The sequence below is a fragment of the Amycolatopsis albidoflavus genome (genome assembly GCF_039525725.1).
Classification (GTDB): domain Bacteria; phylum Actinomycetota; class Actinomycetes; order Mycobacteriales; family Pseudonocardiaceae; genus Amycolatopsis; species Amycolatopsis albidoflava.
In genome coordinates this window covers 730,255-845,597 of record NZ_BAAAHV010000022.1, presented here as the reverse complement: position 1 = coordinate 845,597, position 115,343 = coordinate 730,255, and the positions used below count along the sequence as shown (strand labels likewise).

Below are 115,343 nucleotides of genomic sequence, written 5' to 3'. Positions count from 1 at the left end.
GCGCGAACATCCCGCGCACGCGCATGGAACTGACCCACGACCACGGAATCGACTGGCGATGGCTGCTGCGCGCGGGCAACGGCACGATCGCGTCGGCGAGCCACGCCTACGGCCGCCGGATCGAAGCACAGCACGGATACGAACGGTTCGTCGCCGCGATCGGCGAAGCGGCGGAATTCGCGGCGGAGGGCCGGATCACCGACTGGCGCACGAAGTACCGGCTGCCGGGCTGAACGCGTTCGTCGGGCATTAACTCCCGCGCCGTCGGGTGGGAACGCGACCAACCGGGCACTGTTTGCCGAACCCCGCGAGGTTTGGTCTCGACCACGGAATCCCGTGGTCGAGACCAGACAGAAAGAGTACAAACTGATGCGTGCTCGTACTGCCCGGTTCGTGGGCGTCTCCGCCGCGCTCGCCGCGGGTGCGGCCCTTCTTCTCCCGGGTACCGCCAGCGCAATCCCCGGTCCCAACGGAACCAAGGAGGTCGTCGCGGCCGTCGGTTCCGACACCATCGCGGACGTCACGTCCGCGGTGTTCGCCGCCGCGAACAGCTCGACGGCGAACACCGACCCCGACAACTACGTGAACGTGCCGCCGGTTCTCGCGCCGGGCACGTCGTTCACCGTCCCCGGCGACAAGTTCAGCCCGGCGGGCACGACCTACAACGCGTCCAACCCGCCGCCCAACGGCTCCACCGCGGGCAAGGCCGCTCTGGCTGCCGCCGCCTCGGCTGGCAACGGCGCGGTCGACGTCGCCCGCTCCTCGTCCCCGCGCTCTTCTTCCGACCCGGCGGAGTTCCAGTACTACGCGTTCGCCAAGGACGGCGTGTCCTGGGCGGCGTCGTCGACCGGCGCGGGCGCGGGCGTCACCCTGACCCTCGACCAGCTGCGCGGCATCTACAGCGGCACCATCACCAACTGGAACCAGGTCGGCGGCACCAACGCCCCCATCGCCGTCTACCTCCCCCAGGTCGGCTCCGGCACGCTCTCCTTCTTCACCAACACCGTGCTCGGCTTCGACCCGACCACCAAGCCCGTCACCATCAACCGGTTCCAGGAGAACGAGGGCAACACCATTGAGGCCGGCAAGCAGTCGACGGCGATCGCGCCCTACTCCGTGGCCCAGTGGGTCGCGCAGGGCAACGGCGTCGTCAGCGACAAGCGCGCCGGCTTCTTCGAAGGCACCCTGACCGGCGCCGGTTCGGACAGTGCGCCGGTTTCGGGTTCCGCCCCGAACTTCGCCCCGGCCTTCGCGGACGGCTTCCTCGGCGCCCGCTTCGTGTACTACGTGCTGGACACCCGTTCGCCGTCCTACGGCGCGGCGCTCAACGCGGTCGGCTTCGACGACGCCGGCCCGAGCCCGCTCTGCAACGGCAGCCTCGCCAGCACGCTGAGCCAGTACGGCTTCAAGCCGCTGGCCGCCGACGACAGCGGTGTCACCTGCACTGTCGGCTGAACGAACTGAACGCCAGACCGGCCCGGCCGGGGAGTTCTTTCCCCGGCCGGGCCGGTCCCGTTTCCCGACCAGAACTGCGAGGAAAGCCCGTGAAACGCACGCGTACAGCCCAGTTCTCCGCCATAGCCGCGGCCGCCGCGGCCACCGGCCTCGTCTTCCCCGGCGTCGCCGGCGCGGTGCCCGGACCGAACACTCTCCCGGAGGTCGTCACCGCCGTCGGAGCTAGCACCACTTACGAAGTCACCGGCGCGATCTTCGCCGCGGCCAACAGCTCTCCGGCGAATACCGACCCGGACACCTACGTCAACGTTCCGCCGGTCCTCGTGCCGGGCCAGGTCTTCCCCGTGCCCGGCGACGTGTTCGATCCGGGCACGGCCTACAGCTCGACAAACCCGCCGCCTAACGGCGCGATCGCGGGCAGCTCCGCGCTGGCCGGCTCCGCCACGGCAGGAAGCGGCTCGATCGAAGTCGTCCGTTCCGACTCGCCGCGAGCGCTTTCCGATCCGTCGACGTTCGAGTTCTACGGTTTCGCCAGAGACGCTGTCTCCTGGGCAGCGTCCTCGGCGGGTGCGGGCACCGGCGTCACCCTGACCCTCGACCAGCTGCGCGGCATCTACAGCGGCGCCATCACCAACTGGAACCAGGTCGGCGGCACCGACGCCCCCATCGCCGTCTACCTGCCTCAGATCGGCTCCGGCACGTTGTCCTTCTTCATGAACACGGTGCTCGGCTTCGACCCGACCACCAAGCCCGTCACCATCAAGCGGTTCCAGGAAAACGACGCGACCACAATTCCCGCCGCGGACCGGCCGGGCGCGATCGCGCTCTACTCCGTCGCCCAGTGGGTCTCGCAAGGCAACGGCGTCGTCAGCGACAAGCGCGCCGGATTCTTCGAAGGCACCCTGACCAGTGCTGGTTCGGACACTGCCCCCGTCTCGGGCAGCGCACCGAACTACGCCCCGGCCTACTCCGACGGATTCCTCGGCAGCAGCTTCGTCTACCACGTGATCGACACTCGCTCGCCGTCTCACGACGCCGCACTCAACGTCGTCGGATTCGACCCCAACGGCCCGAGCCCGCTCTGCAACGGCAGCTACGCCAGCGTCTTGGCCCAGTACGGCTTCAAGCCGCTGCCGGCCAACTCCGCTGGAGTCACCTGCGTTCGCTCCTGACCCGGCGAACCGCGGCCGGGCACGGAGTTTCTCCGCGCCCGGCCTGGGTCCAGCCAGCTCAAGCCCAAGCGGGCAACAACCTCCACACCGCTGACGCCGCGAGAACCGCCAACGCCAGCAACGCCGGTGTCGTCAGCACGTAGGTGGACACCGAACGCCAGCGCCGGTACAGCACTGTCGCCCCTGCCGCCACCACCGCGAAGCCGCCGAACGCGAGCACCAGCCGGGCCCAGCCGCTCGGGTCGCCAGTGCGACCGTCCTGTGCGTCCGCCCGGCCGTTCTGCGGCGTCGGGCGAAACGGCTTGCCGTCGAGGACTGCCGTCACCACCGTCGCGCTCGATGCGGAACCTGGCCACCACGAGTCCGAGGTGACCAGCGTCAGCCGGTCGTTCTCAGTGCGGCCGTAATCGCGGTCCTCGTCCAAGTCGCGGGTCGCCGTGTCAGTCACGGTGTACACCGATTTGCCCTGAGTCGTCGCGACTACCAGCCGATCCCCCCGGGAGAGTTCGCGGAGGTCGGCGAACGGGGCGCCGTAGCCGGAGTACCGGCCGACCACCGCCGAGTTGCCTGGCTGGCCGGGCCCCGACGTACCTGGCACGTGTCCCGGACCGGACATCGTCTCCCCCGGCTCCACGCCTTCGAGGATCACCTGCCGCACCTGCAGTTTCGGAATCTCCAGCACGGCCACCGGAGAACCGAATTCCGGCGGTTTCGTCACCGGTGCCGCGCCGAGCAAAGTGCGCGCCGCGCCCTGTGCCTGCGCCATCCTGTCCTGCAGAACGGAAAGCGCAGTTCGCTGATCGTTGTTGGCCAGCATCGGCCCGAGTGCATAGGCGACGATGCCGAAGCACACGACCGTGGTGACCAGCCAGCCGGCCACGGCGAGCGCCGTCCACCGAGGGTTCAAGCGCACCGGTGCGCGCAGCGTCGCGGTCATGCCCGGTGTCGCAATGCACCGATCCGGCCGGCGAGCCGGTTCACCCACGGCGGCAACGGCTTTCCCGCGGAGAGATAGCCGGTGGCCGACGGCAACAGCACCAACGCGACCAGCGCGAGCAACGGAATCAGTGCGCCCAGCACTCCCGCTCCTGGGAACAGCGGAATCTTCACCGCCGCCGCCAAGCTGCGCGCTTCCTGGACACTCGCCTGGGTCGGAGCCTTCATCGCCAGCGCAGCCGCTTCGGCCGCTCCGGGACCAGGCGAGCCGGAGTGCGGAGTCGGGCCGCCGAGGCTCCCGCCCGCCGGCGGCGCTCCCGCGGCGGCACCGGGCCCGCTGCTCGCATTCTGCGCACCGGGGTGCTGCGCCTCCTTGTGCTCCTGGCAGGAGGCAGCCGCAGTGCCAGTGCCGACCTTCGCCGCGGCGGCCTGTGCCGCGGACAGCAGATCCGGCGGCAGCGGAACAATGCCCGGCCCCATCGAGCCCTGGCCGCCGTTGGTCGCGGCCTTCAGGAAGGTGGCGAGCTGCGCCTGTTTCGCGGCGTCTGGCGCACACGACGCGTTCACCAGCGGATTCAGCGGTGCGGCAAGAGACTCGACATATGTCAGCGGGTACGCTTCCGGATCATCGCTGCCGACGATCTGCACGGAACCGTCCTTCGCCTGCTGCGTGCGTGCCGCCGCTGCCTGCAGCGACTTCGGAGTCGGCGCGACATAACCGCCCTTGCCATTGGGCACGGCCACCGGGGTCCAGCCGTTCTCGGTCGCCGTGGCCAAGTCGGTGACAACCCAGTTCAGGCATCCATTGCCGCACGCGGTCCCGGTCCCGACCGTGACGTTGTTGACCTGCTTGCGCACGTTGACCTGTCCGGTCTTCGCGTCGACATTGTGCGCGACACTCGCGTCACCGAGGTTGAGCGCGTTGAGGTCGGTGACGACGCCGACCGGCCCGCCGCTCCCCGGCAGCACTTTGTGGTCGTGGTTGACGAAATGCGCATACGTCCAGGCAGGCAATCCGCTCAGCCTGCTGCTGAGCACCAGCGGCACCGTGCTCGGCCCGACTTCGCCGGTGACCCCGTAGTAATCGGTGCCGTCCTGCCCTTCCCGCGAGTTGGGCGCGAGAGCGGCGTTGTCCGGCCCGCTGACCGCTGCCAGCGCGGGGTTGCGCTTGACCAAGGCGGACGAGTCCGTGAAGATGCCGCCGCGGCCGTTGGTCCCCGGCAGTTCTCCGCCCTTCGTGAGCAGGTTGGCCAGGTCGTCCCAGCTGAACGCGAGGTTCTCGGACAACCGCGTCTTCAGCGGCTTGCCGCGGTCGTCGCGGTCGGTGGGCGTCCAGCCCACCGCCGCGAGCACGGTGGCGTTGAGCCCCACGGGAACGTAGCTTCGAGCCCGGACCTGTTGCGCGGCAAGCGCCCCGCCGGAACCGGTAACGACCATGTCGGAATCGCCCTTGTCGAACGACGTCAGCCCGACGTCCTCAGTCTCGTTCACGATGTTGGCCGGTTGCGTGGCTTTCGTCGGCGCGCACAGCATCTGGTTCCAGGCGACGGCGGTGCGGCCGAAGCGCTCCGGCATGCTGCCGGTCAGGGTGCTCGCCCCGACCCCGCCGCAGCCCTGGATGCGAATCCCCCGCGCGGAGGCGCTGAAGACGATCGAGCTGTCGTAGACGATGGTGGCGGGGCCGGGAGTCGCCGCCGGGACAGTGATCTTCAGCGTCAGGGTGCACGGATGGGTTTCGTCGCAGGAGAACGAGTACTGCTTCTTGTCCGGGTTGTTCGCCCACGGATTGTCGCCGTTCTTCGGGAGATTGGTAAAATCGGGATCATCGAACACGACGTGGGGCACGGCCGCCCCTCGGGGCGCGTAAGTGTCGAACACAATCTTCTGCGTCGTCGCACTCCGGCCCTGGTCCGGATTCGGGCCGATGAAGGTCGAGCTCGACAGCTCGTCGTTGAACCGTCCGCAGTAGGCGGCGACCCGGTTCGTCATTGAGTGGTTCGGTGCCTCGGTCGCGGTATTCAGCAACGCGTCCCGCAACGGCACCGGGCACACGAAGAAGGTCGCCTTGGACTTGGCGGGCAGCCCGGAGACCGTGATGTGCAACGAGTCCCCGTTCTGCGCGTTCATCGGGTCAGCGCCGGTGACCTGCACTTTGTAGTTCAACGGACTCGGCTGCGTCTGCGCGGACGCGGCCGGCACGACGGCGACGCCCAGCACCGCGAGCACTCCGGCGGCGAGCACGTGCGCCACGCGTCTGAAGCGGTTCATGGGTTCAACTTCTCCAGCGTCGCGCGCGGCGTCAACAAACGGGAACGGAACGCGGGCACCGGTTCACGTACGCGCCGTCGGGCCTTCGCTGTCCAGCCAACTTTCTCCGCTTCCGGCTCGTAATACTCGCTGCCGTGACCGTCTCGTCCTCCTCGTCCGGCCCCGCGCCGCCGGAGCGTCTCGTCCTCGCCGATCTGCCTTCGCGGGCCGATCGGCTCTTCCGCCGCGTCACGAGCGGGGCCGGGCTTTCGGTGCTCGCGCTCTTGATCGTGATCGGGTTCTTCCTCGTCTACCGGTCCGCGCCCATGTTCGAGGCCAGCGGTTTCGGCTTCTTCACCACGATCCAGTTCGACCCGGCTTCCGGGCATTTCGGCGTTCTCGGACTGCTGTACGGCACCGTGGTGGTCGCGCTCATCGCGGTCGCCGTCGCGGTGCCGTTTTCGGTGCTGGCCGCGCTGTTCATCAGCGATTACGCCACTCCGCGAATGCGCGGGTTCCTCACCGGGCTGGTCGATCTCCTCGCCGCGATTCCCAGTTTGCTCTACGGCCTCTGGGGATTCAGCTTCCTGCGTCCGTACATCACTCCATTGTCGCAATGGATGACCGACAATCTCGGCTGGTTCCCGCTGTTCGAGACGAAACCGGGCGCGGTGCTGTTCAATTCGATGTTCGTCGCGGGGCTCGTGGTTTCGCTGATGGTCATTCCGATCACGACGTCGGTCATCCGCGAGGTTTTCACCCAGACTCCGCCCGGGGAAAAGGAAGCGGCGCTCGCTCTGGGCAGCACTCGCTGGGGCATGGTGCGCACGGTTGTGCTGCCGTTCGGCCGCGGCGGGATCGTCGGCGGCTCGATGCTCGGGCTCGGCCGTGCGCTCGGCGAGACGATCGCGGTTTCCCTTCTGCTGCCTCAGGTTCCGGAATTGACGACGCATCTGCTCGAGTTCGGCGGTGCGACCATTTCGGGCTTCATCGCTAATAACGCGGGACAATCCGGACCTGCGTTGAGCGGGTTGATGGCGGCCGGGCTGGTGTTGTTCGCCTTTACCCTGGCGACGAACTTCACCGCGTCGGTGATCATTTCCCGAAGCCGTTCCGGAGCGGGGGTCGACGCGTGACCGCCACCGATATCCGGCCCGAACAAGTGCGTCCGGTCCCGGTTCGCCGGAAAACGTCCGCGACGACGCCGCAGGACCGGCTCGTGGCGCTCGGCTGCGCAGCGTCGGCGACATTGCTGACTTGGTTTGTGATGCACCAGCTGCTGGTGTCGCCGGGCTGGCTCGCCGACCTGGTCGTGGCGTATCTGCTGTATCTGGGGATGCTGTATCTCGTCACCCGCGATCGGCTCGGGCGGCTCGCGGCGATTGACAAGCTGGTGTCCGCGGTCGTGGTGAGCGGCGCGGTCGGCCTGCTGATCCCGTTGCTGTTCCTGCTCAGCTACATCGTCCTCAAGGGCGTGCCGAGCCTCCGGCTGGCGTTCTTCGGGCACGATATGTCCGCCGTCGCGCCGACCGATCCGGCGACGGCGACCGGTGGTCTGCACGCGATCGTCGGCACCCTCGAACAAACGGCGCTCGCGCTCGTGTTCGTCGTTCCGCTCGGCGTGCTCACAGCGGTGTTCCTCAACGAAACCAGGTCCCGTTTCCGCCGCCCGGTGCGGATTTTCGTGGACGCTATGAGCGGTTTGCCGTCCGTGGTCGCCGGTCTTTTCGTGTACGCGGCGCTGATCCTGCCGCCCGCGCAGCTCGGCTTCTCCGGGTTCATGGCGACACTCGCGCTGACAATGATCATGCTGCCGACTGTCACTCGCACTGTCGACGTCGTGCTTCGCCTGGTGCCGGACGGTCTGCGCGAGGCGTCGCTCGCCCTCGGCGCGAGCCGCGCGCGGACGGTCTGGTCGGTGGTGCTGCCGACCGCGCGCACCGGTGTGAGCACCGCGATCATTCTCGGCATCGCGCGAGTGGTCGGCGAAACCGCACCATTGCTGTTCACGTCTTTCGGCACGCTTTCGATGAATTTCAATCCGTTCAGCGACCCGCAGGAAAGCTTGCCCCGCTTCGTTTACCGCTACATCAAAGAACCGCTCGCCTCGGCGCAGGAACGCGGGTACATCGGCGCGCTGGTGCTGATCCTGCTGATCTTCGCGCTGTTCGCCCTGACCCGGCTGATCGGCCGCAAACGCTGGTCGGCCCGCCGCACGAAACCCAGGAGTGCCCGGTGACCGAAACCCTCGAAGTCCGCGAACCCGTCCGGGTGCTGGGCGGACCGCCGCCGGGTGCGGCGACGCTGGAGGCGCGCGGCGTGCACGCCTGGTTCGGCGACCGGCTCGTGCTGGAAGACGTCACTCTCGCGATGCCCGCCAACGAGGTGACCGCGCTGATCGGCCCGTCCGGCTGCGGGAAATCGACGTTCCTGCGCATTCTCAACCGGATGCACGAACTCGTCGGCACCGCGAGCCTGGCTGGGGAAGTCCTGCTGGACGGCGACGACATCTACGCCGAGGGCACCCGCGCGCAGCACGCCCGGCTGCGGATCGGCATGGTGTTCCAGAAACCCAACCCGTTCCCGGCGATGTCCATTCGGGACAACGTGCTCGCCGGGCTCAAGCTCGCCGGCGTCAAATGCGCGGACAAGGACGGGCTGGTCGAGCAGAGCCTCGAGCGGGCCGGGCTGTGGCGCGAGGTCCGCGACCGGCTGAACTCCCCCGGCGGCGCGCTCTCCGGCGGGCAGCAGCAGCGGCTGTGCATCGCGCGATCGCTCGCGGTCCAGCCGAATGTGCTGCTGATGGACGAGCCCTGCTCAGCGCTGGACCCGACTTCGACGCGCCGGATCGAGCAGACGATCGTGGAGATCTCCGACGAGGTCACCGTCGTGATCGTGACGCACAATATGCAGCAGGCGCAACGGGTTTCGCATCATTGTGCGTTCTTTCTCGCCGGGGAGAACGAGCCCGGGCGGGTGGTCGAGCACGGGTCCACTGAGCAGATTTTCGAGAGTCCGGAAGACAGCCGTACGCACGACTATGTCCACGGCCGTTTCGGCTGAACTGGGGAGTTTGTGATGCATCGCACGAGGTGGGCCGGGCTGGGGTGCGCGGGGGCATTGCTGGCCGGTCAGGTTTTGCTCGCTCCGGCGGCGGAGGCGTTCAGCCAGGTCAACGGATCCGGATCCACGTACGTCGGGCTCGCGATGAGCGACTGGCAGAACGGCGCTAATTCACGCGGTATTCCGGTCAATTACAGCGCGCTCGGCTCTCCGGCCGGGGTTAATCAATACGGCGACCACACTGTCGATTTCGCTGGCACAGAGGCGGAGGTCAGCTCCCTGGAGGCGGCCGGGGGTGGCGGGGCCACGGCGAAACAGCGCGGATACCAGTATGTTCCGGACGTCGCCGGTGCGGTCGCGGTGATGTACAACGTCACCGATGCCGGTGGCCGCCGCGTCGACAGCCTGCATCTGACCCGGGATGTGGTGGCACGGATCTTCGCCCGGCAGATCACTCGCTGGAGCGACCCGGCGATCAGCGCCACCAACGGCGGGTTTGCCCTGCCGGATCAGCCGATCACGCTGGTCGGCCGCAGCGGGCAGTCCGGTACGACGGCACTGTTCTACGACTTCGTGGCGCACGTCGCGCCCGGGCCGTATGGGGATTTCGTCTCCCGCAATGTCGACAAGGGGATCGGGCCGCTGCCGTCCGGGGTGCGGCCGATCCAGCTGCCGACCCGGGGGCCGGACGCCGACTTCTACCGGCTCTTCGCCGACTCCGACCAGATCGCCCAAACCCTGGCCAACGGCAGCGTCCCGTTTTCCATCGGCTACGACGAATTCGGTTACGCCAAGAAGTACAACGCGCCGACCGCCTGGGTGGAGAATCAAGCCGGGAAGTACACGCTGCCGTACGCGGCCAATATCGCGGCAGCGTTGACCAAGGCCAACCTGCGGCCAGACCTCAGCCAAGAACTGTCCGGCGTCTACGCCAATCCGGATCCGTCCACCTATCCCATTTCGGCCTACTCGTATCTGATGACGCCGTGCGGATCAGGGCGAGATACCTGCAAGGGCGGATATCCGGACGGGGCCAAGGCGGACACGATGACCGCCTTTATCGAGCATGTCGCCTGCGACGGACAGATCAACATGGCGCGGATCGGGTATTCACCGCTGCCGCCCAACCTGTCGCAGGAAATGATGAACGCCAACGCCCGGCTCACCGGACGTCCGCCCAAGCAGCTCAATGCGGACAATTGTGCCAACCCGACATTCCACGGAGGACTTGGCGCGGGGGCCACCGCGCCGCAGGACCCCTTTGTCGGAATGGGCGGCGTGGACGCGTTGACACACGGGGGTAATGGCGGCGGACCGAAGGCCGCGGCGAAGGATGGACCGAAGTCGTCGGCCAGCGCCCAGGCCTCGGCTGGGCCGGGGGCGTCCTCGGCTTCCGGGCCGGATGCTTCGGAGGCCAATGGCGGATCGAAGGATTGGCGCAATGCCGAGCCCGCCGCTTATCAAGGCGGCGGATTCGGCGGATTCGGAGCATGGGCGGCGCTGGTGTTGTTCGCCGCGATTTGTGTGCCGTTAGTGGTGCGCGGAATCATTCGACGCTTGCGGCGGACGAGCTAGCGCGGAGTCAGCTTCCGGTCCACGGAGGAGCCGAGCCCCAGCCCCAGCGGGGCACCGGCTGGGCACCCGCAGGCCCGGCGTCCGGCGCGGAAAACACCACCGCGAGCCTGCTGCCCCATTCCAAGTACCCCGCGAGCGCCGCGCGGAACTCCGGGTCAGCAGGCAGCCCGACCTCGTCCGCGGTGGCCAGCAGCAGCGAAACCCACCGGCGCCGCTGCGGTTCGGTGATCGCCCGGCCGGAATGCCTCGAGATCATGTGTTCGTGCCCGCCGTGGTGAGCGGTGTACGTGGCCGGGCCGCCGAACACCTCGCCGAGCCAAACCGCCACGTGCGCGGGGTGCTCCGGGCTCATCCCGGCGAACACCTCGGCGAGCAGGTCGTCCTCGGGCACCTTCGCGTAGAACGCCTCGGTCAGCTTGGCCAGCGCGGCCGCTCCGCCCGCCCATTCGTAAAGCGTCGGCACCGCGCCGCCCGGACCGGCCACCTCGGTGCGTTCGTAATGCCGCATCTCCTCGATGTTCTCGACATACGGCCGGATCTCGGCGAAGAACGCGGCGAAATGCGGCCCGCCCCGGAAACCCTGGAGGTGCGCGTCGGACGAAGTCCAGACGATGCGTAGGACGTAACTGCCCGGCTCGTCGACGGCGTGCGTCAGTTCGTATTCGTGACACTGTTCCGCGGCGGCGAGCGACTTGGCCGCGCGCCGGTAGGCGGCTTCGAACTCCGCGCGCCCGCCGTCCGGAATGCGGTACCGGATGTACTCGATGATCACCGGGCCAGCCAAGCACGCGCCGGGCCGGTCGCCTAGTACGCACTTGCCGGTGCGTACCCGCGGCAGGCGATGATGGAGGGATGAAAGCGCGCTACTCGTGTGCGGTCGAACTGGCTGTCGACGTCATGGGCGGGAAGTGGAAGCCGGTGATCCTGGCGCGGCTCAAGGAAGGCCCGCACCGGTACGGCCAGCTGCGCCGGGCCATCCCGTCGATCACCGAGAAGGTCCTGACCGCGCAGCTGCGCGAGCTGGTCGCGGCCGGGCTGGTGGACCGGACCGAGGTGGCCGGCCGGGTGCCGACAGTCGAGTACCGGCTCACCCCGGCAGGCGACGAACTGCGCCCGGCGCTGACCGCGTTGTACGAATGGGGCAGCCGGTACGCCGAGCGCAACGGCATCCCCGTCGGCAGTTCCTGAACTAGGAGCTGAGCAGGTCCGCCAGCACTGCCGCTTCGCTGATGTCACTGCGTTTGGTCGCGGTCAGCAGCGTCAGCGAGCCCTTTTTAGCCAGTGCGCGCAAGTGATCCAGCGCTTCCGCGCGTTCCGGTTCTTCCAATTCCGCGCGGTAGCGTTTCGCGAATTCGTCGTAGCGGTCCGGATCGTGCGCGTACCACTTGCGCAGTTCCGTCGACGGGGAGATCTGCTTGAGCCAGTCGTCCAGGTGCGCGCGGTCCTTGCTCAGCCCGCGCGGCCACAGCCGATCGACCAGGACCCGCGCGCCGTCGGCGGACTCCGGCTCGTCGTAAACCCGGCGAACCTGGACTTGGCGTTTGCTCATCGGGGCAGCGGCTCCTTCCGGCGGCTGGGGCTCCCGTCGCCGCCTAGCGTCCGCCGGTGGACGCCGCGGTGCAAACGAAGGGGGTATAACCCCAGGGTATGGAACTGCGTCAGCTGCGGTACTTCGTCGCCGTCTTCACCGAGGGGTCGATCAGCCGGGCGGCCGGGTCGCTGCTGATCTCGCAGCCCGCGCTGACCCGGCAGATCCGCGTCCTGGAGCGCGAGCTCGGGACGCCGTTGTTCGAACGGGTCCCGACGGGCGTTCAGGCGACGGTGGCCGGGCGCGCGTTGCACGAGCATGCCCGGCAGCTGCTGCGGCTCGCCGACGCGACCCGGGAGGTCACGCGGTCCGCGGCGCCGGTCAAGGAGCAGGTCGAGATCGCGTTGCCGCCGGGGATTCCGCAGGACTGGGTGCTCGTCGCGCTGGCGGAGATCCGCCGCCAGGTGCCGGACGCGGCACTGTCGTTTTTGGACGCCAGCAGCACCGAGCAGCTCCGGATGCTCAGCGAGGGCCGGATCGACATCGGGCTGATCCACCAGAACCCGCCGTCCACCCTGCACGGGCGGTTGTTGTTCGAGCATCCGTTCGGGGTCGCGATCCGGCCCGGGCACGCGCTTTTCGGCCGCGCGCAGTGCCGGTTGCGGGATCTCGACGACGTCCGGGTGCTCGCGCACTCGCGGGCGCAGGTCCCGGCCGGGCACGACCAGATGCGCGCGGCGGCGCACGGACTCGGGGTGTCGCCGAACTGGCGGCTCGCGCGGTTCAACGAGAACGCGCTGGCCTGCGCGGAAGCCGTCGAGGCGGACGCGGTGCTGCTGAGCAGGCCCAGTGCGAACCGGATGCTGCCCGGCTGGGCGTGGAGCGAGCTGGTCGAGCCGAGTGTTCCGCTGACGACGTGGGCAGCGTGCCAGCCGCAGACCCGGCGGATCGTCGGCGCGGTCATGGAGGTGCTGGCGGGGTCCTGAGCGACCCGCCCGGGAGCGCTTGCGGCTCCCGGACGGGACGAGAATCAGCCGGTCGCCAGCACCTTCAGCCGGTCAAGGCCGGCGCTGAAGTAGTCCTGGTCGAGCGGCGTCGAGGTGTACTGCCAGAAGGTGTAGAACCCCCAGGCGTAAGGGAGCGTGCCCGGCGACGACGAGTACGCCGCCACCCACAGCGGGTTGGTCGAGCTGAAGTCGCCCTTGTTGCCGGTGCACTGGGTCCACCAGCTGTTGGCCGTGTAGATGACCGGCCAGCGCGACGTCTTCGCGTGGTACTCGTCGCTGAACGCCTTGATCCACGACACCATCGCGGACTGGCTCAGCCCGTAGCAGGCCGAACTGGGCCCCCATTCGATGTCGAGGGTGCCCGGCAGGGTCTTGCCGTCCTTCGACCAGCCGCCGCCGTGCGCGACGAAGTAGTCCGCCTGCGCCGCGCCGCCGGAGAGATCAGGACGCCCGTAGTGGTATGCCCCGCGGATCATGCCGACGTTGTACGAGCCGTTGTACTGCTGGCTGAAGTCCGGATTCTGGTACCCCGTGCCCTCGGTCGCCTTGACGTAGGCGAACCGCTTGCCCTGGTTCCAATAGGACTGCCAATCGACCGCACCCTGGTAACTGCTCACGTCGATGCCGGACGTAGTGGTCTCGACCGACGCCGGCGCGACCGCCGTGCCGCCCGGTTCGTGCGCCCGGATCGAAGCGCCCATCTGGTGGTTGTCCGGAGTCTCCGTCGAAGTGCTCGCGGCTGCGGCAGGTGCAGCCGAGGCGTTCGACGCGGTCGCCACGAGCAGGGCGGCAGCCGCGGCGAACACCGCCGCGGTCAGGCGGCGGCGCGCCCTCCCGGCGGGTCCCCAGTGGTGAGTGGTCATGACAGGTCCTTTCGGATGCCCTCGCGACGTGCCACCCGATCAGGTGGCACGAGGACCTGATTCTGTTACTCAATGCGAGACACTGTCACTGCTCCAAGTGAACTAATTTCCACTTGACCGGACAACGAGAAAGACATTCTCAGTAGGCCGTTGCGGTCAAGTTGGCCGAAAACCCCACCAACCGGCCGCGTCCGGCTTACTCTCCTCCGCCATGTCGACACAGCGAAGAACCCGGACGATCCTGCAGTTCCTGGCCGTACTCCTCGCCCTGGCCGCGACCGGCACCGGCACCGCGACCGCGGCCGAACAGCCGCTTCTGCACGTCAACCACTCCTACGGCGTCCTGGACCGCGAAACGGCCGACGCCATCGAGCATTCGGCGTACCTCAAGGATTTCGCGAACTTCCAGATCCGCACCACGACCGGCGCGGGCGGCGAAAAATGGACCGGCCGCTACCTGATGGGCCGCGAAACCTACCTGGAACTGTTCGGTGTCGGCGACGTCCCCGGCAAGGACGGCGACCTCGGTTCGGCGGGCCTGGGAGTCTCGGTCGAACACACCGGGCAGTTGTCCACAGTGGTCCAGCGCCTCCACGACGCAGGCATCACGAACCCGCTGGAATTCCTGCAAACCCGAGACTTCGGCGACGGCAAGCCAGTCCCGTGGTTCAACGGAGTCTTCACCACCGACCAGTACGACACCTTCGGCGCGTGGGGCATGGAATACCGCGCGGAGTACTTCGCGGACCCGCGCAGCAACACCGGCCCAGCGCAGTACCCCGGCGACATCAGCCGCAACCGCTACCTGCCTGACGACTACCGCAACTACCAAATGCGCGACGTCACCGGCATCCGCCTCGGCATCACGGCCCGCGACCTCAACAACACCCTGCCATTGCTGCGCGCCGGAGGAATGGCGGTACAAGAGCTGCCCACCGGCGCGACCGCGACCGACGGCATGACCACCATCCGCTTCGAAACGGTACCCGCGGACCAGGTCGGCCTGCGCCAAATCGACCTGGCCCTGAACTGCCCCACCGGAACAAGGCACGTCGAGCAACTAGGCCACTCCACGCTCGTGGTCGGCCCCGGCGCACACGCCCGCTGGACCTTCAACATCCGCGGCTGACCCCCGTCGTTCCGTGAAGGGCTCCTTGAGGGAATCAGATTCCCTCAAGGAGCCCTTCACGACCCGCCTGCCTCCCTGAGGGCCACCTTCACGGCAGTTCCGTCCGTGAGGGGAACCCTCACGGACTCTGATTCCCTCAGGGTTCCCCTCACGACCTTCCGCACGCCCTGCCGCAGCCGCGATGTGGCCCTCGATGCGTCCCACGCACCCAACGCCACTTTGGGGCACCAGCCCCACCCACCAACAAACCGCAGCCGATGCACCCAACGCTCGAGGCACCCAGCCCCCAACCCGCACCGGTGCACCCAACGTTCGAAGCACCCAGCCCCCAACCCGCACCGGTGCACCCAACTATCGAGGCACCCAGCCCCTCCCCCGCACCCCGATACGAAGCGTCCCTGCGGTCTGGGGGTGCTTGTCAAGGCATCTTTCCCGCCTTGACAAGCACCCCCAGACCGTCAGCACAATCAAGCTTCGGGGTGCCCCACGCAACCACCGGGCGCAATGTCGCCGCCAGGCGACGAGCCGCTCACCCATCCTCCCCAGACCGCAACACAGCCAACTCAGTCCTCCCCCGAATCCCCAACTTCGCATAAATCCGAGTCAAGTGATACTGCACAGTCTTAACCGACAAAAACAACTCCGCAGCAACCTCCCGATTGGACTGCCCCCGAGCCACCATCCGCGCCACCGCTTCCTCCTGCGGCGTCAACAAATCCACCCCACCCCGCGGCAAATGCACCCCACCAGCCCGCAACTCCCGCTCACACCGAGCCACATACGTCACCGCCCCCATAGAAGCAAACCCGTCCCGCGCGGCAACCAGCTGCGTATCCGCCCGAGCCCGCCGCCCCAACCTCCGCAAAGTCTGCCCATAAGCAAACGCGATCCGAGCCTGGTCGTACCGCAGAGGCAACCCCGCAATCAACTCCACCGCCGCATCAAACGCCGCCACTGCGCCGACATGATCATTACGCGCCCCCAGCAACCGCCCCCGAGCAGCGGCAAGACGAGCCCGAGCCGAAGCATGCTCCCTCTTCCCCGCCGCCCGCTCATGCGGAGCCAAAAACACATCCGCCTCCTCAGAACGTCCACTGAGGACAAGAGCATGGGCATAGAGATCCTGCCAAGGCCAATGCCCAGGCTCGTCCACCGAAGTAGCCGACGACAACCGAGTCAACGGATGCAACGCCCGCAACACCCCGGCGGAATCCGCCGCCGCCTCAGCAACCTGCGCCCGCGCCAACAACGCCGGAACCCGCATGATCTCGTAATCCTGCGACCCAGCAGCACAAGCCAGCAACGCCTCCTCAGCCCGACCCTGGTCCCCGCGCAACGCATGCACCGCGGCCGAAGTCCAGTGCAGCAGCGGCGCGGTAACCACAATCCCCGTCCGGTCAACTAAAACCAGCGCTTCCCGAACCACCCGCAGAGCGTCGTCCCATTCCCCGCTCAAGAACAACGTCCGCGCCAGCCAAGCCTGCGCCCACAAGGAAATCCGCGCCGACCCGCCCAGATAACTAGTAGGCACCGCACTTTCCAAATCGACCCGGGCATCGTCGATCCGATCCGTCAGCAGATTCAGCCACCCCCGCGCCATGACGACCCGCTGAGCCTGCGCACCATGCCGAATCCGCTCGGACAACTGCCCGTAATCCCGCCGAGCCTGCTTAGCCCGCCCCGAAGCCGCGAGCCCCAGCCCCCGAATCGCCGCCGCCTCCACCGCGGCAGGCGTCTCCGGCGCAGCCAGCTCAATCGCCCGGTCCGCCCACCGCACGAGATCCTCAGCGGAATACCGGCAAAGCGCGTCAAGCACATACCGCTGACAAATCAACGCGGCCGTCTCCGGATCCCGCGAAGCATTGACGATGTCCCAAGCCCGGCTCAACCGTCCGCCAGCTTCAGCAGCCCGACCGCGCACCACCGCGAGATAGCCAAGGACCGCATCCCGCAACGGCGTCTCCCGCATACTCTCGACTTCTGGGGCAAGCGCAGCAGCTCGAAACACATCGCCAGCGCCAATCAACGCGTCGACAGCCCGAGTGATCCGAGCCTGCCGCAGCTCAGCATCCTCAGTAAGCCGCCCAGCATCGTTGAGCAATACCGCAGCCGTCCCCCAAGCACCCGCCGCGGCCCGCTCGACCGCCAGCGCATCAAGCCGCTCCGCGACACCCGCGTCCGGCACCGGGCTGGCCGCGACCAGCAACCGCAAACTCCGCGCCGGATCCTCGACCAATTCCGCCGCCCGCCGCTGCAGCTTCGACCGCCGCTCCGGCCCCAGCCCGGCGAGCACCGCCGCCCGCACCATCGGATCCGGCGGCGACACCTCGGCAAGCCCACGCGGCGCGAGCTCGACCAGCCGCGCAGCACACGCCTCGTCCAGCACCGGCAGCGGATCCCCCTCAAGATCCGCCAACGACGCCACCGACCGCACCGCCGCACCAGCACCGAGCACCGCAACTGCCGCGACAAACCGTTCCGCCGCAGGAGAAAGCTGCGAAACCCGCTCTCGGACCGAAGCAGCAACAGCGACCGGAGCAGGCAGGTTCGGATCGAACCCAGCCCAGGTAGCCCGCGGCACCTCGGTCAGCAGCTGCACCACATAGCGTGGCCGGCCAAGCGTGTGCCGACACAACCGCTCAGCCATCGTCGGATGCAAGGCGATTCCGCGCGCCGAGGCCATTTCGGACACTTCAGCGGCGTCCAAAGGCGGCACGCGCACCTCGTCACCGGACATCCGCGCGAGCAGTTCCAGAACATCCGCACGAGCGCGAGAATCCCCCGTCGCCGCGGTGAGCAACACCGTCGCCCGCGCCGCCGGATGATGCCGCAGCAGCGACGACAGCGTCCGCACCGAGTCCACATCGGACAGCTGCGCGTCGTCGACCACCAGCAGCGTCCCCGGCACCAGCTCCGCCGCGATCCGCCCCGCGACCGGCAGCGGCCCGCCGTCCGCGGGAAGGTCCGGGAACAGCTGCTGCAGCACGGCGAACACGCTGCCGCTCTCCCATTCCGCCGCGGTCGCCCAGAGCACCGGCCCGGGGAACGCATCGGCTGCCCGCCGCGCCAGCGTGGTGCGCCCGCATCCGGCCGGACCGCACAGCAGCACCGCGCGCCCCGCCTGGGACAGCAGGCCGGCCAGTTCCTCCGCCGCTGTCGTCACGGTCCTCCCCGCTTCGCCGGATGCCGCCGTCAGCCGAGATCGCCCCCGGCCACGGGCAGGACGGTGCCGGTGACGTACGAGGCCTCGTCCGAGGCCAGGAACGCGATCGCCGCGGCCTGCTCGTCCAGGGTGCCGTACCGCTTGAGCAATGACGACCCGACAGTCTGGTCGATGTGCGCCTGGAACCACTCCCGTTCCTGGTCAGTGGCCGGATCGGGGCCGCCGCGCGGAATCCGCCGGGGCGGGGCTTCGGTGCCGCCCGGCGCGGTCGCGACCACGCGGACGCCGGCGTCGGCGTACTCGAACGCCAGCGACGCGGTGAGCGCGTTGATCCCGCCTTTCGCCGCCGAATACGGGATCCGGTGAATGCCGCGGGTGGCCGCCGACGAGACGTTCACGATCACCCCGCCGCCGCGCTGCGCCATCGACGGCAACGCGGCCCGGCAGGAGAACAGCGTGGTCAGCAGGGACCGGCGGAGCTCGGCCTCGATCTCGTCCGGGCCGAACTCGGTGAACGGCTTGAACCGCAGCGCACCGCCGACGTTGTTGACCAGCACGTCGATCCGGCCGAACCGGGCCAAGGCCGCCTCGGCGACCGCCTGCGCGCCCTCCCAGGTCTCCAGATCGGCGACGACCGCGGCGGCCTCGGGCAGCTCATCGGACAAGCCGCTGACCAGGCCGGACCGGTCGGCGAGCACCAGCGCGCCGCCCTCCGCGGCGATCCGCCGGGCCGTCGCCTCGCCGATCCCCTGCGCCGCGCCGGTGACCACCACGACCTTGCCCGCGAACCGCCCCGGCGACAGGAACTTCGGCCCTTCAGCGGCACGGCCCATCGCCCGCCGGGTGGTGACCTTCGACCGTTCCGCGTGCTCGGCCACCAGCCGTCGCGCGGTCGCTCGGTCGCCGGACTCGAACGCCGCGACCAGGTCCAGGTGGTCCTGCGTGCAGCGTGGATGGCACCAGGTCGCGTTGCGCAGAGTCTCGGCCATGTGGCCTTTCACGCCAAGTGCCTGATACGCCTGCAGCAGGTGCTCGTTACCGGTGAGCGTGAACAGGTAGTCGTGGAACGCCGCGTTGGTTTCGGTGTAGGCGGCGGCGTCCAGGAAACGGTCACCGTCCACATAGGGCACTGTCGACTCGGCCAGCAGCCGATATCCGGCGAGCTGGCCCGACGTCAGCCGTCCGATGGTCAATTCGAGCGCACCTAGTTCGAGTGCTTGCCGAGCCTCGAAAACGGCGTCCGATTCGTGCACCGACGGGTGCTCCTCGCCGATTTCGTACTCGCCCGGCGTTTCGTCGGCCGCGGGCAGCATTTCCTGCCCCGCGATCGTGCGCGCGACCCGTGCTTCTTCCGCCGCGGACAGCGTCGCTCCGGCCCGCAGCGGGGCCAATTCGACCGTCGGGAACAGCTCCTGCCCGGCCAGCGCGCGGCCCGCGACGAACTCCAGCTCCAGCTTGGGTTCCGGATCGGCCACCACCACCGGCTGCACCGGAATCTCCGGCGCGCGGACCGGTGCCGCGAGCGCGAACTTCTCGTAATAAAACCCCGTTGGTTCGAACCCGGCCGACGTGAAATGCCCTCGCACCGCCTCCACCATCGGCGGCGGGCCGCACAGATACACCGCGACGTCGCCGCCTTGCAGGTGCTCGTCGCGGATCAGCGTGGTCACATAGCCCTTGTTCGGCGCGGCACTCTCCGGATCCGAAACGCAGTAGTCCCAGGTCAGCCCGGGAACCTCGCCGGCGAGCTTCTCCAGCGTCACCGTCTCCACCAGATCGTCGTCGGTGCTCACGCCGTACACCAGATGCGCTGGCCTGGTCACGCCAGAATCACGCATTGTGCGCACAATGGACAGAATCGGCGCGAGCCCGGTACCTCCGGCCAGCAGCAACACCGGCCGGTCCGTCTCACGCAGGAAGAAACTCCCGTGCGGCCCGGTGAATGTCAGGTCGTCGCCGGATTTCGCCCGTCCAGTGAGGTAATCCGACATGACCCCGCCCGGCGTGAGTTTCACCAGAAAAGTCAGCCGCTCGTCCTCAGGACCATTGCTGAACGAGTACGACCGCGTCACCTCAGTGCCCGGAACGGTGATGTTCACGTACTGCCCCGGCAGAAACGCGAGCCGATCCCGATCACGGATCTCCACCGTCAGCGACATCGTCGTCGGCGAAAGCCGGTCCAGCGCGACAAGAGTCCCGTGATGCTCCGCAGCCTGCGTCTTCGCGACCGCCGACGTGCTCGCGATCTGCAGCACCAGATCGGACTTCGGCTTCATACTGCACGGCAACACATACCCGCGCTCGGCCTCGTCCTGGCTCAAGGCATCTTCGAGATAGGAACCGCCCTCGTACTCCCCCGATTCGCAGAACGCCTTGCAGGTTCCGCACGCACCGTCGCGGCAGTCGAGCGGAATGTTGATGCGCTGCCGATACGACGCGTCCGCGACCGTCTGATCCGGCGCGCACGTGACAAAGCGGGTGACACCGTCCTCAAAGGACAGAGCGATCCGGTGGTTCATGACCACCTCCGCTCAGAAGTGGTACACGTCGACGACGTGGTGGATGTAATCGTTCTTGAGCACCACTGTCTTCCGCCGGATCAACGGCGACGGACCGGAGAAATCGACGGTGTAGAACGACGTCCCGTAATACGGATCGACCGTGTGGTACCGGAAGTACATCGTGTGCCAGTTGAACCGCACGTCCACCAGATCGCCGTGCCGCTCGATCAGCTCGACGTTCGAGATGTTGTGGCTGGTCCGCGGTTCCGGAATCGACGTCGCGCTCGAGCGTTCGGTGCGGATCCGGAACACCCGGTCCTCAAGGCCGCCCTTGTTCGGGTAGTAAATCAGCGAGATGTCGCGCTGCGGGTCCTCGGTGAGCAGATCGTCGTCGCCCCAGGAAGGCATCCAGTACACGACGTCGTCGGCGTAGCATTCCAGCCACTTCTCGAACTCGCGGTCGTCCAGATACCGCGCCTCGCGGTAAAGGAACTGCTCGACGTCGTGCTGGGTGATGGTCTTCTCGGCGGCCGCGGTCATCGGGTCTCACCTCGAACAGCCTGCTCACGGGCGATCGCCGCGCGCATGGTCTCCTGCCAATACCCGTGCTGCACCGGATAAAGGCCCTCGTCCTCGTTCTTCTGCCCGGCCGACACGACACCGTCGAGCCCGAGCGACGACGCGACCTCGTCCGGCCCGGTGAGCCAATGCCGCGCGCCGCGGCTCATGTCGTTCCACGGCGCGGCCGTCGCCCGGAAGGTGAGCTGGCAGGACCGGAATTCCTCCAGGTCGTCCGGCGTCGCCATGCCCGAGGCGTTGAAGAAGTCCTCGTACTGCCGGATCCGCCACGCCCGCGATTCGGCGCTTTCGCCCTTCGGCGCGATGCAGTAAATGGTGACCTCGGTCTTGTCCGGCGCGATCGGCCGGAAATGCCGGATCTGCGTGGAGAACTGGTCCATCAGGTATACGTTGGGATACACGCACAGATTCCGGGACCCGCGCACCATGAACTCGCCCTTGGCGTCGCCGTACTTCTCTTTCAGCTCCGCCATCCGCGGCCACAGTGGACGGTCCTGCGGATTGCCCGCCCAGGTCCACAGGCACAGATGTCCGTGCGGGAACGACCAGTAGCCGCCGCCGGACTTCCCCCACGAACCGGCGTCGAGGGTCTTCGTGTCGTTGGCCGATTCGCCGGTGTTGCGCCGGGCTGTGGTGGCCGCGTAATTCCAGTGCGTGGCGGTGACGTGGTAGCCGTCCGCGCCGTTCTCCGCCTGGACCTTCCAGTTGCCGTCGTAGGTATAGGTGGACGCGCCGCGCAGCACTTCGAGCCCGTCCGGCGACTGGTCCACGAGCATGTCGATCACTTTCGTGGCGTCGCCGAGGTGTTCGGTCAGCGGCAGCACGTCCGGGTTCAGGCTCCCGAACAGGAAGCCGCGGTAGGACTCGAACCGGGCGACCTTCGTCAGGTCGTGCGACCCGTCGGTGTCGAACGACTCCGGGTAGCCCGCGCCGTCCGGGTCCTTGACCTTCAGCAGCTTGCCGTCATTGCGGAAGGTCCAGCCGTGGAACGGGCAGGTCAGCGTGGGCCGGTTGTCGCGTTTTCGCCGGCAGATCATCGCGCCGCGGTGCGCGCAGGCGTTGATCAGGCAGTGCAGCTCGCCGGCCTTGTCCCGGGTGAGGACGACGGGCTGGCGGCCGATCGTGGTGGTGAAGTAGTCGCCCGGGTTCGGCAGCTGGCTTTCGTGGGCGAGGTAGATCCAGTTGCCCTCGAAGATGTGCTTCATCTCGAGTTCGAAGATCTCCTCGTCGGTGAAGATCCGGCGGTTCGCTCGGTAGACGCCCGCCTCCGGGTCCTCCACCACCGCGTCCGCGACTACGGAAGCGGCGTGGTCCAGCATCTCGGTCATGACTCCTCCAACGGGCCTCTGATCTGCACTGATCGGCTCCCCAGCAGGGCGTTTCCCGCACTGTGCCATCCCGTGCCCGCGGTCACACCAGGGCAAGACCCAGTCCTGACCTAGGGTGTGATTATTCGATGCCGTTTATCAATCGCACGCAAACCGCTCCTTGTCTTCACTCAATGCCGGAACTTACGGTGAGCGAGACCACGCGAGGAGCCGGTGAGGAGGCAGCCCGATGGAACTGCGCCACCTGCGGTACTTCGCCGCCGTCGCCGAGACCTGCCACTTCGGCCGCGCCGCCGAACGCCTGCACCTCGCCCAGCCCGCGCTTTCGCACGCGATCCGGCAGTTGGAGGACGAGCTGGGCGTCGCCCTGCTGAGCCGCACGACGCGGCAGGTGCAGGTCACCCCCGCCGGCCGGTTCTTCCTGGCCGAGGCCCAGCGGATCCTGGACGCCGTCGAGGCGGGCGCGCGCGGAGCCCGGCGCATCGCCGACGGCCGCCGCGGCCTCGCCCGGATCGGCTTCACCGGCACCGCCGCGCTCTCGCACCTGCCGCAGGTCGCCCGCGCGCTGCAGCACCGGCTGCCCGAGGTCGAACTCGAAGTGCACGCCGACCTGCTCACCGGCGAGCAGTGCGAACAGCTGCGCGACGGCACGCTCGACATCGGCGTGCTGCGTCCGCCGGTCACCGGCGGCGACCTCGACCTGCACGTCATCGAGACCGAGCCGCTCGTGCTCGCCGTCCCGGCCGACCACCGGCTCGCGGTGGAACCGGTCGTCGCGATGAGCGATCTGCGTGCCGAAGCCTTCGTCACCTACCCAGCCAGCTACTCCGTCGTCAACGAAGCGGTGCTGCGCAGCTGCCGCGACGCCGGATTCACCCCGCAACGCGAGCACGAAGCGGCCGGCACCGCGGTGCTGCTCGCCCTGGTCGCCGGTGGTCTCGGCGTCGGCGTCGTCCCCGCGTCCGCGCGGGCGCTGCCGCTGGCCGGGGTCGTGTTCCGCGACCTCGCCGGCGCCGCCACCGTCCAGCTCGCGCTCGCCTGGCACCGCGACCGGGCCTCGGCACTGGTCCCGGCCGTGCTCGACGCGCTCGGCGAGCTGTTCCCCGTCGAAGTGCCCGTGTCAGGGAGGACACGATGAAGATCACCCGGGTGGAGGCGATTCCGTTCGCCATCCCCTACCGCAAACCGCTGCGTTTCGCTTCCGGCGAGGTGCACACGGCCGAGCATGTGCTGGTCCGCGTGCACACCGACGACGGTGTGGTCGGCGTTGCCGAAGCGCCGCCGCGGCCGTTCACCTACGGCGAGACCCAAGCCGGGATCGTGGCTGTGCTGGAGACCGTCTTCGCCCCGCAAGTAGTCGGCCTGAGCCTGCTCGAACGCGAGACGGTGCACGCCCGGCTTTCCCGCACTGTCGGCAATCCGGCCGCGAAGTCCGCTTTGGACATGGCGATCTGGGACGCGCTTGGCCAAAGCCTCGACGTCTCGGTCACCGAACTGCTCGGCGGCTACACCGACCGCATGAAGGTGTCGCACATGCTCGGGTTCGACGAGCCTGCCGCGATGGTGGCCGAGGCGGAGCGGATTCGCGACAGCTACGGCATCACGACGTTCAAGGTGAAGGTCGGCCGCCGTCCGGTTTCTCTTGACACCGCAGTGGTTCGCGCGCTGCGGGAACGGTTCGGCGCCGAGGTCGACCTGTACGTGGACGGCAACCGGGGCTGGACCGCCGCGGAATCCGCCCGCGCGATGCGGGAAATGGCCGACCTCGACCTGCTTTTCGCCGAGGAGCTGTGCCCCGCCGACGACGTGCTCGGCCGCCGCTGGCTCGTGTCCCATGTGGACATTCCGTTCATCGCCGACGAATCCGCGGTGACCCCGGCCGACGTGACCCGCGAGATCCTCTCCGGGTCGGCCACGGCGATCAGCATCAAGACCGCCCGCACCGGCTTCACGCGTTCGCAGCGCACGCACCATCTCGCGGAGGGTCTCGGGCTGGAAGTGTTGATGGGCAACCAGATCGACGGCCAGCTCGGTTCACTGTGCACTGTCGCGTTTGGAGCGGCGTACGAGCTGACGTCGCGCCGTCCCGGCGAACTGTCCAACTTCCTGGACATGACCGACGACCTGCTCGCCGAACCGCTGTGCATCGCGGACGGCGAACTGGTCATCCGCCCCGGCGCCGGCCTCGGCGCCGCACTCGACCCCGGCAAGCTCCGGCACTACCGGCAAGACCGCTGAGCCGGAAACCCCCGATGGATCAAGGAGGATTCATGACTGCCACGCATTCCCCCACCGCCGCCGCGTCCGGAGCCAACGCCACCGAACGGTTCAAGAGCGACAAGCTCGCCGGCGTCGCGGGCACCCCGAAGGAACGGGTCAGCCTGCTGGCCCGCGAGGTGCTCGAGGCCGTGCACTCGACGATCCGCAAGCACAAGGTGACCTACGAGGAGTACAACGCGCTCAAGTCGTGGCTGATCAGCGTCGGCGAGGACGGCGAATGGCCGCTGTTCCTGGACGTCTGGGTCGAGCACGTCGTCGAGGACGTCGCCACCGAGCACCGGCAGGGCAACAAGGGCACCATCGAGGGCCCCTATTACGTGCCGGACGCCCCCGAACAGGGCGCGCGCGGTTCGGTCCCCTCGCGGGAGAACGAGCCGGGCACCGCGCTCACCTGGACCGGGCAGGTCACCTCGACCACCGGCGCGGCACTGAGCGGCGCGAAGATCGAACTGTGGCACGCGGACGCGGACGGGCTGTACTCCCAGTTCGCGCCGGACATCCCGGAGTGGAACCTGCGCGGCACGTTCACCGCCGACGACGAGGGCCGCTTCGAGATCCACACCGTGCGCCCCGCGCCGTACCAGATCCCGACCGACGGCGCGTGCGGCAAGCTGATCGCGGCGGCGGGCTGGCACGCCTGGCGTCCGGCGCACCTGCACGTCAAGGTGTCCGCGCCGGGGCACGAACTGCTCACCGCGCAGCTGTACTTCCCGGGCGACGAGCACAATGACGACGACATCGCGTCCGCGGTGAAGCCGGAACTGCTGCTCGACCCCCGGCCGTCCGGCGACGGCGAGACCATCGAGTACGGCTTCGTCCTCGATCCAGCCGTCTGATTCCGCTTCTGATTCCGCCCTCTGATTCGGCAGGAGACTCATGCTTTACCACGTGCGGATGGACGTCCGCCTTCCCCCGGACCTGGACCCAGCGGTCCGCGACGCCCTCATCGCGCGCGAGAAGGAGTACAGCCAGCAGCTGCAGCGCAGCGGGAAATGGCCGCACATCTGGCGGATCGCGGGCGAGTACGCGAACTACTCGGTGCTGGACGTCGCCGACCACGACGAGCTGCACCGGATCCTGTCGAACCTGCCGCTGTTCCCGTACATGGACATCCAGGTGACCGCCCTCGCGCGGCATCCGTCCAAAGTGGACTGACTCACTCGCCGACCGCGACGACGCGGTCCGCGTGCTCGGCCAGCAGCGGATCGTGGGACGCCACCAACACCGCCGTCCCGCGATCCGCTGCTTGGCGCAAAGCCGTCAGCACCATCTCCGCGTGTGCACGGTCCTGATGCGACGTCGGCTCGTCCGCGAGCAGCACCAACGGGCCTGACGCCAGCGCTCGCGCCACCGCGCCTCGTTGCTGTTCCCCGCGTGAAACCTCGCTCGGCAAGCGGTCGGCCAGCTTCGCCAAGTCCAGGGTTTCCAGCAGTTTCGACTGATCCGGCGGCTCTGTCGCGGTCCGCGCGGCGAAAGCGAGGTTGTCGGCGACCGTCAACTCCTCGAACAGCGCGATCGACTGCGGCACAAAGGCCAGCGCGTGCCACGGCTGCTCTGAAACCGGCACCTCCGGCATCGGCGGGTGCGCAGTGACCGTCCCGCTGTCCGGCGTGTCCCAGCCGCCCGCGATCATCAGCAAAGTGCTTTTGCCCGAGCCGGACGGACCGGTCAGCGCGACCAATTCGCCCGCCGTCAGGTCCAGGCTCGTGTGCCGCAGCACCGGCATTCCGCCGTGGGAACGGCTTACGTCGGACAGACTGAGCAAGGCACTCACCGGACCCTCCCGTCCACGAGTTCCACCACGTCGTCCGCCGCTTCCGCCAGCACGGGGTCGTGCGTCGCGACCACGACGGTCTGGCCAGCCTCAGCCAAAGCACGGAACGCCTCCGCGACCAATCCGGCCGACGAACGGTCCAGTTGCGCGGTCGGTTCGTCCGCCAGCACCGCGTCCGGGTCGCCGACCGCGGCGAAGGCGAGCGCGGTGCGCTGCTGTTCGCCGCCGGAAAGCTGGCGCGGACGGTGGCCGCGGCGGTCGTCCAGGCCCAGCCGGTCGAGCAAGGACAGCGAGAGGCCGGAGCCGCGCATTTTCGCCGCCAGCTCCAGATGTTCTTGCACCGTCAGGTAATCCAGCAGATTGTCGACGGGATTCTGGAACACGTAACCGATCCGCCGCCGCCGTACCGCCCGGCGGGCCCGGGCGGACAACGCGGTGACGTCCGTGCCGCCGACCTCGACCCGGCCCTCGTCCGGCCGTTCCAGGCAGGCCAGCATCCGCAGCAAGGTCGATTTGCCCGATCCGGAAGGCCCGACCAGCGCGGTAATCCGACCGCGCGCGGCGGCGATCGAGACCTCGTGCAATGCGGTCAGCGAACGACCGGCCGTGCGATAGCTGTGGGTCAATCCGGTACCTCGAACAGCATCAGGCAGTGTTTTATCAGGCAGTGTTCGATCAGGCAGTGGTTGATCAGGCACTGTCACGCAACACCTCCGAAGGCAACGCCCGCGCAGCCGCGCGCTGGGCCGCGTAAGTAACGACAAGCGCGACGACCACCGCCGCGAGCAGCAACTGCCCGCCCGGCCCCCACGGAACCGGGATCACGGTGCCCGGCGGCGTCGACGGATCGAGGTCGTAGCCCTCGTAGGTCACCGAGACCGCGATGGCCGCGAACCCGACGCCCACAGCGAATCCGGCCGCCAGCAACCCGCCGACCTCGTAGGCGAGCGCCCGCCAATGCGCACCCGAGGTGATCCCCATCCGGCGCAGCAGCACATACGCGCCGCGGCGGGCGCGCGCCCGGGCGTTGAGATACAACAAGAGTCCAACTAGGACAACCACACCGACCAAAGCGGACACTGCGGTCAGAAACGCGAAGGTGTAAGTGACTCCGCCGTATACGCCGTGCGCGGTGACGTCGGTCGCGCGGCTCACCGTCCCGGCCGGAACCCCGGCTTTGCCCAATTCCGGCAGCACCTGCGCCGGATCGCCGCGCGCCCACAGCTCGCGGTGGACGCTCTCTCCGGCGAACTTGGCGAGAATGTCCTTGCGCAGCAGCAATTCCGGGAACCCGGCGCTCTTCCCGGGCAGCTGCGCCACCGTGACGACGCGCAACGGCAGGTCCTTGCCTCCGATGCTGAGCGTCGCCTGCTCGGGCGCGTCCGGGACCCCGGCGATGATGCCGACCGGGGTGTCGCCGGACATCTGGTCGAGCAGCTCCGCCAGCGTCGGTCCGCTGAAGTGGTCGTCCCAGAACGCGGCTGAGCCGAAGGTCGCCGGGTCGACGCCGAGCACGTTCACCGTCTTGCTGCCCAGGTACGCCGAGTCGTAGCGATCGACCAATGTGGACTGTCCACTGAGGCCGGACGGGATCGCGGCGGGACCGGTCAGATGCACCACGACATCTGAACCGACCACCAGCTGGCCCTCGTCGTCGAGCGTGCGCTGGACGGAGCCGGTGACCGTGGTAGCGAAAATCGAAAGCGCAACCGGGACCGCGGTCGCCCCGACCAGCACGGCTGCCGCAGCCGGCGCCGAAGCGAGCCGTCGCCAGGCCAAGAACGCCACGGCCCGTTCTCGCCGCACCGCGCGTATCCGAGGCAATGTCAGCCGCACGACCCGGGTCACCAGCATCGCCAGCCCCAGCACAAGCAGCAGCGGCACGACGATCAGCCGAGGCGGGATCCGCGCGACCGAACCGGCCTGGCCGAGCCCGGTCTGCGTGCCGTCGCCGAGCGCGAAGTAGCAGACCACCGCGGCGACCAGCGGGAGGATTTCCCACGGCAGATGCCGGATCCGCGAGGTGTGCGCATCGAACATCGCCCGCGTGCGCAGGACGACCGAACCGGCGATCCCGGCGAGCGTCGCCAGGAACGCGACCGCCGCGCCGCCGATCGAATAGCCGAGCGCGGACGGCGTCACCAGCGGGCTCGGCCCCAGCGCGCTGACCAGCCCGCGCGCGGCGAACCAGCCGCCGACAGTGCCGAGCAGCGCGATGGAACCCAGCTCCAGCAACGCTTTCCCGGCCAGCGCGCCCGGCCCGGCCCCGCGCGCGGACAGCACCGCCAATTCGGCCCGGCGGCGTTCGACCCAGAACGACCCGACCGTCGCCGAGATGACCAGCCCGGTCAGCGACCCGGCGACGCCGATCGGCACGACCGTCGAGGCGAGCGAGGATTCGACCTGGTCAGCCCGGTCGGCGATGCCGCGCAGCGACGAGGTGAACTGCATCCGGCCGCGTTGCGCGAACAGGTCGGGCTGGTTCTCGGTGCGCGCCCGTGCCCGTTCCAGCCCGGCGATGGCGGCGGGCGCGTTCTCCGTGGTCAGCCCGTTCTGGTCGACTGAGGCCTCGAGGAAGCTGCCGAGCCCCGAGTCGGCCGGGGTCAGCCCGAACAGCGCGTCCCGCGACACGAACGCCACCGGGAACACCGGAGCCTCGCTCAGCGGATTCGGCCGGTACAGCGACTGCAGATGGCACCAGAACGGCTGGTCAGGCAGCTCGCGCAGGTCCCGGTACACCGCCGCGACCGGCATCGTCGCCACCGGCGCGCCCGGCGGCACGCCCGTCTTCGGAGCCCAGCCGCCCTGGATCACGACCTGGTCGCCCGCGTGCAGCCCGCGCGCCTGCGCGAACTGGCTCGACACCCAGATGCCCGGCCCCTTGCCGCCCTCCAGGACCTGCAGGTGCGCGGCGAAATCGTCCTGGTAGACCAGCCAGGTCGCGGACTGCTCCGGATTCGACGAGCCCGGCCGGACCGGGTTGACCTTCGCGCTGCTGGAGAGCGTCGACCGCACTCCGGACAGCCGTGGCACGTCCCGGGCGGCGTCACGCGCGACAGCGAGCCGGGCGTCGTCGAGCGCCTTCCCGGTCGGCCCCGTGGCACCCGGATACGGCTGGGACATCGGCAGGCCGCCGATCCACTCCGCGCCGACCGCCCACTGGCACGCCCGGTTCATCTGGTCGTGCAGGGTCGCGTTCCCGGCCGAGGACAGGAACAGCGCCACCGCCGCGGCGGGCAGCGCGACGAGCACCGCCGCCGCGATGGCGGCCACTACGACCGCTGGTTGCCGCCACCCCGTTTTCGGCGCCCGCGTCCACGGCGTCGCCCCCCACCCGCGCATCTGCCGAGTCTGCCACGATCCCGGCACCCGCGGGGCGGCGTTGCCCGATGTCCGTGAAGGGCTCCTAGAGGGAATCTGATTCCCTCAAGGAGCCCTTCACGGACGTTCACGGCCCGATGCGAACAGAGCGCGTTTTCCTGAGTACAGAACGCTTACTTCGCCTGCCAAACCGGCGCGCGCTTCTCCACGAACGCCAGCGTCCCCTCGCGGACGTCCTCGCTCGTCATGACCCCGACGGCGTTCTCGCGGGTGTTGTCCCAAGCGCTGTCCTCGGCCGAGATCGCACCGTCCACAATGCCCAGTGCGACGCGTTTGCTGGCCTGCACCGCCAACGGCGCGTTCGCGGCGATCTTCTCCGCCAGCGCCAATGCCTCAGTCAGCACGTCGGCGTCCGGGACCACGTGGTTCACCAGCCCCAGCGTCGCCGCGCGGGCGGCGTCCAGCGGTTCGCCGGTGAACATCATCTCCATCGCGATCTTCTGCGGGATTTGCCTCGGCAGCCGGAACACGCCGCCGGCGGCGGCGAAGAGGCCGCGTTTCACCTCGGGCAGTCCGAATTTCGCCGATTCGGCCGCTACCACCAGGTCGCTGGCCAGCGCGAGTTCGGTGCCGCCGCCGAGGGCGAAGCCGTTGACCGCGGCGATGGTCGGCTTCGAGATCGGGTGCCGCGCGTATCCGGCGAATCCCCATTGCTCGTTGCCCGGCGCGGCGAGCGATTCCCCGCGCGACACGGCTTTCAGGTCGGCTCCGGCGCAGAACGCCCGCTCCCCCGCGCCGGTCAGCACGACGACGCGCGTTTCCGGATCCTGCTCGGCCCGTTCCAGCGCGGTGCCGACGAGTTCGCTCAGCTCGGCGTTGACCGCGTTCATCGCGTGCGGCCGGTTGAGCGTGATCACCAGGACGTGTCCGCGCTGGTCGACGAGCGCGGCCGGGGCGTCATCGGGCATGGTCTGCCTCCTCCGCCGGCGCGAAGACCGGCACCTTCTCGTGGTCAGGGTCGGGACCGGAGGGCACGAAGACTGCCCGCACCGGCAGCTGCCAGAGGTCCGCGTCCGGGTCGGCGTCGAGCCGGCACCACCACCACGGTCCCTCGGCCAGCTCCACGATGCCGACGACCACGCGCTCCGGCTCGCCGCCGTCGCGCGCCCGCTTGTGCACCACCGACCACGACACCACCGTGCCGGTTCCCGCGGCGGCCGTCCACTCCAGATCCTCGTCGGGGTCCGGGACCGTGCGCGGGTCGAGGTATTCGCCGGTGCTGCGCCGCCGCAACAGCCGGAACTCGCCGAGCGCGGTGCCGTCGAAGAACGCCGCGGACTCCTCGTCGCGCGCGACTGGATTGATCCGCACTGTCATCCCTCCGTTCCGAGCACGAGCGTGCTGTGGTGGTCCAGAATGCCGCCGTTGCCGGAAACCAGCACGGTGTCGTGCTTCGGCACCTGACGTTCGCCGCCTTGGCCGCGGGCCTGGATGATCGCCTCGGACAGCGGCGTCATGCCCCACAGGTAGTACGACGACAGCTGGCCGCCGCCGGTGTTCACCGCGAGCTTGCCGTCCGGGCCGAGCATGCCCGGCGTCGCGACGAATTCGCCGCCTTCGCCCTTGCCGCAGAACCCGTAGTCCTCCAGGGTGAGCAGCGCGGTGAAGGTGTAGCAGTCGTAGATTTCGGCGACGTCGATGTCCTCGATGGTCACTCCGGCCATCTCCATCGCCGCCGGACCGGACTGTGCCGCGCCGCTCACGAGGCCGAGATTGTCGTTGCGGCGGAAGGAGTTCCCCGGGTGGGCCTGGCCCCAGCCGAGCACCTGGACGGCAGGTTGGGCCAACGTCGCCGCTCGTTCCGCCGACGTCACGATCACCGCCGCACCGCCGTTCGACACCAGGCAGCAGTCCAGCAGGTGGAACGGTTCCGCGATGAACCGGGACGCTTGATGGTCGGCCAGGGTGATCGGCTCCCGCAGTTGCGCCAGCGGGTTCTTCGCCGCCCACGCGCGCTGGGCGACCGCGATCGCGCCGAGTTGCTCGCTCGTGGTGCCGTAGGTCTTCATGTGCCGTCGCGCGGCGAGAGCGTAGAACGAGTTCGGTCCGGCGAAACCGCTGGAGCCCAGCAAGCTTCCCCAGCCGGTCGGGGTCGTGCGCCGGCCGCCGTAGGCCGCGCCGGTCGCCTTGCCCTGCTTGAGCGGGGCGTCCGCGAACACGCAGGCGACGGTGTCGGCCATGCCCGCCTCGACAGCCATCGCGGCGTACTGCACCATCGCGCCCGCCGTAGAGCCGAACGCCTGCATTTGGGTGAAAAGCCGCAGGTCGCGCAGTCCTAAGTCGACTTGCAGGCTCAGGTCCACTCCGGGCGTCGTTCCGGCGGACACCAGCAGCCCGTCGATGTCGGACAGCCCGATCCCGGCGTCGTCCGCCGCTCGCCGCACCGCCTGCGCGGCGAACTGCCGCGCGCTCGGACCGTAGACTTTGCCCAGCTCAGTGAGCCCGAGACCGGCGATTGCCGCCCTCCGCCGCGCCGGGGTTTCCCGCCTGCTCGTCATCTCGTCGCACTCCGTTCCCGACCGGTGGTCGCCCCTCCACGTTCGCATCCCGCTGACCCGGCGTAAACGACCGGTCGGGACACCGGCAGATGAGCGCCCGCGACACGTGCGCCGATGTCCTTTCCGGAAACCTGCCGGTGTCGGAATCCGTGATGTACATCGCCGTTTTCGCCGCCCAGCATGGGAATCGAGACCCGACGACGGGAAAGGCGGTCCGGCGATGGCGATCAGCGCCGCGGAAACCGAACAGCTGCGGGAGGCGGTGCGCGACCTGCTCGCGGACCGCTGCACGGAGGCGGACGTACGCCGCGTGATGGCGTCCGGCTCCGGCTACGACCCCGAGCTGTGGAAACAGCTGGCTGAGCTGGGGTTGCCCGGCCTGCTGATCGCGACGGAATACGGCGGCGTCGGCCTTGGCGCGGAAGAACTCGAAGCGGTGTCGGAGGAAATCGGGGCGGCGCTGCTGCCGTCGCCGTTTCTGTCCAGTTCGGTGCTGACCGCGACGCTCATCGACGCGGCTGGGTCCGAAGAGGACAAATGCCGTCTGCTGCCCGGGCTCGCCGACGGATCCTCGATCGGAACCGTCGCGATCAGCAGCACCTGGACGCCCGAAAGCGTTGCGGTACAAGCGAACGGAACTCTCACCGGGACCGCGTCCTACGTGACCTTCGGCCAGCTCGCCGACGTCATTCTCGTCGTCGCTCGCACTGACGACGGCATCGGCGTCTTCGAGGTCTCCCCCGACGCGTCCGGCTTCACCCGTACTGCGGCGGAGGTATTCGACCCGACCGTACGGCTGTCTCACTTCGCCTTCGCTGACACACCAGCGCGGCGAGTCGGTACCGCAGGTTGGGAGGCCGTGCAGAAAGCCTTGGACCTCAGCGTCATCGCACTCGCTGGGGAACAAGCGGGCGGCGCTCGCAAGATCTTTGAGACGACCGTCGAATACCTCAAGACCCGCGTGCAGTTCGGCCGCGCGATCGGCAGTTTCCAGGCGATGAAGCACCTCGCCGCGGACCGGCTGCTGGACGTCGAATCCGCGACGTCGGCCGCCCGGCACGCCGCGGCCGACGGCAGCCCGGGCGCGATCGCACTCGCCGGATTCGCCTGCGCGGAAGCGTACGAAACCGTTGCCCTGTCCGCGATCCAGATGCACGGCGGGATCGGCTTCACCTGGGAACACCCAGCGCACCTGTACCTGCGCCGCGCCCGTTCCGGCGCACAGCTGTTCGGCGGCTCGCGGCTGCACCGGGAGCGCTACCTCGTCTCGAAGGGGGCCTGACTCATGACCACCACCCTGCCCACCGCGGACCAGCTCCGGGAAGAAATCCGCGCGTGGCTCGCCGCGGAATGGACCGGGCTCGCCCCCGCCGAGGATCGCTGGAGCACCACCCCGGAACGCGTCGCGTGGCTGGAAAAGGTCGTCGCCGCCGGATACGCCGTGCCGACCTGGCCGGTCGAATGGTCCGGCCGCGGCTACCCGGCTGAACTGGCCGACGTCATCGCCGCCGAGTTCGAGGCAGCGAACGCGCCCGGTGCGCGCCAGGACAAATACAGCATCCCGGCCAACACCGTCCTCGCGTTCGGCACCGAAAAGCTCAAGAACGACCTGCTGCACGACGTCCTCACCGAACGCTCCCGGACCTGCCTGTTCTACAGCGAACCCGGCGCGGGCTCCGACCTCGCCGGCGTCCGCACCACCGCGGTCCGCGACGGCGATCGCTGGATCGTCAACGGCCAGAAGGTCTGGACCTCCGGCGCGAAAACCGCGGACTACGCGCTGCTGATCGCGCGCACCGACTGGGATGTCCCGAAGCACAAGGGCCTCAGCTACTTCGTCGTGCCGATGCACCAGCCCGGCGTCGACATCCGGCCGCTGGTCCAGATCACCGGCGAAGCGCACTTCAACGAGGTCTTCCTGACCGACGTCGAAATCCCGGCGGACTACCTGGTTGGCGAGGAGGGCAAGGGCTGGCGCGTGTTGCAGACCGCGCTGGCGTACGAACGCTCCATCATGGGCGACGGCGCACGGGCGTCGCGGCACGGATCGATCGCCGACGACCTCGTCGAGCTGGCCCGGGACCGCGGCCGCCTCGCCGATCCGGTCATCCGCGACAACCTGGCCACCGTGCTCGCGTTGCGCGAGCTGAACGCGTTGAACAACGCCCGCGCGAAGGCCGCCGCCGAACAGGGCACGTCGAGTTCGGTGATGTCGTTGGGAAAGCTCGCGATGTCCGGCATCCTGCATGCCGAAGGCCGCCTGCGCACTGACATCGCCGGTCCGGAAACGCTGCTAGCCGGGGACGAGAACCCGGTCGCCGACGACGTGAACTTCCTGGCGCTCAACGCGTTTTTCACCTCCATCGGCGGCGGCACCGACCAGATCCAGCGCACCATCATCGCCGAACGCGTCCTCGGCCTGCCCAAGGAACCCGAGATCGACCGCGACCTGCCCTTCCGCGCCGTCCGCCGCAGCTGAGCAATCGAGGAGGCTGGTTCCCTTGTCCGACACCTACGACCCGCCGCTGTCCGGGGTCCGCGTGCTCGATCTGTCCTCCGGCCCGATGACCGCGACCGGACGGCTGCTGGCCGATCTCGGCGCACGCGTCACCCGGGTCGTCCTGCCCGGCGTCACCGACGAACGCACCACCGGACCGGTCGTCGACGGCGTCGCGATCGGCACCGCCATCCACCGGCACGGCTTCGCCCACGCCACCGCCGAACCCGGCTCGCACGGCTGGGAACAGCTGCTGGCGGACGCCGACCTGCTGATCGAGACCACTCCGCCGGGTTCGCCCGCCGAAGAACTCCTCGACCTCCCCGGCCTGCGCACCCGGCATCCCGCGCTGGTCATCCTGTCGATCAGCGACTTCGGCCGCGCCACAACCCGCCGGCACTGGCAGGCTACCACGCCGGTGTTCCACGCGCTGACCGGCGAACTCTCCCGGTCCGGCATCCCCGGCCGCGCGCCGCTGCTGCCGCCCGGCGAACTGCCGTACCACGTCGCCGCCGCGCAAGCCGCGTTCCAGGCGGTGAGCCTGTATCTCGACCGGCTGCGCACCGGACGCGGCGACCGCATCGACTTCTCCGTCCTCGACGGCGCGATGCAGGCGCTGGACCCGGCGTTCGGCATGGTCGGCAGCGCCGCCGCCGGAGTGCCGTTGAGCGATCTGCCGCGCGGACGTACCGAAGAACGCCACCGGTACCCGATTTTCCCTTGCCAGGACGGGTATCTCCGGATCTGCCTGCTGTCGCGACGGCAGTGGCGCGGGATGTTCGAATGGATGGGCAGCCCGGCCGAGTTCGCCGACCCGAAGTACGACCAGGTGCGCGAACGCTACGCGTCGCCGGACCTGCTGCCCGCGATCGGCCGCTTTTTCGCCGACCGCACCCGCTCCGAACTGGAGTGCGAAGGCCAGCGCCACGGCGTGCCGACCGCCGCCGTACTCACGCTCGCCGAGGCCCTGCACACCGACCAGCTCGCCGCCCGCGGCTTCTTCCGCGACGCCGAACTGTCGCCCGGCCTGACCGCGCCAGTCCCGGCCGGAATAGCCGAAATCGACGGACACCGCGCCGTCGCCGGCCCGGACACCGGCGCACGGGTTGCCGCCGCGCCGATCCTCGCCGCTCGCGCCCGTCGCGGCGAAGGCCGGCCGCTGGAAGGAATCCGGGTCCTGGACCTCGGTGTGATCGTGGTCGGCGGCGACACCGGACGGCTCTTCGGCGACCTCGGCGCGGACGTCATCAAGATCGAGAACTCCGCCTTCCCGGACGGTTCCCGCGCCGCGCTGCCGGGCCTGATGTCGCACGGTTTCGCCGCCGGGCACCGCAACAAACGCGCCATCGGCGTCAACCTGCGGGATCCCGAAGGCCAGGCGCTGGTGCGGCGGCTGGTCGCGCAGTCGGACGTCGTGCTGACCAACTTCAAACCCGGCGTCATCGCCTCGCTCGGCCTCGACCGGGCGGCTTTGTCCGAGGTGAACCCCGGGATCGTCGTCGTGGACAGCTCCGCCTTCGGCCCGACCGGCCCATGGGCTCAGCGGCTCGGCTACGGCCCGCTGGTGCGCGCCGCGACCGGACTCACCAGCGAGTGGATCTATCCGGGCGAGCCAGGCACGTTCAGCGACGCCGTCACGGTCTATCCCGATCACGTGTGCGCCCGGATCGGCGCGCTGGCCGCGCTGGCGCTGCTCGTCCGACGCGAACGCACCACGGCGGGCGGGGCGGTGAGCGTCGCGCAGTCCGAGGTGATGCTGAGTCATTTCGCGGACCGGATCGCCGCCGAAGACCTGGCCCGCCGAGGACACTGCTTGGCCGGCCCCGCGCACGACGCCCCTTGGGGCGTGTTCCCGACCGACGGCGACGACGATTGGCTGGCAGTCACCGTCCGCGGCGACGCGGATTGGGGCGCGTTGTGCTCGGTGCTGGACCGCCCCGACCTGGCCGCCGACCCTGGCCTGGCCACCCGGTCCGGCCGAGCCGCTGCCCGCGCCAGGATCGACGCGGCGGTGGCCGAATGGGCGCAGCGGCATTCCGCGTTCGAGGCGATGGATCTGCTGCAGGCCGCCGGCGTTCCGGCCGGGGCCATGCTGCGGGCGGCCGACCTGCCGGAATGGGAGCAGTATCGGGAGCGGCGCGCGTTTCGGGAGGAGCTGCACCCGTACGCGGAGGAGCCGTATGTGCTGGAGAACGTGCAGATCCATGCGGCGCATGTCGCCGATCCGCCGGTGGGGCAGGCTCCGTTGCTGGGCGAGCAGACGTTCGAGGTCGCGGCGGAGTTGCTCGGGTTGGGGGTGGCGGAGACGGCTGGATTGGTGGCGCGCGGGGTGTTGGAGGCGCCGGAGGACAGCGGTGGGCGGGCCGCTCGCGCGGGGTGACGTTTTGACGATCTCGTCGCTCGCCGGATTCCGGCGGCGGCGAGCGCACCGGCCGCCGTCCGAAGCCCGCAGCCTACGCGGCGATTCACCCCGGGCTCTCCGCCAAGCCGCACAGGCCGGGAGCCCCGGCCCGCCCGAATCCCGCGACACCGCACGAACAGGCCGCCTCAGCCAAGCCCCGCAGATCCGCCCAGCCCTCCGCGGACCCGTGCGGTCCCAGCCCGTTCCGACAACCGGCCGAGCTCCCCTTCCCCGCCGTATGATCGCCGAAAACCCGCCCGCCCCGCTGGACATTGGACGATGGAGATCGACTTCACCCGGCTCAAATACTTCGTCGCGGTCGCCGACGAGCTCCACTTCAAGCGCGCGGCGGACCGGCTGCGGATCACCCCTCCGCCGCTCAGCAAGCAGATCAAGCTGCTCGAACGCGAGCTCGGCGGCCCGCTGTTCGAGCGGCACTACCACGAGGTCCGGCTCACCCCGCTCGGCGAAGCGCTTCTCGGCCCGGCGCGGGCGATTCTGCGCCAGGTCGACGGGCTGAAAGACATCGCGGCGGGAGTCCTCGAAGACGGCACTCCGATCCGGGTCGGGGCCACCGCGTACGCGCCGTCGGATCTGCTCGAAGACCTCGAAACCGCGGTCGGCGGGCTGGCCGCTCCGGCGACCTTCGAGGTGGCCGGGTCGGCCGCCGAGGTCACCGCGAAGCTGGTGTCCGGGCATCTGGAACTCGGGCTGATCCACCTCGCCGTCGAGGATCAGCGGCTGCGCGCCCGCACCGTCGCGGAGTACCAGGGCGCGATCGCGGTCCGCGCGGACGATCCGCTCGCCTGCCGCGACCTCGTCCGCATCGAGGAACTGCGCGACCGCGAGGTGGTCATCGACTTCGCCCGGCCGAACCCGGTCATCCTCGCCGCGCTGACCAGGAAACTCGCGAAACGCGGGGTCCGGAACATCGTCCGCGCGGTCAGCGGGCGCGGCGGCGAACTCGAAATGGCCGCGCAGGTGTTCAACCGGCGGCTGGTCGCGCTCGTGTCCTACGCGCCCGCGTCGTTCATCGGCCGGATGTTCTCGCCGCCGGAGTTCAAGCTGGTCCGCATCGACGAGGACGGCTGGGAACCGAGCCGGCTCGCGCTCGCCTGGGCCGCCGACCGGGCCGACGGACCGCCCCGTCCGGCCGACCTCGCCGAGGACCTCTCCGCGAAACTGGGCCCGATTCGCCGCGGCTGACCGAGCCCCGTGGTCACCGAACGTCCACTGTGGACGGCTAGGACTCCACGAACCTGGTCAGCAACCGGCCGAACTCCACGACGTCGCGGCGCGGCCAGCCCCGCAACCGCTCCTCGAGCCGTTCCCGTTGCGCCGCACGGGTAATCGCCAGCGCGCGGTGCCCGTCTTCGGTCAGCTCGAGCCGCTGCCTGCGCGAATGCCGCGGATCCGGGCCGCGCACCAGCAGCCCGGCGGTCTCCAGCTCCGCCAGCTGCCTGCTCACCGTCGAGGGGTCGAGCCCGTACTCCTGAGCGAGATCCGCCGCGTGCGCGCAGTCCGCGAGGTCGATCGAGGACAGCATGGTGTACGGCACGAACCCGAGCCCCTCGTACAGTTCGTTCGAGCGGACCCGGGACCCGCGGGAAAACAGGATCATCGCGCGGTGGATAGCGTCCAGGGCATCGCCGTCGCGGTCTTCTCCCGGCATGTCCCCGCATGCTAGAGATGCACCATACAACTGTCAACGCGGCTCGGCGGCGATCCCCCCGGCCGAGCAGATCGTCCGCGTCCGCCCCGGCCTCCTCAAGCAGCGCACGGGTATGCGCGCCGAACGCCGGAACGTCGCCCATCCGAGCCTCGACGTCCGCGAAGGTCACCGGCGGCAGCAGCGCGTCGACCGTGGCGTGTTCGGTGCCGATCGTCCGCCAGCGGTCGCGGGCGCGCAGCTGCGGGTCGGCTACGACGTCGGCCACCTGTTTTACTTGTGCGGCAGGGATTCCGGCCTCGGCCAGCCGCTCGTCCAGGTCCGCTGTGGACCATCGGGCGGTTTCGGCGGCGACTGCCGCGTCGCATTCCGCGCGGTGCTTCACCCGCTGGACATTTGTGGTGAATCGCGGGTCTTCGGCCAGGTGCGGAGCTTCCAGGACTGAGGTGACCAGGGTTCGCCAGCCGCTGTCGTTCTGGACGCCGATCAGCATCTGGCCGTCTTTCGTCGGAAACGCGTCGTAGGGGGCGATCGAGGCGTGGCTCAGGCCCATCCGCGCGGGCTGGCGGCCGGAGTACATCTGGCTGTACATCGCGTAGCCCATCCACTCGACAGTCGCTTCGAGCATCGTCACCTCGATTGCCGCGCCTTGGCCGGTTCGCACGCGGCGCAGGAGGGCGGCCAGGACCGCTTGCGCGCAGTACATTCCGGAGGCGATGTCGGAGGTGGGGATGCCGGTTTTGACTGGGGTTTCCGGGGTGCCGGTGATGCCGATCAGGCCTGCTTCGGCTTGCACGAGCATGTCGTAGGCCTTGCGTTGTTCCCTCGGGCCGCCGGCACCGTAGCCGGAGAGGTCTACCGCGATGAGTTCAGAGTGGCTGGAGCGGAGGTCGGCGGCGCTGAAGCCCAGGCGGGCGGCTGCGCCTGGGGCCAGGTTTTGGACGAAGACGTCTGCTTGGGCGATAAGCCGCTTGACCACGTCGCGGCCTTCGTTGGTTTTCAGGTCTATGGCTAGGGATTCTTTGCCACGGTTGAGCCAGACGAAGTGGGCGCCGGTGCCGTGGACTACGTGGTCGTACTCGCGGGCGAAGTCTCCGCCGTCTGCTCGTTCGACCTTGATCACGCGCGCGCCGAGATCGGCGAGAGTGCGGGTGGCCAGCGGGGCGGCGACGGCCTGTTCGATGGAGACGACGGTGAATCCGTCCAGCGGGAGGTTGGCGGGGGCTGGGTGCATGCCCCTTACTATTCCTCGACTTTCGGCGGCACGCTGGGGTGAGCCGTGCTGCGGCGGGTCGTGAGGGGAACCCTGCGGGAATCAGAGTCCGTGAAGGTTCCCCTCACGGAACGAGTCAGCCGCGTGGGTCGAAAGGGATCCCGGAGGGCTTCGACTTCTCCAGCAGGTCCTGGTACCGGCCCTCGCTGATCTTGATCGTCGCGGCGCCGAAATCGGCGGCCATCAGGCGGTCGCGCAAGGTGGTCGACGGCCAGCCGTCCCAGCCGACCAGGGGTGGGTACCGCCAGGTGTGGTAGTGGTTTTCCGGAGGTTCGTCGTGGGCGTCGGCAAGGCGGAAGAAGTGCGTGCCGGGACCGTCCTTGTGGTAGACGGCCTTCGGGTGGGTGCCGTCGAAGGCCACCTTTGAGCGCGGGTACGTCACCTGCGACGAGTGCTGCGTGGTCGTCACGTACTCGACCTGGCTCGACGACTGGTCGATCCACGAGATCACGTGCTCCCAGTCGTGCCGGTGCCCGCCCAGGCCGCTGCCGTCCACTGCCTGGTCCTTTTCGAAGTAGCTCGCGTAGACGACCGCGCACCAGCCGTGGTCGCAGGTCGACCGGGAGTAGGTCTGGGAGTTGTCGAGGTCGGACTTGTCGTGGCAGTTGCCGTTGACCGCGCCGGTCGTTTTGAGGCCCGGCGCCAGCGTGCCGTCCGGGCCGATCGCCGGCGTGGCGTAGCAACCGTCGCCGTCGTAGTCGTAGGCGGGCGAGAAGGTCTGCTCGTACCCGTTGGCGTTCTGCGGCAGGTTGTGCGGCGGATCGGCGTACGCCGCGGACACCGGGAACAGCAGCGCCATGGCCACCGCCACCGTCACGATCGGGAGTTTCCTCATGTCCGGATGGTGACATCGCGAACGCGGACGGTGAAGGGGCGCAAGGGAAGCATTCGATGGCCGCACGGCCCTTCAGTCCGCGAGCACCTCCGCGCCCCGGTGCACGCGCAGCAGGTCGGCCCGCACGAGGTCGGCCAGCAGGCGTTCCTCCTCGTCCACGTCGACCGGACGTGCGGGCAGTTCTCCGCTGCCCGCCAGCGCGCCCGCGGCCGCCGAGGCGAAAGAAGCCATGGTCGGCGACTGGCCGTCTCGCTGGAGCAGCGCGCCCGCCGACGCGGCGAGGCCGCGCAATCCCTGTCCGGCTTCCTCCAGCGCTTCTCGTTGCTCCGACGAGGGCTCCCGGCTGCCGGGTTCCGGGCTCAGCAGGTCCTGGTGCGTTCGCGCGGCCGCGCGGAATCGCAGACCGACCTCGCGTCGTCCTCCCCCGCCGCGCAGCCGTTCCGCCACTGACGCCAGCAGTTCGCCGGTCTCGGCGACGGCTTCGGAAAAGCGTTGCGCCACTGAAGGTTTCGGCACACCAGGCACCGCGGCGAAGCCGAACAACAGCCCGATCACCACCGCCAGCGCCACCAGCAGCAGGTACTCCACGAGCACCGAAAGCGCGTCCAGATGTCGCGTCGTGGCGTTCATCCCGACGCTCATCAGCACCATGCAGCCGTTGAACACCATCGGTTTCACCTGCATGAACGGGAATCCGACGAGCAGCGCGACAATTCCCAGCGGCAGCAACGCCCCTGGCGGCAACAGCCACAGCGCGACCGCCAGCACCACGGCCCCGGCCGCGGCACCGGCGGCGCGCTGCCACGCCTTCGCCAGCGTGTCCCGCCATTCCGGCTGCATGAGGGCGAAGGTCGTCATGAGGAATGACACCGTGAGCGGGTCGCCGGGCCGGAACGTCGCGATCACCGCCGCGACCAGCATGCCCAGCGCACACCGCACCGCGTGCCGCAATTGCGCGGACCGCCACGAGAACACCCCGGTCGCTTCGCGTCGCAGTGCCTCGCGGACGAGATGCCGCGGGAAGTCCACAATGGACTCGTCGCGGGCCAGTACCGCTTCCCGGATCGCGGACAAGCCTGCCCAGGCTTCGTCGAGCAATGCGCTGGTGTCCCCGGGCAACGCGACGTCCGGGTCGATCCGTTCGATCTCCGGCGGATCCGAAACGGCCTTGGCCCGTACGGCTTCCGCAAGCGCCGCGACCTGTTCGTCCGCGGCGTCGAGCACCCGGGACACCGCCGTCGCTTGCTCCTCGTCGAACGCGCGCAGCCGGTCCCGCAGCAATGCCGCCGTCCCGTGATACCGCGCTCCACCGGCGAGAACCCGCGCCTGCCACGCTCGCGGCCGGTCGGTCACCCACAATCGCACCGCCCGCTCCGCGCTCGCGCGATCCGGACCGGCGAGTGCGTCGGCCAGCGCGGTGCGGGTCGGTTTGCCGGGATCGCGCAAGCCCATCAGCAACCGCAGCACGAAGACGACTCCGACGGCCAGCGCCGGAGCACAGATGATCTGCACCGGGCTGGCCGCGCCGCTCAACTGGAAGCCGTAGCCGAACACCGAAGCCATGCCGAGCCCGAGCCCGACCGTCACGTACCGCGACCCGAGCGCGGGCACCACCGCCGCCGCGAACACCACCAGCACCAGCAGCGCGATCGACGCGACCGGCGACACCTCGCCCAGCAACCGCGGCCCGGCCCCGCCGATCACCACCGCGGGCGCGAACGCGGCGAGCAGCAGCAGGTCCGGCCGCAGCGGCCCGCCGGTGGCGGCGATGAAGCAGAACAACGCGGTCAGCCCGGCCAGCATCGCCGTCCCGCCGAGCCCGAGCGCCACCCCGAGCCCGGCCGTGCCGCCGACGACCACCAGAATCGCCACGAGCATCCCGCCGCCGCGCGCAATCGCGTTCATTCCGCCCCGTTCCGTCACCGCGCAATGCCGCCGGGTAGCCTCGCACGCCGCGACCGCGCGCCGGACAGCGACTCGCCAGCGGCGGGTCAGACAGTCGCGCGCGCCGGCGGCAGCGTCAGCAAGTTGTGCACCTCGCTGTGCTCCGACCCCGGCAGCCCGTCCAACGCCCGCAACGCCGAGGCCCGCGCCGCCACCTCGGCCTCGGTCCGCGGCGACATCAGCGCCGACCCGCCCGTCGCCAATGCCTGATTTGCCTCCACGAACTCCCGCGACCGCTTCTCGTACGCCGCGAAAGCGACGTCGTGCGGAGCGTCCGCCAGCTCGTAGGCCAGCAGGTACGCGCCGATCATCGCGAGGCTCGACCCCTGCCCGGACAGGAACGACGTCGCGTGCGCGGCGTCCCCGGCCAGCGCGACGCGGCCTTTCGACCACACCGGCAGGTGAATCTGGCTGACCACGTCGAAGAACAGATCGTCGGCCGAGCGCATCGCCTCCACCATCCGCGGCACCTCCCAGCCGAAGCCCTCGAAGCGGCTGGCGACCAGATCGCGCTGAGCGTCCGGGTCGGCGAACGCCTCGAAGGGCGCGTCGGCGCGGGTGAACACCAGGAACCCGTGCACCTGGTCGCGGTCGTGGTCGCCCGCGGCGTAGAGCGACGCCGACCGGCCCGCTACCGCCCAGGACATGCCCTCGTGCGACAGGCCGAGATAGTTCGGCAGGGTGAATCCGGCGAAGCAGTAGCCGAGGTAACGGTGGAACGGCTCCTCCGGCCCGAAGGCGAGCGAACGGGTCTTCGAGTGCAGTCCGTCCGCGCCGATGACCAGGTCGAACGTCTGGCTCCGGCCGCTGGAGAAGGTCACGTCGACCCTGTCGCCGCGGTCGTCCAGCGCGGCGATCGACTCCGAGAAGCGGAACTCGACGTCGTCGCGGACCGCGTCGTACAGCGCGCTGGTGAGGTCGCCGCGGGCCAGTTCGATGTCATACCCGGATTCATCCCCGGTGATCACGGTCGGTGCGACGCTGTTCAGAACGCCGCCGTCCCCGTCGAGGAACGTCAGCCGCCGGGTGTCGACGTGCCGCGCCCGCACCGTCTCCTCCAGCCCCATCCGCCGCAACACCTCGACCGCCGGGCCGCGCATGTCGATCGGATACCCGCCGCCGCGCACGGCCGACGCCTTCTCCACCACGGTGACCGCGAAGCCGTACCGGTTCAGCCAGTACGCCAGCGCCGGGCCCGCGATGCTCGCCCCCGAGATCAGCACACTCCTGTTCATGGTTCTCCCCTTCGCCTCGGCAGGCGGTAGATGCCTACCTTAGGTATCATTTTCGAGACCGGCCGGAACCGCCTCGTGCGATCCCGGTGAGCCAACTGTATACCTAACTTAGGTATCTAATCAAGGAGCCCGCGATGTCCGCCGTCCCTTCCCTGCTCCGGGACCTGCTTCCCCGGCTGAACGAGCTGAGCGGGTCGCTGCGCCGGGGCAAGCTGTTCGAGCGCGCGGTCGAGGCCACCGGGCTGCCGCTGGAACGGCCGGCGATGACCGTGCTCGGCATCCTGCACATCGAGGGGAAACCGCTGCGGGTCGGCGAGATCGCGACCCGGATGAACGTCGTCGGGCCGCACGTGACGCGGCAGGTGCAGGGGCTGGAAAGCCGCGGGCTGGTGCGGCGCGTGGCCGACCCGGACGACCAGCGGGCCCGGCTGATCGAGCTGACCCCGGAAGGAAAAACCGCCTCCGAACGCTACGTCGGCGTGATCGAGGGCTGGTTCGCCGGCGCGATGAGCGACTGGACAGCGGAAGACCGCCAGCTCCTCGACCGGCTGGTGACCCGGCTGGTCGAGGACCTGACGGCCCGGTTGTCCGATTTGGACTGAAGCGGTTTACCGCGACAGCCGCAGGAACTCCTGCTGCTCGCGGTCGTAGCGCTGGGTGAGGCCGTTTCCGTAGCGGTCCCACCAGTTCTGCGTGTGTCCGTTCTGGCGGGTGGTCGTGTCGCCGTAGACCTCCCGGTCGTATTCGATCCGGGCGTCGTGGAACTGCTGCTGGAATTCCTGCGGCGACAGGCCCTGCAGCTGCTGCACCGCGGCCGGGTCGAGCGTGCGCGCGCTCTGCACGATGTCCGCGCCGCCCATGTGGTTCAGGATCGCCCGGACGCCGCCCGCGCCGCGCATGTGCGCGCCGGACATGATCGCGGCCTGGGTGCCCGCGTCGGAGAATTCCAGCGCCCCGGCGTGCCGCGCGTTCGCGGTCATGAGCTGCGCGACCACGGCGTGCTCCTCGGCGCTGCCGATGCCGTACTGCTGGCGGGCGGCCATGATCTGGTCGTAGCCGTTGTGCATGTTCTGCCGGAAGCCGTACGCCTCCGGCACCCCGCCCTGTTCGCCGGTCGCGCCCTCGGACCGCATGATCGAATCGACGACCCGGTCGTCCAGCTGCTGCGGTGCGGCACCCCCAGCAGCCGCACCGCCGCCGCCGGCCGCCCCTGCTCCCCCGCCGCCCGTTCCGCCGCCGTAGCCCTGTGCCACCGCGGTGTCGGCGTCGGCGTAGTTCTGCGCCGCGTGCTGGACTTTGCCGTTGACCTGTTCGATCAGCTTCACGAAATCGCCGAGCGACGACACGAGTTTCGACTGCAGCAAGGTGTTCGCCGCGGCGACCCCGCTGCCGATGCCCGCGAACGACAAGGCGTCGATCACGAGCGTCTCGAGGTCGCGCACGGCCGAGAACGCCGCTGAGCCGAGGCCTTCCACGTTCTTCACGATCGCCGACACCTCGGCCGGCAGCACCCGGTAGGTTCCCGCTGTCATGCCAGTGACCATCGCGCACCGGCGCCGTCGCGCCCACGGCCGAATTACCCACTTTCGAATGGGATCGATTCCTTGCCCGCTGGGTACCTCGGCGGCATGGAGTCCGACGAGGACCGGCACGACCGGACCGACCACGAGATCGAGCTGCTCGCCGAGCGGCTCTGGGCCTGGTCCCGCGAACCCGCCGACGACCAGGCGCCCGGCCTCGGGCAGCTCGCCGCCGCCGGGTTCGAGGTGACCGGCGCCACCGCGGTGTACGGCAGCGGACGTCCGTGCGTCGCCCTGCTGCTTCCGTCCGACCGGCTCCGCGAATTCGGGCACAACCTGGTCGCCGCGGCGGTGCTCGGCGCGGCGCTCGCCACCGCCTCGACGCTGGAATCCGGTTCCGTCGTCGTCACCGACCGGCCCGCCGACGGGATCGACGCAGTGCTGACTTTCCAGCCCGGCGTGCACACCTGGGCCGCCGCGCCGCTCGCCGCGCGGACCGAGCTGCGGGTGACCGTGCACGGGAATTCCGGCCCGGCACCCGAGGACAGCACCGACGCGGTCGCCTCGCTGGTGCAGGTCTTCACCGCGATCGCCGCACTGCGCGCCCGGCTTCCGGCGGGTGCCGCGGTGCAGGGAATCGTGACGCACGGCGGGGAATCCACCGACTTGGTGCCCGATTTCGCCGAAGCCCGCTTCGGGTTGCGCGCGCCGGATTCGGAGGCGCTCGGCCGCGTGGTCGCCGAGGTGACCGCGGCCGCCGAAGGCGCCGCGATGGCAACCGGGACCAAGGCGAACGTCGAACGGTTCGGCCCGATTCACGCACGGTTCCAGGACAATCCGGTGCTGTCCGGGCATTTCGCCCGGCACCTCGCGGCGTGCGGGATCCACGCGTCGCCCTCGGGTGCGACGGCGGTCCCGGGCCGGCCCGAGGTGGGCGACGTGAGCGTGCGGATGCCGACGATCCATCCGTCGGTCGCGCTCCACGATCCGGTGCGCGCGGTCGGCAGCCGCGCGTTCGCTGAGGCGACCGGTTCGCCGCGGGCCCGAACCGTGCTGCTCGCGACGGCCTCGGCGCTGGCCCGGACCGCGTCGGACCTCCTCGCGCATCCCGCGCTGATCCGGCAGGCCTGGGACAATTTCGCCGATCGCGCGCGGCGGGGTGGCTAGAGTCCTCTGGCATGGGGACGACTGATCTATCACTGCCGGACGGCCGGAATCTTCGAGTGCACGACAGCGGGGGCGACGGCTTCCCGCTGGTGTGGCACCACGGAACTCCGCAGTCCGGCCGCCTGCTGTCACCCGTGGTGGAGGCTGCCGCCGCGCGAGGTTTCCGGGTGCTTTCCTACGGTCGCCCCGGGTACGGCGGGTCCACCCCGAACGTCGGGCGGACAGTCGGCTCGGCCGCCTCGGACGTGCGTCAGTTGGCGGACGCCCTGGACCTGCCGCGGTTCGCCGTGATGGGAGCGTCCGGCGGCGGCCCGCACGCGCTGGCTTGCGCCGCCGGGCTGCCGGATCGCGTGGCGGCCGCGGTGTCGCTCGCCGGTTTGGCTCCGTTCTCCGAGGATTACGACTGGTACGCCGGAATGGCCGACGACAGCTCGCTGCGTACTGCCCGGAAGGGCCGGGAAACCCGGCTGCGGCACGGAGAAACGCAAGAGTTCGACCCGACGAGCTTCACCGACGCGGACTGGACGGCCTTGCGCGGCACGTGGGGACCGCTGGGCGAGGACGCCGGCGCTTCCGGCGACGTGGCCGCGGAAGCCGACGACGACCTCGCGTACGTGGCGCCGTGGGGATTTTCCGCCGCCGACGTGCAGGTTCCGGTGCTGCTGGTGCACGGCGGCGAGGATCAGATCGTCCCGGTCAGCCACAGTGAATGGCTCGTGCGGAATCTGCCGGAGGCTGAGCTGTGGTTCCGGCCCCGGGATGGGCATATTTCGGTGTTGAATGCGCTTCCTACGGCGCTTGATTGGGTGCGTAATCTTCTCGGCCGTTGATCCTGCTGTCTGGGAGGGGAACCTTTGCGGAACCGTGGTTGCGTGGGGCACCCCGAAGGTTGATTGTCCTGACGGTCTGGGGGTGCTTGTCAAGGCGGGAAAGATGCCTTGACAAGCACCCCCAGACCGCAGAGGAGGCTTCGTATCGGGGTTGGGGTAGGGCCGGGTGCCTCGAACGTTGGGTGCGTCGGGTGCGGTTCGCGAAAGGTCGTGAGGGGAACCCTGAGGGACTCAGCTGTCCGTGAGGGTTCCCCTCACGGACAGCTGAGAGGGAACTCGCGCGCGGGCGGTTATCGTGTCGGGCATGAGCAACGTCGAGGCCGAACCAGCTGAACTCACCTGCGGCGAGGGGCCCGCTGCGCCTGGCAAGGTCGAGATCCTCGACGCACGCTCCGTGCCGCTTGGTGGTCCGCGTGCGATGCCGGTCCGCCGTACTCTCCCTCAGCGCCAGCGTTCCCTCATCGGGGCCTGGTGCTTCGCCGACCACTACGGCCCCGACGACACCTCCGTCAGTGGCGGCATGTCCGTCGGGCCGCATCCGCACACCGGTCTGCAAACGGTGAGCTGGCTGTTCGCCGGCGAGATCGAACACCGCGACAGCCTCGGCTCGCACGCGATGGTCCGACCCGGCGAGCTGAACCTGATGACCGGCGGGCACGGCATCTGCCACGAAGAGGTGTCGACACCGGAAACCACCACGCTGCACGGCGTCCAGCTCTGGGTCGCGCTGCCGGACGAGCACCGGCACACCGCCCGCGACTTCCAGCATTACGCCCCGCCGGCCACCGAACTCGGCGGTGCCACCGCGCGCGTCTTCCTCGGCTCCCTTGCCGGGGAAACCTCGCCGGTGAAGACGTTCACTCCCTTGCTGGGCGCGGAAATCGTCCTCGAGCCGGGCGCGGAGCTCAGCCTCGACGCGGACCCGTCCTTCGAGCACGGCGTCCTTCTCGACACCGGAGAAGTCACCTTCGCGGGCACTCCGCTGCAGCGGGCGCAGCTCGGCTACCTCGGTACCGGAGCGACCACGCTTGACCTGCACAACCCCGGATCCGAAGCGGCCCGGTTGATCGTGCTCGGCGGCCCGCCGTTCGGCGAGGAAATCCTGATGTGGTGGAACTTCGTCGGCCGCAGCCACGACGAGATCGCCGAATACCGCGAGGCGTGGGAAGCGAATTCCGACCAGTTCGGCGCGATCGAGCCCTATCCCGGCGGCCCCGCGCGGCTGCCCGCTCCCCCGCTGCCCGCCGTGCGCATCAAACCGCGCCGCAACCCCTCGTGAGTGCTGGTTTCCGCAGCGGAAGGCCCCCTCTCCCGGAACAGTGACGCCGTGGTGACGGTCCGCCGGGAGGCTGGTGGCGATCGCGTCGGCACGGTGAGGGGCGTTGTCATGGATGGGGCCTTTGCCGCGTCGTCGCGGCGGAACGAAGCACCTGCCGCCGCGCCGCCGATCGTGCACGAGGTCCTCAGCTCCCCTGGTCAGCCGCTCGCGCCGGACACTCAGGCCGTGATGGGCTCGGAACTGGACTGCGACTTCAGCGAAGTCCGGGTGCACACGGACCCCCGCGCCGCTGAGTCGGCCGCAGCGGTCGACGCCGCCGCCTACACGGTCGGCCAGCACATCGTCTTCGGCGCTGGCCGCTATCAGCCGCTCTCCGCGGCGGGCCATCGTCTGCTGGCCCACGAACTCGCCCACACCCAGCAACAGTCGACGGCGGCGGCTCCGGCGAACTTGCGCGTCGGCACCGCTGAGGACAGCACCGAACCCGACGCTCGCCGAGTGGCTGCGGGCGGGCGAGCCCCGGTCTCCGCTGGTCCGGTGATGCTCCGCCGAAGCCCGCTGACCGACGAGTTGACGACCGACCTGCGCACTGGTGGCAAGGGCGGCGTCTTCACCAGGCTGCGGGCGCGAGGTCCGATCACTCAGGATCCGGATCTTGGCCCCTGGATCGACCGGAATTTTCCCGGCGACACCGACGATCGCTGGCTAGCCAAGGAACTGGCCGCGCACGGTGCGGAGCCGCGCTGGACGACCGGTGCCTTCGCTGAACGCGAGCGCCGGGCCAGCGCGGGTCACTGGGATCCCGAACCCGGCAACATCGAGGCGAGTTTCGACGTCGGCCACGGTCCGAACCCGATCCAGGCCTTTTACTTCCCCGGGAAAACCAACCGCCACGCCATGATCGTCGGCGGCGTGCACGGCACCGAAGCCGCCGGTGTCCAGGTGGTCGAAATGCTGCTACAGATCCTCCGGACGCCGGATGCCCAGGGCAAACCGCGCGTACCGACCTTCAGCGTCATCGTCGTGCCCACGCTGTTCCCCGCGAATTACGCGGCCCGCAGCCGGCAATCCCCGGGCGGCATCGACCCCAACCGGAATCTGCCCGCTCGCGGAAAAGTGGCCAGCAGCAAGGTCGACGAGCACCAGGGGCCGATCGACGCGAACAACAACCCCGTCCGGCCGGACGCCGTCGCCCCGGTCGACAAGGAGCATCGGCCGCTCGACGCGCAGAACCGGCCGGTCCTGCCGGAAAACCTCGTGCTGCTCGATCTGGTCGACCGATTCCGCCCGGAGCGGATCGCCATGGTCCACGGCGTGACCGGCGGTCCCAACGCGGGCGTGTCCACCGACCCGCGGCCCGGGCACGATCAGCCCGCCGTCACCGACAAGACCGGAGCCACGGTCACTCCGGAAGGGGACGATCTCGCGCTGGCCCGGGAGATGGGCAAACACGCGATCGCCGGCGGGGCGCGCGCCCCGCTGAACGAGCGGGGCAGCGTCACCTATCCCACGCAGTCGGTGGCTCACCAGGAAGGCGTGACGTTCGGGATGTACGGCTCCAGCGCGGCCGGCAGCCGCCCGGCGATGAACGTCATTCTCATCGAAACGCTCGGAAACACTCGGTCCGACGAAATCAAGAAGCACGACGCCGCACAGAAACGGCAGGTCGAACTGCAGTCGTTCGCGGACGTGCTCAGGAACGTCTTCCTCGAACAGCCCTGAAGGAGGAGCCACCCGGGGAAAGGACGTCCGCCTAACGCAACCGGTTCCGCGCCCCGGACGGATCGAAGTTCACCCGCCGGAGTGGTCCGGCCGCCAGCAACACCACCGCCACCGCACTCAACGCCGCCAGCACCAGCGCCGCCACGAATCGTGCGGGCACGGACGTCGCCGAAGCCAGCACGACGTATCCGCCCAGCACCACCGCGGACGGCGCGAGCAGCGCGACCGCCGTCAGCACCACCGGAATCCGCCCGCCGTCCGGTCGTCTCGCCGAGACGACCGCCGCGCCCGCCGACACCACCGCGGCCACCAGCAGGCACGCGCCCACGGTGTCCGACAGGCGGTGCCAGCTGAGCGCGACGGTCGCCGCGGCCACCCAGGCGACGCCGGGCGCACCCACGGCGAGCACCCAGGTACGGAACCGCGCGGGCAGCACGACGGCCAGTGCCAGCAGCACGGCGGTGGCCGCGCTCACGTGCCCGCTCGGAAAGCTGTTGTGGTGCGGGGCTCCGGCCGAACCGACGTCCGGCCGGTCGAGCAGGTAGATCTTGAGCAGCTGCGCGGCGGCCAGCGGCAGCAAGTACAACACCAGCGCGGTCACCCCGAGCGCGAACCGCTTGCGCAGCACCGCGAGCGCCACGATCACGATCCCGGCCGCGCCGAACACCTCGACCCCGTCGATCCCGGCCAGCGGGCGCGCCCAGTCCACAGTGGACCGCGGAAGGTTCTGCGCGAAGCGGACCACCCCGTCCTCCGCGCGCTGCCCGGCCTCGGTGCGCACGAACAGCAGGTAGGCGACGACGAACGCGCCCGCGAACCCGATCGCGGCCGCGACCAGCACGGCGGTCCGCGAACGCCGTCGAGGGGCGAGCGCGTGCCGGGGCGCGGACAGGGGCACGGTCGGCGTTTCAGGAGTCAGCACTGCCATGCCTTCGAGCCTGGCCGCGGGATTTCGGGATCTCGTCAGAGCTGTGTCATGGTTTCGCTACAAGATCCGCCCGGCTCGCGCGAATCCGCGGGCATTCCGAATAATGGCCACTGTGGCTGTGGTGTTGGTGGTCGAGGACGACGCGTCCGTGCGCGAGGGCATGGAGCTGGCGCTGCGCCGTCAAGGACACACGGTGCACACCGCCGCGACCGGTGAGGACGGCGTCGCGCAGCTGCGCGAACGCGCGCCGGACCTCGTGGTGCTCGACCTGATGCTGCCCGGCATCGACGGCTTCGAGACCTGCCGCCGGATCCGCGCGCTCGGCCAGGTGCCGATCATCATGCTCACCGCGCGCAGCGACGATTTCGACGTCGTCGCCGGCCTCGAAGCGGGCGCGGACGACTACGTCGTGAAGCCGATCGAGCCGCGCGTGCTCGACGCCCGGATCCGCGCGGTGCTGCGGCGCACCGCTCCCGAGCCCGGTGCCGCCGGTCCCGAACAGCACGGCGACCTGGTGATCGACCGGGCCGGAATGCTGGTGTGCAAACACGGCGAGCAGGTCTCGCTCACGCCGACCGAATTGAAGCTGCTGCTGGAGATCTCGCGTACGCCAGGCCAGGTGTACAGCCGCAGCCAGCTGCTCGCCTCGGTCTGGGGGCACGACTACCTCGGCGATTCCCGCCTGGTCGACGCCTGCGTGCAGCGGCTGCGCGCGAAGATCGAGGACGTCCCGGCGCGGCCGGACCACGTGCAGACCGTGCGCGGCTTCGGTTACCGGTTCGGTCGCTCGTGAGGCGGGCCAGGCGGTGAAGCGGCTCCGGTCGTGGGTGTCCGGGCTGCGCCTGCGGCTGGTGCTGGCGTTCGCGGCGATGACGCTGGTCGGCGCGGGCGCGGCGGCGGGCGCGAGCTACGTGTCCGCGCGCAACACGATCCTGGCCGGCGTGCAGGATCCGGCGATGGTGCAGCTGCGCGACGAGGTCAGGACTTACCTGCCGCAGCTGACGCTCCCGCCCGACCAGCGGCAGCTCGACAACATGGCGAGTTCGCTCAAAGGCGTCACGACGGTCGTGTTCGGCTCGCTGCATTCGCGCGTCGGGCTGAATCCGGCGGAAGTACCCGCCGGGCTGCGCACCGCGGTCGCGGGCGGGACCAGCGTCCAGTTCCAGCGGGTCATCGAGGGCGGGCGTCCGGTGCTCTACATCGGGATGCCGCTGCTGCGCTACGGCGCGACGCGGGGAGAACACACCGGTATCGAGGTCTACAAAACGGTGCCGCTGGCCGCCCAGCAGGCCGCGATCGACCAGCTGGCGACGCGCGCGTGGCAGATGACCGCGCTGGCCCTGCCGATCGCGGTCGCGCTGGCGCTGCTGGCCGCGCGGCAGGTGCTGCAGCCGGTGCGCGCGCTGAACTCGGCGGCCCGCAAACTCGGCGACGGGCAGCTCGACGTGCGCCTGCCCGCCAAGGGTTCCGACGAACTGGCCCAGCTGGTCACCACGTTCAACCACACCGCGGCGGAGCTCGAGCGCACCGTCGGCTCGCTGCGCGAAATGGAGGCCGACGCGCGCCGGTTCGTCGCCGACGTCTCGCACGAACTGCGCACGCCGCTGGCGGCGATGAACGTGGTCACCGACGTCCTCGACGAGGACGCCGACCAGCTGCCCTCGGACACCGCCGTAGCCGCGCGGCTGGTGTCGTCCGAAACGCGCCGGCTGACCCGGCTCGTGCAGGACCTGGTCGAGATCTCCCGCTTCGACGCCGGACGGGCCGAGCTGCGTGTCGAGGAGGTCGACTTGGCCGAGGCCGTGACGAACGCCCTCGCCGCCCGAGGCTGGACCGACTCCGTCGCGGCCGACCTGCCGAACGTCACCGTGCCCGCGGACCCGCGGCGGCTCGACCTGGTCGTCGCCAATCTCGTCGGCAACGCCCTGCACCACGGCGCGCCGCCGGTCGAGATCCAGCTGAGCGCCGACGACGCGACCGTCTCCCTGACGGTCACCGACCACGGCCCCGGGATCCCCGAAGAGGTGCTGCCCAAGGTCTTCGACCGCTTCGCCAAGGCGGACACCTCGCGGGCCCGGTCCGACGGCAGCGGCCTCGGATTGTCGATCGCGCTGGAAAACGCCCGGCTGCACGGCGGCGACATCGAAGCGGAAAACACCGGCGACGGGGCAAGGTTCACGCTCCGGCTGCCCCGCACCGCGCAGGAGGAGCGATGAAACTTCCCCGGCTCTTCTTCGCGCTGTTTTCGGTCCTGCTCCTGGCCGGTTGCGGCGTCCAGCCGACCGGAGTGGTCCCCGCCGGCGAAGCACCCGGCGGATTCCAGCTGGGCGCGCCACGCCCGCAAATCACGCTCTACTTCGTCTACGCGGGACAGCTCAGCCCGGTGCAGCGCGACTGGGCGCGGGACGCGACCCCGACGACGGTGCTGACGGAACTGTTCGGCGGCCCGACCCGCGTAGAAGAACAACAGGGCTTCTACTCGATGCTCTCGCCCGGCCGGCACGTCACTGTCGACACCTCGACCCAGCCGGTGACCGTGACCGTCTCCGAATCCATGAAGCTGCTGTATCCGATTGGTCTGCAGCAGGTGGTCTGCACGGTGTCGGCCTCGCTGGCCGCGTCCGGGCAGCCGGTCGGCACGGGAATCACCGTCGTGGCCTCGGACACCAAGCTCGAATCGCTGTACTGCAACTAGCTTTTCTTCCCGGGCAGAAACCCGTACACGACCCGGTCGACGGTCGCCAGGACGACTTCCGTCGCGCTGCTTCCGTCCGGCACCTGGCGCAGCGCCGCCTCCAGCGCACCCAGCACCGCACCCGTCAACGCGGCAGCCTCGACCCGATCCAGCCGCGGCGCGCACGCTTCGTAGAGCTTCTCCGCCCAGCGATCGCCCACCACGGCGTTGCGCAGCAGATATCCGGCGCGCAACGCGGGAACGCCGGCGAGCAGCCGGGTGCGCACCTCGGTGAGCGGATGGTCCAGCGGGAAACTCCACGCCTCCGCCGTCGCCAGCGAGTGCACGGTCTTTTTCACCAGCTCGGCGACCTGCTCGCCGGGTTCCGCCGCGGCGAACACCCCGTCCACCACCTCGTCGTAAAGATGCTGGTCCGCGAAGACGACGTCCTCTTTGGTGGCGAAGTAGTTGAAAAACGTCGCCGGGGAAACCTTCGCCCGCGCGGAGATCTCGGCGACGGTCGTGCCGTCGTAGCCCTGCTCGTCGAACAGGGTGAGCGCCGCCTCGATCAGCGCCTGGCGGGTCCGCCGCTTCTTCTCTTCCCGCAACCCGGTCATGGCGTGAATCTTAGCGTTACTCTAAACTTATAGTGTCTCTAAGATTGGAGTCCTGATGGAACGGACCGGATGCGTGGTCGCCGGGGGCGGACCGGCCGGCGTGATGCTGGGCCTGCTGCTGGCGCGGGCCGGGGTCGAGGTGGTGGTGCTGGAGAAGCACCGGGACTTCCTGCGGGATTTCCGCGGCGACACTGTCCACCCGTCGACGCTGCGGCTGCTGGACGAGCTGGGCCTCGGCGCCCAGTTCGCCGCCCTGTCCCGTTCGGTCCTGGAACGCATGAAAATGGAGATCGGCGGGCAGACCGTGATAGCCGCCGACTTCAGCAGACTCCGCGGCCCGCACCGGCACATCGCGATGGTGCCCCAAGCCGAATTCCTGGGCCTGCTAGCCGAAGCCGGTGCCGCCGAACCGAAATTCACCCTGTGCATGGGCGCTTCCGTCGTTTCCTTGCTTCGCGGAGACGGACGCGTCACCGGAGTCCGCTACCGCGACGACGCCGGCGTGGTCCACGAACTGACCGCCCCGCTCACGGTCGGCTGCGACGGCCGCTGGTCGACGGTGCGCCGTGAACTCGGCCTCGCACTGCGGGAGTCGGAGGTCCCGATGGACGTCTGGCAGGTGCGAGTGCCAAAAGCCGGACCGGGCGAACAGGGGGTGTTCGCCCGGTTCGGCCCCGGATACGCCTCAGTGACGATGGACCGAGGCGACTATTACCAGACCTCGTACCTCATCCCCCGCGGCTCTGATGCTTTGCTACGTTCCGGTCCCATCTCCGGATTCCGCGCACGACTGGGCGAGTTGTTCGGCTGGACGCCCGCGCAGTTGTCGGCTGTGCATTCGTGGGACGACGTGAAGCTGCTCGAAGTGACCATGGGCCTGCTTCCGCGCTGGCACGCGCCGGGCGCGCTGTGCATCGGGGACGCGGCACACCCGATGTCGCCGGTGGGTGGCGTCGGGGTGAACCTCGCCGTGCAGGACGCCGTCGCCACCGCAAGACTTCTCGCGGAACCGTTGCGGCGCAGAGAAGTCCCCGTGTCCCGCCTGGCCGCTGTACGCCGCCGCCGATTGCTGCCGACTGTCGCGGTGCAGACCAGCCAGAGGGGCGAACACAACATGCTGCTGCGTCCCGCACTCGACGGAACCCTGGACCGATTGCCCACACCGATGCGGGTACTGCAACGGTTTCCGGCGCTATCCGGGGTTACGGCTTACCTGGGCGGCGTCGGGTTGCGACCGGAGCACGCGCCCGCTTTCGCTCGACGGTCTGCTGTGGACGGTTTGGTGGGTTGAGCTTCTTGCCGGGGCCGTGTCGTTGGTGCGACACAGCCCCGGGCCCACCACCTGACCAGGCGATGTCGGCCGAAGACTGCGCCTGCGGGTTGAGCTCCATGCCGGGGCCACGCCGCGGTCTGCGACGTGGCCCCGGACTCACACCTGCCCAGGGCGATGCACGCTCCGCGTGCGAGAGTCGGCCGGAGAATGTGTCTGGAGCACTAGCCGGTTCCTCGGATTCGCCGCTCCAAGCCAGCATCGGCTCGGAATGCGCTGGCCCCAGCCGGTCCGGCACCGGAGAGCTGTGCTGGACCAGCTAGGCCCCATGGCACCGCACCGCTGACTGCCTTCCCGCGCCGACCCGCCTCAATGCCCACCTAAGCGCCGACCTCCCCTGGCCCCGGTCACGCCGGATAAGCCCGCACCAACCGAGCGTCCTGCAACGCGCGCGCCCACCATTCGAGCTGGTCGAGCAACGCCTTCGCCGCGGTCTCGGCACTCGGGTCGAGCGGTTCGCCGTCCTCCCCGAACCGGCCGTGCACGCCGTGGAAGCTCACCGTCTCGCGGATGGTGACCGCGTGCAGTTCGGCGAAGACCGGACGGAGGTGCTCGACCGCGCGCAGCCCGCCGGAAATCCCGCCGTAGGACACGAAAGCGACCGGTTTGGCGTGCCATTCGCCGCGGAACCAGTCGAGGACGTTCTTGAGCGCGGCCGGGTAACTGTGGTTGTACTCCGGCGTGACCACGACGAACGCGTCCGCCGCCGCAAGCCGGGCGGCGACGGGCGCGGCCCCCTCGCCGTTCATCGCGAGCGGCAACGAGATCTCGGCGACGTCGACGATGTCGATCTCGAACCCGCCGTGCCGGTCGGCCTGGCGGGCGAACCAGCGCACGACCGTGGGGGCGAACCGCCCTTCCCTGGCGCTGCCGACGAGCACGGCGAGCCGGACCGGAGCTTCGGACACGTTATTCTCCTTTTTCCCGGGGCGGAACAGGTTTCCCGCCTCCGGAAGAGAGTCTCGAACTTCAACCTCCCTTTAAGTCAAGCTATGCTGAGCGCATGGCGAAGACGGAGCTGCCCGAACTGACCGTGGGCGAACTCTCCCACCGCAGCGGCGTACCAGCGTCGGCCCTGCGGTTCTACGAGGACGAAAACCTGATCCGCAGCAGGCGCACCGCGGGCAACCAGCGCCGCTACCGCCGCGACACCCTGCGGCGGGTCACGTTCATCCGCATGTCGCAGCGGGTGGGCATGCCGCTGGCGCAGATCCGCGAGGTGCTCGCGCTCCTGCCGGACGACCGGACCCCGACCCGCGCGGACTGGTCCCGCATCTCGTCCTGCTGGCGCTCCGACCTGGACCAGCGCATCCGCCAACTGGAACAACTCCGAGACCAACTGAACGACTGCATCGGCTGCGGCTGTATGTCCCTGGCGAAATGCCGCCTGGCCAACCCGAACGACCAACTAGGCCACGACGGCCCCGGCCCGCGAAGGCTGCCGGACCACCGGGGAACGGGGTACGAGTGAGGCCTCGCGGCCGGCGAGGTCTCACGGCACGGCGGCACGGCGGCACAGCGGCACAAACAGCGCACCATGCGAGACCTCGCCAGCTTCGTCAACTCCGGCGCCGCAACGGTTTGCCAACCCGCCCAAACAGTGCACAAGTCAGCAACAGGCCGAGTTGCACGCGCATCCAGCCCGATTCTCGCCGCCCTCGTCCGGCACCTACGTCCGCGTGCTCACCGGACAGCAGCCATGCCGCACGTGGTCTGCCAGTCGCGCCCTGCCTCGCTCCCCGCCCCACCCCCACCACCACAGAAACCTGACGAGCGCACAACCGCCCACAGCCGCAGCCAACCATCCGCAAGCCCCTGTGCGCGAGCAGCTACACGCAAGGCCATGCGCCCGGTTGCCCACCGCTGAGAACCGCACCATTCGCCTGCCGACGGCAGTCCGCTCCCCACCCACCGCAGCCAAGCCGCCGCAGTCCGAGCAGGACCGGTCACTCGCCCGGTGCGGCAGTCACTCCGGCATCGTCATCCCAGCAGCAGCCCCCTCACATACGCGGCCTGTCCGGCATGCTGGAGGTCGTCGGACAGCACGCTGACCAGCCGCACTCCCAAGGTCACCGGCGGGTTCCAGGCTTCGTCGACCACCCGGTCCAGCGCCGCCGCGTCCAGGCCGGTCACCCAGGACACCGTGTGCTCGTGCACGGCGTCGTAGTAGCCGGTGAGCAAATCCGGCGACTCCGGGCGCACCTGGGCCACATCCTCGCTGCTGTGCCCGTAGCCGATGTCGCCGGCAGGGAAGGGCAGGTCGAATTTCTCGCGCCAGTCCGCTGCCGTCCAGAGCTGGTCGGTGCCCGCGACGCCGGCGACGTGGTCGTCTTGCACCCTCGCCAGATGCCAGACCAGCCAGCCGATCGAGTTGGCCTCCGGACCGGGGCGCGTCGCCAGTTGCTCCGCGGTCAGCCCGTCGACTGCCTGGTGCACCACTTCCCGCACCCGGCCGAATCCGTCCACGAGCAGATCGGCCACATTCATCTCGCGCTCCTCCTCCGTCGTCGTGCGCTTGCCTCGATCATGCCTCGAAGATCCGGCTCTGCCCAGCACTGTGACTCCAGCGGCGCGAGGGGTCCACTCGCGCCCGCCGAACCGGCTTCAGCACGGGAAAATCCGCTCATCACCCGCGGTGACCGGGACCGTCCACTTCGGACCTGACAGCATCGTCCGGCGTCGGGTAAAATCCGGCGCGCAAGCGATCTGCACGCCGACGACGCGAACGGAGGGCCCCGTGGCGATCACCGCGCCCCGCGCCCTGCCCGGCTTCGACAACATCGCCGGTATCGCGATTCCCGCCTGGGCGGGCATGGTGATCACCGCCGCCTGCGCGGTCTCGGCGATAGTGGTGCTGCTGGTGATTCTGCGCAACCGGCGCAAGTAGTCCACGCGGGACATCCGCTTCGATATCCGCTGAATCCCGAGCGCGGAAGTACGGAATCCAACTGACGGTTACGGGTCCAGCCGCGTGAACCGGCTCGTGATCACGTGGTCCTTGGCCGGCCCGGTCACGACCCATTCCTGTTCCCACCGTCGATCGTCGAGCACGCGGTACGCGCCTCGATACCAGTCGGCGGCACAAGGGTGATCGGCCGTCCACTCCCCGGTCGCCAGGTCCAAGTCGTGGAAGAACCCGCCGTGGTCGAAGTGCACCGCGGCGCGGGAACCTCCGGCGGGCCGGTAGTGCAGCGTCCGGACGAACAGTCCGCGATGCGCTCCGAGCTGCAGCTCTCCCGACTCGCGATAGACGAGCACCCCGTCGTCAGAAGTGAACGTCGCGCGGCCGCTCGCCTCGCCTATCGCCGCCCCGTCGACGTCGACGATTTCGCGCGCGAGCCGCCATTCGCCGGAAAAATACCCGGTCAGGTCATTGATCGGAAAAGCCACGGATCCCATTGTGCGCCTCCCACCCGAACGCGAACGGCAGCGGGACACCCGGCTCGGCACCGTCTGTCACGAGGGTGGCGTGAAGGGTCCCGTCATCCCGGCTGTCACCAGTCGTCCTGCTGTTCACCCTGCGCGACCGGACCCTCCGCGGCGCGCGGAAACGGCCGGTGCGATGGGGACTCTCGCGCCGAACCCGGCGGGGCAGGCTCGCCCGGACGGCCCGCCGCCCTAGAATCGGCCGCGTGGCGCACCCCGATCTGGCCGAGCAGGCCACCCGTTCCCCCGCTCTCGAGACCTTGCAGCGCGTCTTCGGCTACGACGCGTTCCGCGGCGACCAGGCGGAGATCGTCGAGCACGTGATCTCCGGCGGCGACGCGCTGGTGCTCATGCCCACCGGCGGCGGGAAATCGCTGTGCTACCAGATCCCGGCGCTGGTGCGGCCGGGCGTCGGCGTGGTGATCTCGCCGCTCATCGCCCTGATGCAGGACCAGGTCGACGCGCTGCGCAACGTCGGCGTGCGCGCCGGATTCCTCAACTCCACCCAGGATTTCGCGCAGCGGCAGGAGGTCGAGGACGCGTTCGTCGCGGGCGAACTCGACCTGCTCTACCTCGCGCCCGAGCGGCTGTCGGTCGAATCCACCGTCCGCCTGCTCGACCGCGGCAAGATCGCGCTGTTCGCGATCGACGAAGCGCACTGCGTCTCCCAGTGGGGCCACGATTTCCGGCCTGATTACCTGATGCTGTCGTCGCTGCACGAACGCTGGCCGGACGTGCCCCGGATCGCGCTCACCGCCACCGCGACCGAGGCCACGCACAAGGAAATCTCGCAGCGGCTCGGCCTGGACAACGCGAAGCATTTCGTGGCGAGCTTCGACCGGCCGAACATCCAATACCGGATCGTGCCGAAGAACTCGCCGCAGAAGCAACTGCTCGAACTCCTGCGCACCGAGCACCAGGGCGACGCCGGGATCGTCTACTGCCTGTCCCGCGCGTCGGTGGAGAAGACGGCGGATTTCCTGGTGCAGAACGGAATCCCGGCGCTGCCCTACCACGCTGGGCTCGACAAGTCGACCCGTGCGAAGAACCAGTCGAGGTTCCTGCGCGAGGAAGGGCTCGTCGTGGTCGCCACGATCGCGTTCGGCATGGGCATTGACAAACCGGACGTCCGGTTTGTCGCGCACCTGGACCTGCCGAAGTCCGTGGAAGGCTATTACCAGGAAACCGGCCGCGCGGGCCGCGACGGGCAGCCGTCGACCGCCTGGCTCGCGTACGGGCTGCAAGACGTGATGCAGCTGCGCAAAATGATCGACAAGTCCGAGGGCGACGAGATGCACCGTCGCCTGCAGGCCCGGCACCTGAACGCGATGCTGGCGCTGTGCGAGACGGTCGAATGCCGACGGACGCAGATCCTCGCGTACTTCGGGCAGTCCGGCCAGCCGTGCGGGAACTGCGACACCTGCCAGACCCCGCCGGAACGCTGGGACGGCACTATTCCCGCGCAGAAACTGCTGTCCACAGTGGTCCGTCTCCGCAACGAACGGCGGCAGAGCTTCGGTGCCGGCCAGATCATCGACATCCTGCTCGGCAAAACGACTCCGAAGGTCACCCAGTTCCAGCACGACACGCTGAAGGTCTTCGGCATCGGCACCGAACTGCGCGAACCGGAGTGGCGCGCGGTAGTCCGGCAGCTGCTGGCGCGCAACCTGCTTGCGGTGGAAGGGGATTACGGATCGCTGGTGCTGACCGAAGGTTCGGCCGCGGTGCTGAACGGCTCGCAAGAAGTACAGCTGCGCCGCGAACCCGAACGCCCGGCGCGCGCCCCGCGAACGTCCCGCCGCACGGCAGCGGCCGCCCCGGTCGACATGCCCGCGGAAGCGACGCCGATCTTCGAGCGCCTGCGCGCCTGGCGCGGGGCCACGGCGAAGGAACAAGGGGTTCCGGCATACGTGATCTTCCACGACGCCACGCTGCGCCAAATCGCCACGCTGATGCCGACGACACTCGACGCCCTGGGCACGGTGAGCGGGGTGGGCGAGAGCAAGCTGGCCAAGTACGGGGAGGGAGTGCTGGCGACGCTGGCCGAGGAGTGACGCTGGGGCGGAAGCTTGGGCCGGGGTTGCCTGGCCGGGGACGCTCGCTGGGATGGGTTGGGTACGGCAGCTGGGGCCAGGGGCTCCTAGCTGGGAACCCTCGCCGGGACACGTTGGGTGCGACAACTGGAGCCAGGTCTCCTGGCTGGGAACGCTCGCCGGGGTCACCTTGGACGTGAACACTCGCCGGGACAGGTCGCGTGCGGCAGCTGGAGCCAGGGTCTCCTGGCCCTAACGCTCGCCGGGGCCGCCTTGGCCGGGAACCCTCGCTGGGACAGGTTGCGTGCGGCAATGGAGCCAGGGTCTCCTGGCCGGGAACGCTCGCCGGGATCGGCCTGGCGGAAACCCTCGCCGGGTTGTGTCGCGTACGGCAACCGAGGCTAGCGTCTCCTAGCTGGGAAGCCTCGCCGGGACCGGTTGCATACGGTAGCTGGAGCCGACTCGGAGCGAGAGGTTTAGGGTTTGCTGCCGGAGGACGAAACCACAGCAGAGCGACGAGCCATGCTGCTCATTTCGCCAGCCAGTCCGACAGAACGGTGAACCGACTGGCGGAGTGACCAGCCAAGACTTGGCAGGCCGTCGAGCTGACGCAGGCCCGCCGATGCTGCCGAAAGTCGGGGATCATCCGGGATGTCGACCGGTATCCGCAGACGCCGCGCGAGCCCAGGCTTCACCCGCCAGCAATCCTGATCTGACCGCGCGGCCCCTCGAACATGCGCCCGCGGGCGGCCACGCCCCAGCCTCGCGGCAGCACCGGCACGGACAGCCCGAGCTTCTCCATCGGTCACGCATCCCAGGCCGCGGGCTCTCGCACGCGAAGCGCACCCCGAGCCCGCCCCTCTAAGCCCCCCAAGCCTGCGCGGCCCACTGCCTACTCCCCCAGGCAGCCTCCAGCCAGAACCAGCCTCACTCGGCCGTTCGAGGGCGGGTCGTGTCCGCGACCTTCCGCACCGCTCCGGAGATCTGCGCGTGGTAGCGGCCGTTGGTTTTCTCGTCCACGAAACGCGCCGCCTTGCCCACGGCCTCGTTGACCTTCTGCGGGTTCTTCCGGACGTACGACACTGCGCTCGCGGCACCGGCCAGCACGGTGAGTTTCTTCATCAAAGCCATCGCACAAAGTCCCTTCCCCTGCGGAAACCTCCGTCACCTACCCCAACGTCGCCCGGCCCCCGCGGGTTCCCGGCGAAACCTGGATGACAGGTGGCGCGCGCGGCGGGCATGATCCACGCGTGCGCGATCTGTCGGCTCTCCCCAAGGTGCATCTCCACGTCCATCTCGAGAGCACCGTCCGTCCCGGCACGCTCAAGGAACTCGCGGCTCTCCACGGCGTCCAGCTGCCGGAGAAGCCCGAAGCGTTCGAGGGGTTCCGGGCGTTCGCCGATCGCAACAGTCTCACTCGATCGTGCCTCCGCGAAGCCGAGGACTTCGAGCGGATCGCGCGCGAGTTCTGTGCGGACGAAGCCGCTCAAGGGACTCGGTACGTCGAGGTCACGTTCACGGCTGCCTCGCACGGGGAACGGGTCGGGGATCTCGAACTCCCCCTCAACGCGGTCCTTAAAGGACTGTCGGAAGGCGGGAAAGAGCATGGGCTGCAATGGCGGTTGATTCTCGATCACTCGCGGCGGCGGTCGATCGAGCGTGCCGAGAGGACGTTGGAGCTCGCTAAGAAGCACGAGGAGATCATCGGAATCGGAATGGCCGGCGAGGAGAAGTACTCGCTCGCTCCGTTCGAGAAGGTGTTCGTCCGGGCGCGGGAGGCGGGGTTGCACCTCATTCACCACGCGGGCGAGGACGCCGGGCCGGACAGTATCCGGGAGGCGATCGAAATCGGCGGAGCCGAGCGAATTGGGCACGGAATCCGCATCCTGGAGGACCCGGAACTGACCGCTCAAACCGCGGAGAGCGGGTTCGCGCTTGAGGTGTGTCCCTCGTCGAACGTCGCGCTCGGGTTGGTTCCGACGCTCCCGCAACACCCGCTGCCCGGACTGGTCGAGGCGGGGCTGAGGGTCACGCTCAACACTGATGTCCCGGACGTCACCGGCACTACGATCACCGACGAATTCACCCGTGCGCGTGAGGTTTTCGGTTACGACGACGCGACCTTGGCTAAGCTGGCAAGCAACGCAGTGACTGCCTCGTTCGCACCCGAAGAGACCAAAGCGTTGCTGCATAAAGAGATCGACGACTGGCTCAAGTCGGCAGAAGACGCGTGACGAGCACGCCCAACTGGTGCGCGGTCCGGCATTCGTGCATTTCCACCAGTTCCGCGTAGTCCGGCGCGGCTGAATCACCGGTCCCCCACAGGGATCGGCGTTCGGGGTTCAGCCAGTGGACGTGCCGCGCGCGGGAGCGGATCGCGCGGACGGCGTCGAGGTTCGGGTCGCCGCCGTTCGTCCGGGCGTCGCCCAGGATGAGGACCGACGTTCGCGGGCCGACCGCGTCCAGCCAATGAGTGGTGAACTGGCCCAGCGCGCGGCCGTAATCGCTGTGGCCGTCCCAGCGGACTACCGCGGCCTCGCTGAGCATTCGCGCGCCCAGTTGTTCGGGATCGGCGGCGCCGGTGTCGACGAGATGCGTCACCTCGTCGGTGCTGTCGACGAAACCGAAGACGCGGATTTTGCTGAACTGGTCCCGCAATGCTTGCACCAGCAGCATCGTGAAGTTCGCGAAACCCGCGACCGAACCGGAAAGATCGCACAGGAGGATGATTTCCGGGCGGCCGGGGCGGCGGTGCCGGTAGGCTGGCCGCAAGGGCACGCCGCCGGTGGAGAGTGAACGACGCAGCGTTCGGCGCAAGTCGATCTGGCCGCGTGTGGTGCGTTTGCGGCGCGCGGCAAGCCTGGTGGCGAGTTTGCGGGACAGCGGCTGGATCGTGCGCCGCAGTTCGGCCAATTGCGTGCGGCTGGCGATGAGGAAGTCGACGCGATCCGCGGCAGGGGCGATCGCGTGCTTGGCGATCCGTTCGCGGCCCCGCATTTCGGCGGCCCGGCGGCGCGCTTCGGTACGCACCCGCCCGCGGAATCCCTCGACGCGGCGGCGGATTTCGTCGCGGGTGAGCCGGTCGGTGAACTCGTCCGGAGCGCCGGCGGCGCGCATCGCGGCCAGCACCCGGGAGATGAGCGTCTGCGGCTGCAGGCGGTCCAGCGTCTGGTGCGCGGAGTACCCGCCGCCAGGGCCGGTTCCGACGCCGTACTGGCCCAGCAGGTCCACAGCGATTCCGGCGAGCTGGTCCAGCGCCTGGTCGTCGCCCTCGGCCAGGGCGGCGGCGAGCGCCTCCCGCAGTTCCTCCCGGTCCCGCGGCGGGTTTTCGCGAGCCAGTTCGGGCGCGCCGATGCCAGCCGGGAAGTACAGGTCGAAGGCGGCGTCGAACACCGACCGCTGCCCGCCCCGGCGAACCAGCGCGGCGGCGAGCCCTTCGCGGACCAACTCGCGGTCGTCCAGGCCGAGCGCCTCCAGCGCGGCCGCCGCGTCGGCCGTCTCGCCGGGACCGGCCGGAATGCCTTGCGCCCGCAAGGCCCGCACGAACTCGGCGAGCCGTCCGGTCAGGCCCGGCGCGACGGTCATGACGCGTCCAGCACCTGGTCGAGACTCAGCCCGGCCCCGGCCTTCGCGATGTCGTCCTGATGCTTCAGCACGACGCCGAGGCTTTCGCGCACCACCCGCTCGTCGAGCGCGCCCGCGCCCAGCTCCAGCAGCGTGCGCGCCCAGTCGACGGTCTCCGCCACCGACGGCAGTTTCCGCAGGTCCATCGCCCGCAGCGCGGCGATCACGCGCACCACCGAATCCGCAAGCGCGGCCTCGATGCCGGGCACCTTCAGCCGGACGATCTCGCGTTCGAGGTCCTCGTCCGGGAAATCGATGTGCAGGAACAGGCACCGCCGCCGCAGCGCCTCGGACAGCTCGCGCGTCGCGTTCGACGTCAGCACCACGAACGGCTGCTGCGTCGCGGTGATCGTGCCGAGTTCGGGCACGGTCACCTGGAAATCGCCGAGCACCTCCAGCAGCAGGCCCTCGATCTCGACGTCAGCCTTGTCCGTTTCGTCGATCAGCAGCACGGTCGACTCGGTGCCGGAAATCGCGGTGAGCAGCGGGCGGCGCAGCAGGAATTCCTCGCCGAAGATGTCGGTACGCGCCTCGTCCCACGTCTCGTCGCGGCCAGCGGTGATCCGCAGCAGCTGCTTCGCGTGGTTCCATTCGTACAGCGCGCGGGCCTCGTCGATGCCCTCGTAGCACTGCAGCCGCACCAGCCGCGAGCCGGTGACCTCGGCGACCGCCGTGGCCAGCGCGGTCTTGCCGACCCCCGCCGGACCCTCGACCAGCAGCGGTTTCCCGAGCCGGTCGGCGAGGAACACGGTGGTCGCGACCGCGGTCGACGCGAGGTATCCGGCCTCGGCCAGCTGCGCCGACACATCGTCGACGGACGAGAAAAACCCGGTGCCCACGTCGCCTCCTAAGCAATCGCTCACCCGCACTGTACTGGGCGGTCGCCACCGAAGACGTCCCGGCGACCAGACATCGGATCTAAGCCCGGGCGCGCGACTCAAGAGCGCCGCGAAGCCTGGCATTCCTCCGACGTATGCCGAGCACCGGAAACGTCGTTACGGCAGGCCGGGAATGACCTGGTCCACCAACTGTTTCGCGACCGCGCAGGACCCTTCGTTGCCCACGGATCGATCGAGATACCAGATGTGCACCGCCGCGTCAGTGCCGGAAATCTGGATCTGATACCGGCATCGCCGCCGGTCAGCTTGCCGCTCGGCGGATTCCACTCCGTGCGGCAGCCGCCCACGCCTCCCGGCACCGCAGGCGTCCGTTCTCGCGAACGCCTCCGACGGACCGGCACCGAGACGGCGACAGTCAACCGGAGCCGAATGGGATGTCGCGCACGAAACCGGGCTTTGCGCCGCTACCCGGATGTCACCCACCGTGCGCGGACACCTCGCGGGCTAGCATCGCGGCGTGACTTACGTTGCCGCGGACCACCGTTACGACTCGATGCCCTACCGCCGTTGCGGGCGGAGCGGCCTGAAGCTGCCCGCGATCTCGCTCGGACTGTGGCACAACTTCGGGAACGACCGCCCGCTCACCGTCCAGCGCGACATCGTCCGGCGCGCCTTCGACCTGGGCATCACGCACTTCGACCTGGCCAACAACTACGGCCCGCCTTACGGCAGCGCCGAGGAGAACTTCGGCCGGTTGCTGGCGAGCGACCTCAAGCCGTACCGCGACGAGCTGATCATCTCGACGAAGGCCGGCTACGACATGTGGCCCGGTCCGTACGGCGAGTGGGGTTCGCGGAAGTACCTGCTGGCCAGCCTCGACCAGTCGCTGGGACGGATGGGGCTGGACTACGTCGACATCTTTTACTCGCACCGGTTCGACCCGGAGACGCCGCTGGAGGAGACCGTCGGCGCGCTCGACCGGGCGGTTCGGTCGGGGAAGGCGTTGTATGTCGGGATCTCGTCCTACAACTCCGCGCGGACCGCGGAAGCCGCCCAGATGCTGCGAGATTTGGGCACGCCGCTGCTGATTCACCAGCCGTCGTACTCGATGTTCAACCGCTGGACCGAGGCTGACGATCTGCTCGGGACGCTCGAGCAGGCCGGGGCCGGGTGCATCGCGTTTTCGCCGCTGGCGCAGGGATTGCTGACGAACAAGTACCTTTCCGGGGTCCCGTCGGATTCCCGGGCGGCGCAAGGGAAATCGCTGAATCCGGACACGATCACCGAGGAGAAGCTCGGCAAGATCCGGGCGCTGGGCGAGATCGCCGAGGGGCGCGGGCAGACGCTGGCGCAGCTCGCGCTGGCTTGGGCGTTGCGGGATCCGCGGATGACGTCGCTCGTGATCGGAGCCAGCAGCGTGAAGCAACTGGAGGACAACGTGGCCGCGCTGGACAACCTGTCGTTCACCGACGAGGAGCTGGCCGAGATCGACCAGCACGCCACCGAAGAAAACATCAACATCTGGAAGCGGTCCTCGGACGGATGACCCGCCGCGGCCGGAGGTTCGGGCTACCCGAGCCTCCGGCCGAACTCGCCGTAGACCGTCTCCCCGTCCAGAAACGCTTGGTGCGCCAGGGAAATTCGCCGCGCCTTCGACGGCCGCAATTGCGGCCGCGCGGCCTCGATGTCAAGGAACTCGAACCGGCTCACTTCGTCCGCTTCCAGGCGGATGGCACCGATCTGCTCGCGGCTCAGCACACCTCCGTCGAAGATGAACTGCAGGCTGTCCCGCCAAACGCCGTGCGTGGGCAACCAATCGACGACGAGAAGACGCCCCACCGGCACGTCGATGCCGAGTTCTTCGCGGACCTCTCGACGGCACGCCGCCAGCGGCGACTCGTCGTCTTCGACCAAGCCGCCCGGGATCTCCAGGAACGGCTTGTAGGTCGGACAGACGAACAGGATCCGACCGTGTTCGTCGCGCGCGAGCACTCCCGCGGCCGCGTTCTTGCGAGGAAACCGGGCGGCGACGCCGGGATTGAACTCGACCTCGGGCTCACCCTCGTCCCGAAGATCGCTCGCGAAAACGGCGTCGTCGCCGCAGTGGCTGGCCGGGTCGTCGGTCATGATCAGCCGCGTGCCGCGCGGATCGTCTCCGCCGCCCACTTCGCCCAATCCCGTTCCATCGCCGCGTAGCGCTTGCCCCATTCCAGGGCCAGGCGGCCGTACAGCGACGGGTCGCTGTCATCCCAGTCGACCGAAGCCTCCAGCGCCGCCAGCTCGTCGACCAGCCCCTTCGCGAAGTCCCCGTGGCGGGACAGGAATCCCCGCGCCTCCTCCGGCGTGACCTCGCCCAGGAAGTAGACCCGCAACAGCATCTCGTTGCGCCGAGCCGCGGGCGGCCGCTCCTCCAGCAGCCACGTGCGCAATTCCGACCGCCCGGCGTCGGTGATCGCGTACTCCTTGCGCCCGCGCGGACCCTCGGCGGACACCTCGATCAGGTCCGCACTCTCCAGCTTGCCCAGTTCCCCGTACAGCTGGCTCTGCGTGGCCGTCCAGACGCTCGACATCGCCGTCTCGAAGCGTTTCAGCAGGTCATAGCCGCTTCCGGGGGCGGTGGCGAGCAGCCCCAGCACCGCGTGTCGCAAGGTCATGCGCCCACCTTACCTTCCACTATTGACATGTCCAGCCAGGACCTTCTAGTTTTGACATGTCACCGCAGGAACGTGAGCGAGGGGTCCCGATGAACTACCTGAAGAGTTTCCTTCCGTGGATCGCCTTCGCGGTCGTGTCCACGCAGGCCGACTGGCGGTGGTCCGGGCTGACCGGACTGGTGCTCGCGGGCGGGCTCCTCCTGCTGGAACGCCGGCGCGGCAAGGGCTGGGACACGCTGTTCATCGAGGTCTCCGCGGTCGTCTTCTTCGCGGCGCTTTCGATCTGGTCGTTCAGCGATCCGGCCTCGCCGCTCAAGGACTACGTCGGCGCGCTCACCGATCTTTGGCTGGCAGTGACCGCCTGGGGCTCGCTCGCCGCGAAACGGCCGTTCACGCTCGGGATCGCGAAAACCATGGTTCCGCCGGAAATCGCCGCCACCGCGGTGTTTCGCCGGGTCAATGTCGTCATCACCGCGGTGTGGGCGGCCAGCTTCACGGTCGCCGGGATCGCCGAAGCCGTTCTGCTGCATTTCGCGCCGCACGCCACCGTCGGTTTGATCATTCTCAAGGTGCTCGGCTTCGCGATTCCGATCTCGTTCACCATCCGTTACCCGCGCATCGTCCGTGCTCGTGCCCAGAAAGCGTGAATCCATGGCTACCACTGATTTCCACCTCAAGGGCCATTACGCCCCGGTCCACGACGAACTCACCGCCTACGACCTGCCGGTCACGGGTTCGCTGCCGCCGGAGCTCAGCGGCTGGTATCTGCGCAACGGGCCGAACCCGAGACAGGACAGCGCGCATTGGTTCACCGGCGACGGAATGGTGCACGGCGCCCGGCTCGAAAACGGCCGCGCGGCCTGGTATCGCAACCGCTGGGTGCGCACCGAAAGCTTCGACATCCCGAATCCGGTGCTCTACAACGCCGACGGAACGCGAAACCTGCGATCGAGCGTCGCCAACACGCATGTCGTCAATCACGCCGGACGCACGCTCGCACTCGTCGAATCCTCGCTGCCTTATGAAATCACCACCGACCTCGACACCGTCGGCGTCTACGATTTCGACGGCAAGCTCGCCGATGCGATGACCGCGCATCCCAAGATCTGCCCAGAAACCGGCGAGCTGCATTTCTTCGGCTACGGCAGCCTCACCGCCCCGCACGTGAGCTACTACCGCGCCGACGCCGACGGCGAACTCGTGCTGCGGCAGCCGATCGACGTGCCCGGCCTGACGATGATGCACGACTTCGCGCTCACCCGGCGGCACGTCGTGTTCTTCGACCTGCCGGTAGTGTTCGACCACGGAACCGACGGCGGCATGCCGTTCCGCTGGAGCGACACGTACGGCGCGCGCCTCGGCCTGCTCAGCCGCGAACGCCCGACGGACGGCGTGCGCTGGTTCGAGATCGACCCCTGCTACGTCTTCCACACCCTCAACGCGCACGACACCACAGACGGCCGGATTGTGGTGCACGTCGTGCGGTACGAGCATCTGTCCCGGCCGGGCGTCCCGGACCCGAAGGGCGTGCTGTGGCGGTGGACGATCGACCCCCTCGCGGGCACGGTGACCGAGGATCTGCTCGACGACCGCGACGGCGAGTTCCCCCGGATCGACGACCGGCTCGCCGGGCTCGACGCCCGTTTCGGGCACGTCACCGGACGGCACGGTCCGCAGGGCCCGCTCGTTCTCCGCCGCTACGACCTGCACACGAACGCCGCGCGCGAGCACCTGTTCCCGGAAGGACACCTCCCCGGCGAAGCGGTGTTCGTTCCGGCAGACGACCGGCCGGACGGCGCGGGCTGGCTGCTCACGTACGTCTACGACGGACCGAACGACCGCAGCGACTTGGTGGTGCTCGACGCGCAGGACATCGAGGCGGATCCGGTCGCGTCGGTCCATCTGCCGGGCCGGGTGCCGGCCGGGTTCCACGGCAACTGGCTGCCCGACGCCTGATCCGGTCAACTAGCGGACGGCAAACTCTGCGTGCCGTCCCCGGGTTGCGCCCGCCGAGCCCGTATCGTCGGGACCGAGACGTCCGCCTGCCCTCTCCCGAGCCGGAAGAAAAGAAAGTTTCCTGCCAAAGCGGGGCGAATCCGGTTACCGTGGCAGGACGGAAGTCCGAACGGGAAGGAAACTCAGCAGGTGGCAGGGTCGGGTACACCACCGGTCGGCACCCCGGCCGGGATGCGCATGATCAACCAGCGGGCGGTGCTCGACCTGCTGCGCCGCGGCGGGCCCGCGACGCGGCCGCAGGTGGCGAAGGACACCGGGCTGTCGAAACCCACGGTGAGCCAGGCGCTGCTCGCGCTGGAGGCCGCCGGGCTCGCGCGCGCGACCGGGCACACGTCCACCGGCACCGGCCGCTCGGCGGTGCTCTACGAGGCGGACCCGACCGCGGGATACGTGCTGGGCCTGGACATCGGCCGCGAGCACATCCGGGTCGCGGTCGCCGACCTCGGCCGCACCACGGTCGCCCGGCGCGACGTCCGCAACACGGCCCGTTCCGGCAGCGCGCTGATCTCCGCGCTGGGCAAACTGGCGACGGACATCGTGGCCGAGGCGGGCCTGACGAACGACGACATCGTGGTCCGCGTGCTGGGCTCCCCCGGCGTCGCGGACCCGGTCAAACGCTGTTTCCGGCACGCGCCGAACCTGCCCGGCTGGGGCCGTCCGGGGCTGCTCGACGATCTGGAGCAGGTGCTCGGGCCGGAACTGGTGGTGGAGAACGACGCGAACCTCACCGCGGTCGGCGAATGGGAAAGCGGCGCCGCGCGCGGAGCTTCGGTGGTCGGCTGCATCACCATCGGCACCGGCGTCGGCATGGGATTGATGGTCGACGGCCGGGTTTTCCGCGGCGCTACCGGCGCGGCGGGCGAAATCGGCTACCTGCCTTACGGCCGCACGCATGTCGCTGACGAACCCAGCGAACCGCCGGCGCGCGGGCACCTGGAGGAGGCCACCGCCGCACAGTCGGTGGTGCGCGGCGCACGCGAACTTGGCCTGGGCACAGCGCGATCGGCGCGCGAAGTGTTCCGCCTCGCCCGCGAGGGTGACGAATTGGCGCAGCGCGCGGTGTCCGAGGAAGCCGACCGGCTCGCGTACACCGTCGCTTCGGTGGCCGCGGTGATCGACCCGGAACTGATCGTCCTCGGCGGCGGGGTCGGGACGGCGGCGGATCTGCTGCTGGAACCGATCGACCGCGCGCTTCGCGCGTTCACCCCGCTCACAACGACTGTGGTGCAAGGCGAACTCGGCGACGACGGTGTCCTCACCGGTGCGATCAGCGTCGGCCTGCGCGCGGCGGAACGGCTGGTGTTCGATCGCCGCGTAGGCGCCGCCTGACGCTCGGTAAACGTCGTGCCGCGGCCCGCGAATGTCACCCGGGACCGGTACGTTGCAGGCATGATCGGACTGCCCGACACCATCACCGCCTGCCTCTTCGACCTGGACGGCGTACTGACCGGGACGGCCGTGCTCCACCGCGAGGCGTGGAAACGGACGTTCGACGAATATCTGCGCGCCCGCGACGGCGCCGGCTTCCAGGAGTTCACCGACGCCGACTACGCGACCTACGTGGACGGTCGCCCCCGGGCCGACGGCGTGCGGGAATTCCTTCGCTCGCGCGGAATCGACCTCCCCGAGGGCACCCCGGACGACGCCGTCGACGCGCCGACGGTGAACGGCATCGGCAACCGCAAGAACGAACTCGTCCTGAAGATCATCGACGAGCGCGGCGTCAATCCGTACCCGGGTTCCGTGCGCTACCTGGAAGAAGCGAAGCGGGCCGGGCTGCGAATCGCCGTAGTGACCTCGTCGGCGAACGGAGCCAAGGTCCTCGACGCGGCAGACCTCTCCCGCTTCGTGGAGGCCCGCGTCGACGGCCTGGTCATCCGCCGCGACCACCTGAAAGGCAAGCCGGCGCCCGATTCGTTCCTGGCCGGAGCCAAGGAACTCGGCGTGGACCCGAAGCAGGCGGCGGTGTTCGAGGACGCACAATCCGGCGTCCAAGCGGGCAAGGCCGGCGGTTTCGGTTACGTCGTGGGCGTGAACCGCGAGAACCAGGCAGACGCACTGCGCGCGCACGGCGCCGACGTCGTCGTCGACGACCTCGCCGACCTGCTGGAGGACAAGTGACGGAACTCGGTTACGAATGCTCCCCGTGGGAGCTGCGCTGGCGCGGCCTCGACGTGGATGCGTTGCAGCGCACCGAATCCGCCTTCGCGGTGTCGAACGGACACATCGGGCTGCGCGGCACGCTCGAGGAAGGCGAACCGCGCGGGCTGCCCGGCACCTACCTCAACGGGTTCTACGAACAGCACGAACTCCCCTACGCCGAAGGCGGTTACGGCTACCCGGAGGAGGGCCAGACCGTCGTCAACGTGACTGACGGCAAGATCATCCGGCTGCTGGTCGAGGACGAGCCGCTGGACATGCGCTACGGCATCGCGACCGCGCACGACCGCGTGCTCGACTTCCGCCGGGGCACGCTGCGCCGCGTCACCGAATGGTCCTCCCCCACCGGCAGGCGCGTGCGGGTGACCACCGAACGGCTGGTTTCCTTCACCCAGCGAGCGGTCGCCGCGATCCGCTACGAGGTCGAGCCGCTCGACGAGGACCTGCAGCTCGTCGTGCAGTCCGACCTGCTGGCCAACGAACCGGTCGAGTCCGACACCCGCGACCCGCGCGTCGCCGCCGCGCTCGACGCGCCGCTGGTCGGCGAGTTCTGCCACGCCGCGGGCTACCAGGCAGTGCTGGTGCACCAGACCCGGATGTCCGGGCTGCGCGTCGCCGCCGCGATGGACCACAAGATCGAGGTCGACGACGGCCTGCGCACCCGCATCCATGCCGAGGAGGACCTCGCCCGGCTGACCGCCGCGGTCGACGTACCCAAGGGCGGACGGCTGCGGGTCACCAAGTTCCTCGCCTACGGCTGGTCCGCGCAACGGTCCGCCCCGGCCCTGCGCGCGCAGGTCGAAGCCGCGCTCGCGGGCGCCCGGCAGACCGGTTGGAAGGGACTGGCCGCCGAACAACGGGAGTTCCTCGACGATTTCTGGGCCACTTCGGACATCGAAATCGACGGCGACCCGGAACTCCAGCAGGCCGTCCGGTTCGCGCTTTTCCACCTGCTGCAGGCCGGCGCCCGCGGCGAAACCCGGGCTATCGCCGGAAAAGGCCTCACCGGACCGGGGTACGACGGGCACGCGTTCTGGGACAGCGAGACGTTCGTGCTGCCGGTGCTGACGTACACGATGCCGGACGCCGCCCGCGACGCGCTCGGCTGGCGACACTCCACAATAGACAAAGCGAGAGAACGCGCGACGCAACTCGGCTTGCGCGGCGCGGCTTTCCCGTGGCGGTCCATCAACGGCGCCGAATGCTCGGCGTATTGGCCAGCCGGTACGGCGGCGTTCCATGTCAGCGCCGACATCGCCGACGCCGTCGTGCGATATGTGAACGCCACTCAGGACGAGCATTTCGAGCGCACCTGCGGCGCGGAACTGCTGCTGGAAACCGCGCGGCTGTGGGCGTCTCTCGGGCATTTCGACCACCATGGCCACTTCCGCATCGACGGCGTCACCGGGCCCGACGAGTACTCCGCGGTGGCGGACAACAACATCTACACGAACCTGATGGCGCGCAAGAACTTGCTCGCCGCGGCCGACGTGTGCCGTCGCCATCCGGACATCGCCGCGCAGTTCGAAGTGGACACTCCGGAGATCGATTCCTGGCGCGCCGCGGCGGAGGCGATGGCGCTGCCGTACGACCAGGAACTCGGCGTGCACCCGCAATCGGAAGGCTTCCTGCAGCACGACGAGTGGGATTTCGCCGCCACCGACGAGGATTTCTACCCGCTGCTGCTGAACTACCCGTACTTCGACCTGTACCGCAAGCAGGTCGTCAAGCAGGCCGACCTCGTGCTGGCGCTGCACCTCTGCGGCGATTCCTTCAGCCCGGAGGAAAAGGCCCGCGACTTCGCCTACTACGAAGCACGGACCGTGCGGGACTCTTCGCTGTCCGCTGGCACGCAGGCCGTGATCGCGGCGGAGGTCGGACACCTGCGGCTGGCGTACGACTACCTCGCCGAAGCCGCGCTGACGGACCTGCACGACGTGCACAACAACGTCCGCAACGGCCTGCACATGGCGTCGCTGGCCGGTGCCTGGCAGGCCGCGGTGGCCGGGTTCGGCGGCCTGCGCGACTACGGCGGCCAACTGTCGTTCGCGCCGCGGCTGCCGGACGAGCTCGGCGGCCTCACGTTCCGTCTCGCCTTCCGCGAAACCCGGTTCCAGGTGTCGATCCGGCACGGCGCGGCGACGTACCGGGTGCTCAACGGACCGCCGCTGGACCTGATCCACCACGGCGAGCGATTCACCGTGACCGAGGAACCGGTGGAGCTGCAGATCCCGAAGCTGGACCCGGGCCCCGCGCCGGTCCAGCCGATCGGGCGCGCACCGGCGCGGCGAGACGCGTCGAAGGTGCGCCAGTTCGACCGGAGCTGACTCGTGCGCGGCGATCCCGGTTCTCATCGGGATCGCCGCGCACCAGGCTTACGCGGAAGGTGCCGAGGCGGTCAGAAGCCGCCACCACTCACGACGGCACGTCGTCCGTGCCCGGCACCCGCGGCACCTCGTCCGTCCGGGACGGGCTCAGATCCGGCCCCGGGGCGTTGGCCACCTCGCCGGGCAGCTCGTCCGAGTCCGGCAGCTCGCGTTTGCGGCGCGCGGGGAACGGCGAGTCCTCGTCGTCGTCCTCGGACCGGTCGCGGGGGTGGAATTCGCTGCGCGGGGTCATGGTTCCGGGATACCCGGTTTATCGCCCTCGCACCAGGGAGTTCACGCGGCCGGACGCGATCGTTGCTTGCCGGTCGCGTCCGTGAGCTGGTCCAGCAACGTCAGCAGCAGCCCGTCCCGGGTCGACCACGGGCAGATCGTCAGCTTCCCGCCCGCGACCGTCAGCAGCGCCTCCGCGACCACCGCGCCGCCCAGCGCCTGCTGGGCTCGCTGCCGCGAAATGCCCGGCAGCTGCGCCCGCCGCGCGAACGGCATCGCCGACAGCCGCGGGATCCAGGCGCGCACGTCGTCCAGGTGCAGCTCACGGGCCTTGCCCGGCCGGTCGCCCGCCAGCCGCGCCAGCTGCCGCAGCACCTTCGAGCAGCCGACCACGCGGTGTTCGGCCAGCTCTTCCTTCACGTCGCCCAAGGCGGCGGAGACTTCCTCCAGCACGTGGTCACGCAGCGCGCGCACGTGCTTGCTGCGCACCGGCGGTTCGGCGGGCAGCCAGTCGCGAGTGACCGACCGGGCGCCCAGAGGCAGCGACCGCGCGAAAGTAGCCTGCTCGCCGGCTCCGGCGGACAGCTCGACCGTGCCGCCGCCGATGTCGAGCGCCAGCAGTGGCCCGCCGGACGCGCCGTACCAGCGGCGCGCGCCGACGTAGGTCAGTTCCGCCTCCCGGCGGCCGGAGAGAAACCGCAGTTCGACCCCGGTTTCGCCGGCCACTTCCCGGACTGCGTCACGGGAGTTGACCGCATCCCGAATTGACGACGTGGCCAGCGGAAATACGTCCTTGACGCCGTGCTCGCGAGCGAATTCCATGCCGCTGGAAACGGCCTTGGCAATAGCCGCGATGCCGCACTCGCTGAGCCGTCCGTCGTCGTCGAGTTCGCGGTCGAGCCGCAGCCGGGTCTGGTGCGTCAACGCCGGGTCGAGCGGGGATCCGCCGGGTTCGAGCACGACAAGCCGGGCGCTGAACGAACCCACGTCCAGCACCGCGGCGGCGGATCCTTCGATTCTGCGCACAGCCCGGCCTACCTCGCTTTCGCCCCGCCCGGATTCCCCGTTGAACCCGTTCTTACTCTCGAATTCGCGCCCCGCGCGGAGAGTTGACGGCATTTCGACGGCGGCATCGACCCGGGGTGCGGTTTTTTCACACCCCAGTGGCCCGCATCATACCGGACCTATCCGAGCAGCTCTTTCAGCTTGGCGACGGCGGCCACGCGCGCCTCGCGCCCGGGCTGCAGCGGGTTGACCGCCAGCGTGGTCGCGCCGGCCTCCTTGAACGCCGCCAGCCGCTCCTTCACATACCCCGCCGGACCGACCAGCGAGGTGGCGCGCAGCAGCTCCGTCGGGACCGCCGCGGCGGCTTCTTCCTTCTTGCCGTCGAGGTACAGGTCCTGGATCTTCTTGGCCTCGGCCTCGTAGCCGTAGTTGCAGGCCAGCGTGTTGTAGAAGTTCTTGCCGCGCGCGCCCATCCCGCCGATGTACAGCGCGAACACCGGGCGCACCCAGTCGAGCAGGCCCTCGACGTCGTCGCCGATCGCCAGCGGCGGCGCGGCGAACACGTCCAGCTCGCCCAGCTCCGGGTCGCGCTTGGCCTTGCCCTCGGCCAGCGAGGCGCCCCAGACGTCGGCGGCCTTCTCCGGGTGGAAGAAGATCGGCTGCCAGCCCTCGGCGACCTCGGCGGCGAGCGCGACGTTCTTCGGCCCGAGCGCGGCGAGCACGACCGGGATCCGCTCGCGCACCGGGTGGTTGATCAGCTTGAGCGGCTTGCCGAGCCCGGTGCCCTGGTCCGCGGGCAGCGGGATCGTGTAGTGCTTGCCGTCGTGCACGACGCGCTCGCGCTTCCACACCTGGCGGCAGATCTCGATGATCTCGCGGGTACGGCCGATCGGCGCGTCGTACTTCACGCCGTGGAAACCCTCGATGACCTGCGGCCCGGACGCGCCGAGGCCGAGGGTGAAGCGGCCGTCGGACACGAAGTCCAGCCCGGCCGCGGTCATCGCGGTGAGGCTCGGGGTGCGGGTGTAGATCTGGAAGATGCCCGACATCAGGCCGACGCGCTCGGTCTTCGCGGCGAGGTAGCCGAGCTGGCTCACCGCGTCGAAGCTGTAGGCCTCGGGGACGAACACGATGTCGAGCCCGACCCGTTCCAGCTCCACGATGTCCGCGACGCTTTCGGCGAACCCGCCCGAGTAGCTGACGCCGGTGCCGATCCTCATCGATCCCTCATTCCCGTGCCGGTCGACTGTGACTAAGCGTTTGCTCATTATGCGGCCGCTCGGGTGACGACGCTACGGCGTGGGTCACACCACAGCGGGAGCCACCGTCCCGCGCACCTCGCCGAACCCGATCCGGGCACCGGCTGGACCAGGCGCGGAGGCGGTGATGACGACCTCGTCGCCGTCCTCCAGGAAGGCTCGGGTCTCCTCGCCGACCGCGAGCGGTTCGCGGCCGCCCCAGCTCAGCTCCAGCAGCGAGCCGCGCTGGTCCTTCGCCGGGCCGGTGACCGTGCCGGACGCGTACAGGTCGCCGGTGCGCAGGTTCGCGCCGTTCACCGTGAGGTGCGCGAGCTGTTGCGCGGCCGTCCAGTACTGGGTGGCGAACGGCGGGCTGGACACGAGGTGGCCGTTGATCCGGATCTCCAGCGCCAGGTCGAGACTCCACGACTCGGTGCCGCGCAGGTACTCGAACGGCTCCGGATCCTGCGCGGGTTGCGGCACCCGGGCGTGCTCCAGCGCGGCGAGCGGGACCAGCCACGGCGACATGGAGGTGGCGAACGATTTGCCGAGAAACGGCCCGAGCGGCTGCATTTCCCAGCCCTGCAGGTCCCGCGCCGACCAGTCGTTGACCAGGCAGACGCCGAAGACGTGGCGAGGGAACTCGTCGATCGGCACCGGAGCGCCCAGTTCGGATCCCACGCCGACGACGAAGCCGACCTCCGCCTCGAAGTCGAGCAGCTTGGACCCGCCGAACGACGGTTCGGCCGCCTTGCGCGGTTTCCGTTGCCCCGCCGGGCGAATCACCGGAGTGCCGGACGCGACGACTGTGCCCGCGCGGCCGTGGTAGCCGATCGGCAGGTGTTTCCAGTTGGGCGGCACCAGATCGTCCCCGCCGCTGAAGACCCGGCTGGCGTTGAGCGCGTGCTGCTCGCTGGAGTAGAAGTCGACGTAGTCCGCGACTTCCACCGGCAGATGGCTGGTGATTTCGTCGCGGGGCACCAGATGCGGCCGGATCCGGTCGGCGTGGCGCGGTTCGCTGAGCCATTCGCGGACCCGCGCCCGCACGCCGGCCCAGACGTCCGGGCCGGCGGCGAGCAACGGGTTCAGCACGCCCGCGCCGAGCAGGCGGCCGAAGGGCTCCCCCTCGGCCGCCGCGCTCAGGTCGAGCACCTGGTCTCCGACCGCGACGCCGGCCCGCCGGGTCCGCTCGCCGTGCGAGAAGACGCCGTAGGGCAGGTTGTCGAGACCGAAAAGGGTGTCGGCCGGAAGGTCGAGCCAGGTCACGCAGAGGCCTCCGCGATCCACGCGCCGACCACCGTGTCCAATGTGGACAGCGGGAGAATTCCGTTGCCCAGTACGACGTCGTGGAACGCGCGGATGTCGAACCGGTCGCCGAGCGCCTTTTCGGCCTCGGCGCGGACGCGCTGGATTTCCAGCCGTCCGACCATGTAGCTCAGCGCCTGGCCCGGATTCGCGACGTACCGGTCGATCTCGGCCTCGATCTCCATCTTCGCCATCGGCGTGTTCTCCACCAGGTAGTCGACCGCCTGCTGGCGGCTCCAGCCCAGCGCGTGCAGGCCGGTGTCGACCACGAGCCGCCCGGCCCGCATGGAGTCCTGGGCGAGCATGCCGAAGCGGGCGACGTCGTCGGAGTACAGGCCCATCTCGTCGGCGAGACGCTCCGCGTACAGGCCCCAGCCCTCGATGTAGGCGTTGAACGGCGCGATCCGGCGCAGCAACGGCAGATCGGTGAGTTCCTGCGCGAAGGTGAGCTGGAAGTGGTGTCCCGGAACGGCTTCGTGGAACGCGATCCCCTCGCTGGTGAAGCGCGGCCGCGAATTCGCCTCGTAGGTGTTCGCGTAGTACGTGCCGGGGCGGGAACCGTCGAACGCGGCCTGCAGGTAGTAGGCGATGGTGCCGCTCGCCGCGTCCGCCTCCGGGACCGGCTCGACCTCGCACTTCGCATCCGGCACCCGGGAGAACCATTGCGGGGCAACAGCTTCTGCTCGGACGATGGCCGCCCGCGCGCCTTCCAGCAGCTCCTCGCCGTCGCGCCAGCGCAGCTCCGGATCGTTGCGGAGGCGGTCGAAGATCTCCGCCAGCTCCCCGGTGCCGAACACGCGCGTGCCCAGTTCGCGGTACTCCTCGGCCAGTTTCTCGCCCATCCGCAGGCCGGTGTCGTGCAACTCCTGCGCGGTGCGGTCGGTGGTGGTGTGCACGCGGATCAGGCCCTGGTACTTCTCCAGCCCGCCCGGCAGGTGGCTGATGCCCGGCTGGCTGTCCGTCTTCGAAACCGGCAGCACCTCCTCGGCGAGGAAGTCGCGGTAGCGCCGGTACGCGGGCCGCACGACCTCGGCGAGCAGCCGGTCGCGCTCCGCCGCGAAGCCCTCGACCTCGACCGCAGGCGTGACGCGGAACGGGTCGCCCTCCTCGTTCGCGAGATAGCGCTCGACGTACTCGATTCCGATGCGCACCAGGAAGTCCGGCGGCGCGAACCCGTCCGCGACGGTCGTCCGCTGGGCCTCGATCACGCCGTCGAGGAAGCCGCCGACCGCCGCCAGCCGGGCGAGGTAGTCGCGGGCCTTGTCCGCGTCGTCCGGGACCAGCGCGGGGAGGATGGTGACCGGGTTCAGCGCGGGCGCGCTGAACCCGTCGCTCACCGCGAAGCCGGACAGCCGCGAGTCGATCGTGTCGATCGCGCCGCGGGCGTGGGTGCGGACCACCTCGCGCGTGATGACCTCGGACGCGGTCAGCCCGGCCGGATCGATCGCGTCGGCGCGCTCGGCGATCGCGGCGTACGCGGCCCGGTGGCGCTCGGCCGCGGCGAGACTCGGGTCGGCGAGTTTGTTGTGGTCGCCGGGAAGTCCGAGGACGGTCCGCTCCAGCGGTTCCGCCTCGAAGCTCAGCTCGACCAGCTCGTCGGCCAAGCCGAGGACGGTGTCGCCGTGGCCAGCCACCCACTCGGTGACCACGGCGTCCAGCACCGACAGCGGCAGGGAGCCGCCGGAGAGGATCGTGTCGTGGAACGCCTTGATGTCGAAACGGCTGCCGAGCCGCTGTTCGGCCTGCTTGCGCAGCCGCTCGATTTCCAGCCGCCCCACCATGTACGCGAGCGCCTGGCCCGGGAAGCCGAGGTACCGGTCGACCTCGGATTCGATCTCGACCTGCGCCATCGGCGTGTGCTCCAGCAGGTAGTCGACCGCCTGCTGGCGGCTCCAGCCCAGCGCGTGCAGGCCGGTGTCGACGACCAGCCGCCCGGCCCGCATCGACTCCATCGTCAGCATGCCGAGCAGCGACACGTCGTCGGAGTACAGGCCCATCTCGTCGGCGAGGCGCTCGGTGTAGAGGCCCCAGCCCTCGGCGTACGCGGTGAAGTTGCCGACGCGGCGCAGCAGCGGCAGATCGGTGAGGTCGAGCGCGGTGCTGAGCTGGAAGTGGTGGCCCGGGATCGCCTCGTGGAACGCGATGACCTCGGCGGTGTGCCGGAACCGCTCGGTGGACTGGTGGGTGTTGGCGAAGTAGACGCCCGGCCGGGACCCGTCGGCGGCGGGCGGCATGTAGTACGCCGGGGGCGCGCCGGGCGCGGAATCCTCCGGCACCGCCTCGACGGTCCACGGGTGCTGCGGGATGTGGCCGAACCAGTTCGGCGCCTCGGCCTCGGCGCGGGAAATCGCCGTGCGGGCGGTTTCGAGGAGGTCTTCGGCGCTCGTCCAGCGGAGCTTCGGGTCGGTGCGCAGCCGCTCGAAGATCTCCGGCAGCTCGCGGGTGCCGAACACGCGCTCGCCGAGGGCCTGGTACTGCTCGACCTGGCCGGCGATCACCGCGAGGCCGGTGTCGTGCAGCTCCTGCGGGGTGCGGTTGCTGGTGGTGTGGGTGCGGGCGAGGCGGGCGTAGATCTCGTCGCCGCCGGGGAGCCAGGAGACGCCGCCCTTGTCGTCCGGGCGGCTGTGCGGGAGGACCTCGGCCTCGAGGAAGTCGCGGTACTCGCGGAAGCCCGGCCGGGCGACCTCGCGGAGGATCTGCTCGCGGCGGACGGCGAAGCCCTCGTCCGGGGCGGGCTGGCGCAGCAGCGGGTCGTTTTCGGGCTCGGCCAGGTAGCGGTCGAGGTGCGCGATCGCGGCCTTGACCAGGCGTTCGATCGGCAGGAGACCGGCGGCGATCCCGTCGCGGTGGCGTTGCGCGACCGCGCGGAGGTACTCGGGGATCTCGCTGAGCCTGCCGAGATGCGCCTCGGAGGTTTCGGCGGTGACGGTGACCATCGGCAGCGCGGACAGGAGCCCGGAGGCGGGGCCGACGAAGAGGTCGGTGACGGTGAAGTCGACGACCCGGCTGTCCATCCGGTCGAGGTTTCCGTCGACGGAGCTGAGCAGGACGTCGCGAGTGACGCGATCGGCGGCGTCGAGCCCGGCCGGGTCGATCGCCTCGGCGCGCTCCCGGATGCCGGCGAGCTTCGCGCGGAACGCCGCCTCCGCCGCGGCCGACGGATCGCCGAGCCCCGGCGCGTCCGGCCGGATGCCGAGAATGGCGGCGTCGAGCGGTTCGTGGTCGAACGACGCCTCGACGAGCTCGTCGGCGAGATCGGAAACGACGGACATCGGCGGTGACCCCCAGGGTAGGCGGAGAAGGTGCGATTCCGACCCTAATCGAGACGGGGGCGACGACGCCCGTGTCCCGGGGCGACGGCCTTCTTCCGGGCGCAGGAACGTTCCGGGCCGTGGAACCTGGGGCGTTGCGGAGGAGCTGGTCAGGGGGCTGGGAGGGAGGCGGCTTCGGCACGCGGTTCGTTGCGGGGGCCGGTTCCGCGTCTCGGGCCTCGGCCGGTTGTCGCCGCTCGGGCGCGTGGGAAGCGGGAAGGGCGCCGCCCCTGGCCGGGGCAGGGACGCGGAGAGGGTGGGCGGGGCCGGTTCCGCGTCAGCTGCGCTCTGGAGGCACGACCCGCCAGGCTCCCCGGCCAGCGGTGTTCGGCTATCCGGCGCGAGGCACGCCGGGCGCGGGCGCCGGTTCCGCGTCGGCCGCTCCCCGCAGGCACGACCCGCGAGGCTGCCCGGCCAGCGGTGTTCAGCTATCCGGCGCGAGGCACGCCGGGCGCGGGCGCCGGTTCCGCGTCGGCCGCTCCCCGGAGACACAACCCCGCCAGGCTCCCCGGCCAGCGGTGTTCAGCTATCCGGCGCGGTGGCGCGGGGCACGCCGGGCGCGGTGGTGCGGCCGGGTCCGGCGGGCGAGGCGGTAGCGTTGCCGGAGTGGCCGTGACCGATCCCGCCGACATCCGCCTGCTCGCCGCGCTCGCCGAGCTGGGCAAGGGGGCTGTGCACGAGCTGGCGGCGAAGGTCGGGATGGATCCGCGGGAGGTCGCGTACCGGCTGGTCGCGCTGTCCGGCAGCGGGTTGCCGCTGCTGGTCGGGGTCGAAAGCGACCCCAACGGTCTTCGTGCCGCGATTTCGGGGGCTCAGGCTTCGTGGCAGCGTCCGCAGGCTCCGGGGTATCCGGGCGGCGGGCCCGGGTCGGTGCCGTTCCCCGCCGCGCCGGTGCAGGGGGCTTCCCGGATGCCCGGCTCGATGCCGTCCAGCCCCGCTTCGGCACCGGGATCTATGCCGTCCGGACCTGCCGCACCCTCCGGTCCGCCCGGGACGCCGATGCCCAGCGGCCCGGCGTCGTCCGGGATTCCGGCCTCGGGCGGGTTGGCCGGGATGGCACCGCCTCCGGGTATGCCGGGCGGCTCTCCCGGCGCGTCCGGTCCGCACTCGCCAGGGCAGGCCGGGATACACGAATCGCCCGGGATGCCGGGGCATTCCGGCCCGCATCCGGCAGGCCAGCACGGCATGCCCGGTCCCGGGACCTCCGGCCCGCATCCGCCGGGCCAGCACGGCATGCCCAGTCCCGGGACCTCCGGCCCGCATCCGCCAGGGCAGCACGGCATGCCCGGACCGGGAACCTCCGGCGCGTACCCACCGGGGCACACCGGGATTCCCGTGACCGGGCCAGGTTCGCCGGGGCAGCCCGGCATGCCCGGCCCCGGGACTACCGGCGCCTACCCGCCCGGGATTCCCGCCGCGGCACCGGGAGTGTCCGGCGCGTACGCCCCCGGACCGGCCGGGATTTCGGGTGCGTATCCCCCTGTGCCCAACGGGATCCCGGGGATGTCCGGCGCCTATTCCCCCGCGCAGACCGGAATGCCCGCCCCTGCGAACGTCTACAATGGACAGTCCGGGCCGTACCCGGCTCCGGACCCGGCCGTCAGCACGTGGGGCGTCCCGCAGACCGCTTCCTGGGCCCGCGGCGACGACCCGAAGCCCGCCGCCGCACCGGCGAAGCAGGGGCGGATCGGCGAGACGATGCAGTCGCAGGGGCTCGAAGGGGAACAGCTTTCCGTGCAACTGCTGGAAGTCCAGGATCCCGCCGACTTCCTGTTCGGCGCGGCCGGCTACCGGCTCGAGGACGGCGAGCGCTCGGTTGTCGTCCACACCGAGATCACCAATCGGGGGCCGATTCCGTTCGCCTCGCTGCCGGACAACTATCTCGAACTGGTCACCGACAGCGGCGAGGCCATTGCGAAAGCCCCGGTTTCGCTGACGTCACGGCCGCCGCACAAGATCGGCGTGCAGCCGGGCGAGACGCTCGGCGGGCACACCGTCTACGTCCTTCCGACCGCGACGCGGGTGGTCTCGGTGCGCTGGAGCCCGCGTCCTGAGCCGGACGAGCGCACCTTGACCTGGGCGGTCAGCTAGTTCCCGTCCCGCAGGATCTCCAGCGCACTGGCCAGATCGTCCGGGTACTCCGCCTCGAACTCCACCCATCGGCCGTCCGCCGGATGCGCGAAACCCAGCGTCCGCGCATGCAGCCACTGCCGCGTCAGGCCGAGCTTCCGGGCCAGCACCGGGTCCGCTCCGTAGGTCAGGTCCCCAGCGCACGGGTGGCGCAGCGCGGAGAAGTGCACGCGGATCTGGTGGGTGCGCCCGGTTTCCAGCTTCACGTGCGCCAGCGAAGCCGCCCGGAACGCCTCGACCACCTCGTAGTGCGTGACGCTCGGCCGTCCGCCCGCGACGACCGCGAACTTGTAGTCGTGCCGCGGATGGCGGTCGATCGGGGCGTCGATGGTGCCGCGCGTCGGGTCGGGGTGGCCCTGCACCACGGCGTGGTAGCCCTTATCGACGGTCCGTTCCTTGAACGCACGCTTCAGCACGGTGTACGCGTGCTCGCTCTTGGCCACCACCATCACCCCGGTGGTGCCCGCGTCGAGCCGGTGCACGACGCCCTGTCGCTCGGCCGCGCCGGACGTCGAGATGCGCAGCCCGGCCGCGGCGAGTCCGCCGACGACCGTCGGGCCGGTCCAGCCGGGGCTGGGGTGCACGGCGACGCCGACCGGTTTCGAGATCACCACGATGTCGTCGTCATCGTGCAGGATCTTCATGCCGTCGACCGGCTCCGCGACGATTTCCGCCGGACGTTCCGGTTCCGGCAGCGTCACCTCGAGCAGCCCGCCCGCGGACAGCCGGTCCGATTTGCCCGCGGGATGCCCGTCGAGGAGCACGTCGCCCGCTGCCGCGAGGTCCGCGACGACGGTGCGGGAGAGCCCGAGCAGTTTGGCGAGCCCGGCGTCGACGCGCATCCCGTCGAGCCCGTCGGGGACGGGCAGCATGCGCGCGCTCACTCGGATTCCTTCTTCTTGCCACGGGTGGTGGTGCCGTCGTAGTCCTTGCCGAGCAGGGACAGCAGCACGATCAGCGCGCCGCCGACGCAAATTGCGGAGTCGGCGATGTTGAAGATCGCGAAGCCCTGCCCGTTGGGCGCGAACGCGGAGATGAAGTCCACGACGTGCCCGCGCAGCGGTCCGGGCTCGCGGAAGAACCGGTCGGTGAGGTTGCCGAGCGCGCCGGCGAGCACGAGCCCGAGGCCGATCGCCCAGCCGACCGAGCGCAGCCTGCGCGAGATCCACACGATGGCGATCACGACGCCGGTCGCGACCAGCGCGAGCACCCAGGTCATGCCGGTCGCCATCGAGAACGCGGCACCCGGATTGCGGATGACCTGCAGGTAGATCAGCCCGCCGAGGATCGGCTTGGGCTCTTTGCCCTCGAGATTGGCGACCACGAGGTTCTTCGTGAGCAGGTCGATCGCCCACAGCAGCGCCGCGACCGCGAACACCACCCAGACCCGCCGTTTGGGCAGCGGCGCGCTTTCCTCGGCAGCCCCCTGCTCAGGCGGTTCCGCAGACGGCTCGACCTCGGATTCGGACGGCGAAGGATCGGTGCTCACACCCCCATTGTCCACAACCGCGCCCAACCAGGTCACAGCGGCAGTCCCGGACCCAAATTCAGTCGTCTCGCCGCGCCCCTCCCCGCCATCCTCACTGCATGCCCGCCGAGATCCCCGCCCCCGCCGTAGCCGCCGCCTGGATCGCCCTGGACCTCTCCCCCACGAACGACCTCCCCCTGTGGGCAGCCCACTGGCTAGCCGAGGGAGAGGACGGCGAACACCTACGCCACCTGGCAGGCCTCTCCCACACCGAACCGCGGGAAATCCACGACGTGCAACAGTCCGCCCTAGCCGACTGCCACACCCCCATCCCCACCCCAGCCGACGCAGCCCAAACAGCCTTCACCCACCTGGCCCAACTGCTCCTGAACGGCCACCTAACCGAACGCGCCCTGCTGAACGACCTGCACACCATCATCGTCCGCACCAACTACTCCGACAGCGTCGTCAACCTGCCGCTAGCGCAAGCCTGGATGCTGGACGAAGAATGGGACCAGCCCTGGGGCCGCCCGGAAGAGCAAATCAAAGAAGCAATCCACTCAGCCTGCAACGCCCAACTAGCCCACCCCTAGACCCGGCAACCCCAACTCGACCACACCCAGCCCAGCAAACCCAACTTGCCAACACCCAGCCGGGCAAACCCAACTTGCCCACCACGCGGGATCGCGCCGGCGTTTGGGGGCTGCCCGGCGTGACAGGCCGAAGGCCCCTCACGCCGGGCAGCCCCCAAACGCCGGCTTAAAAGCGATCCCGCCCGCGGCGGCGGAGCCGACGCCAAAAACACAGCTTGGTGAGCAACCCCCGAAACCCGGCCCCACCACCCCGGCACCCGCAAACCGGCACCCGCAAACCGGCCTAATCAAACACAAAACCCCGGCAACTCCCGAGTATCCCCCACCGGCGCCCACCGCCCGTCAACCTTCGCGTACTCCCACCGAGCTCCCCGAGCCACGATCTGCCGCAAAGCCAGCACCAACCGGTCCACGTGCTCCTCGGTACTCCCCAACCCGAGACTCACCCGAACCGCCTGCTGCCCCTCGCCGCCGGCCTCGCGAATCAACCGCCGAGCAGCCACATGAGCGCAGAACGCCCCGTCCCGCACCCCAATCCCGTACTCAGCCGACAACACCGCCGCCAGCCACCCAGGCTCAAACCCGTCGACAACAAAACTCACCGTGCCAACCCGATCCACCGGCGCGTCAAAGAACCGCAACTCGGCACACCCAGGCAGCCCGGCCAGCCCCTTGCGCAACCGCTCCAGCAATGCAGCCTCATGCGCCCCGATGGCCTCCCACTGCGCCGCCAACTGCTCGCAAGCCACCCCCAACGCATACACCCCAACGGTATTAGGCGACCCAGCCTCGTGCCGCTCCTCGCCGCTGTTCCACACGACAGCTTCCTCAGTCACCAGCTTGGTCGCCCCACCACCGGCCAGATACGGCTCAGCAGCCCGCAACCAGTCACTGCGCCCGACCAACGCCCCAGCCCCGAACGGCGCGTACAGCTTGTGCCCGGACAACGCCACGTAGTCGACATCCAACTCCCGCAACGAAATCCGCCGATGCGGAGCCAACTGCGCGGCGTCAAGAGCCACCCGAGCCCCATGCTTCCGAGCCACCGCGGCAATCTCCGCCACCGGCAACAACTCACCAGTCACATTCGACGCCCCAGCGACAACCACCAACCGAGGCCCCTGCGGACATTCCGCCAGGGCTTCGTCCACAACGGACACCGCAGCAAGCCGAGTGCGCGGCAACTGCACCCGCCGGACATTCGGCCCGCGCCAAGGCAGCAACGCCGCATGGTGCTCACTGTCGAAAACAACCACAGAAGTCTTACGCGGCAACGCTTTCGCCAGCAGATTGAACGCATCAGTCGTATTGCGAGTGAAGATCACCGAATCCCCACTACGAGCGTCCACAAACCGACGCAACACACCACGAGTCCGCTCGTACAACCGCGTAGAAACCTGCGAAGCGAACCCAGCACCACGATGCACGCTGGCATACCAGGGAAGAAACTCGTCCACCGCCGACCGGACCGCGTCCAGACAAGGCGCGCTGGCCGCGTGATCAAGATTGGCGTAACCGATGTCGCCGCCCGTCACCAACGGCACCCGCAGCGACGCACCGGCCACAGGGGGAACGGCAGGAACAACAGTTTCCGTGGACCGGTCGAGTGCGAGAGTCATGACGGCGCCTCCTCGGCGTTCCGGGGGACCCCCGGCGAGGGGCCCGCGCTTGCCCGTCGCGCTGCGCGACCGGCCTGGTCCTCACCCGGGGCACCCCACCGCGGTAGGAGGGTTGCCGGCCAGCAAGCCGGGGCTTCGCGCTGGCACTCATGACCTGAAACCGACGATAGCGGACAACCGGCGAAAGAAACCAGCCCCGTCTCGTGATCTGAGACAGCGGTCACAAGCAGTGTCCACAAAGGACAGAAGGATCAGGCCCCGGATTCCCCGTGCCAGCGGGCGAGGCGGCCAGCCCGGTCGACCGCCCGGATCCGCCGTTCGGTCGCGTCGCGGTCGGCGGCGGTCGTGACCACCAGAAGCTGGTCTTCGACCTGCAACCGGCTCGTTTTCTGCGGCGTGAAGCCCGTACCGCCGCGCACCACGAGACTGACCGTCGCACCGGCGGGCAGCCGCAGCTCCGACAGGTACACGCCGTGCAGCTTCGAGCCCTTCTGGATGCGCACTTGCAGCAGTTCCGCGCCGAGTTCGTCGAGCGGCGCGGAGTCGACCTCGATCTCGTGCGCCTGCGCCGCCTTCGTGAGCCCGAGGATCCGCGCAAGCGGGCTGAGCGTCGCGCCTTGCAGCACGGTGAGCACGATGACGAGCACGAAAACCGCGTCCACGAGCCGTTGCGCGCCGGGCACGCCTTCGGACAGCGGGATCATCGCGAGCACGATCGGCACCGCGCCGCGAAGGCCGGCCCAGGACAGGAACGCCTGATCTCGCCAGGGCAATTGGAACGGCAGCAGCGACAGGACCACCGACAGCGGCCGGGCGAGCAGCAGCACCACCGCGCCCGCGACGAGGCCCGGAATCAGCGCTTCGAGCAGCCGGGTCGGCGACGCGAAAAGGCCGAGCAGCACGAACAAGCCGATCTGCGCGAGCCAGCCGAGCCCTTCGGCGAACGACAGGGTGTCCGACCGGTGCGGCAGCTTGGAGTTCCCCAGCACCAGGCCGGCGACGTAGGTGGCGAGCAGGCCGGACGCGTGCGCGAGCTGCCCCGAGGAGTACGCGAGCACGCACACCGCCACCGTGGCGAGCGGATACAGACCGGTGGCCGGGAGCGCGGCCCGGCGCAGCGCCTGCGCGCCCAGCCAGCCGAAGGCGAGGCCGAGCACGAGACCGGTGAGCAGCTCGTAGACCACCAGCAGCGGCAGCGACCAGTCGACCGCCTCGCCGGACGCGAGCACGACGACCGCGATGTAGGCGGGCGCGTCGTTGATGCCGGATTCCAGTTCCAGCGCGCCGACGAGCCGTTTGCCGACCCCGGCGGTGCGCAGCACGGAGAACACCGCCGCGGCGTCGGTGGACGCGAGGACCGCACCCCACAGCAGGGCGAGCCGCCAGTCGAGGCCGAGCAGCCAGTGCAGAGCCGCGCCGGTGACCGCGATGCTGATCACCACGGCCACTGTGGACAGCAGGATTCCGGGCCCCAGCGAGGGTTTCACCGCGGACCAGCGCGTGGTGAGCCCGCCTTCGGTGAGGATCAGGACGAGCGCGGCGAGCCCGAGCGACTGGGTGAGCGCCGGATTGTCGAAGCGGATGCCGAATCCGGCCTCGCCGAGCACGACGCCGATCCCGAGATACAGCAGCAGCGACGGGAATCCGAGCCGGATGGACACCCGCACCGCGACGACCGAGACGACCAGAACCAGCGCGCCGACGCCCAGCACCATGGGAAGCTCGTCCATTCGCCCGCCTCCCTCCCGGTCGCCCGCAGGCGTCCAGAATAGTGAGGCAGTGTCCGGTTCCCGAGCGCGCACCACCGGTGCGGGGGACCACCAACGTGTGTTACGACGCCTCGGCGGCACTCACCGTCGCGAGATCGACACCGAGCGCGGCGAACGGTCCCCTCGCGCCCGGCAAAACCCGGACCGCGCGCTGCTGGTCCCGGGTCAGCCATCCCGCTTCGACCGCTCGCTCCAGCACCGCCGCCGGGACCGCGCCGGCGAGGTGCTCGCGCCGCTCTGTCCAATCCAGACAGTCGCGCAGCAGCGGCCGGCGCGGCCGATCCGGGACCGCCACGCCGAGATAGGCCAGCACCTCGCGTCCGGTGTCGGTGAGCGCGAGCCCGTCCGACACGTCGATCAGCCCCCGATCGACCATCCCGTCCCGCAACGCGACCCCGAGCGTCCCCGCCAAATGGTCGTAACAACTGCGCGCGAAGGACAATCGCTGTACCCGCAACGAAGTCCGCAGCCCGGACGGCCGTTTCAGTTCGGCATGCTGCGCCAGATGCTCGATCAACTCCGCAACCCGCGGATTCGCGAGCCGGACGTACGCGTGCCGCCCCTGCTTCACCCGGGCCACGAACCCGGCCTCGGCCAACCGTGTCACGTGCTCGCTGGCCGTCGAGACCGCGATCCGCGCGGCTGCGGCCAGTTCGCCGACCGTCCACGTGCGGCCGTCGAGCAGCGCGAGGCACATGGTCGCGCGGCTCGGATCAGCGAGCACGGCGGCGACTTCGGCCAGTGCGACGGTTTCCATGCTCCTACGGTAGAGCGGCGACGCTTCGGCCGCGGCCGAACTGAGCCGCTACAGCGCGTCGAGGAACTTCGCGCCCAGCGAGACGGCCGGTTTGGAGTCGTTGGCCCCCTCCAGAAAGACCGCGAACGCCAAGTCGCCGCGATAGCCGACGAACCAGCCGTGCGCCTCCGCGCCGTCGCCGAACTGCGCGGTGCCGGTCTTGCCGAACACCGAGCCGGAGTGCGACAGCCCGGTCGCCGTGCCGCCGGTGACGACCTCGCGCATCATCCCGCGCAACGCCGACAGCACCGAGCCCGGCGGCGGGGTGTAGCCGGTGTTGACCTTGGTGCCGTCCGCCCACAGCCGCGGCACGACCGCGCGCCCGGACGCCGCGGTCGCCGCCATCACCGCCGCTCCCATCGGGCTGACCTGCACCTTTCCCTGCCCGATGCCGTCCTCGACCTGCTCATCCGCGTTCGCCGCGGGATCGACGCGGCCCAGCTCGGTGGACAGGCCGCTGATCCCGAAGTCGGCGTTGAGGCCGAACTGGGTGGCCGCCTTCGCGAGCCCGTCGGCGGGCAGCTGCGACGCGAGCCGGGCGAACGTGGTGTTGCAGGACTTCGCGAACGCCTTGTGCACAGTGGTCGTGCCGAGGTCGAAACCCTCGTTGGAGAGCGTGCGGGTGCCGATCCGGTCGGTCAGCGGGCACGGAACCGAGGAATCCGGCGTGACCAGCCCCGCTTCCAGCGCCGCGGTCGCGGTGACGATCTTGAACGTCGAGCCGGGCGCGTACTGGCCGCTGAACGCCGACGCCGCATTGGTGACGTTGCTGTTCTGCGCCACCGCTAGCAAATCGCCGGAAGACGGCTGGATCGCGACGAGGACCGCCTTGCCGCGATACCCGTCCACCGCCGCCTGAGCCGCGTTCTGGGTCGCGAGGCTGAGCCCAGCGGCGGCAGGTTTGTGGTCGCCTTCAGGGTTTCCGAAGAGCGTCTCCTGGCTCTTGCCCGACGCGTCCACGCGCTCGACCGCGAAGGCTTCGGACGCCTGCCCGTGCCCGGTGAGCGCCGAACGGAGCAGCGGGAACGCCTTGTCGTCAGCCAGTTTCAGCCCGCCGCTGCCGGAGACGACGAGCGGCTTGCCGTCGCGGTCGACCACCGCCGGAACGTCCGAGGACGCGATCGCCAGCCGCTGCCCGGCGACGAGCTTGGGGTGCAGCACCGTCGGCGCCCAGTGGACCCGCCATTTGCCCTGCGTCTGGACAAGGCCGAGGCTGCCGTCGTACGTCCAGGTGCGGCCGGGGCCGAGATTCCAGGTGATGGTGTAGGCCGCCGTGGCCTTGTCGCCCTGCGCCGCGCCGACGTCGCCGAGCTTGGCGGTCAGCTGTGTGGGCCGAAGCGTCGCCCACGCGTCTTGCAGCGCGGAAGAGGCGTCCGTCGGAGCATCGGTGGCCTTGCTGGCGGTGTCGGCGTCTTTCGCGCCGAAGGCGACCAGATACTCGCGGGCCGCTGACGTCGGGTCGTTGGGCTGCGCGGCGGTCGACGCAGGCTCCGAGCCTGACGAGGCCGCCGTCGATCCCCCGCCGTTGAGCAGCACGAGCGCTGCCACCACGATCCCGACCACGGCCAGCGCGCCGCCGATCAGCACGCCCTTCTTTCCGGCAGGACTCACCGTCGCATCCCCCTCGCCCCACGCGGTCCGCCCGCGTCCCTGGCTCAGCTTGCCCATCGCTGAACGGAACCGGGCGTTACCTCGGGGAACGCGACAAATTCGTGATCAACGCCGAGCTGTATAGGTCGTTATACAGTCTGGTCGGCCTTCTGGCGGGCGCGTTGCCACCAGATCCCGGCCACGACCAGCACCGCGACCAGGATTCCCGAGCTGATCAGCTGGATTCTGGCGTCGTGGTCGCCGAGCATCACTGCCAGGATGGCCACCATCGCGACGAGGGTGACCCAGGTCAGATACGGGAAGCCCCACATCCGCACAGTCAGGCTCTCCGGCGCGGTGCGCTCCAGCTGACGGCGCACTCGCAACTGGGTGCACGCCACCAGGATCCACACGATCAGCAGCACCGAGCCGACCGCGTTCAGCAGGTATTGGAAGACGGTGTCCGGCCAGAGCGCGTTGAGCGCCACGGCCACGAAGCCGAACAACACCGAAGCCGCGACGGCGAAGACGGGCACGCCGCTTCGGTCCACTTTGGTCAGTGCGCGCGGGGCGTGTCCGCGTTGGGCCAGCGAGTACACCATGCGCGCCGCGCCGTACATGTTGGTGTTCAGCGTGGACAGCAGGGCGAACAGGATGACGACGTTCATGATCTGCCCGGTCGCCGGGATCCCGATGCGTTCGAGCACCGCGGCGAACGGGCTCTGTCCGGCCTGGACGCTCGTCCACGGCAGGAGCGAGACGATGACCAGCATGGAACCGACGTAGAACACCGAAATCCGCACGACCGCGTTGCGCACCGTCCTGCCGACGGCGTGCGCGGGATCGTCGGACTCCGCGGCGGCGATGGTCACCACTTCCAGGCCGCCGAAGGTGAAGACGACGGCGAGCAATCCGGTGCCGACGCCCTGCCACCCGTTGGGCAGCAGGCCGCCGTGGCCGAGGAGATTGTCGGTGCCGACGAAGGAAGTGCCCGGGAGCACGCCGAGGAACGCGAGCACGCCGAGGACCAGGAAAGCCACCACCGCGACGACCTTGATCAGCGCCAGCCAGAACTCGAGCTCGCCGAACCGGGACACCGCGGTGAAATTGATCGCGGTCAGCACCGCCATGAAGATCAGGACCAGCACCCACTGCGGAATGCCCGGCAGCCAGCTGTTGACGATGATCGCGGCCGCGGTCGCCTCGACGGCGAGCACGACGACGAGCGCGGCCCAGTACAGCCAGCCGATGGCGAACCCGGCCCACGACCCGAACGCGCGCTCGGCGTGCACCGAAAACGACCCGCTGGCCGGGATCGCGGCGGCCATTTCCGCCATCATGCGCATGACCAGCATCGCCAGCGTGCCCGCGAGCACGAAGGACAGCACGATTCCGGGCCCGGCGAGCTTGATCCCGACGCCGGAGCTGACGAACAATCCCGAACCGATCACGCCGCCCATCGCGAGCATGGCGAGGTGCCGCTGGCGCAAGCCGGCGGCCAGCCCCTGGGCGGCCGGTTCGGCGGCGGCTTCTGAAGTCATGGGAAATCCCTAGCAGACGCTTCCCCGCGCGGCGCAGCTCGGTGGTCCGTCAGACGGAGGCACGGCTGGGCCGATGGCGCGCCTGCCCGACGTCCGTGAGGGGAACCCCGAGGGAATCAGAGTCCCTCAGGGTTCCCCTCACGGACCTGGGCCTGCCCGATCGCGGCCAGCACGGCGTCGAACTCTTCGCTTATGCCGTCAGGGCGCGGGCGCTCACGCCTTCGCGACTGCCACGCGGACCTTCACGCCCTCGCCGACCGTGCCGTCGAAGCCCTCGGCCACCTCGCCGTAGGACACCGACGTCGCGAGCGTTTCGGAGGCCACGAACTCCTCGTGCTTGCGCACCGCGTCCGCCACCTCGCCGGGAGCGTCCACGGTCAGCGAGATCCGGTCCCCGACGTCGAGACCGGCCTCGCGGCGGGCCTGCTGCACGACGCGGACCAGGTCGCGGGCAAGGCCCTCGGCCGCCAGGTCCTCGGTGACCTCGGTGTCCAGCACGACCAGACCGGCCCCGCCGGGCAGCTCGGCCGCCGCGCCGCCGCCGGCCGCCACCAGGCGCCGGTCGTACTCGCCCTCGACCAGTTCGACGCCCGCCGCCACGACCGCACCGGAGGCGTTCGTCGTCCAGTCGCCCGCCTTGACCGCCTTGATCACCTGCTGCACGGCCTTGCCCAGCCGCGGCCCCGCCGCCCGCGCGTTCACCGCGACCTCGAACGTGCCGTGCGCCGCGACGTCGGCGGTCAGCTCCACCGACTTCACGTTCACCTCGTCCCGCAGGATCTCGGTGAACCCGCGCAGCGGCTCGACGTCCTCGGCCGCCACCACGAGCTTCGCCAGCGGCAGCCGCACCCGCAGCTTGTTCGCCTTGCGCAGCGCCAGCGCCGACGACGCCACCTGCCGCACCTTGTCCATCGCGGTCACCAGCGCCGCGTCGGCGGGCAGGTCGAGCGCGTTCGGCCAGTCGGTCAGGTGCACCGAACGGCCGCCGGTCAGCCCGCGCCACACCGTTTCCGTGGTGAGCGGCAGCAGCGGCGCGATGACCCGGCAGGTCACCTCCAGCACCGTGTGCAGCGTGTCGATCGCGTCCTGCTCGCCCGCCCAGAAGCGGTCGCGCGAACGGCGGACGTACCAGTTCGTCAGCACTTCCAGGAAGTCCCGCACGGTCTGGCAGGCGCCCGCGATGTCGTAACCGTCCATCGCGGACTCGACGTCGGTGACGAGCTCGTGCGTTTTCGCCAGCACGTACCGGTCGAGCAGGTGCGTGGAATCCGTGCGCCACTGCCCCTGCTTGCCTTCGGCATTCGCATACAGGGCAAGGAAATAGTACGAGTTCCACAGCGGCAGCACGGCCTGGCGGACGGCGTCGCGGATCCCCCGGTCGGTGACGACGAGGTTGCCGCCGCGCAGGATCGGGCTCGCCATGAGGTACCACCGCATGGCGTCGGACCCGTCGCGGTCGAAGACCTCGTTGACGTCCGGGTAGTTCCGCAGCGACTTCGACATCTTCTGGCCGTCGGAGCCGAGCACGATGCCGTGCGACACGCAGGTGCGGAACGCGGGCCGGTCGAACAGCGCGGTCGCGAGCACGTGCAGCAGGTAGAACCAGCCGCGGGTCTGCCCGATGTACTCGACGATGAAATCGCTCGGGTAGTGGTGCTCGAACCAGTCGGCGTTCTCGAACGGGTAGTGCACCTGGGCGTACGGCATCGACCCGGAGTCGAACCACACGTCGAGCACGTCCGGCACGCGGCGCATGGTGGAGCGGCCGGTCGGGTCGTCCGGGTTCGGCCGGGTCAGCTCGTCGATGTAGGGCCGGTGCAGGTTGTCCAGCCGCACCCCGAAGTCGGCCTCCAGCTCGTCCAGCGAGCCGTAGACGTCGATCCGCGGGTAGGCCGGGTCGTCGCTGCGCCACACCGGGATCGGCGTGCCGAAGTAGCGGTTGCGGGAGATCGACCAGTCGATGGCGTTCTCGAGCCACTTGCCGAACTGGCCGTCCTTGACGTTCTCCGGGTACCAGGTGATCTGCTGGTTCAGCTCGACCATCCGGTCCTTGAACTGCGTCACCGCGACGAACCACGACGACACCGCGCGGTAGATCAGCGGGTTCCGGCAGCGCCAGCAGTGCGGGTACGAGTGGTCGTAGGTCTCGTGCCGCAGCAGCACCGCGCCCTGGCGCGCCGCGCCGCCGGTGCCGTTCTTGAGGTCCTTCACGATGTTCGGGTTCGCGTCGAACACCTGCTGCCCGGCGTAGTCCGGCACGGTGTCGTCGAACTTGCCGTGGTCGTCCACCGGCGTCACCGGGGCGATCCCGGCCGCGTCGGTCACCACCTTGTCCTCGGCGCCGTAGGCGGGCGCGATGTGCACGACGCCGGTGCCGTCTTCGGTGGTGACGTAGTCCGCGGACAGGACACGGTGCGCGTTCTCCGTGCCCACGAAGTACGGAAACGGCGGCGCGTAACGGGATCCGAGCAACTGCTCGCCGGTGTAGCGCGCGACGACGGCCGGTTCCTCGCCCAGTTCGCGGGCGTACGCGGCCACGCGCTCCTCAGCGAGCAGGAACCGCTTGCCGTCGCTTTCCACCACGACGTACCGCACCTCGGGGTGCACCGCGGTCGCGAGGTTGGACGGCAGCGTCCACGGAGTCGTGGTCCAGATCAGCAGGTAGGTGCCGTCGAGCTCGTTGTCGTTGCCCTCCAGGCGGAAACCGACTGTGACGGCCGGGTCCTGGCGGTTGCGGTAGACGTCGGCGTCCATGCCCAGCTCGTGGTTGGACAGCGGCGTCGCGTCGCGCCAGCAGTAGGGCAGGACGCGGTAGCCCTCGTAGACGAGTCCCTTGTCCCACAACCGTTTGAACGCCCAGAGCACCGATTCCATGTAGGTGACGTCGAGCGTTTTGTAGTCGTTGTCGAAGTCGACCCAGCGGGCCTGGCGGGTGACGTACTCGCGCCATTCGTCGGTGTAGCGCAGCACGGATTCGCGCGAAGCCTCGTTGAACTTCGCGATGCCCATCTCTTCGATCTCGTGCGTCTCGGTGATCCCGAGCTGCCGCATCGCCTCGAGTTCGGCGGGCAGGCCGTGGGTGTCCCAGCCGAACCGCCGCTCGACGTGCTTGCCCTTCATCGTCTGGTAGCGCGGGACGATGTCCTTGACGTACCCGGTGAGCAGGTGCCCGTAGTGCGGGAGGCCGTTGGCGAAGGGCGGGCCGTCGTAGAAGACGTACTCGTTGTCGCCGTTCGTGCCCTCGGGACGGGCGTCGACGGTCGCCTGGAAGGTCCGGTCGCTCTCCCAGTACGCGAGGACGCTCTCCTCCAGCGCGGGGAACGACGGCTGGGACGGGACCGTGGTCTCTCCGCCCGGCGAAGCCTGGGGGTACATCCGGGTGCTCCTCGCATTCGTCGCTCGTACGGGCGACCGGCGGCCGCCCACACGGGGACGAGACGCTCGCGCGTCACGCGGTACCACCCCGCTTGCCCGGCACGCTGCTCCCGGGCCACTCGTTCGCGCGGCTGTCACGGGCCGCACCCGTCCGGTTCTACTGCGGGCGGCGGGCGCCCGGTTCTTCCGGAGGCTCCCCGGTGATAGCCGGATCGACGCCTTGCTGACTCCAGGTTAACCCGTCGCCGCAACTCGCTTTCGCCCTGCCCCGGCGGTGCTCGCCCGCGGCCGGGGCCGGCTCGCGAAAACCGATGTCACGCACCGGGTTCCGCCGATACGGTAACGACCGGGCGCGCACGGCGGATGTGCCGGGCAGATCTCCCTTCCCGCCACAGCACAGGAGTCGAGCACGGGTGAACCGTAGTTTCCAGGTGGATCTTCGCGGGGTCGTCGACCTGCTGAGCCAGCACCTTTATTCCAGTCCGCGCGTGTACGTGCGGGAACTGCTCCAGAACGCCGTGGACGCGGTCACCGCGCGAAAGGCTGCCGACGCCGCCGCGCCCGCCGCGATCGCGATCGACGTCGGCGACGGGACGCTGCGGATCACCGACACCGGCATCGGCCTGACCGAGGCGCAGGTGCACGAACTGCTCGCGACGATCGGCCGCAGCTCCAAACGGGACGAACTCGGCTACGGCCGCCGGGATTTCCTCGGCCAGTTCGGGATCGGGCTGCTGTCCGCGTTCCTGGTCGCCGACGAGACCCGCGTCGTCACCCGCTCCGCGACCGGCGCTCCCGCCGTCTCGTGGACCGGCCGTTCGGACGGCACCTACGCCGTCGGGCCCGGCGAACGGGACACGATCGGCACCACCGTCACCCTCACCGCGCGCCGCGGCTCCGAGCAGTGGTTCGTGCCGGCGACGGTCGTTGATCTCGCGACGCTGTACGGCTCGATGCTGCCGTTCGAAATCACCGTGAACGGCAAGGCGATCAGCGGCGACGGCGTCCCGTGGCAGGCCGATGAACGCTCCCCCGGGCACCGATCCGCGGACCTCGTCGGTTACGCGCAGGAGGTGCTCGGCTTCACTCCGTTCGACATCGTCGACCTCGACGTGCCGGAGGCCGGGCTGACCGGCGTCGCCTACGTGCTGCCGTTCCCGGCGAACCCGGCCGAGCAAGCCGGGCATCGCGTGTACCTCAAGCGGATGCTGCTCGCGGAGAACGCGCCCGGGCTGCTGCCGGACTGGGCGTTCTTCGCCCGCTGCGTCGTGGACACCGGTGAGCTGCGGCCCACCGCGAGCCGCGAGGCGCTGTATGACGACGATCAGCTCGCCGCGACCCGCGAAGCGCTCGGCGAGCAGCTGCGCGGCTGGCTCGTCGGGCTCTCGGCGACGAGTCCGCAGCGGCTGAACCAGTTCCTCAAGATCCATCACCTCGGCGTCAAAGCGCTCGCGGTGCACGACGACGACATGCTGCGGCTGGTCGACGAGTGGTGGCCGCTGGAAACGAACGTCGGCCGGATGACGCTCGCCGAGTTCCGCGCGCGCTACGGCGTGCTCCGCTACTGCGCGACCGCCGACGAATTCGACCAGCTGGCCGGTGTCGCGGCCGCGCAGAACCTGCCGGTGATCAACGGCGGCTACACCTACGACAGCGAACTCGTCGAACGCGTCCGCGCGCTCGAACCGGAGGTGCGCGTCGACCGGCTCGACCCGAGCGACCTCACCACCGCCTTCGCCGACCTCGACCCGGACACCGCCCTGGCGGTCCGTCCGTTCGTCGCGGCCGCGCAACGCTGCGTCGACCGGCTCGGCTGCGAGGTGGTGCTGCGCGAGTTCGAGCCCGCGTCGCTCCCGGTGCTCTATCTCGTCGACCGCGCCGCCGCGTTCGCCGGCGAACTGCGCGCGACCAAGGAGACCGTCGACGAGCTGTGGGCCGGGGTGCTCTCGGCCTTCGAAAAGCCGGAACGGGACCGCCCGCAGCTCGTGCTCAACTACCGGAACCCGTTGGTGCGGCGCATTTCCCGGCTGGAGAACGCGGAACTGACGGCGCTGGCCGTCGAATCCCTCTACGGACAGGCGCTGCTGCTCGGCAGGCACCCGCTCCGGCCCGCCGACTCCGCGCTGCTCAACCGGGCCTTCCTCGGCCTTCTCGACCACGCCGTCCCGAACCGGGAGAACTGATGACCGCACCGACCGAACAGGACCTGTGGAGCCGGCTGGGGTCGGCCAGGGCGCTCCCCTTCGGCAAGGGCCAGATCGCCGCGACGGAGAGCCTGGTCCGGAGCGCCGACGCCGAGGGCATGGCGGACCTGCAGTACGCCGCCCGGCTCTCGCTCGTCCGCGCGTACACGAACGGCGGCGAGCCGGCGAAGTCGTTCGTGCCGTTCGCCTGGTGCCTCGCCAAGCACGACAAGGGCGAGGGCAACGAAGGGTGGGACTACCTCCTCTTCTGGTCGTTCAAATCCATCGTCGCGTCGCTGACCGATTTCCCCGAGGTGCCGCTGGACCGCACGTACGCCGTGCTCGACGACATGGAGCGCAGGTACCGGGCGGCCGGGTACACGATGAACCCGGTGCACCAGCACCGGCAGATCGTGGCGCGGCACGTCGGCGACCACGAAACGGCCGTCGAGCAGTACCGGCTCTGGCACGCGGCTCCGCGCGGCGAGATGTCGGACTGCGTCGGCTGCGAGCCGTCCGGCAAGGTCGGCCACCTCAGCCGCTACGGCCGGTTCGAGGAGGCCGTCGCGGTCGCCGAACCGGTGCTCGGCGGCACGCTCGCGTGCAGCGAGCAGCCGAAGTGGATCCTCTCGAAGCTGCTGCTTCCGTTCGTCCGCACCGGACGGCTGGACGAGGCGGCGCGGGCGCATCGGCAGGTGTACCGCACGATCCGGCACAACCGGCTGGACCTGGACCTCATCCCGCGCCACCTCGAGTTCTGCGCACTCACCGGGAACCACGTGCGCGGGCTGGAAATCCTCGAACGGCATCTCGGCTGGCTCGGCGAGGCGCCCTCCCCGTACGTCGAGATGGAGTTCTGCGCGGCCGCGGCGCTGAACCTGCGGCTGGTCGCCGATTCCGGGCACCGCGGCACGACCGTGCGGCGGCCCGACGGCGAGGTTTCCGTCCAGGCACTGCACGACGAGCTTTCCGAACGCGCACTGGGCATCGCGGCCCGCTTCGACGCCCGGAACGGGACCGGCGAGCAGAGCGACCTGATCCGCGCCGTCCTCGCCGCCGAGCCGATCGTGGACCGACTGCCGCTGTCCTCGACCAGCCCGCGTCCGGTTTCCCCGCCGCCGGAGTCCGCCGCACCGTCCCTTCCGGACACTCCCGAAGAGCTGGCCGGCCTCGCCGAGCAACACATCCGGCGCAGTGAAGACAAAGCTGCCGAAGCTGTCTGGGCGAAATTCGACGAGCTGTGCCCGGAACCGGCCGGATCGCTGCTCGCCCGGCGGCTGTCCGGATCCGCGAGTTCGTCCGTGGACTCCGACCCCGAAGCCGCCGAGCGCGATTGGCTGCGCGCGGCCGAACTGTTCGCGGCCGAGGGTGCCGAGGTCGCCCGGCACGCCGCGGCGAGCAAGGCCGGGCTCGCGCGTCTCGAACGGGGCGAACCCGAAGCCGCCCTCGCCGTTCTCTCCGGCGCCGCGGAGGCGCTCGCCGGGCTCGGCGACCAGGAACAGCACGTCCGCGCACTGCTGCGGTGGTCCATGGCGTTCGCCGTGACCGACGACCTCGACGCCGCGTTCGAGATCCTCGGCCGCGCCGACGCAGCCGCCACTGAGATACCCGCTGACCTGACCGCCCGGCTTTTGCTGCTGCGCGGCGAACTCACCGCTCGCAGCGGCCGTCTGGACGAGGCACGCGAACCGGTCGGACGCGCGGCGGAGCTGTTCGCCGAGGCCGGGTTCGCCGATCAGGAGGCGCATGCCCGGCTCATGGCCGGGCGGATGACCGCCGCGACCGGCGACCTCGAGGCGGCTTACGCCACGGTGCGGCGCGCCGAGTCCGCCGTCACCCCGGGCCTGCGCGCCCAGGTGCGGCACACCCTCGGGTTGCTCGCGTCCGACCTCGACCTGCTGGAGGAGGCGGTGGACCACTGCCGCGGCGAGGTCGCCGACCTGACCGAGGCCGGGGACGTGGCCGGTGCCGCGCTCGCCCAGCTAGGGCTGGCCGCCGCGGCCGGACGCGCCGGAGACGCGCTGACCGCCGCCGACGCTGCCGAGGCCGCGATCGAGGTCCTGGAGAAGGACGGCGACGAGGACGAACTGGCCAGGGCGCGCTTCCTGCTCGCCGGGGCGCACCGCACGCTCGACCAGCGGGATCCGGCGCTGGTCCTGCTGGAGCAGGTGCTCGGGCATTTCGCCGCGGCGGGCAATGAGCCCGCGGCCGGACAGGCGGCCGAGACCATCGGCGACATCCTCGACGAACTCGACCGCGACGGCGAGGCCGCCGAGTCCTACCAGCGCGCCGCGGAGCACTTCAGGACGGCCGAAATCCCGGTCGACACCGTGCGCAACCTCCGTCAGGCAGCGTTGTCGTGGCAGTGGGCGAAGGAATCGGACCAGGCCTTCTCAGTGCTGGCCGAAGCGGAAACGAGCGCCGCGGACCTCGAAGGCGACGAGCCGCCGGTCCTCTGGGAACGAGCCATGGTCGCCTTGAACGGCGGCAAGCTGCTGGCTTTCGCGGAACAGCCTGAACAGGCGCTGCCCCGGGCGACCGCGGCCGTCGAACTGTTCCTGGCCCTCGGCGCGACCACCGAGGCCGCGATCGCCGCGAGCCTGCGGGCCCGGCTGCTGGTCGAACTGGGCCGCCCCGCCGAAGCGCGAACCGCGACGCAGGCCGCGATCGACGGCCTGCCACCGGAGGCGACGGAGCAGATCGAGCGGCTCGAAGACTTGCTGGCGGATCTCGACGAGGAGTAACCGAGCTCCGTCGGGCCCGCGGGATTCCCGTGGGCCCGACGGCGGCTCAGCGCGTCGGCTCTAGCCGCTTGACTCGAACCCGCTGCACCGTCACCACCGCAAGCACCGCGGCCGCAAGCCACAGCCCGGCCGAGACAAACCCGAGCAAGTGCAGGCCGTGCACGAACGACCCCTGCGCCGCCGGTTCTCCCGCCACCGCACCGAAAACCGCCACGCCGAGCGCACCGCCCGCCTGCCGTGCCGCGTTGTTGATTCCGCCCGCGATGCCCGCGCGCTCCCCCGGCGCGTCGGCGACCGCGGCGGTCACCACGGCGGCAGTCAGCAGTCCCATTCCGACGCTGAGCACGAACAGCGTCGGCAGCAGCGTCCAATACCCGGTGCCGGGGCCGATCCGCAGCAGGTTCAGCATCGCCGCCACGCCGAGCAGGAGCCCGGCCACGATCTGCGGGCGCGGGCCGAACCTCGCGGTGAGCCGTCCGGAGACCGGGCCGAGCAGGACCATCGGGACGAACATCGGCACAACGGCGGCGGCAGCGGCGATCGGGTCCGCGTGGAGCACGTCCTGCAAGTAGAGCGTGAACATCAGCACCGAACCCAGGCCGACGAAGTTCATCGCCGCGGACACCAGGTTCGCCCCCGCCGTCTGCCGGGACCGCAGCAGCGACAACGGCAGCATCGGTGCCGCAGAATGCCGTTCCACCACCACGAACGCCACGGCCGCCGCCACCGCGAGCAACCCGACCCACGGCGTCTTCGCGATCACCGCGTACACGCCGGAGCCGAGCGCCAAGGCCGCGGTCGCCGCCCCGGGAACGTCCACGCGGCCCGGTTTCCGGACGTCCGGCGGCACCAACCGCCGGGTCGCGACGGCCGCCGCGGCGACGATCGGGACGTTCAGCCAGAACACCGGCCGCCACCCGGCCGTCTGCACGAGAATCCCGCCCAGCAACGGTCCCGCAGGCAAAGCCAACGCCGAAATCCCAGCCCAGATCCCCAACGCCCGGGCGCGTTCCGTGCGACCGGGGAACGTCCCGGTAATCACCGCCATCGTGCCCGGCAGCAGCAACGCCGCTCCCACGCCTTGCACCGCCCGAGCCGCGACCAGCCAGCCCGCCGACTGCGCCAGCCCGCACGACGCCGAAGCAGCTCCGAAAACGCCCAGCCCGGCCAGCACCACGCCGCGGTGCCCGAGGACGTCGCCGAGCGCTCCCCCGGTCAGCAGCAACGCGGCGAGCACGACTGAATAGCCGACCACGACCCACTGCAGCTGCGGGACGTCCGCGTGCAGTTCGCTGCCGAGGGTGGGGAGGGCGACGTTGACGACGGTGACGTCGAGTTGCACCAGGAACATCCCGGCGCACATGGTGAACAAGATCGCGGTGCGCATGGGTCCAGCAGACACCGGGAACGCTTCCGTCGCGGTGGAAGTGTGCCGGGGGCATGCTGGAGGCATGGAAGGAGACGCCGACATCGCGCGCACCGCCGCCCTGTTCGCCGATCCGGCGCGGGTTCGCGTGCTGATGGCCCTCGCGGACGGCCGGTCGCTGGCCGCGTCCGTGCTGGCCGGCGAAGCGGGCCTGACCGCGCAGGGCGTGAGCGCGCACCTGTCGAAACTGCTGGCGGCAGGCTTGGTGACCGCGGAAAAGTCCGGCAGGCACCGGTTTTACCGCATCGCCGGAGCTGCCCCGGATCTGCTGGAGGCGCTGGCCCGGCATTCCCCCACGCGCCCCGTCCGCTCACTGCGAGAAGGCACCCGCGCGGAAGCCTTGCGCACGGCGAGATTGTGCTACGACCACGTCGCCGGGCGGCTCGGCGTGACCGTCACGGCGGCGTTGCTCGACCGCGGCGCACTGGCCACTGTGGATGGTGACCCGACCACTCAGCGACGTCCTGGGGACCGGATTTCCTCGCAACTGCAAGAACATCCGTACGTGCTGGGACCTGCCGCCGACGAGGTGTTCGCCGCGTTAGGCGTGAATGTCGAGGCAGCCGCGGAGAGCCGTCGTCCGCTGCTGCGGTTCTGTCTGGATTGGACGGAGCAGCGCCATCACCTGGCGGGAGCGCTAGGCGCGGCGGTCACGCGACAGTTCATGGACGCAGGATGGCTCCGGTCGCGCGCGAAGGCGCATCGAGCGGTGCAGCTCACCGAGACTGGCGCGCGGGTGTTGGAAGACGTGCTGGGAGTCAGCGGTGCGCCGCGGCAAGCACCGCGTCCGGACCGCACCGCGCACACGGCGTGAAGCCCAGCTGCCGCGCCTCGCCGACGCCGATCGGGATGGTGTCGCGGCCGGACAGCCAGCCGCAGTCCACCAGGTGATAGCGCGGGTACTCGTCGACGACCACGACCTCGTCCTCGAGTTCCTTGACCACCTCGAGGTCCTCCGGCGCGGTCTCCTCCACGCCGGGCGGAGTGTCGCGCACCGCCTTGGCTTCGGATTTGGGCTCGCCTTCCGAAACCGGCTTCTCGGCCTTCGGCTCCGGCACGTCCGCCGGATCGCCCAGCTCTCCCGTCGCGGGGAGCAGCGCGGTCTGCTCGGCGTCCTCCTCGACCGGGGCCGCCTCGTCCTTGTCCTTCTCCTCCGCCGAGTCCGAATCCGCGCTGGCGTCCGAATCGGTCTCGGAGTCCGCGGCATCATCGGCGTCCGCGCGCTTGCGCCGGCGCAGCCAGTCGACGAGCAGAAGCAGCCCGGCGAGGACCGAGAGGCCGATGGAAACCCAGGCCCACAGCGAGGTGCCCGTGATGAGCGCCGTGACGAGCAGCCCGAGAGCCGCCAGCACCAGAAGAAGGACGATGTAGAGCACGCTGAATTACAACACGGGCCGCCCGTTTTCCCGCTGCGACCCGCCCACGCGGCGTACCCCGCCGGTTCCCCACCGTGGCGGCACCGGATCCGGACACGCCGAAACCCCGCCGGGTCGGAAGGTCATCCGGCGGGGTGCGTACGGCGGTGGGTCAGCCTGCCTCGGCGCGCGGGCCGAACGAGTAGCCCTGACCGCTGGTTCCGGTCGAGGACTGGCTCGAACCCGAGGAAGCCGACGCCGGGGCCGCGGAGCCTCGGTCGTCGAGCTCGCGCAGCTGGGACTCGAGGAAGCCGCGCAGCCGGGTGCGGTATTCGCGCTCGATCGTGCGGAGTTCCTCGATCTTCTTGCCCAGAGCGCCCTTTTCGGCGTTCAGGTTGTTCATCGTCTCGGTGTACTTGCGCTGCGACTCACGTTCCATGGTGGTCGCCTTGTCGCGCGCCTGGCGCTCCAGCGTCTCGGCGCGCGTGCGCGCGTCGTTCAGCATCGTCTCGGCGCGGGTGCGCGCCTCGTTCACCATCGAGTCGGACTTCGCCCGGGCGTCGGACAGCAGCTGCTCGGACTTGGTCCGCGCCTCCGCCAGCATCCCGTCGGACTCGGTCTTCGCCTCGGCGGTGAGCCGGTCGGCCATTTCCTGAGCCAGGCCGAGGACCTTGGCGGCCTGCACGTTCGGCTCCCCGCTGTCGGGAACCATCGAGTGCGCCTGGGTCTGCTCCATCGCCGACGGAGCGGGCGGAACCGGGGCGAGCCGCCGCGACGGCTCGGGGTCGCGGCCCGGCGGCGGGCCGGCGACCTTCGCGTTCTCGAGCTCGGAGCGGGTCGACTCCAGCTCGGCGTCGAGCTGCTCCACCTGCTGCCGCAGCTCGTTGTTGTCCTCGATCAACCGGGCAAGCTCGGTCTCCACCAGGTCGAGGAACGCGTCCACCTCGTCCTCGTTGTAGCCCCTCTTGCCGATGGGCGGCTTGCTGAACGCGACGTTATGCACGTCAGCGGGGGTCAACGACATCAGATCACCTCACGCACTCCATGGCCTGCAGGACACACCCGGGTTTTCCCCGATCACCTGGGTGTCAGTTGCATCGCGAAGAACACAACCAACAGCAGCACCATAATCGACAAGTCCAGTCCTACGCCGCCGATCCGGACCATCGGAATGATCCTGCGGAACAACCGCACCGGCGGGTCGGTCACTGTGTAGATGGTCTCGAGCGTCACCGCAACCCCTCCGGCGGGACGCCATTCCCGTGCGAAAGTCCGCACGAGCTCGACCACGATCCGGGCCGTGAGCAGCAGCCAGAAGGCAAACAGCACGTACCAGATCGCAAGCCACACAGCATTCACGGCGACCACTCTAGCGGGGGACGGCCGAGTTGGGCGCGACCAGCCGCGCTGAGGGCGACATAGTCGACAAAATCACGTCTGGCTGCGCCCAGCGGTCCGGCCGTGTTCACCCGCGCAGGAACAATCCGCCCTCGGCGATCCGCCTGCGGTCCTCGGCGGTCACGTCCACGTCGGGCGGTGAGAGAAGGAACACCTTGTTGGTGACCTTGTCCATCGAACCCCGCACGGCGAACGCCAGCCCCGCCGCGAAGTCCACGATCCGCTTGGCGTCCGCGTTCTCCATCTCGGTGAGGTTGATGATCACCGGAATGCCCTCGCGGTAGTGCTCGCCGATCGCCCGCGCCTCGATGTAGCTCGTCGGGTGCAGCGTCGTGATCCGGCTGAGCGGGTCCCGCGCCGGCGCGGCGACCGGCTCGGCGACCGGCCGCAGCCGGGCGACCGGCTCCGGCTGGCGGTCCACGGCGAGCGCGCCGTGGGTGGACGGCTCGGCCGCCATCGCCCGCGACCGCACGCGCGCGGCGGGCTCGTCGTAGCTCTCTTCGACGTCGCGGTAACGCGCCCGGCTCCGGGCCGGCGGCTGGTCGTAGCCGTCGTCGTACTCGTCGTAACCGTCGTCGTAGCCGTCTTCGTCCGCGGGCACCATCCCGAAGTAGGCCTTCAGCTTCTGCAGCGCGCTCATAGCCTCTCCCTAGCCCTTGCCGCTCCCGCACCGTTGTGCCCCGCCCGGCCGGACACGAAACGTGACCACCGGGCGGACTCCCTACGGCGAGGCTAAACCGCGCCCGCCGAGCAACGCGGTTCCGACACGCACACACGTCGAGCCGTGCCGGATCGCCTGGTCCAGATCATGGCTCATTCCGGCGGACACGTCAGCGGCTTCCGGATACCGGGCGCGAACTCTTTCCGCCGCGCGGGACAGCCGGGCAAAAGCAGTGCCCGGGTCCTCCCCTAACGGGGCCACAGCCATCACGCCTCGCAACCGCAGCTCCCCCGTGTGGGCGATGCGGTCGGCGAGGGCGTCGACGTCCTCCAGCAGAGTTCCGCCGCGCGCGACGTCGCCGTCGAGGCTTACCTGGACCAATACGTCGAGCGGTCCGGTCCGCTCCCCGGCTTCCCGCGCGGCGGCGACCGCGCGGGCGAGCGCGTCGGCGAGCCGCACCGAGTCGACCGACTGCACCTCGGCCGCCCAGCGCACCACCGAACGCGCCTTGTTGCGCTGCAGCCGCCCGACCATGTGCCAGCGCGGCGCGACGTCCGGACGCAGTTCGGCGACCTCGGCCGCCTTCGGGCCGGCTTCCTGGTCGCGGTTTTCGGCGAGGTTCAGCAGCCCGAGGTCGGTCAGCAGCGCGGCGTCGGTCGCCGGGAACGTCTTGGTGACGCCCAGCAGCCGCACCTCGTCGCGGGACCGCCCGGCCGCGGCGCAGGCGTTCGCGATGCGCTCCTCGACCGCGGCCAGCGACGCCGCCAGCTCCGCCCGCCGCTCCTCGGTCACGCCTTCTCCTCTTCCAGCCAGGTGATGCCGGCGATCCGGCCGGTGGTGCCGTCGCGGCGGAAGCTGAACAGCGTCTTGTCCTCCGCCGTGCACCGCGGATCCGCGCCAACCCGCCCGACGCCCAGGTCGGCCAGCTGCTGCCAGAGCCCCGCGCGCAGGTCCAGACCGGTGGTGCCCTTGCGCGTTTTGCAGGAACTGCCGGGCAGATGCTTCTCGACATCCGCGGCCATCGCGGCCGGGACCTCGTAGCAGTCGCCGCAGATCGCCGGACCCAGCAACGCCTCGACCCGGCCCGGTTCCGCGCCGAGTTCGCGCATCGCCTCCAGCGCGGCGGGCACCACCCCGACCCGCGCGCCGACCCGGCCCGCGTGCACCGCGGCGACGACGCCAGCTTCCGGATCCGCCATGAGCACCGGGACGCAGTCCGCGACCAGCACCACGAGCGCGACGCCCGGCCGGTCGGTCACCAGCGCGTCGGTGGCTTCGGCGGCCGAGGTCTCGGTGCCGTCCACGACGGTCGCGGTGCGGCCGTGCACCTGCTCCATCCAGGCCAGCTTGTCCTCGGCGAGCCCTAGTTCGGACGCCAGCCGCTTGCGGTTGGCGTAGACGTCGCCCGCGTCGTCGCCGACGTGGTCGCCGAGGTTGAAACTCTCGTACGGCGGCCGGGAAGCCCCGCCCGCCCTGGTCGTGACCACTCGTCGTACTCGCACCCCGCCATCCTGCCAAAAACGACGGCGACCGCTCTCCCGGAGCCTCGTGCGCGGCAATGCCGATTAGAACCGACGCCAGCACTCACGAGGCCCGCACACTTTGCCGCCGCGCCCGCGCCCCCGACAGCAGCACGCTCGCCCCGTGTGAAGGTGCGTCGTAGCCGGGGCACACGGAAACGGCCGCCCCGAACGTGTCGGGACGGCCGTTGCCGATGAATCCGTGCTTAGCGCCGCATGAACGGCGGCACGTCCACGTCGTCGTCGGTCGGGTCGTCGTGGACCGTCGTCGGGCGGCTCGGCAGACCGCCCGTCGCAGAACCGGAACCGATCGGCGAATACCCCCGCGTGCCGCCTCCGGGTTGCGGGAGGCCGCCCGGCGGGGTACCGGTGCCCGGCTGCGGCAGGCCGGACGAAGGCGTCCGCGGCGGAGCCACCGGGTAGCCGGAGCTGCCCGCGGGCGGCACCGGGGTCGCCCCGGTCTGCGGCGGGGACTGCGGGGCCGAACCGCCGCCGACCTGGCCCGCCGCGGCGGACGCGGTGCCGTTGCCCTGTTTGCCGCCGAACGCGGGCGGGTCGAGCTTCTTGTGGGTGGGCGCGCCGGCGTCGAAGCCGGCCGCGATCACCGTGACGCGGACCTCGTCGCCGAGGGAGTCGTCGATGATCGTCCCGAAGATGATGTTCGCGTCCGGGTGCGCCGATTCCTGCACGAGCGACGCGGCCTCGTTGATCTCGAACAGCCCGAGGTCCGATCCGCCCGCGATGGACAGCAGCGCGCCGTGCGCCCCGTCCATCGACGCTTCCAGCAGCGGCGAATTGATCGCCTTCTCCGCGGCCTGTATCGCCCGTCCCTCGCCGCGCGCGGAGCCGATGCCCATCAGCGCGGAGCCCGCGCCGGACATGACGCTCTTGACGTCGGCGAAGTCCAGGTTGATCAGGCCCGGCGTGGTGATCAGGTCGGTGATGCCCTGGACACCGGAGAGCAGCACCTCGTCGGCGGAGCGGAACGCGTCCATCAGGGACACGCCGATGTCGCCGAGCTGCAGCAGCCGGTCGTTCGGGATCACGATCAGCGTGTCGCATTCGTTGCGCAGCTGCTGGATGCCGTCCTCGGCCTGCTTGCCGCGGCGTTTGCCCTCGAAGGTGAACGGGCGGGTCACCACGCCGATCGTGAGCGCGCCGAGCTTGCGGGCGATCTGCGCGACGACCGGCGCGCCGCCGGTGCCGGTGCCGCCGCCCTCGCCCGCGGTCACGAACACCATGTCGGCGCCCTTGATGACCTCTTCGATTTCCTCGCGGTGGTCCTCGGCCGCCTTCTGCCCCACCTCGGGGGCGGCTCCGGCGCCGAGTCCGCGGGTGAGTTCCCGGCCGATGTCGAGCTTGACGTCGGCGTCGGACATGAGCAGTGCCTGGGCATCGGTGTTCACCGCGATGAACTCGACACCCTTGAGGCCGACCTCGATCATCCGGTTCACGGCGTTCACGCCGCCGCCGCCGATGCCGACGACCTTGATCACCGCAAGGTAGTTGTGCGGGGGCGTCATCGGGTCCGCCTTCCTGATCGTGATGTGCACATGCCGCCCGCCGGGGCCGGAAACCCTCAACCTCAACCCGAGAGTGAGAGTTATGTCAACCACCGGCGTCAAGGCAGGACGGTAGGCGCCGCGCAAGCTCTAATCCAGTAGCCACGCCGTGAGCGGCAAAGGTGTTTTGCCACAACGCGAAGCCGTGCGCAAGGCCGGAACCCGCCGCGAAGCCCGGCGCGAGGTCTGCTATGCGGGCACCGAAGCGACCAGCACGACGTCGCTCGACGGCTTTCCCGACGGGGAACCCCCGGCCTGCTCCACACTGATCGCGAACTGCTCCGCACCAGCCAAACCGTCCGCCACCACCAGCGAACCCGACGGTCCGCCAGGCAGCAATCCGGCCGGGCGCGGCGCGAGATCCGGGCCCATCAGCCAGGCCTCGTACACCTTCCCGGACTGGACCGGCGGCAGCCCGGACTGCATGAACATCACGCGGTCCAGCTTCCGCGAAATCACCACCGTGCCGCCGCCCCCGCGCGGAGACACGACGTGCTCAGTCCGGGCGTCGGGCGCGGTGAGCAACTCGGCCACCGGCCGGTAGCGGTCGCGCGCGGTGTCCAATTCGGACTGTGCGCTGGTGAGCTGGCTGCTGGTGTGCAGCGCGATCCCGCCGAACACGCCGGCCAGGGCGAGCCCGACGACGGCGGCCGCGGCGGCGATCAGCATCGGCCAGCGGCGCGGGCCGCGCGGGCGCGGTTCGGCGGACTCGGTCCGCGGCGGCAACTGGCGGGTCGTGCGCATGTCCGCCAGCACCCGGTCCTTCAGCCCGGACGGCGGCTGCTCGTCCATCGCCGCGCCGAGCCGGGCCGCGGTCTCGCGCAGTTCCCGCACTTCTTGCGCGCACGAGTCGCACTGGTCGAGATGACGGCGGAACTGCGCCCGCTCGACCTCCGACAGCGCGTCGAGCGCGTACGCGCCGGCCAACGTGTGCATGTCCGGACTGCTCACGCCGTCACCCCCAGGCAGTCGCGCAGCCGGATCAGCCCGTCGCGCAGTCTGGTCTTGACCGTCCCCTGCGGCGTGTCCAGCACGTCGGCGACCTCGCGATAGGTGTAGCCCTGGTAGTAGGCCAGGAGGACGGATTCCCGCTGCAATTCGGTCAGCGTCTTCAGGCAGCGCCGCACCTGCGAGCGTTCCAGCCGGGTCGCGACGGATTCGGCGACCTCGTCGAACGGACGCCCGCGCGCGGCCTCGAAGGTCGCTTTCCGCTCGCGTTCGGTGCTCGCCCGCGCGGACCGCACCCGGTCGACCGCGCGCCGGTGCGCGAGGGTCATCGCCCAGTTCAGGACGCTGCCCTTCGCCGACGAGTAGCGCGTGGCGGTCTTCCACAGCTCCACGAGCACCTCCTGCGTGACCTCCTCGGACTGCGCGGGGTCCCGCACGATGCGGCGGACGAGCCCGTAGACCGGACCGGCGAGCTGATCGTAAAGCCGCTCGAAGGCGCGTTCGTCCCCCTTCGCGACCAGCGCCATCAGGTCCTCGGCGCTCGTCGACGACGACACCGCCGAGAGCCGGTCGGCCGGGCGTGCGCTCTCATCCATGGAGGGCTCCTGCCGTGTTCTGTCCGGTCCGGGCGACGAGCGGGGCTTTCCGCCGCCACAGCGCGAGCCCGTGGCGGCGGATCAGCGCGGCGACGCGCTGCGGTTGCAGCGGCCGGCCCAGCAGGAAGCGCGCGAACGTGCGGATCCCGGCCGGACGGCGGACTCCTCGCAGCGTAGCCGTCAGCGCGGCGTCGCCGTCGCGGTGCAGGACGACGGTCAACGCCAGCAGCGCGTCCGGGCGCGGCAGATGCATCCGGTACTCCCCCGCCATCTCCTGGAACGGCGACACGTAGAACTCCTTGTCCGCCCGAAGGTCTTCCCCCGGCCGGAGCAGGTAGGCGTGGCGGCCGCCGTAGGTGTTGTGCACCTCGGCGACCACGCAGGCGAGTGCGCCGTCCGGCGTGTGGCACCAATAGACGGTGATCGGATTGAACACGTACCCGAGAACGCGCGCTGACGCGAGCATCGTCACCGGCCCGCCGCGCAAGTCCACTCCGCGGTGCGCGAGCCAAGAGTCCAGTTTGGACCGGATGTCGCCGGGCTCGTCGCGGTCGAAGTGGTCGCGGCCGTCGAAGCGGGCGAACGGCCGGAGCCACCACGGCAGTCGCGGCAGCTGGTCGAGGTCGGCCAGCCACAGGTACATCCGGTGCGCGAAGGAGTACGGCGGATCGGCCCGGCGGACGTGCGCGACGGTGGCGTCGTAGAGGGCGGTCACCAGGTCACCCCGAAACTGGCCGCGGCGCGGACGCCGGAGGAACAGCCGTCCTCGTGGAATCCCCAGCCTTGATAAGCACCGGCGTACGCGATGACGCCGTCGTTCAATTCCGCCAGACGCCTTTGCGCGGCAACGGATTCCGGCGTGTAGATCGGATGCTCGTAGGACATTTTCGCGACCACTGCCGCGGAATCGAGACCCGCGCTCGGATTGAGGGTGACGGCGTAGGTCGTCGCTTCTTCGAGTCCCATCAAGCGATTCAGGTCGTAAGTGACTTGAACGGCGTGCAGATCGGCACCGCAGCCAGGCGTCCGGTAATTCCACGAGGACCGGGCGGCGGACACCGTCGGCAGCACGGCGGGATCGGTGTGCAGCCAGGCTTCATTGCGCGAGTACCGGAAGGCGCCAAGCAATTCCTGTTCCGCCGCAGTGGGATTCGCCAACAGCCGCAACGCCTGATCGGCATGCGTCGCGACCACCACCCGGTCGACCCGGTGCACGGTATCGGCATCGTCGCGCACCTCGACGCCGCGCGCGGTCCGCTGCACCGCGCGGACCGGAGTGGACAAATGCACGGCAGTCAGCTGCTTGGCCGCCCGCTCGACATACTCCCGCGAACCGCCGACGACCGTCCGCCACGCCGGCGAATTCCGCACGGTGAGCATTCCGTGGTTGCGCAGGAATTCGAACAGATACCGCGCCGGATACTGCATGGTGTCCCTGCGATCGGCGGACCACACCGTCGAAACGAGCGGCAGCACGAAATGGTCCACGAAATACCGCGAATACCCGCCGATCGCCAGGAACGCTCCGAGCGGAACGTCGCCCGCGTCGGCGCGGGACAGCAGCCGCGCGGCGTGCCGGTGGAACCGCTTCACCTCGGCCAGCATGAGCAGGTAGCGCGTGGACGCGGCGTTGCTCCGTTGCGCGAACAACCCGCGCAGGCCCTTCGCCCCGGCGTACTGCAGACCGCAGCCGTCGCAGCGGATGCTCATCGACATCTCGGTCTCGCGGGTGCGGACGCCAAGCTCGCCGAACAGCCTCAGCAGCGTCGGGTAGGTGCGCTCGTTGTGGACGAGGAACCCGGTATCGACGGCGACCGTCCCGCCGTGCGCGCTCGGCACGTCGTGGGTGTGGGCGTGTCCGCCGAGCCGGTCGTCGGCCTCGAACAGCAGAACCTCGTGGCGGCGCTGCAGCAGGTACGCGGCGGTGAGGCCGGCGACCCCGCTGCCGATGACAGCGATGCGTTGTCCCGTGGTGTGGTGCACGGAAGGCATTCGGCGCGCTCGACAGCTTGGATTGGTACCAATCCGCGCGAGTGTCGGCTCCGAAGCCCTGGTATGCCGAAATCCGCAGCTCACCGACTGGCCGACTTCGCCGAACGCATCCTCGGCGGTCCGCTGCCGGTGGCCGTCCGCACCTGGGACGGCCACCAAGCCGGGCCAGCCGGCCCCACCGTCGTCCTGAACAACCGCCGCGCTCTGCGCTGGCTGCTGTACTCCCCCGGCGAGCTGGGCCTGGCGCGGGCTTATGTCTCCGGCGACCTGGACGTGGAGGGTGATCTCACCGAGGGCTTCCGCCGGGCCTGGGCTTACCGGCCGCAGCTGTCCGCACGCGACTTCGGCGAGGCAGTCCGCTTAGCCGCCCGGCTCGGCGTCTTCGGCCTGCCGCCGAAGCCGCCTGCCGAGGAAGCCCGGCTGCGCGGAAAGCTGCACACCCTCGGCCGCGACCGGTCGGCGATCTCGCATCACTACGACCTGTCGAACGCCTTCTACCAGCTGCTGATGGACGATTCGATGGCGTACTCCTCGGGTTACTGGTCCGAGTCCGCCGATCTCGCCCGCGCCCAGCACGACAAACTCGAACTGATCTGCCGGAAACTCGGCCTGCGCCCAGGCATGCGCCTTCTCGACGTCGGCTGCGGCTGGGGTTCGCTGCTCGTGCACGCGGCGAAGCATCACGGCGTCGAGGCCGTCGGCGTCACGATCTCGGCCGAGCAGGTGCAACACGTCAAAACCCGCCTGGCGCAGCACGATCTGGACGACCGCGTCGAGGTCCGCAGACAGGACTACCGCGAACTCGCCGGCGATTCCTTCGACGCCATAGCCTCGATCGAGATGGGCGAACACGTCGGCGAAGAGAACTACCCGGCCTATACCGCCACGTTGTTCCGCATGCTCAACCCCACCGGACGACTGCTGCTGCAGCAAATGTCCCGCGGCGCCGTCGCACCCGGCGGCGGCGCGTTCATCGAGCGCTACATCGCCCCCGACATGACCATGCGTCCGCTGAGCCGCACCCTCGGCCACCTCGAAACCGCAGGCTTCGAAATCCGCGACGTGCACGCGTTGCGCGAGCACTACGTCCCAACGGTCCGGGCCTGGGCAGACACCCTGGAACAACACTGGGACGAAGCCGTCGCACTGATCGGCGAGGCAGGCGCCCGAGTCTGGCGGCTGTACCTGGCCGGCGGCGCACTCGCCTTCGAGGAAAACCGCATGGGCGTGGACCAGATCCTGGCTGTGCGTCCCGATGAGAACGGCCGCGCCGCAATGCCGTGGACAAGGGAGTGGGCATGATCGCGCTGCTCGGCCTCACCGCCGGAGTCACCCTGGCCGCAGTGACCCTGACCTTCGGCATTGCCCGCCTGCGCCACCGCTACGACACCATCGACACCTTCTGGGGCTTGGGTTTCGCCCTCGTAGCCGTGGTCTCGTTCCCCCTCGGCACCGGCCCGCTCGCCCTG

Annotated in this window: 100 protein-coding genes, 1 pseudogene and 1 riboswitch (2 of these 102 only partly in view); of the genes and pseudogenes, 45 read left to right on the top strand and 56 right to left on the bottom strand. The window is 69.8% G+C overall.

Features of this window, described 5'->3' with window-relative positions; translation table 11 throughout:
- From ABD156_RS37005 to ABD156_RS36995, 3 genes are all read left to right on the top strand, one after another.
- A protein-coding gene (locus tag ABD156_RS37005; RefSeq protein ID WP_344285132.1) for a YegP family protein crosses the window boundary here: on the top strand, positions 1-233 show its 3' portion. Its footprint begins 166 nt before the window's first position; only the last 233 of its 399 coding nucleotides appear in the window; its start codon lies beyond the left edge, outside the window; it ends in the stop codon at positions 231-233.
- Between the two features lie 136 nt (positions 234-369).
- Positions 370-1,455, top strand: a complete 1,086-nt coding sequence (locus ABD156_RS37000) for a substrate-binding domain-containing protein (RefSeq protein WP_344285129.1) — start codon at positions 370-372, stop codon at positions 1,453-1,455.
- Between the two features lie 89 nt (positions 1,456-1,544).
- Positions 1,545-2,627 carry a substrate-binding domain-containing protein gene (locus tag ABD156_RS36995; RefSeq protein ID WP_344285126.1) on the top strand — a complete coding sequence of 361 codons (1,083 nt, stop codon included), beginning with the start codon at positions 1,545-1,547 and terminating at the stop codon, positions 2,625-2,627.
- A 58-nt stretch (positions 2,628-2,685) separates the two neighbouring features.
- Here ABD156_RS36995 and ABD156_RS36990 read toward each other — a convergent pair whose 3' ends face one another.
- Positions 2,686-3,564, bottom strand: coding sequence for a sortase (locus ABD156_RS36990; RefSeq protein WP_344285123.1), 879 nt, complete (start codon positions 3,562-3,564; stop codon positions 2,686-2,688).
- Positions 3,561-5,831: a hypothetical protein gene (locus ABD156_RS36985; protein WP_344285120.1), complete on the bottom strand. Its 2,271-nt coding sequence runs from the start codon at positions 5,829-5,831 to the stop codon at positions 3,561-3,563. The genes ABD156_RS36990 and ABD156_RS36985 overlap by 4 nt, the downstream gene beginning before the upstream one ends.
- A gap of 134 nt (positions 5,832-5,965) precedes the next feature.
- On the opposite strand from ABD156_RS36985, the gene pstC reads away from it, so the two are divergent.
- From pstC to ABD156_RS36965, 4 genes are read left to right on the top strand one after another with little or no spacing between them, the layout of a single operon-like run.
- A complete protein-coding gene (gene pstC, locus ABD156_RS36980; protein WP_344285118.1) occupies positions 5,966-6,946 on the top strand; it encodes a phosphate ABC transporter permease subunit PstC in 981 nt (326 codons plus the stop codon).
- A complete protein-coding gene (gene pstA, locus ABD156_RS36975) occupies positions 6,943-8,049 on the top strand; it encodes a phosphate ABC transporter permease PstA (protein ID WP_344285115.1) in 1,107 nt (368 codons plus the stop codon). The genes pstC and pstA overlap by 4 nt, the downstream gene beginning before the upstream one ends.
- Before the next feature lie 32 nt (positions 8,050-8,081).
- Complete coding sequence (locus tag ABD156_RS36970) at positions 8,082-8,873, top strand: phosphate ABC transporter ATP-binding protein (RefSeq protein WP_370940722.1); 792 nt, start codon at positions 8,082-8,084, stop codon at positions 8,871-8,873.
- Between the two features lie 15 nt (positions 8,874-8,888).
- Entirely contained in the window at positions 8,889-10,448 is a 1,560-nt protein-coding gene (locus ABD156_RS36965) for a substrate-binding domain-containing protein (RefSeq protein ID WP_344285113.1), read from the top strand.
- Positions 10,449-10,455: 7 nt separating this feature from the next.
- On the opposite strand, the gene ABD156_RS36960 is transcribed toward ABD156_RS36965, so the two are convergent.
- The gene (locus tag ABD156_RS36960; RefSeq protein WP_344285110.1) at positions 10,456-11,220 is read right to left on the bottom strand and encodes a group II truncated hemoglobin; all 765 of its coding nucleotides are present in this window, start codon (positions 11,218-11,220) and stop codon (positions 10,456-10,458) included.
- An 80-nt stretch (positions 11,221-11,300) separates the two neighbouring features.
- Between ABD156_RS36960 and ABD156_RS36955 the strand changes: the two genes are divergently transcribed.
- A complete protein-coding gene (locus ABD156_RS36955; RefSeq protein WP_344285107.1) occupies positions 11,301-11,636 on the top strand; it encodes a winged helix-turn-helix transcriptional regulator in 336 nt (111 codons plus the stop codon).
- 1 nt (position 11,637) lies between these two features.
- Here ABD156_RS36955 and ABD156_RS36950 read toward each other — a convergent pair whose 3' ends face one another.
- Positions 11,638-11,997, bottom strand: a complete 360-nt coding sequence (locus tag ABD156_RS36950; protein WP_344285105.1) for a DUF488 domain-containing protein — start codon at positions 11,995-11,997, stop codon at positions 11,638-11,640.
- A gap of 98 nt (positions 11,998-12,095) precedes the next feature.
- Between ABD156_RS36950 and ABD156_RS36945 the strand changes: the two genes are divergently transcribed.
- A complete protein-coding gene (locus ABD156_RS36945; RefSeq protein WP_344285102.1) occupies positions 12,096-12,962 on the top strand; it encodes a LysR family transcriptional regulator in 867 nt (288 codons plus the stop codon).
- Positions 12,963-13,006: 44 nt separating this feature from the next.
- Here ABD156_RS36945 and ABD156_RS36940 read toward each other — a convergent pair whose 3' ends face one another.
- Positions 13,007-13,846, bottom strand: coding sequence for a GH25 family lysozyme (locus ABD156_RS36940; RefSeq protein WP_344285099.1), 840 nt, complete (start codon positions 13,844-13,846; stop codon positions 13,007-13,009).
- Between the two features lie 211 nt (positions 13,847-14,057).
- Between ABD156_RS36940 and ABD156_RS36935 the strand changes: the two genes are divergently transcribed.
- The gene (locus tag ABD156_RS36935) at positions 14,058-14,975 is read left to right on the top strand and encodes a DUF5829 family protein (RefSeq protein WP_344285096.1); all 918 of its coding nucleotides are present in this window, start codon (positions 14,058-14,060) and stop codon (positions 14,973-14,975) included.
- A gap of 529 nt (positions 14,976-15,504) precedes the next feature.
- Here ABD156_RS36935 and ABD156_RS36930 read toward each other — a convergent pair.
- From ABD156_RS36930 to benA, 4 genes are read right to left on the bottom strand one after another with little or no spacing between them, the layout of a single operon-like run.
- Complete coding sequence (locus tag ABD156_RS36930) at positions 15,505-18,138, bottom strand: LuxR C-terminal-related transcriptional regulator (protein ID WP_344285093.1); 2,634 nt, start codon at positions 18,136-18,138, stop codon at positions 15,505-15,507.
- A 29-nt stretch (positions 18,139-18,167) separates the two neighbouring features.
- Positions 18,168-20,657, bottom strand: a complete 2,490-nt coding sequence (benC, locus tag ABD156_RS36925) for a benzoate 1,2-dioxygenase electron transfer component BenC (protein WP_344285090.1) — start codon at positions 20,655-20,657, stop codon at positions 18,168-18,170.
- Between the two features lie 12 nt (positions 20,658-20,669).
- The gene (benB, locus tag ABD156_RS36920) at positions 20,670-21,179 is read right to left on the bottom strand and encodes a benzoate 1,2-dioxygenase small subunit (protein WP_344285087.1); all 510 of its coding nucleotides are present in this window, start codon (positions 21,177-21,179) and stop codon (positions 20,670-20,672) included.
- Positions 21,176-22,546 (bottom strand): benzoate 1,2-dioxygenase large subunit, encoded by a 1,371-nt coding sequence (benA, locus tag ABD156_RS36915; RefSeq protein WP_344285084.1) that lies wholly within the window; start codon positions 22,544-22,546, stop codon positions 21,176-21,178. Before benA ends, benB begins: the two co-directional genes overlap by 4 nt.
- Positions 22,547-22,775: 229 nt before the next feature.
- On the opposite strand from benA, the gene ABD156_RS36910 reads away from it, so the two are divergent.
- From ABD156_RS36910 to catC, 4 genes are read left to right on the top strand one after another with little or no spacing between them, the layout of a single operon-like run.
- Entirely contained in the window at positions 22,776-23,684 is a 909-nt protein-coding gene (locus ABD156_RS36910; protein WP_344285081.1) for a LysR substrate-binding domain-containing protein, read from the top strand.
- Positions 23,681-24,784 (top strand): mandelate racemase/muconate lactonizing enzyme family protein, encoded by a 1,104-nt coding sequence (locus ABD156_RS36905; RefSeq protein WP_344285078.1) that lies wholly within the window; start codon positions 23,681-23,683, stop codon positions 24,782-24,784. Before ABD156_RS36910 ends, ABD156_RS36905 begins: the two co-directional genes overlap by 4 nt.
- 32 nt (positions 24,785-24,816) lie before the next feature.
- Positions 24,817-25,662 (top strand): catechol 1,2-dioxygenase, encoded by an 846-nt coding sequence (gene catA / locus ABD156_RS36900; protein ID WP_344285075.1) that lies wholly within the window; start codon positions 24,817-24,819, stop codon positions 25,660-25,662.
- Positions 25,663-25,702: 40 nt separating this feature from the next.
- Entirely contained in the window at positions 25,703-25,981 is a 279-nt protein-coding gene (gene catC / locus ABD156_RS36895; protein ID WP_344285073.1) for a muconolactone Delta-isomerase, read from the top strand.
- Between the two features lies 1 nt (position 25,982).
- Here catC and ABD156_RS36890 read toward each other — a convergent pair whose 3' ends face one another.
- The 6 genes from ABD156_RS36890 to ABD156_RS36865 all read right to left on the bottom strand — a co-directional run bounded on the left by ABD156_RS36890 (position 25,983) and on the right by ABD156_RS36865 (position 32,479).
- Positions 25,983-26,600 carry an ABC transporter ATP-binding protein gene (locus tag ABD156_RS36890; protein WP_344285071.1) on the bottom strand — a complete coding sequence of 206 codons (618 nt, stop codon included), beginning with the start codon at positions 26,598-26,600 and terminating at the stop codon, positions 25,983-25,985.
- Positions 26,597-27,226, bottom strand: a complete 630-nt coding sequence (locus tag ABD156_RS36885; RefSeq protein ID WP_344285069.1) for an ABC transporter ATP-binding protein — start codon at positions 27,224-27,226, stop codon at positions 26,597-26,599. Before ABD156_RS36885 ends, ABD156_RS36890 begins: the two co-directional genes overlap by 4 nt.
- A gap of 64 nt (positions 27,227-27,290) precedes the next feature.
- A complete protein-coding gene (locus ABD156_RS36880; protein WP_344285066.1) occupies positions 27,291-29,942 on the bottom strand; it encodes an FtsX-like permease family protein in 2,652 nt (883 codons plus the stop codon).
- Between the two features lie 152 nt (positions 29,943-30,094).
- Positions 30,095-30,889: a crotonase/enoyl-CoA hydratase family protein gene (locus ABD156_RS36875; RefSeq protein WP_344285063.1), complete on the bottom strand. Its 795-nt coding sequence runs from the start codon at positions 30,887-30,889 to the stop codon at positions 30,095-30,097.
- Positions 30,879-31,298 carry a Zn-ribbon domain-containing OB-fold protein gene (locus ABD156_RS36870; protein WP_344285060.1) on the bottom strand — a complete coding sequence of 140 codons (420 nt, stop codon included), beginning with the start codon at positions 31,296-31,298 and terminating at the stop codon, positions 30,879-30,881. The genes ABD156_RS36875 and ABD156_RS36870 overlap by 11 nt, the downstream gene beginning before the upstream one ends.
- Complete coding sequence (locus ABD156_RS36865) at positions 31,295-32,479, bottom strand: thiolase family protein (RefSeq protein WP_344285057.1); 1,185 nt, start codon at positions 32,477-32,479, stop codon at positions 31,295-31,297. Before ABD156_RS36865 ends, ABD156_RS36870 begins: the two co-directional genes overlap by 4 nt.
- Positions 32,480-32,699: 220 nt before the next feature.
- Here ABD156_RS36865 and ABD156_RS36860 point away from each other — a divergent pair, with 220 nt between their 5' ends.
- From ABD156_RS36860 to ABD156_RS36845, 4 genes are all read left to right on the top strand, one after another.
- Positions 32,700-33,761 (top strand): acyl-CoA dehydrogenase family protein, encoded by a 1,062-nt coding sequence (locus tag ABD156_RS36860; RefSeq protein ID WP_344285055.1) that lies wholly within the window; start codon positions 32,700-32,702, stop codon positions 33,759-33,761.
- Between the two features lie 3 nt (positions 33,762-33,764).
- Positions 33,765-34,958 carry an acyl-CoA dehydrogenase family protein gene (locus tag ABD156_RS36855; RefSeq protein WP_344285052.1) on the top strand — a complete coding sequence of 398 codons (1,194 nt, stop codon included), beginning with the start codon at positions 33,765-33,767 and terminating at the stop codon, positions 34,956-34,958.
- A gap of 22 nt (positions 34,959-34,980) precedes the next feature.
- Positions 34,981-37,356 (top strand): CaiB/BaiF CoA-transferase family protein, encoded by a 2,376-nt coding sequence (locus ABD156_RS36850; RefSeq protein ID WP_344285049.1) that lies wholly within the window; start codon positions 34,981-34,983, stop codon positions 37,354-37,356.
- Positions 37,357-37,656: 300 nt separating this feature from the next.
- Positions 37,657-38,583: a LysR family transcriptional regulator gene (locus tag ABD156_RS36845; RefSeq protein WP_344285046.1), complete on the top strand. Its 927-nt coding sequence runs from the start codon at positions 37,657-37,659 to the stop codon at positions 38,581-38,583.
- Positions 38,584-38,620: 37 nt separating this feature from the next.
- On the opposite strand, the gene ABD156_RS36840 is transcribed toward ABD156_RS36845, so the two are convergent.
- Both ABD156_RS36840 and ABD156_RS36835 read right to left on the bottom strand, forming a co-directional pair.
- Positions 38,621-39,049, bottom strand: coding sequence for a MarR family winged helix-turn-helix transcriptional regulator (locus tag ABD156_RS36840; RefSeq protein ID WP_344285044.1), 429 nt, complete (start codon positions 39,047-39,049; stop codon positions 38,621-38,623).
- Between the two features lie 55 nt (positions 39,050-39,104).
- Positions 39,105-40,205, bottom strand: a pseudogene (locus ABD156_RS36835) (CaiB/BaiF CoA transferase family protein); the annotation flags it as partial.
- Between ABD156_RS36835 and ABD156_RS36830 the strand changes: the two are divergent.
- Positions 40,107-40,322 (top strand): hypothetical protein, encoded by a 216-nt coding sequence (locus ABD156_RS36830; RefSeq protein ID WP_344285042.1) that lies wholly within the window; start codon positions 40,107-40,109, stop codon positions 40,320-40,322. The pseudogene ABD156_RS36835 and the gene ABD156_RS36830 overlap by 99 nt on opposite strands.
- Before the next feature lie 73 nt (positions 40,323-40,395).
- Here the strand turns inward: ABD156_RS36830 and ABD156_RS36825 are convergent, their stop codons facing one another.
- From ABD156_RS36825 to ABD156_RS36815, 3 genes are all read right to left on the bottom strand, one after another.
- On the bottom strand, positions 40,396-41,154 hold the full coding sequence (locus tag ABD156_RS36825) for an NPP1 family protein (protein WP_344285039.1): 759 nt from the start codon (positions 41,152-41,154) through the stop codon (positions 40,396-40,398).
- Positions 41,155-41,226: 72 nt separating this feature from the next.
- Positions 41,227-43,059 (bottom strand): FUSC family protein, encoded by a 1,833-nt coding sequence (locus ABD156_RS36820; RefSeq protein WP_344285036.1) that lies wholly within the window; start codon positions 43,057-43,059, stop codon positions 41,227-41,229.
- Between the two features lie 86 nt (positions 43,060-43,145).
- A complete protein-coding gene (locus ABD156_RS36815) occupies positions 43,146-44,333 on the bottom strand; it encodes an FAD-dependent monooxygenase (RefSeq protein ID WP_344285033.1) in 1,188 nt (395 codons plus the stop codon).
- 134 nt (positions 44,334-44,467) lie between these two features.
- On the opposite strand from ABD156_RS36815, the gene ABD156_RS36810 reads away from it, so the two are divergent.
- Entirely contained in the window at positions 44,468-44,935 is a 468-nt protein-coding gene (locus ABD156_RS36810; protein WP_344285031.1) for a MarR family winged helix-turn-helix transcriptional regulator, read from the top strand.
- 6 nt (positions 44,936-44,941) lie between these two features.
- On the opposite strand, the gene ABD156_RS36805 is transcribed toward ABD156_RS36810, so the two are convergent.
- Complete coding sequence (locus ABD156_RS36805; protein ID WP_344285028.1) at positions 44,942-45,865, bottom strand: hypothetical protein; 924 nt, start codon at positions 45,863-45,865, stop codon at positions 44,942-44,944.
- Positions 45,866-45,937: 72 nt separating this feature from the next.
- On the opposite strand from ABD156_RS36805, the gene ABD156_RS36800 reads away from it, so the two are divergent.
- From ABD156_RS36800 to ABD156_RS36785, 4 genes are all read left to right on the top strand, one after another.
- On the top strand, positions 45,938-47,020 hold the full coding sequence (locus ABD156_RS36800) for a zinc-binding metallopeptidase family protein (RefSeq protein ID WP_344285025.1): 1,083 nt from the start codon (positions 45,938-45,940) through the stop codon (positions 47,018-47,020).
- Positions 47,021-47,031: 11 nt separating this feature from the next.
- Positions 47,032-47,850 carry an alpha/beta fold hydrolase gene (locus ABD156_RS36795; RefSeq protein ID WP_344285022.1) on the top strand — a complete coding sequence of 273 codons (819 nt, stop codon included), beginning with the start codon at positions 47,032-47,034 and terminating at the stop codon, positions 47,848-47,850.
- A 304-nt stretch (positions 47,851-48,154) separates the two neighbouring features.
- Complete coding sequence (locus ABD156_RS36790) at positions 48,155-49,129, top strand: pirin family protein (protein ID WP_344285019.1); 975 nt, start codon at positions 48,155-48,157, stop codon at positions 49,127-49,129.
- A gap of 108 nt (positions 49,130-49,237) precedes the next feature.
- Complete coding sequence (locus ABD156_RS36785) at positions 49,238-50,851, top strand: eCIS core domain-containing protein (protein ID WP_344285016.1); 1,614 nt, start codon at positions 49,238-49,240, stop codon at positions 50,849-50,851.
- A 31-nt stretch (positions 50,852-50,882) separates the two neighbouring features.
- On the opposite strand, the gene ABD156_RS36780 is transcribed toward ABD156_RS36785, so the two are convergent.
- Complete coding sequence (locus ABD156_RS36780) at positions 50,883-51,779, bottom strand: phosphatase PAP2 family protein (protein ID WP_344285013.1); 897 nt, start codon at positions 51,777-51,779, stop codon at positions 50,883-50,885.
- 112 nt (positions 51,780-51,891) lie between these two features.
- On the opposite strand from ABD156_RS36780, the gene ABD156_RS36775 reads away from it, so the two are divergent.
- From ABD156_RS36775 to ABD156_RS36765, 3 genes are all read left to right on the top strand, one after another.
- A complete protein-coding gene (locus tag ABD156_RS36775; protein ID WP_344285010.1) occupies positions 51,892-52,572 on the top strand; it encodes a response regulator in 681 nt (226 codons plus the stop codon).
- Positions 52,573-52,648: 76 nt separating this feature from the next.
- Entirely contained in the window at positions 52,649-53,995 is a 1,347-nt protein-coding gene (locus ABD156_RS36770; protein ID WP_344285363.1) for an ATP-binding protein, read from the top strand.
- Positions 53,992-54,474, top strand: coding sequence for a hypothetical protein (locus tag ABD156_RS36765; RefSeq protein WP_344285007.1), 483 nt, complete (start codon positions 53,992-53,994; stop codon positions 54,472-54,474). The genes ABD156_RS36770 and ABD156_RS36765 overlap by 4 nt, the downstream gene beginning before the upstream one ends.
- On the opposite strand, the gene ABD156_RS36760 is transcribed toward ABD156_RS36765, so the two are convergent.
- Entirely contained in the window at positions 54,471-55,070 is a 600-nt protein-coding gene (locus ABD156_RS36760) for a TetR/AcrR family transcriptional regulator (RefSeq protein ID WP_344285004.1), read from the bottom strand. The genes ABD156_RS36765 and ABD156_RS36760 overlap by 4 nt on opposite strands.
- A gap of 55 nt (positions 55,071-55,125) precedes the next feature.
- On the opposite strand from ABD156_RS36760, the gene ABD156_RS36755 reads away from it, so the two are divergent.
- Positions 55,126-56,361, top strand: coding sequence for an FAD-dependent oxidoreductase (locus ABD156_RS36755; protein WP_344285001.1), 1,236 nt, complete (start codon positions 55,126-55,128; stop codon positions 56,359-56,361).
- A 386-nt stretch (positions 56,362-56,747) separates the two neighbouring features.
- On the opposite strand, the gene ABD156_RS36750 is transcribed toward ABD156_RS36755, so the two are convergent.
- Complete coding sequence (locus ABD156_RS36750; protein ID WP_344284998.1) at positions 56,748-57,308, bottom strand: NADPH-dependent FMN reductase; 561 nt, start codon at positions 57,306-57,308, stop codon at positions 56,748-56,750.
- Positions 57,309-57,403: 95 nt separating this feature from the next.
- On the opposite strand from ABD156_RS36750, the gene soxR reads away from it, so the two are divergent.
- Positions 57,404-57,871, top strand: a complete 468-nt coding sequence (gene soxR, locus ABD156_RS36745) for a redox-sensitive transcriptional activator SoxR (protein ID WP_344284995.1) — start codon at positions 57,404-57,406, stop codon at positions 57,869-57,871.
- 509 nt (positions 57,872-58,380) lie between these two features.
- Here soxR and ABD156_RS36740 read toward each other — a convergent pair.
- The gene (locus tag ABD156_RS36740) at positions 58,381-58,887 is read right to left on the bottom strand and encodes a mycothiol transferase (RefSeq protein WP_344284992.1); all 507 of its coding nucleotides are present in this window, start codon (positions 58,885-58,887) and stop codon (positions 58,381-58,383) included.
- A 250-nt stretch (positions 58,888-59,137) separates the two neighbouring features.
- On the opposite strand from ABD156_RS36740, the gene ABD156_RS36735 reads away from it, so the two are divergent.
- Positions 59,138-59,287 (top strand): hypothetical protein, encoded by a 150-nt coding sequence (locus ABD156_RS36735; RefSeq protein ID WP_344284989.1) that lies wholly within the window; start codon positions 59,138-59,140, stop codon positions 59,285-59,287.
- A gap of 68 nt (positions 59,288-59,355) precedes the next feature.
- Here the strand turns inward: ABD156_RS36735 and ABD156_RS36730 are convergent, their stop codons facing one another.
- Positions 59,356-59,790, bottom strand: a complete 435-nt coding sequence (locus tag ABD156_RS36730) for a DUF6314 family protein (protein ID WP_344284986.1) — start codon at positions 59,788-59,790, stop codon at positions 59,356-59,358.
- A gap of 242 nt (positions 59,791-60,032) precedes the next feature.
- Here ABD156_RS36730 and recQ point away from each other — a divergent pair, with 242 nt between their 5' ends.
- Positions 60,033-61,880 carry a DNA helicase RecQ gene (gene recQ / locus ABD156_RS36725; RefSeq protein ID WP_344284983.1) on the top strand — a complete coding sequence of 616 codons (1,848 nt, stop codon included), beginning with the start codon at positions 60,033-60,035 and terminating at the stop codon, positions 61,878-61,880.
- A 906-nt stretch (positions 61,881-62,786) separates the two neighbouring features.
- On the opposite strand, the gene ABD156_RS36720 is transcribed toward recQ, so the two are convergent.
- Positions 62,787-62,990, bottom strand: a complete 204-nt coding sequence (locus ABD156_RS36720) for an antitoxin (protein ID WP_344284980.1) — start codon at positions 62,988-62,990, stop codon at positions 62,787-62,789.
- A gap of 119 nt (positions 62,991-63,109) precedes the next feature.
- On the opposite strand from ABD156_RS36720, the gene add reads away from it, so the two are divergent.
- Positions 63,110-64,093 carry an adenosine deaminase gene (add, locus tag ABD156_RS36715; RefSeq protein ID WP_344284977.1) on the top strand — a complete coding sequence of 328 codons (984 nt, stop codon included), beginning with the start codon at positions 63,110-63,112 and terminating at the stop codon, positions 64,091-64,093.
- On the opposite strand, the gene ABD156_RS36710 is transcribed toward add, so the two are convergent.
- Positions 64,071-65,444 (bottom strand): vWA domain-containing protein, encoded by a 1,374-nt coding sequence (locus tag ABD156_RS36710; RefSeq protein WP_344284974.1) that lies wholly within the window; start codon positions 65,442-65,444, stop codon positions 64,071-64,073. The genes add and ABD156_RS36710 overlap by 23 nt on opposite strands.
- Positions 65,441-66,322, bottom strand: coding sequence for an AAA family ATPase (locus tag ABD156_RS36705; RefSeq protein WP_344284971.1), 882 nt, complete (start codon positions 66,320-66,322; stop codon positions 65,441-65,443). The genes ABD156_RS36710 and ABD156_RS36705 overlap by 4 nt, the downstream gene beginning before the upstream one ends.
- Before the next feature lie 517 nt (positions 66,323-66,839).
- Between ABD156_RS36705 and mgrA the strand changes: the two genes are divergently transcribed.
- Complete coding sequence (mgrA, locus tag ABD156_RS36700) at positions 66,840-67,868, top strand: L-glyceraldehyde 3-phosphate reductase (protein ID WP_344284968.1); 1,029 nt, start codon at positions 66,840-66,842, stop codon at positions 67,866-67,868.
- 23 nt (positions 67,869-67,891) lie between these two features.
- On the opposite strand, the gene ABD156_RS36695 is transcribed toward mgrA, so the two are convergent.
- Both ABD156_RS36695 and ABD156_RS36690 read right to left on the bottom strand, forming a co-directional pair.
- Positions 67,892-68,488, bottom strand: coding sequence for an NUDIX domain-containing protein (locus ABD156_RS36695; protein ID WP_344285360.1), 597 nt, complete (start codon positions 68,486-68,488; stop codon positions 67,892-67,894).
- Positions 68,452-68,976, bottom strand: coding sequence for a PadR family transcriptional regulator (locus ABD156_RS36690; protein WP_344284965.1), 525 nt, complete (start codon positions 68,974-68,976; stop codon positions 68,452-68,454). The genes ABD156_RS36695 and ABD156_RS36690 overlap by 37 nt, the downstream gene beginning before the upstream one ends.
- Positions 68,977-69,065: 89 nt before the next feature.
- Between ABD156_RS36690 and ABD156_RS36685 the strand changes: the two genes are divergently transcribed.
- From ABD156_RS36685 to ABD156_RS36665, 5 genes are all read left to right on the top strand, one after another.
- Positions 69,066-69,623 carry a hypothetical protein gene (locus ABD156_RS36685; RefSeq protein WP_344284962.1) on the top strand — a complete coding sequence of 186 codons (558 nt, stop codon included), beginning with the start codon at positions 69,066-69,068 and terminating at the stop codon, positions 69,621-69,623.
- 4 nt (positions 69,624-69,627) lie between these two features.
- The gene (locus ABD156_RS36680) at positions 69,628-70,932 is read left to right on the top strand and encodes a carotenoid oxygenase family protein (RefSeq protein WP_344284959.1); all 1,305 of its coding nucleotides are present in this window, start codon (positions 69,628-69,630) and stop codon (positions 70,930-70,932) included.
- Between the two features lie 231 nt (positions 70,933-71,163).
- Entirely contained in the window at positions 71,164-72,321 is a 1,158-nt protein-coding gene (locus ABD156_RS36675; protein ID WP_377875527.1) for an ROK family transcriptional regulator, read from the top strand.
- A gap of 60 nt (positions 72,322-72,381) precedes the next feature.
- Positions 72,382-73,113 (top strand): HAD family hydrolase, encoded by a 732-nt coding sequence (locus ABD156_RS36670; protein WP_344284953.1) that lies wholly within the window; start codon positions 72,382-72,384, stop codon positions 73,111-73,113.
- Positions 73,110-75,479, top strand: a complete 2,370-nt coding sequence (locus ABD156_RS36665) for a glycoside hydrolase family 65 protein (RefSeq protein ID WP_344284950.1) — start codon at positions 73,110-73,112, stop codon at positions 75,477-75,479. The genes ABD156_RS36670 and ABD156_RS36665 overlap by 4 nt, the downstream gene beginning before the upstream one ends.
- 88 nt (positions 75,480-75,567) lie before the next feature.
- Here the strand turns inward: ABD156_RS36665 and ABD156_RS36660 are convergent, their stop codons facing one another.
- The 5 genes from ABD156_RS36660 to ABD156_RS36640 form a co-directional block, all read right to left on the bottom strand.
- On the bottom strand, positions 75,568-75,771 hold the full coding sequence (locus ABD156_RS36660) for a hypothetical protein (RefSeq protein WP_344284947.1): 204 nt from the start codon (positions 75,769-75,771) through the stop codon (positions 75,568-75,570).
- Positions 75,772-75,812: 41 nt separating this feature from the next.
- A complete protein-coding gene (locus ABD156_RS36655) occupies positions 75,813-76,775 on the bottom strand; it encodes a Ppx/GppA phosphatase family protein (protein ID WP_344284945.1) in 963 nt (320 codons plus the stop codon).
- A 158-nt stretch (positions 76,776-76,933) separates the two neighbouring features.
- A complete protein-coding gene (locus ABD156_RS36650) occupies positions 76,934-77,974 on the bottom strand; it encodes an LLM class F420-dependent oxidoreductase (RefSeq protein WP_344284942.1) in 1,041 nt (346 codons plus the stop codon).
- An 84-nt stretch (positions 77,975-78,058) separates the two neighbouring features.
- On the bottom strand, positions 78,059-79,258 hold the full coding sequence (fahA, locus tag ABD156_RS36645; protein ID WP_344284939.1) for a fumarylacetoacetase: 1,200 nt from the start codon (positions 79,256-79,258) through the stop codon (positions 78,059-78,061).
- Positions 79,255-82,569, bottom strand: a complete 3,315-nt coding sequence (locus ABD156_RS36640; protein ID WP_344284936.1) for a DUF885 domain-containing protein — start codon at positions 82,567-82,569, stop codon at positions 79,255-79,257. Before ABD156_RS36640 ends, fahA begins: the two co-directional genes overlap by 4 nt.
- Before the next feature lie 1,182 nt (positions 82,570-83,751).
- Here ABD156_RS36640 and ABD156_RS36630 point away from each other — a divergent pair.
- The gene (locus tag ABD156_RS36630; RefSeq protein ID WP_344285357.1) at positions 83,752-84,699 is read left to right on the top strand and encodes an AsnC family protein; all 948 of its coding nucleotides are present in this window, start codon (positions 83,752-83,754) and stop codon (positions 84,697-84,699) included.
- Here the strand turns inward: ABD156_RS36630 and ABD156_RS36625 are convergent.
- Positions 84,696-85,622 carry an RluA family pseudouridine synthase gene (locus ABD156_RS36625; RefSeq protein ID WP_344284934.1) on the bottom strand — a complete coding sequence of 309 codons (927 nt, stop codon included), beginning with the start codon at positions 85,620-85,622 and terminating at the stop codon, positions 84,696-84,698. The two genes, ABD156_RS36630 and ABD156_RS36625, sit on opposite strands and share 4 nt — an antisense overlap.
- Positions 85,619-86,227 (bottom strand): signal peptidase II, encoded by a 609-nt coding sequence (lspA, locus tag ABD156_RS36620; protein ID WP_344284931.1) that lies wholly within the window; start codon positions 86,225-86,227, stop codon positions 85,619-85,621. The genes ABD156_RS36625 and lspA overlap by 4 nt, the downstream gene beginning before the upstream one ends.
- A 98-nt stretch (positions 86,228-86,325) precedes the next feature.
- On the opposite strand from lspA, the gene ABD156_RS36615 reads away from it, so the two are divergent.
- Complete coding sequence (locus ABD156_RS36615) at positions 86,326-86,799, top strand: hypothetical protein (protein ID WP_344284928.1); 474 nt, start codon at positions 86,326-86,328, stop codon at positions 86,797-86,799.
- Positions 86,800-87,086: 287 nt separating this feature from the next.
- Here the strand turns inward: ABD156_RS36615 and ABD156_RS36610 are convergent, their stop codons facing one another.
- From ABD156_RS36610 to ileS, 6 genes are all read right to left on the bottom strand, one after another.
- Positions 87,087-88,418, bottom strand: coding sequence for an aminotransferase class V-fold PLP-dependent enzyme (locus tag ABD156_RS36610; RefSeq protein ID WP_344284925.1), 1,332 nt, complete (start codon positions 88,416-88,418; stop codon positions 87,087-87,089).
- Positions 88,419-88,458: 40 nt separating this feature from the next.
- A riboswitch (SAM riboswitch) is annotated at positions 88,459-88,573 on the bottom strand.
- Between the two features lie 96 nt (positions 88,574-88,669).
- Positions 88,670-90,148, bottom strand: coding sequence for a potassium/proton antiporter (locus tag ABD156_RS36605; RefSeq protein ID WP_344284922.1), 1,479 nt, complete (start codon positions 90,146-90,148; stop codon positions 88,670-88,672).
- Positions 90,149-90,248: 100 nt separating this feature from the next.
- Positions 90,249-90,944, bottom strand: a complete 696-nt coding sequence (locus ABD156_RS36600; protein WP_344284919.1) for an ArsR/SmtB family transcription factor — start codon at positions 90,942-90,944, stop codon at positions 90,249-90,251.
- Between the two features lie 48 nt (positions 90,945-90,992).
- The gene (locus ABD156_RS36595) at positions 90,993-92,651 is read right to left on the bottom strand and encodes a penicillin-binding transpeptidase domain-containing protein (RefSeq protein ID WP_344284917.1); all 1,659 of its coding nucleotides are present in this window, start codon (positions 92,649-92,651) and stop codon (positions 90,993-90,995) included.
- A 71-nt stretch (positions 92,652-92,722) separates the two neighbouring features.
- Positions 92,723-94,114, bottom strand: coding sequence for an amino acid permease (locus ABD156_RS36590; RefSeq protein ID WP_344284914.1), 1,392 nt, complete (start codon positions 94,112-94,114; stop codon positions 92,723-92,725).
- Between the two features lie 213 nt (positions 94,115-94,327).
- Entirely contained in the window at positions 94,328-97,489 is a 3,162-nt protein-coding gene (gene ileS / locus ABD156_RS36585) for an isoleucine--tRNA ligase (protein WP_344284911.1), read from the bottom strand.
- A gap of 413 nt (positions 97,490-97,902) precedes the next feature.
- On the opposite strand from ileS, the gene ABD156_RS36580 reads away from it, so the two are divergent.
- The gene (locus ABD156_RS36580; protein ID WP_344284908.1) at positions 97,903-99,672 is read left to right on the top strand and encodes an HSP90 family protein; all 1,770 of its coding nucleotides are present in this window, start codon (positions 97,903-97,905) and stop codon (positions 99,670-99,672) included.
- Positions 99,672-102,416, top strand: a complete 2,745-nt coding sequence (locus tag ABD156_RS36575) for an ATP-binding protein (protein ID WP_344284905.1) — start codon at positions 99,672-99,674, stop codon at positions 102,414-102,416. The genes ABD156_RS36580 and ABD156_RS36575 overlap by 1 nt, the downstream gene beginning before the upstream one ends.
- Positions 102,417-102,462: 46 nt before the next feature.
- Here the strand turns inward: ABD156_RS36575 and ABD156_RS36570 are convergent, their stop codons facing one another.
- Positions 102,463-103,803 carry an MFS transporter gene (locus ABD156_RS36570; protein ID WP_344284902.1) on the bottom strand — a complete coding sequence of 447 codons (1,341 nt, stop codon included), beginning with the start codon at positions 103,801-103,803 and terminating at the stop codon, positions 102,463-102,465.
- Positions 103,804-103,867: 64 nt separating this feature from the next.
- Between ABD156_RS36570 and ABD156_RS36565 the strand changes: the two genes are divergently transcribed.
- Positions 103,868-104,656: an ArsR/SmtB family transcription factor gene (locus ABD156_RS36565; protein WP_344284899.1), complete on the top strand. Its 789-nt coding sequence runs from the start codon at positions 103,868-103,870 to the stop codon at positions 104,654-104,656.
- Here the strand turns inward: ABD156_RS36565 and ABD156_RS36560 are convergent.
- From ABD156_RS36560 to ABD156_RS36510, 11 genes are all read right to left on the bottom strand, one after another.
- Positions 104,601-105,218, bottom strand: a complete 618-nt coding sequence (locus ABD156_RS36560; RefSeq protein ID WP_344284896.1) for a hypothetical protein — start codon at positions 105,216-105,218, stop codon at positions 104,601-104,603. The two genes, ABD156_RS36565 and ABD156_RS36560, sit on opposite strands and share 56 nt — an antisense overlap.
- A gap of 151 nt (positions 105,219-105,369) precedes the next feature.
- Complete coding sequence (gene wag31, locus ABD156_RS36555; protein WP_344284893.1) at positions 105,370-106,221, bottom strand: DivIVA-like cell division protein Wag31; 852 nt, start codon at positions 106,219-106,221, stop codon at positions 105,370-105,372.
- A gap of 53 nt (positions 106,222-106,274) precedes the next feature.
- Positions 106,275-106,547 (bottom strand): YggT family protein, encoded by a 273-nt coding sequence (locus ABD156_RS36550; RefSeq protein ID WP_037367937.1) that lies wholly within the window; start codon positions 106,545-106,547, stop codon positions 106,275-106,277.
- A gap of 115 nt (positions 106,548-106,662) precedes the next feature.
- Positions 106,663-107,235, bottom strand: a complete 573-nt coding sequence (locus tag ABD156_RS36545) for a cell division protein SepF (protein ID WP_344284890.1) — start codon at positions 107,233-107,235, stop codon at positions 106,663-106,665.
- Positions 107,236-107,316: 81 nt separating this feature from the next.
- Positions 107,317-108,048 (bottom strand): YggS family pyridoxal phosphate-dependent enzyme, encoded by a 732-nt coding sequence (locus tag ABD156_RS36540; RefSeq protein ID WP_344284887.1) that lies wholly within the window; start codon positions 108,046-108,048, stop codon positions 107,317-107,319.
- Positions 108,045-108,758, bottom strand: a complete 714-nt coding sequence (gene pgeF, locus ABD156_RS36535) for a peptidoglycan editing factor PgeF (protein ID WP_344284884.1) — start codon at positions 108,756-108,758, stop codon at positions 108,045-108,047. The genes ABD156_RS36540 and pgeF overlap by 4 nt, the downstream gene beginning before the upstream one ends.
- Before the next feature lie 224 nt (positions 108,759-108,982).
- Positions 108,983-110,299 carry a cell division protein FtsZ gene (gene ftsZ, locus ABD156_RS36530; RefSeq protein ID WP_344284881.1) on the bottom strand — a complete coding sequence of 439 codons (1,317 nt, stop codon included), beginning with the start codon at positions 110,297-110,299 and terminating at the stop codon, positions 108,983-108,985.
- Positions 110,300-110,527: 228 nt separating this feature from the next.
- Positions 110,528-111,289, bottom strand: coding sequence for an anti-sigma factor (locus ABD156_RS36525; protein ID WP_344284878.1), 762 nt, complete (start codon positions 111,287-111,289; stop codon positions 110,528-110,530).
- Positions 111,286-111,882 (bottom strand): ECF RNA polymerase sigma factor SigK, encoded by a 597-nt coding sequence (sigK, locus tag ABD156_RS36520; RefSeq protein WP_344284876.1) that lies wholly within the window; start codon positions 111,880-111,882, stop codon positions 111,286-111,288. The genes ABD156_RS36525 and sigK overlap by 4 nt, the downstream gene beginning before the upstream one ends.
- Positions 111,875-112,600 carry a DUF1365 domain-containing protein gene (locus ABD156_RS36515; protein ID WP_344285351.1) on the bottom strand — a complete coding sequence of 242 codons (726 nt, stop codon included), beginning with the start codon at positions 112,598-112,600 and terminating at the stop codon, positions 111,875-111,877. The genes sigK and ABD156_RS36515 overlap by 8 nt, the downstream gene beginning before the upstream one ends.
- Positions 112,594-113,874, bottom strand: a complete 1,281-nt coding sequence (locus ABD156_RS36510; RefSeq protein ID WP_344284874.1) for an NAD(P)/FAD-dependent oxidoreductase — start codon at positions 113,872-113,874, stop codon at positions 112,594-112,596. Before ABD156_RS36510 ends, ABD156_RS36515 begins: the two co-directional genes overlap by 7 nt.
- Positions 113,875-113,937: 63 nt before the next feature.
- Here ABD156_RS36510 and ABD156_RS36505 point away from each other — a divergent pair, with 63 nt between their 5' ends.
- Both ABD156_RS36505 and ABD156_RS36500 read left to right on the top strand, forming a co-directional pair.
- Complete coding sequence (locus ABD156_RS36505; RefSeq protein WP_344284871.1) at positions 113,938-115,176, top strand: class I SAM-dependent methyltransferase; 1,239 nt, start codon at positions 113,938-113,940, stop codon at positions 115,174-115,176.
- Positions 115,173-115,343: the start of a DUF1295 domain-containing protein gene (locus ABD156_RS36500; RefSeq protein ID WP_344284868.1), read on the top strand. It continues 609 nt past the right edge of the window; only the first 171 of its 780 coding nucleotides appear in the window; it begins with the start codon at positions 115,173-115,175; its stop codon lies beyond the right edge, outside the window. The genes ABD156_RS36505 and ABD156_RS36500 overlap by 4 nt, the downstream gene beginning before the upstream one ends.

Bases quoted from the DNA above. Each gene is read 5' to 3' on its own strand.
- ABD156_RS37000 (WP_344285129.1), top strand. From the start codon at position 370: ATGCGTGCTCGTACTGCCCGGTTCGTGGGCGTCTCCGCCGCGCTCGCC.
- ABD156_RS36990 (WP_344285123.1), bottom strand. From the start codon at position 3,564: ATGACCGCGACGCTGCGCGCACCGGTGCGCTTGAACCCTCGGTGGACG.
- ABD156_RS36985 (WP_344285120.1), bottom strand. From the start codon at position 5,831: ATGAACCGCTTCAGACGCGTGGCGCACGTGCTCGCCGCCGGAGTGCTC.
- ABD156_RS36965 (WP_344285113.1), top strand. From the start codon at position 8,889: ATGCATCGCACGAGGTGGGCCGGGCTGGGGTGCGCGGGGGCATTGCTG.
- ABD156_RS36955 (WP_344285107.1), top strand. From the start codon at position 11,301: ATGAAAGCGCGCTACTCGTGTGCGGTCGAACTGGCTGTCGACGTCATG.
- ABD156_RS36950 (WP_344285105.1), bottom strand. From the start codon at position 11,997: ATGAGCAAACGCCAAGTCCAGGTTCGCCGGGTTTACGACGAGCCGGAG.
- ABD156_RS36945 (WP_344285102.1), top strand. From the start codon at position 12,096: ATGGAACTGCGTCAGCTGCGGTACTTCGTCGCCGTCTTCACCGAGGGG.
- ABD156_RS36940 (WP_344285099.1), bottom strand. From the start codon at position 13,846: ATGACCACTCACCACTGGGGACCCGCCGGGAGGGCGCGCCGCCGCCTG.
- ABD156_RS36935 (WP_344285096.1), top strand. From the start codon at position 14,058: ATGTCGACACAGCGAAGAACCCGGACGATCCTGCAGTTCCTGGCCGTA.
- benC (WP_344285090.1), bottom strand. From the start codon at position 20,657: ATGAACCACCGGATCGCTCTGTCCTTTGAGGACGGTGTCACCCGCTTT.
- benB (WP_344285087.1), bottom strand. From the start codon at position 21,179: ATGACCGCGGCCGCCGAGAAGACCATCACCCAGCACGACGTCGAGCAG.
- benA (WP_344285084.1), bottom strand. From the start codon at position 22,546: ATGACCGAGATGCTGGACCACGCCGCTTCCGTAGTCGCGGACGCGGTG.
- ABD156_RS36910 (WP_344285081.1), top strand. From the start codon at position 22,776: ATGGAACTGCGCCACCTGCGGTACTTCGCCGCCGTCGCCGAGACCTGC.
- ABD156_RS36905 (WP_344285078.1), top strand. From the start codon at position 23,681: ATGAAGATCACCCGGGTGGAGGCGATTCCGTTCGCCATCCCCTACCGC.
- catA (WP_344285075.1), top strand. From the start codon at position 24,817: ATGACTGCCACGCATTCCCCCACCGCCGCCGCGTCCGGAGCCAACGCC.
- catC (WP_344285073.1), top strand. From the start codon at position 25,703: ATGCTTTACCACGTGCGGATGGACGTCCGCCTTCCCCCGGACCTGGAC.
- ABD156_RS36880 (WP_344285066.1), bottom strand. From the start codon at position 29,942: ATGCGCGGGTGGGGGGCGACGCCGTGGACGCGGGCGCCGAAAACGGGG.
- ABD156_RS36875 (WP_344285063.1), bottom strand. From the start codon at position 30,889: ATGCCCGATGACGCCCCGGCCGCGCTCGTCGACCAGCGCGGACACGTC.
- ABD156_RS36870 (WP_344285060.1), bottom strand. From the start codon at position 31,298: ATGACAGTGCGGATCAATCCAGTCGCGCGCGACGAGGAGTCCGCGGCG.
- ABD156_RS36865 (WP_344285057.1), bottom strand. From the start codon at position 32,479: ATGACGAGCAGGCGGGAAACCCCGGCGCGGCGGAGGGCGGCAATCGCC.
- ABD156_RS36860 (WP_344285055.1), top strand. From the start codon at position 32,700: ATGGCGATCAGCGCCGCGGAAACCGAACAGCTGCGGGAGGCGGTGCGC.
- ABD156_RS36855 (WP_344285052.1), top strand. From the start codon at position 33,765: ATGACCACCACCCTGCCCACCGCGGACCAGCTCCGGGAAGAAATCCGC.
- ABD156_RS36845 (WP_344285046.1), top strand. From the start codon at position 37,657: ATGGAGATCGACTTCACCCGGCTCAAATACTTCGTCGCGGTCGCCGAC.
- ABD156_RS36840 (WP_344285044.1), bottom strand. From the start codon at position 39,049: ATGCCGGGAGAAGACCGCGACGGCGATGCCCTGGACGCTATCCACCGC.
- ABD156_RS36825 (WP_344285039.1), bottom strand. From the start codon at position 41,154: ATGAGGAAACTCCCGATCGTGACGGTGGCGGTGGCCATGGCGCTGCTG.
- ABD156_RS36820 (WP_344285036.1), bottom strand. From the start codon at position 43,059: ATGAACGCGATTGCGCGCGGCGGCGGGATGCTCGTGGCGATTCTGGTG.
- ABD156_RS36815 (WP_344285033.1), bottom strand. From the start codon at position 44,333: ATGAACAGGAGTGTGCTGATCTCGGGGGCGAGCATCGCGGGCCCGGCG.
- ABD156_RS36810 (WP_344285031.1), top strand. From the start codon at position 44,468: ATGTCCGCCGTCCCTTCCCTGCTCCGGGACCTGCTTCCCCGGCTGAAC.
- ABD156_RS36805 (WP_344285028.1), bottom strand. From the start codon at position 45,865: ATGACAGCGGGAACCTACCGGGTGCTGCCGGCCGAGGTGTCGGCGATC.
- ABD156_RS36795 (WP_344285022.1), top strand. From the start codon at position 47,032: ATGGGGACGACTGATCTATCACTGCCGGACGGCCGGAATCTTCGAGTG.
- ABD156_RS36790 (WP_344285019.1), top strand. From the start codon at position 48,155: ATGAGCAACGTCGAGGCCGAACCAGCTGAACTCACCTGCGGCGAGGGG.
- ABD156_RS36785 (WP_344285016.1), top strand. From the start codon at position 49,238: ATGGATGGGGCCTTTGCCGCGTCGTCGCGGCGGAACGAAGCACCTGCC.
- ABD156_RS36780 (WP_344285013.1), bottom strand. From the start codon at position 51,779: ATGGCAGTGCTGACTCCTGAAACGCCGACCGTGCCCCTGTCCGCGCCC.
- ABD156_RS36770 (WP_344285363.1), top strand. From the start codon at position 52,649: ATGACGCTGGTCGGCGCGGGCGCGGCGGCGGGCGCGAGCTACGTGTCC.
- ABD156_RS36765 (WP_344285007.1), top strand. From the start codon at position 53,992: ATGAAACTTCCCCGGCTCTTCTTCGCGCTGTTTTCGGTCCTGCTCCTG.
- ABD156_RS36760 (WP_344285004.1), bottom strand. From the start codon at position 55,070: ATGACCGGGTTGCGGGAAGAGAAGAAGCGGCGGACCCGCCAGGCGCTG.
- ABD156_RS36755 (WP_344285001.1), top strand. From the start codon at position 55,126: ATGGAACGGACCGGATGCGTGGTCGCCGGGGGCGGACCGGCCGGCGTG.
- soxR (WP_344284995.1), top strand. From the start codon at position 57,404: ATGGCGAAGACGGAGCTGCCCGAACTGACCGTGGGCGAACTCTCCCAC.
- ABD156_RS36740 (WP_344284992.1), bottom strand. From the start codon at position 58,887: ATGAATGTGGCCGATCTGCTCGTGGACGGATTCGGCCGGGTGCGGGAA.
- ABD156_RS36720 (WP_344284980.1), bottom strand. From the start codon at position 62,990: ATGGCTTTGATGAAGAAACTCACCGTGCTGGCCGGTGCCGCGAGCGCA.
- ABD156_RS36710 (WP_344284974.1), bottom strand. From the start codon at position 65,444: ATGACCGTCGCGCCGGGCCTGACCGGACGGCTCGCCGAGTTCGTGCGG.
- ABD156_RS36690 (WP_344284965.1), bottom strand. From the start codon at position 68,976: ATGACCTTGCGACACGCGGTGCTGGGGCTGCTCGCCACCGCCCCCGGA.
- ABD156_RS36685 (WP_344284962.1), top strand. From the start codon at position 69,066: ATGAACTACCTGAAGAGTTTCCTTCCGTGGATCGCCTTCGCGGTCGTG.
- ABD156_RS36680 (WP_344284959.1), top strand. From the start codon at position 69,628: ATGGCTACCACTGATTTCCACCTCAAGGGCCATTACGCCCCGGTCCAC.
- ABD156_RS36675 (WP_377875527.1), top strand. From the start codon at position 71,164: ATGCGCATGATCAACCAGCGGGCGGTGCTCGACCTGCTGCGCCGCGGC.
- ABD156_RS36670 (WP_344284953.1), top strand. From the start codon at position 72,382: ATGATCGGACTGCCCGACACCATCACCGCCTGCCTCTTCGACCTGGAC.
- ABD156_RS36660 (WP_344284947.1), bottom strand. From the start codon at position 75,771: ATGACCCCGCGCAGCGAATTCCACCCCCGCGACCGGTCCGAGGACGAC.
- ABD156_RS36650 (WP_344284942.1), bottom strand. From the start codon at position 77,974: ATGAGGATCGGCACCGGCGTCAGCTACTCGGGCGGGTTCGCCGAAAGC.
- ABD156_RS36640 (WP_344284936.1), bottom strand. From the start codon at position 82,569: ATGTCCGTCGTTTCCGATCTCGCCGACGAGCTCGTCGAGGCGTCGTTC.
- ABD156_RS36630 (WP_344285357.1), top strand. From the start codon at position 83,752: ATGCCGGGGCATTCCGGCCCGCATCCGGCAGGCCAGCACGGCATGCCC.
- ABD156_RS36615 (WP_344284928.1), top strand. From the start codon at position 86,326: ATGCCCGCCGAGATCCCCGCCCCCGCCGTAGCCGCCGCCTGGATCGCC.
- ABD156_RS36610 (WP_344284925.1), bottom strand. From the start codon at position 88,418: ATGACTCTCGCACTCGACCGGTCCACGGAAACTGTTGTTCCTGCCGTT.
- ABD156_RS36605 (WP_344284922.1), bottom strand. From the start codon at position 90,148: ATGGACGAGCTTCCCATGGTGCTGGGCGTCGGCGCGCTGGTTCTGGTC.
- ABD156_RS36600 (WP_344284919.1), bottom strand. From the start codon at position 90,944: ATGGAAACCGTCGCACTGGCCGAAGTCGCCGCCGTGCTCGCTGATCCG.
- ABD156_RS36595 (WP_344284917.1), bottom strand. From the start codon at position 92,651: ATGGGCAAGCTGAGCCAGGGACGCGGGCGGACCGCGTGGGGCGAGGGG.
- ABD156_RS36590 (WP_344284914.1), bottom strand. From the start codon at position 94,114: ATGACTTCAGAAGCCGCCGCCGAACCGGCCGCCCAGGGGCTGGCCGCC.
- ileS (WP_344284911.1), bottom strand. From the start codon at position 97,489: ATGTACCCCCAGGCTTCGCCGGGCGGAGAGACCACGGTCCCGTCCCAG.
- ABD156_RS36575 (WP_344284905.1), top strand. From the start codon at position 99,672: ATGACCGCACCGACCGAACAGGACCTGTGGAGCCGGCTGGGGTCGGCC.
- ABD156_RS36570 (WP_344284902.1), bottom strand. From the start codon at position 103,803: ATGCGCACCGCGATCTTGTTCACCATGTGCGCCGGGATGTTCCTGGTG.
- ABD156_RS36565 (WP_344284899.1), top strand. From the start codon at position 103,868: ATGGAAGGAGACGCCGACATCGCGCGCACCGCCGCCCTGTTCGCCGAT.
- wag31 (WP_344284893.1), bottom strand. From the start codon at position 106,221: ATGTCGTTGACCCCCGCTGACGTGCATAACGTCGCGTTCAGCAAGCCG.
- ABD156_RS36545 (WP_344284890.1), bottom strand. From the start codon at position 107,235: ATGAGCGCGCTGCAGAAGCTGAAGGCCTACTTCGGGATGGTGCCCGCG.
- ftsZ (WP_344284881.1), bottom strand. From the start codon at position 110,299: ATGACGCCCCCGCACAACTACCTTGCGGTGATCAAGGTCGTCGGCATC.
- sigK (WP_344284876.1), bottom strand. From the start codon at position 111,882: ATGGATGAGAGCGCACGCCCGGCCGACCGGCTCTCGGCGGTGTCGTCG.
- ABD156_RS36510 (WP_344284874.1), bottom strand. From the start codon at position 113,874: ATGCCTTCCGTGCACCACACCACGGGACAACGCATCGCTGTCATCGGC.
- ABD156_RS36505 (WP_344284871.1), top strand. From the start codon at position 113,938: ATGCCGAAATCCGCAGCTCACCGACTGGCCGACTTCGCCGAACGCATC.